The 114297-nt window shown below is 69.6% G+C and carries 110 protein-coding genes and 2 pseudogenes (2 of these 112 cut by a window edge); 61 read left to right on the top strand and 51 right to left on the bottom strand.

Features of this window, described 5'->3' with window-relative positions; all coding sequences use genetic code 11:
- The 3 genes in view from GA707_RS09845 to GA707_RS09835 are tightly spaced (at most 47 nt apart) and all read right to left on the bottom strand, a layout consistent with a single transcriptional unit that may run on beyond the window.
- Positions 1-1423, bottom strand: the 5' portion of a protein-coding gene (locus tag GA707_RS09845) for a glycosyltransferase family 4 protein (protein ID WP_193315258.1). Its footprint begins 305 nt before the window's first position; the window shows 1423 of its 1728 coding nt (coding positions 1-1423); its start codon is at positions 1421-1423; the stop codon falls past the left edge of the window.
- Positions 1424-1470: 47 nt separating this feature from the next.
- Positions 1471-2577, bottom strand: a complete 1107-nt coding sequence (locus GA707_RS21775) for a glycosyltransferase (RefSeq protein ID WP_226963696.1) — start codon at positions 2575-2577, stop codon at positions 1471-1473.
- A 5-nt stretch (positions 2578-2582) separates the two neighbouring features.
- Complete coding sequence (locus tag GA707_RS09835; protein ID WP_370460035.1) at positions 2583-3770, bottom strand: glycosyltransferase; 1188 nt, start codon at positions 3768-3770, stop codon at positions 2583-2585.
- 15 nt (positions 3771-3785) lie between these two features.
- Between GA707_RS09835 and GA707_RS09830 the strand changes: the two genes are divergently transcribed.
- From GA707_RS09830 to GA707_RS09820, 3 genes are read left to right on the top strand one after another with little or no spacing between them, the layout of a single operon-like run.
- Entirely contained in the window at positions 3786-5600 is a 1815-nt protein-coding gene (locus tag GA707_RS09830; RefSeq protein WP_152178222.1) for a polysaccharide biosynthesis tyrosine autokinase, read from the top strand.
- Between the two features lie 15 nt (positions 5601-5615).
- Positions 5616-6971, top strand: a complete 1356-nt coding sequence (locus GA707_RS09825; RefSeq protein WP_193315256.1) for a hypothetical protein — start codon at positions 5616-5618, stop codon at positions 6969-6971.
- A 20-nt stretch (positions 6972-6991) separates the two neighbouring features.
- Complete coding sequence (locus tag GA707_RS09820) at positions 6992-7810, top strand: polysaccharide deacetylase family protein (protein ID WP_226963678.1); 819 nt, start codon at positions 6992-6994, stop codon at positions 7808-7810.
- Here GA707_RS09820 and GA707_RS09815 read toward each other — a convergent pair.
- Positions 7787-8938 (bottom strand): glycosyltransferase, encoded by a 1152-nt coding sequence (locus GA707_RS09815; protein ID WP_226963677.1) that lies wholly within the window; start codon positions 8936-8938, stop codon positions 7787-7789. The genes GA707_RS09820 and GA707_RS09815 overlap by 24 nt on opposite strands.
- Before the next feature lie 65 nt (positions 8939-9003).
- Between GA707_RS09815 and GA707_RS09810 the strand changes: the two genes are divergently transcribed.
- The 4 genes from GA707_RS09810 to GA707_RS21770 all read left to right on the top strand — a co-directional run bounded on the left by GA707_RS09810 (position 9004) and on the right by GA707_RS21770 (position 11700).
- Positions 9004-9969 (top strand): GNAT family N-acetyltransferase, encoded by a 966-nt coding sequence (locus tag GA707_RS09810; RefSeq protein ID WP_193315269.1) that lies wholly within the window; start codon positions 9004-9006, stop codon positions 9967-9969.
- A 29-nt stretch (positions 9970-9998) separates the two neighbouring features.
- A complete protein-coding gene (locus GA707_RS09805) occupies positions 9999-10886 on the top strand; it encodes a nucleotidyltransferase family protein (protein ID WP_226963694.1) in 888 nt (295 codons plus the stop codon).
- 71 nt (positions 10887-10957) lie between these two features.
- Entirely contained in the window at positions 10958-11170 is a 213-nt protein-coding gene (locus tag GA707_RS09800; RefSeq protein WP_152178219.1) for a PqqD family peptide modification chaperone, read from the top strand.
- The gene (locus GA707_RS21770) at positions 11167-11700 is read left to right on the top strand and encodes a low molecular weight phosphatase family protein (RefSeq protein WP_152178218.1); all 534 of its coding nucleotides are present in this window, start codon (positions 11167-11169) and stop codon (positions 11698-11700) included. The genes GA707_RS09800 and GA707_RS21770 overlap by 4 nt, the downstream gene beginning before the upstream one ends.
- Here GA707_RS21770 and GA707_RS09790 read toward each other — a convergent pair.
- The 7 genes from GA707_RS09790 to GA707_RS09760 form a co-directional block, all read right to left on the bottom strand.
- Positions 11638-12618 (bottom strand): O-antigen ligase family protein, encoded by a 981-nt coding sequence (locus GA707_RS09790; RefSeq protein WP_152178217.1) that lies wholly within the window; start codon positions 12616-12618, stop codon positions 11638-11640. The two genes, GA707_RS21770 and GA707_RS09790, sit on opposite strands and share 63 nt — an antisense overlap.
- The gene (locus GA707_RS09785; protein ID WP_226963676.1) at positions 12615-14399 is read right to left on the bottom strand and encodes an ABC transporter ATP-binding protein; all 1785 of its coding nucleotides are present in this window, start codon (positions 14397-14399) and stop codon (positions 12615-12617) included. Before GA707_RS09785 ends, GA707_RS09790 begins: the two co-directional genes overlap by 4 nt.
- Positions 14400-14496: 97 nt before the next feature.
- On the bottom strand, positions 14497-14760 hold the full coding sequence (locus GA707_RS09780) for a formate dehydrogenase subunit delta (RefSeq protein WP_226963675.1): 264 nt from the start codon (positions 14758-14760) through the stop codon (positions 14497-14499).
- Positions 14757-17585, bottom strand: coding sequence for a formate dehydrogenase subunit alpha (gene fdhF / locus GA707_RS09775; protein ID WP_152178216.1), 2829 nt, complete (start codon positions 17583-17585; stop codon positions 14757-14759). Before fdhF ends, GA707_RS09780 begins: the two co-directional genes overlap by 4 nt.
- Positions 17582-19129, bottom strand: a complete 1548-nt coding sequence (locus GA707_RS09770) for an NADH-ubiquinone oxidoreductase-F iron-sulfur binding region domain-containing protein (protein WP_152178215.1) — start codon at positions 19127-19129, stop codon at positions 17582-17584. Before GA707_RS09770 ends, fdhF begins: the two co-directional genes overlap by 4 nt.
- Positions 19130-19273: 144 nt before the next feature.
- Positions 19274-19483 carry a DUF86 domain-containing protein gene (locus tag GA707_RS09765; RefSeq protein ID WP_152178214.1) on the bottom strand — a complete coding sequence of 70 codons (210 nt, stop codon included), beginning with the start codon at positions 19481-19483 and terminating at the stop codon, positions 19274-19276.
- The gene (locus tag GA707_RS09760) at positions 19480-19812 is read right to left on the bottom strand and encodes a nucleotidyltransferase family protein (protein WP_226963674.1); all 333 of its coding nucleotides are present in this window, start codon (positions 19810-19812) and stop codon (positions 19480-19482) included. Before GA707_RS09760 ends, GA707_RS09765 begins: the two co-directional genes overlap by 4 nt.
- A 141-nt stretch (positions 19813-19953) precedes the next feature.
- On the opposite strand from GA707_RS09760, the gene GA707_RS09755 reads away from it, so the two are divergent.
- The gene (locus GA707_RS09755; protein ID WP_152178213.1) at positions 19954-20202 is read left to right on the top strand and encodes an antitoxin; all 249 of its coding nucleotides are present in this window, start codon (positions 19954-19956) and stop codon (positions 20200-20202) included.
- Positions 20203-20254: 52 nt separating this feature from the next.
- Here GA707_RS09755 and GA707_RS09750 read toward each other — a convergent pair whose 3' ends face one another.
- The 13 genes from GA707_RS09750 to GA707_RS09690 all read right to left on the bottom strand — a co-directional run bounded on the left by GA707_RS09750 (position 20255) and on the right by GA707_RS09690 (position 31537).
- Positions 20255-20737, bottom strand: a complete 483-nt coding sequence (locus GA707_RS09750) for an NAD(P)H-dependent oxidoreductase subunit E (RefSeq protein ID WP_193315255.1) — start codon at positions 20735-20737, stop codon at positions 20255-20257.
- Positions 20738-20815: 78 nt separating this feature from the next.
- The gene (locus GA707_RS09745; RefSeq protein ID WP_152178212.1) at positions 20816-22300 is read right to left on the bottom strand and encodes a sugar porter family MFS transporter; all 1485 of its coding nucleotides are present in this window, start codon (positions 22298-22300) and stop codon (positions 20816-20818) included.
- A 78-nt stretch (positions 22301-22378) separates the two neighbouring features.
- Entirely contained in the window at positions 22379-22789 is a 411-nt protein-coding gene (locus GA707_RS09740; protein WP_152178211.1) for a PIN domain-containing protein, read from the bottom strand.
- Complete coding sequence (locus GA707_RS09735) at positions 22789-23013, bottom strand: type II toxin-antitoxin system VapB family antitoxin (RefSeq protein ID WP_152178210.1); 225 nt, start codon at positions 23011-23013, stop codon at positions 22789-22791. Before GA707_RS09735 ends, GA707_RS09740 begins: the two co-directional genes overlap by 1 nt.
- Before the next feature lie 71 nt (positions 23014-23084).
- Positions 23085-24053, bottom strand: coding sequence for a biotin-dependent carboxyltransferase family protein (locus GA707_RS09730; protein ID WP_152178209.1), 969 nt, complete (start codon positions 24051-24053; stop codon positions 23085-23087).
- Positions 24043-24957: an allophanate hydrolase subunit 1 gene (locus tag GA707_RS09725; protein ID WP_226963673.1), complete on the bottom strand. Its 915-nt coding sequence runs from the start codon at positions 24955-24957 to the stop codon at positions 24043-24045. Before GA707_RS09725 ends, GA707_RS09730 begins: the two co-directional genes overlap by 11 nt.
- Positions 24954-26333, bottom strand: coding sequence for an acetyl-CoA carboxylase biotin carboxylase subunit (locus GA707_RS09720; protein WP_193315254.1), 1380 nt, complete (start codon positions 26331-26333; stop codon positions 24954-24956). Before GA707_RS09720 ends, GA707_RS09725 begins: the two co-directional genes overlap by 4 nt.
- Positions 26330-26575 (bottom strand): acetyl-CoA carboxylase, encoded by a 246-nt coding sequence (locus GA707_RS09715; protein ID WP_152178208.1) that lies wholly within the window; start codon positions 26573-26575, stop codon positions 26330-26332. The genes GA707_RS09720 and GA707_RS09715 overlap by 4 nt, the downstream gene beginning before the upstream one ends.
- A 53-nt stretch (positions 26576-26628) precedes the next feature.
- Positions 26629-27384: a 5-oxoprolinase subunit PxpA gene (locus GA707_RS09710; protein ID WP_226963672.1), complete on the bottom strand. Its 756-nt coding sequence runs from the start codon at positions 27382-27384 to the stop codon at positions 26629-26631.
- A gap of 2 nt (positions 27385-27386) precedes the next feature.
- On the bottom strand, positions 27387-28250 hold the full coding sequence (locus GA707_RS09705; protein WP_152178207.1) for a xanthine dehydrogenase family protein subunit M: 864 nt from the start codon (positions 28248-28250) through the stop codon (positions 27387-27389).
- A complete protein-coding gene (locus tag GA707_RS09700) occupies positions 28247-30655 on the bottom strand; it encodes a xanthine dehydrogenase family protein molybdopterin-binding subunit (RefSeq protein ID WP_152178206.1) in 2409 nt (802 codons plus the stop codon). Before GA707_RS09700 ends, GA707_RS09705 begins: the two co-directional genes overlap by 4 nt.
- Positions 30652-31173, bottom strand: a complete 522-nt coding sequence (locus GA707_RS09695) for a (2Fe-2S)-binding protein (RefSeq protein ID WP_152178205.1) — start codon at positions 31171-31173, stop codon at positions 30652-30654. The genes GA707_RS09700 and GA707_RS09695 overlap by 4 nt, the downstream gene beginning before the upstream one ends.
- A 145-nt stretch (positions 31174-31318) precedes the next feature.
- Entirely contained in the window at positions 31319-31537 is a 219-nt protein-coding gene (locus GA707_RS09690; RefSeq protein WP_226963693.1) for a type II toxin-antitoxin system Phd/YefM family antitoxin, read from the bottom strand.
- A 191-nt stretch (positions 31538-31728) separates the two neighbouring features.
- Between GA707_RS09690 and rpsO the strand changes: the two genes are divergently transcribed.
- The 10 genes from rpsO to GA707_RS09640 all read left to right on the top strand — a co-directional run bounded on the left by rpsO (position 31729) and on the right by GA707_RS09640 (position 41984).
- Complete coding sequence (rpsO, locus tag GA707_RS09685) at positions 31729-31998, top strand: 30S ribosomal protein S15 (RefSeq protein ID WP_152178203.1); 270 nt, start codon at positions 31729-31731, stop codon at positions 31996-31998.
- A 186-nt stretch (positions 31999-32184) separates the two neighbouring features.
- On the top strand, positions 32185-34650 hold the full coding sequence (locus tag GA707_RS09680; RefSeq protein ID WP_152178202.1) for a polyribonucleotide nucleotidyltransferase: 2466 nt from the start codon (positions 32185-32187) through the stop codon (positions 34648-34650).
- 127 nt (positions 34651-34777) lie between these two features.
- The gene (locus GA707_RS09675) at positions 34778-35668 is read left to right on the top strand and encodes a glycosyltransferase family 2 protein (RefSeq protein ID WP_152178201.1); all 891 of its coding nucleotides are present in this window, start codon (positions 34778-34780) and stop codon (positions 35666-35668) included.
- Positions 35669-35691: 23 nt separating this feature from the next.
- On the top strand, positions 35692-36555 hold the full coding sequence (locus tag GA707_RS09670) for an SMP-30/gluconolactonase/LRE family protein (RefSeq protein WP_152178200.1): 864 nt from the start codon (positions 35692-35694) through the stop codon (positions 36553-36555).
- Positions 36556-36862: 307 nt separating this feature from the next.
- Complete coding sequence (dapB, locus tag GA707_RS09665) at positions 36863-37615, top strand: 4-hydroxy-tetrahydrodipicolinate reductase (protein WP_152178199.1); 753 nt, start codon at positions 36863-36865, stop codon at positions 37613-37615.
- Positions 37616-37618: 3 nt separating this feature from the next.
- Positions 37619-38539, top strand: a complete 921-nt coding sequence (locus tag GA707_RS09660; protein ID WP_152178198.1) for an SMP-30/gluconolactonase/LRE family protein — start codon at positions 37619-37621, stop codon at positions 38537-38539.
- Positions 38536-39264 carry an enoyl-CoA hydratase gene (locus tag GA707_RS09655; protein ID WP_152178197.1) on the top strand — a complete coding sequence of 243 codons (729 nt, stop codon included), beginning with the start codon at positions 38536-38538 and terminating at the stop codon, positions 39262-39264. Before GA707_RS09660 ends, GA707_RS09655 begins: the two co-directional genes overlap by 4 nt.
- A gap of 336 nt (positions 39265-39600) precedes the next feature.
- Positions 39601-39909, top strand: a complete 309-nt coding sequence (locus GA707_RS09650) for a hypothetical protein (protein ID WP_152178196.1) — start codon at positions 39601-39603, stop codon at positions 39907-39909.
- 179 nt (positions 39910-40088) lie between these two features.
- Positions 40089-40289 carry a hypothetical protein gene (locus tag GA707_RS09645; RefSeq protein WP_152178195.1) on the top strand — a complete coding sequence of 67 codons (201 nt, stop codon included), beginning with the start codon at positions 40089-40091 and terminating at the stop codon, positions 40287-40289.
- 6 nt (positions 40290-40295) lie between these two features.
- Complete coding sequence (locus GA707_RS09640) at positions 40296-41984, top strand: glycosyltransferase (RefSeq protein WP_152178194.1); 1689 nt, start codon at positions 40296-40298, stop codon at positions 41982-41984.
- On the opposite strand, the gene GA707_RS09635 is transcribed toward GA707_RS09640, so the two are convergent.
- Positions 41973-43403 carry a sugar nucleotide-binding protein gene (locus tag GA707_RS09635; RefSeq protein WP_152178193.1) on the bottom strand — a complete coding sequence of 477 codons (1431 nt, stop codon included), beginning with the start codon at positions 43401-43403 and terminating at the stop codon, positions 41973-41975. The genes GA707_RS09640 and GA707_RS09635 overlap by 12 nt on opposite strands.
- Positions 43403-44401 (bottom strand): dTDP-glucose 4,6-dehydratase, encoded by a 999-nt coding sequence (gene rfbB / locus GA707_RS09630; RefSeq protein WP_152178192.1) that lies wholly within the window; start codon positions 44399-44401, stop codon positions 43403-43405. The genes GA707_RS09635 and rfbB overlap by 1 nt, the downstream gene beginning before the upstream one ends.
- Positions 44402-44460: 59 nt before the next feature.
- On the opposite strand from rfbB, the gene rfbA reads away from it, so the two are divergent.
- On the top strand, positions 44461-45345 hold the full coding sequence (rfbA, locus tag GA707_RS09625) for a glucose-1-phosphate thymidylyltransferase RfbA (RefSeq protein WP_152178191.1): 885 nt from the start codon (positions 44461-44463) through the stop codon (positions 45343-45345).
- Positions 45346-45472: 127 nt separating this feature from the next.
- On the opposite strand, the gene GA707_RS09620 is transcribed toward rfbA, so the two are convergent.
- The 4 genes from GA707_RS09620 to GA707_RS09605 form a co-directional block, all read right to left on the bottom strand.
- Positions 45473-46639, bottom strand: coding sequence for a ScyD/ScyE family protein (locus GA707_RS09620; protein WP_152178190.1), 1167 nt, complete (start codon positions 46637-46639; stop codon positions 45473-45475).
- Positions 46640-46810: 171 nt separating this feature from the next.
- Entirely contained in the window at positions 46811-47122 is a 312-nt protein-coding gene (locus GA707_RS09615; protein ID WP_152178189.1) for an AzlD domain-containing protein, read from the bottom strand.
- The gene (locus GA707_RS09610) at positions 47119-47886 is read right to left on the bottom strand and encodes an AzlC family ABC transporter permease (RefSeq protein WP_152178188.1); all 768 of its coding nucleotides are present in this window, start codon (positions 47884-47886) and stop codon (positions 47119-47121) included. The genes GA707_RS09615 and GA707_RS09610 overlap by 4 nt, the downstream gene beginning before the upstream one ends.
- A complete protein-coding gene (locus GA707_RS09605; RefSeq protein ID WP_152178187.1) occupies positions 47879-48451 on the bottom strand; it encodes a GNAT family N-acetyltransferase in 573 nt (190 codons plus the stop codon). Before GA707_RS09605 ends, GA707_RS09610 begins: the two co-directional genes overlap by 8 nt.
- A 106-nt stretch (positions 48452-48557) precedes the next feature.
- Here GA707_RS09605 and paaA point away from each other — a divergent pair, with 106 nt between their 5' ends.
- The 7 genes from paaA to GA707_RS09570 are packed head-to-tail and all read left to right on the top strand — an operon-like array spanning position 48558 to position 53799.
- On the top strand, positions 48558-49607 hold the full coding sequence (gene paaA, locus GA707_RS09600) for a 1,2-phenylacetyl-CoA epoxidase subunit PaaA (RefSeq protein WP_152178186.1): 1050 nt from the start codon (positions 48558-48560) through the stop codon (positions 49605-49607).
- Positions 49604-49906 (top strand): 1,2-phenylacetyl-CoA epoxidase subunit PaaB, encoded by a 303-nt coding sequence (gene paaB, locus GA707_RS09595; RefSeq protein WP_152178185.1) that lies wholly within the window; start codon positions 49604-49606, stop codon positions 49904-49906. Before paaA ends, paaB begins: the two co-directional genes overlap by 4 nt.
- Positions 49903-50658, top strand: a complete 756-nt coding sequence (gene paaC, locus GA707_RS09590) for a 1,2-phenylacetyl-CoA epoxidase subunit PaaC (protein WP_152178184.1) — start codon at positions 49903-49905, stop codon at positions 50656-50658. Before paaB ends, paaC begins: the two co-directional genes overlap by 4 nt.
- Positions 50658-51266 carry a 1,2-phenylacetyl-CoA epoxidase subunit PaaD gene (gene paaD / locus GA707_RS09585; RefSeq protein ID WP_152178183.1) on the top strand — a complete coding sequence of 203 codons (609 nt, stop codon included), beginning with the start codon at positions 50658-50660 and terminating at the stop codon, positions 51264-51266. The genes paaC and paaD overlap by 1 nt, the downstream gene beginning before the upstream one ends.
- Positions 51267-51268: 2 nt before the next feature.
- Positions 51269-52390: a 2Fe-2S iron-sulfur cluster-binding protein gene (locus GA707_RS09580; RefSeq protein ID WP_226963671.1), complete on the top strand. Its 1122-nt coding sequence runs from the start codon at positions 51269-51271 to the stop codon at positions 52388-52390.
- 57 nt (positions 52391-52447) lie between these two features.
- Entirely contained in the window at positions 52448-52960 is a 513-nt protein-coding gene (locus GA707_RS09575; RefSeq protein WP_152178181.1) for a helix-turn-helix transcriptional regulator, read from the top strand.
- Complete coding sequence (locus GA707_RS09570; RefSeq protein WP_152178180.1) at positions 52957-53799, top strand: M23 family metallopeptidase; 843 nt, start codon at positions 52957-52959, stop codon at positions 53797-53799. Before GA707_RS09575 ends, GA707_RS09570 begins: the two co-directional genes overlap by 4 nt.
- 274 nt (positions 53800-54073) lie before the next feature.
- Here GA707_RS09570 and GA707_RS21255 read toward each other — a convergent pair whose 3' ends face one another.
- The gene (locus GA707_RS21255) at positions 54074-54328 is read right to left on the bottom strand and encodes a type II toxin-antitoxin system VapC family toxin (RefSeq protein WP_226963670.1); all 255 of its coding nucleotides are present in this window, start codon (positions 54326-54328) and stop codon (positions 54074-54076) included.
- Positions 54315-54545, bottom strand: a complete 231-nt coding sequence (locus GA707_RS09560; protein WP_152178179.1) for a hypothetical protein — start codon at positions 54543-54545, stop codon at positions 54315-54317. Before GA707_RS09560 ends, GA707_RS21255 begins: the two co-directional genes overlap by 14 nt.
- An 85-nt stretch (positions 54546-54630) precedes the next feature.
- On the opposite strand from GA707_RS09560, the gene GA707_RS09555 reads away from it, so the two are divergent.
- The 3 genes from GA707_RS09555 (at position 54631) to GA707_RS09545 (ending at position 56674) form a co-directional block, all read left to right on the top strand.
- A complete protein-coding gene (locus GA707_RS09555; protein ID WP_152178178.1) occupies positions 54631-55290 on the top strand; it encodes a SatD family protein in 660 nt (219 codons plus the stop codon).
- Positions 55287-56060 (top strand): hypothetical protein, encoded by a 774-nt coding sequence (locus GA707_RS09550; protein ID WP_152178177.1) that lies wholly within the window; start codon positions 55287-55289, stop codon positions 56058-56060. Before GA707_RS09555 ends, GA707_RS09550 begins: the two co-directional genes overlap by 4 nt.
- Positions 56061-56146: 86 nt before the next feature.
- A complete protein-coding gene (locus GA707_RS09545; RefSeq protein ID WP_152178176.1) occupies positions 56147-56674 on the top strand; it encodes a hypothetical protein in 528 nt (175 codons plus the stop codon).
- Positions 56675-56710: 36 nt separating this feature from the next.
- On the opposite strand, the gene GA707_RS09540 is transcribed toward GA707_RS09545, so the two are convergent.
- The gene (locus GA707_RS09540; protein WP_152178175.1) at positions 56711-57211 is read right to left on the bottom strand and encodes a dihydrofolate reductase; all 501 of its coding nucleotides are present in this window, start codon (positions 57209-57211) and stop codon (positions 56711-56713) included.
- A complete protein-coding gene (locus GA707_RS09535; RefSeq protein ID WP_152178174.1) occupies positions 57211-58023 on the bottom strand; it encodes a thymidylate synthase in 813 nt (270 codons plus the stop codon). Before GA707_RS09535 ends, GA707_RS09540 begins: the two co-directional genes overlap by 1 nt.
- Before the next feature lie 235 nt (positions 58024-58258).
- Between GA707_RS09535 and dapA the strand changes: the two genes are divergently transcribed.
- From dapA to GA707_RS09515, 4 genes are all read left to right on the top strand, one after another.
- Positions 58259-59203, top strand: a complete 945-nt coding sequence (gene dapA / locus GA707_RS09530; protein ID WP_152178173.1) for a 4-hydroxy-tetrahydrodipicolinate synthase — start codon at positions 58259-58261, stop codon at positions 59201-59203.
- The gene (locus GA707_RS09525; protein WP_152178172.1) at positions 59200-60885 is read left to right on the top strand and encodes a ribonuclease J; all 1686 of its coding nucleotides are present in this window, start codon (positions 59200-59202) and stop codon (positions 60883-60885) included. Before dapA ends, GA707_RS09525 begins: the two co-directional genes overlap by 4 nt.
- Before the next feature lie 137 nt (positions 60886-61022).
- Positions 61023-63818, top strand: coding sequence for a DNA translocase FtsK (locus GA707_RS09520; RefSeq protein WP_152178171.1), 2796 nt, complete (start codon positions 61023-61025; stop codon positions 63816-63818).
- A 124-nt stretch (positions 63819-63942) separates the two neighbouring features.
- A complete protein-coding gene (locus tag GA707_RS09515; RefSeq protein ID WP_152178170.1) occupies positions 63943-64887 on the top strand; it encodes a type IV toxin-antitoxin system AbiEi family antitoxin domain-containing protein in 945 nt (314 codons plus the stop codon).
- A 28-nt stretch (positions 64888-64915) separates the two neighbouring features.
- On the opposite strand, the gene GA707_RS09510 is transcribed toward GA707_RS09515, so the two are convergent.
- The 8 genes from GA707_RS09510 to pelF all read right to left on the bottom strand — a co-directional run bounded on the left by GA707_RS09510 (position 64916) and on the right by pelF (position 75425).
- Entirely contained in the window at positions 64916-65878 is a 963-nt protein-coding gene (locus tag GA707_RS09510; protein ID WP_152178169.1) for an endo alpha-1,4 polygalactosaminidase, read from the bottom strand.
- 40 nt (positions 65879-65918) lie between these two features.
- Positions 65919-68069 carry a hypothetical protein gene (locus tag GA707_RS09505; protein ID WP_152178168.1) on the bottom strand — a complete coding sequence of 717 codons (2151 nt, stop codon included), beginning with the start codon at positions 68067-68069 and terminating at the stop codon, positions 65919-65921.
- A 27-nt stretch (positions 68070-68096) separates the two neighbouring features.
- Positions 68097-69164, bottom strand: a complete 1068-nt coding sequence (locus GA707_RS09500; RefSeq protein ID WP_152178167.1) for an NAD(P)-dependent oxidoreductase — start codon at positions 69162-69164, stop codon at positions 68097-68099.
- Complete coding sequence (locus GA707_RS09495; RefSeq protein WP_152178166.1) at positions 69161-70558, bottom strand: nucleotide sugar dehydrogenase; 1398 nt, start codon at positions 70556-70558, stop codon at positions 69161-69163. The genes GA707_RS09500 and GA707_RS09495 overlap by 4 nt, the downstream gene beginning before the upstream one ends.
- The gene (locus GA707_RS09490; RefSeq protein ID WP_193315253.1) at positions 70555-71502 is read right to left on the bottom strand and encodes an NAD(P)-dependent oxidoreductase; all 948 of its coding nucleotides are present in this window, start codon (positions 71500-71502) and stop codon (positions 70555-70557) included. The genes GA707_RS09495 and GA707_RS09490 overlap by 4 nt, the downstream gene beginning before the upstream one ends.
- Entirely contained in the window at positions 71499-72356 is an 858-nt protein-coding gene (locus GA707_RS09485; RefSeq protein WP_152178164.1) for a sugar phosphate nucleotidyltransferase, read from the bottom strand. Before GA707_RS09485 ends, GA707_RS09490 begins: the two co-directional genes overlap by 4 nt.
- Positions 72357-72501: 145 nt before the next feature.
- Complete coding sequence (locus GA707_RS09480) at positions 72502-73965, bottom strand: hypothetical protein (protein ID WP_152178163.1); 1464 nt, start codon at positions 73963-73965, stop codon at positions 72502-72504.
- Positions 73962-75425, bottom strand: a complete 1464-nt coding sequence (gene pelF / locus GA707_RS09475) for a GT4 family glycosyltransferase PelF (protein ID WP_152178162.1) — start codon at positions 75423-75425, stop codon at positions 73962-73964. Before pelF ends, GA707_RS09480 begins: the two co-directional genes overlap by 4 nt.
- Positions 75426-75726: 301 nt before the next feature.
- Between pelF and GA707_RS09470 the strand changes: the two genes are divergently transcribed.
- Positions 75727-76569 (top strand): GAF and ANTAR domain-containing protein, encoded by an 843-nt coding sequence (locus tag GA707_RS09470; RefSeq protein ID WP_152178161.1) that lies wholly within the window; start codon positions 75727-75729, stop codon positions 76567-76569.
- 24 nt (positions 76570-76593) lie between these two features.
- Here GA707_RS09470 and GA707_RS09465 read toward each other — a convergent pair whose 3' ends face one another.
- Complete coding sequence (locus tag GA707_RS09465) at positions 76594-77709, bottom strand: MauE/DoxX family redox-associated membrane protein (protein WP_193315252.1); 1116 nt, start codon at positions 77707-77709, stop codon at positions 76594-76596.
- Positions 77710-77835: 126 nt separating this feature from the next.
- Here GA707_RS09465 and GA707_RS09460 point away from each other — a divergent pair, with 126 nt between their 5' ends.
- The 5 genes from GA707_RS09460 to GA707_RS09440 all read left to right on the top strand — a co-directional run bounded on the left by GA707_RS09460 (position 77836) and on the right by GA707_RS09440 (position 81714).
- The gene (locus GA707_RS09460; RefSeq protein ID WP_152178159.1) at positions 77836-78552 is read left to right on the top strand and encodes an ion channel; all 717 of its coding nucleotides are present in this window, start codon (positions 77836-77838) and stop codon (positions 78550-78552) included.
- 44 nt (positions 78553-78596) lie between these two features.
- Entirely contained in the window at positions 78597-80114 is a 1518-nt protein-coding gene (gene rimO, locus GA707_RS09455; protein WP_152178158.1) for a 30S ribosomal protein S12 methylthiotransferase RimO, read from the top strand.
- Positions 80114-80833, top strand: coding sequence for a CDP-diacylglycerol--glycerol-3-phosphate 3-phosphatidyltransferase (gene pgsA, locus GA707_RS09450; protein WP_152178157.1), 720 nt, complete (start codon positions 80114-80116; stop codon positions 80831-80833). The genes rimO and pgsA overlap by 1 nt, the downstream gene beginning before the upstream one ends.
- Positions 80834-80837: 4 nt before the next feature.
- On the top strand, positions 80838-81335 hold the full coding sequence (locus tag GA707_RS09445; protein WP_152178156.1) for a CinA family protein: 498 nt from the start codon (positions 80838-80840) through the stop codon (positions 81333-81335).
- A 79-nt stretch (positions 81336-81414) separates the two neighbouring features.
- Entirely contained in the window at positions 81415-81714 is a 300-nt protein-coding gene (locus GA707_RS09440) for a helix-turn-helix domain-containing protein (RefSeq protein ID WP_152178155.1), read from the top strand.
- A 338-nt stretch (positions 81715-82052) separates the two neighbouring features.
- Here the strand turns inward: GA707_RS09440 and GA707_RS09435 are convergent, their stop codons facing one another.
- Entirely contained in the window at positions 82053-82907 is an 855-nt protein-coding gene (locus tag GA707_RS09435; protein WP_152178154.1) for a DNA-formamidopyrimidine glycosylase family protein, read from the bottom strand.
- Entirely contained in the window at positions 82900-87597 is a 4698-nt protein-coding gene (locus GA707_RS09430) for an ATP-dependent helicase (protein WP_152178153.1), read from the bottom strand. Before GA707_RS09430 ends, GA707_RS09435 begins: the two co-directional genes overlap by 8 nt.
- 217 nt (positions 87598-87814) lie before the next feature.
- Between GA707_RS09430 and GA707_RS09425 the strand changes: the two genes are divergently transcribed.
- The 9 genes and pseudogenes from GA707_RS09425 (at position 87815) to GA707_RS09395 (ending at position 95009) form a co-directional block, all read left to right on the top strand.
- Positions 87815-88891, top strand: coding sequence for an NAD/NADP octopine/nopaline dehydrogenase family protein (locus tag GA707_RS09425; RefSeq protein ID WP_152178152.1), 1077 nt, complete (start codon positions 87815-87817; stop codon positions 88889-88891).
- 59 nt (positions 88892-88950) lie between these two features.
- Positions 88951-89172 carry a DUF3046 domain-containing protein gene (locus GA707_RS09420; protein WP_152178151.1) on the top strand — a complete coding sequence of 74 codons (222 nt, stop codon included), beginning with the start codon at positions 88951-88953 and terminating at the stop codon, positions 89170-89172.
- Positions 89173-89226: 54 nt separating this feature from the next.
- Positions 89227-90156 (top strand): ABC transporter ATP-binding protein, encoded by a 930-nt coding sequence (locus GA707_RS09415; protein WP_152178150.1) that lies wholly within the window; start codon positions 89227-89229, stop codon positions 90154-90156.
- On the top strand, positions 90156-91007 hold the full coding sequence (locus tag GA707_RS09410; RefSeq protein ID WP_152178149.1) for an ABC transporter permease: 852 nt from the start codon (positions 90156-90158) through the stop codon (positions 91005-91007). Before GA707_RS09415 ends, GA707_RS09410 begins: the two co-directional genes overlap by 1 nt.
- The gene (locus tag GA707_RS09405; RefSeq protein WP_152178148.1) at positions 91008-91778 is read left to right on the top strand and encodes an ABC transporter permease; all 771 of its coding nucleotides are present in this window, start codon (positions 91008-91010) and stop codon (positions 91776-91778) included.
- 247 nt (positions 91779-92025) lie between these two features.
- A pseudogene (gene recA, locus GA707_RS21625) lies at positions 92026-92955 on the top strand (recombinase RecA); the annotation flags it as partial.
- A gap of 36 nt (positions 92956-92991) precedes the next feature.
- A pseudogene (locus GA707_RS21620) lies at positions 92992-93546 on the top strand (LAGLIDADG endonuclease); the annotation flags it as partial.
- Between the two features lie 171 nt (positions 93547-93717).
- On the top strand, positions 93718-94218 hold the full coding sequence (locus GA707_RS21615) for a hypothetical protein (RefSeq protein ID WP_226963690.1): 501 nt from the start codon (positions 93718-93720) through the stop codon (positions 94216-94218).
- A 14-nt stretch (positions 94219-94232) separates the two neighbouring features.
- Positions 94233-95009, top strand: a complete 777-nt coding sequence (locus GA707_RS09395; protein ID WP_226963669.1) for a regulatory protein RecX — start codon at positions 94233-94235, stop codon at positions 95007-95009.
- 49 nt (positions 95010-95058) lie between these two features.
- Here GA707_RS09395 and GA707_RS09390 read toward each other — a convergent pair whose 3' ends face one another.
- Positions 95059-95469: a YccF domain-containing protein gene (locus GA707_RS09390; RefSeq protein WP_152178147.1), complete on the bottom strand. Its 411-nt coding sequence runs from the start codon at positions 95467-95469 to the stop codon at positions 95059-95061.
- Positions 95470-95582: 113 nt separating this feature from the next.
- Between GA707_RS09390 and lhgO the strand changes: the two genes are divergently transcribed.
- A complete protein-coding gene (lhgO, locus tag GA707_RS09385; RefSeq protein WP_226963668.1) occupies positions 95583-96767 on the top strand; it encodes an L-2-hydroxyglutarate oxidase in 1185 nt (394 codons plus the stop codon).
- Between the two features lie 143 nt (positions 96768-96910).
- A complete protein-coding gene (gene miaB, locus GA707_RS09380; protein ID WP_152178145.1) occupies positions 96911-98440 on the top strand; it encodes a tRNA (N6-isopentenyl adenosine(37)-C2)-methylthiotransferase MiaB in 1530 nt (509 codons plus the stop codon).
- 219 nt (positions 98441-98659) lie between these two features.
- On the opposite strand, the gene GA707_RS09375 is transcribed toward miaB, so the two are convergent.
- Positions 98660-98887, bottom strand: coding sequence for an antitoxin (locus GA707_RS09375; protein ID WP_152178144.1), 228 nt, complete (start codon positions 98885-98887; stop codon positions 98660-98662).
- A gap of 137 nt (positions 98888-99024) precedes the next feature.
- Here GA707_RS09375 and def point away from each other — a divergent pair, with 137 nt between their 5' ends.
- From def to dapF, 3 genes are read left to right on the top strand one after another with little or no spacing between them, the layout of a single operon-like run.
- The gene (gene def / locus GA707_RS09370) at positions 99025-99699 is read left to right on the top strand and encodes a peptide deformylase (protein WP_152178143.1); all 675 of its coding nucleotides are present in this window, start codon (positions 99025-99027) and stop codon (positions 99697-99699) included.
- A gap of 3 nt (positions 99700-99702) precedes the next feature.
- Positions 99703-100689 (top strand): tRNA (adenosine(37)-N6)-dimethylallyltransferase MiaA, encoded by a 987-nt coding sequence (gene miaA, locus GA707_RS09365; RefSeq protein ID WP_152178142.1) that lies wholly within the window; start codon positions 99703-99705, stop codon positions 100687-100689.
- On the top strand, positions 100682-101545 hold the full coding sequence (gene dapF / locus GA707_RS09360) for a diaminopimelate epimerase (protein ID WP_152178141.1): 864 nt from the start codon (positions 100682-100684) through the stop codon (positions 101543-101545). Before miaA ends, dapF begins: the two co-directional genes overlap by 8 nt.
- A gap of 382 nt (positions 101546-101927) precedes the next feature.
- Here the strand turns inward: dapF and GA707_RS09355 are convergent, their stop codons facing one another.
- The 3 genes from GA707_RS09355 to GA707_RS09350 form a co-directional block, all read right to left on the bottom strand.
- Positions 101928-103730, bottom strand: coding sequence for a DUF429 domain-containing protein (locus GA707_RS09355; RefSeq protein ID WP_152178140.1), 1803 nt, complete (start codon positions 103728-103730; stop codon positions 101928-101930).
- Between the two features lie 43 nt (positions 103731-103773).
- The gene (locus GA707_RS21530) at positions 103774-103905 is read right to left on the bottom strand and encodes a hypothetical protein (protein WP_255425057.1); all 132 of its coding nucleotides are present in this window, start codon (positions 103903-103905) and stop codon (positions 103774-103776) included.
- 66 nt (positions 103906-103971) lie between these two features.
- Positions 103972-104574 carry a class I SAM-dependent methyltransferase gene (locus GA707_RS09350; protein ID WP_152178139.1) on the bottom strand — a complete coding sequence of 201 codons (603 nt, stop codon included), beginning with the start codon at positions 104572-104574 and terminating at the stop codon, positions 103972-103974.
- 137 nt (positions 104575-104711) lie between these two features.
- On the opposite strand from GA707_RS09350, the gene hflX reads away from it, so the two are divergent.
- The 7 genes from hflX to rpsT all read left to right on the top strand — a co-directional run bounded on the left by hflX (position 104712) and on the right by rpsT (position 112786).
- On the top strand, positions 104712-106256 hold the full coding sequence (gene hflX, locus GA707_RS09345) for a GTPase HflX (protein ID WP_152178138.1): 1545 nt from the start codon (positions 104712-104714) through the stop codon (positions 106254-106256).
- Complete coding sequence (locus GA707_RS21235) at positions 106246-107295, top strand: GNAT family N-acetyltransferase (protein WP_226963667.1); 1050 nt, start codon at positions 106246-106248, stop codon at positions 107293-107295. Before hflX ends, GA707_RS21235 begins: the two co-directional genes overlap by 11 nt.
- A gap of 117 nt (positions 107296-107412) precedes the next feature.
- Positions 107413-107679 (top strand): GlsB/YeaQ/YmgE family stress response membrane protein, encoded by a 267-nt coding sequence (locus GA707_RS09330; RefSeq protein WP_152178137.1) that lies wholly within the window; start codon positions 107413-107415, stop codon positions 107677-107679.
- A 108-nt stretch (positions 107680-107787) separates the two neighbouring features.
- A complete protein-coding gene (locus tag GA707_RS09325; RefSeq protein WP_152178136.1) occupies positions 107788-108867 on the top strand; it encodes a GNAT family N-acetyltransferase in 1080 nt (359 codons plus the stop codon).
- 14 nt (positions 108868-108881) lie between these two features.
- Positions 108882-111155 carry an ATP-dependent DNA helicase gene (locus tag GA707_RS09320; protein WP_152178135.1) on the top strand — a complete coding sequence of 758 codons (2274 nt, stop codon included), beginning with the start codon at positions 108882-108884 and terminating at the stop codon, positions 111153-111155.
- 178 nt (positions 111156-111333) lie between these two features.
- Positions 111334-112284 (top strand): DNA polymerase III subunit delta, encoded by a 951-nt coding sequence (gene holA, locus GA707_RS09315; RefSeq protein ID WP_226963666.1) that lies wholly within the window; start codon positions 111334-111336, stop codon positions 112282-112284.
- A gap of 241 nt (positions 112285-112525) precedes the next feature.
- Positions 112526-112786 (top strand): 30S ribosomal protein S20, encoded by a 261-nt coding sequence (rpsT, locus tag GA707_RS09310; protein WP_152178133.1) that lies wholly within the window; start codon positions 112526-112528, stop codon positions 112784-112786.
- 182 nt (positions 112787-112968) lie between these two features.
- Here the strand turns inward: rpsT and GA707_RS09305 are convergent, their stop codons facing one another.
- Positions 112969-113520: a type II toxin-antitoxin system PemK/MazF family toxin gene (locus GA707_RS09305; RefSeq protein WP_152178132.1), complete on the bottom strand. Its 552-nt coding sequence runs from the start codon at positions 113518-113520 to the stop codon at positions 112969-112971.
- Between the two features lie 59 nt (positions 113521-113579).
- Here GA707_RS09305 and GA707_RS09300 point away from each other — a divergent pair, with 59 nt between their 5' ends.
- Positions 113580-114297, top strand: the 5' portion of a protein-coding gene (locus GA707_RS09300; protein ID WP_152178131.1) for an iron ABC transporter substrate-binding protein. The gene runs 335 nt beyond the window's last position; the window shows 718 of its 1053 coding nt (coding positions 1-718); its start codon is at positions 113580-113582; its stop codon lies beyond the right edge, outside the window.

Below are 114297 nucleotides of genomic sequence, written 5' to 3'. Positions count from 1 at the left end.
AACCACTTACTGCTGGACGATCGCCCGACATCAACACCCAGTAGGTGCTTCCAGTACTCAATCGAGTTTCGGCTGATGTGTGGGCTACCCGTCGGTTGTTCTTGTGAAACTCCTTGAAGGCAGCTGCGTCGCTTATCGAGATAATGTTGCGTTCTTCCATGTTGTGGGCAGTATGGTCAGGTCCGGTACCAACCTGCCGAGCTCGACTCCCGAAAACCTCCACACTGCGAAGCAGTGGTGCCGCACGACCAAACAAGCGTCTTGTGTGTCGTCTGTTCGGACTTGGGGCGGATGCGCTCATCATCTCGCGGTAAAATTCCGCGGTTGCGTCTGCAACCGAAGCCAGGTCGTAGTCCTCCTTGAAATGTTGACGACCGCGACGCGACATTGCCTCCCGGCGTGCTGGGTCCAAGAGTAGATCGTGCATTGCTCTGGCAAGCCCGTCGACGTCGCCTCGGCTCACGATCATGCCAAAGTCTCCGTGCCCGAGCACCTCACTCACCGCCGCGGCGTCCGACCCAATGATGGGGCACCCCATTGCCATGGCCTCGATGAGGGCACCGCCGAACCCTTCGTAGAGTGACGGAAAGGCGAATACATCTGCCGCCGTGAGGAGGTCCGGCACATCGTCGCGGTGCCCAAGGATACGGATGCGGTCGGTATGGCGAGATGACACCACGGTGCCCGCTAACCTTGCAGTATCGCTGCCATCTCGTCCGGCGATGAGCAGCACAGCGTTGTCAAGACCATCTGCCACCTGCTCAAAGGCTGCGACGAGATCTAGTTTGGCTTTCTGGGGGTCGTGACGACCCACATTCAAGACAACCAGATCCGTCTCGGCCAGGCCGAGGCTCGAACGCACCCGAGCTCGGCGCGATACGGAGGGTTCACCTAGCGCAATAGTGTCGCGTCCTCGCGGGATTTGGGTGATTCTGCTAGGCGGGATGTGGAGTACATCGCGAGCTTCTCGGCCCACCGCGTCCGTTAAGACGTGGAAGTGGCGGACGAGGCGCGAGGTGACGGCGTCGACGGTCCTCAACTGGGTCATCCGCCGTGCACTCAGGCCGTGCGCCTGTTGCCTAGCGGGGTCATAGGTGATGTTGACGAGGCTGTCAACGCGCTTGACCGGAAGGCCGAGCGATGCCATCCGCGTGAGCAGAGTCGCCTCGATCAACGTCGCGTGCACCACATCGGGCGTTCGGCGCTGAATCAACCGGCGCAGAGCGTGGACCTTCGCACGACGGCTCAACTGCGGGAGGACCGTGACAGAGAAGCCCTGGTTGCGGAGTTCTCCCTGCCATCCGGGCCGTTCAAAGACGCAGACCACGCTGCCGTCAATCCCCCTCTCGCGTAGTAGAGGGAGTGTGGCGACGAGCGACTCTTCCGCGCCGCCGCCGTACCCTAGCCCATCGATCACGTGCATAACGTGAAGTCTTCGGGTGGCGGGGTCGTGCGGTTGTGAGCTCCTCATCAGGTGAGTCCTCTCCGGCTGCCCGAACTAGCGTCAGACACGACGGAGAGTCCCCGATAGACCTCTGCCATCGTGAGGGCGTGTTCCGCCAACGTCGGAAGTCCGCTGGGCAAAGGCGTGCGGTCGCTGCTGGTGAGCAACCGGACTGCGGTAGCGGCCCACCTCTCTGGTCCAGCCGCGAGCGGCATGCGGTTGGTGCTCCCACCGGACATCGATTCAGGCACAGCCTCGGACACCACGGCTGGTAGGCCGGCGGCACGGGCCTCTGCCACAGCAAGCGGACTACCTTCGTAAATCGACGGAAAGACGAACAAATCCATGGCTGACAGCAGGTCAGAGACATCGGTTCGCCCGCCAAGTAGCAGCACTCGTTCTTCCATGCCTAGGGCCGCAATATGGCTTCTCAACTGCTCTTCGCCCGGCCCGGCGCCCACTAGCACCAGCGTGGCTTCTGGGTGCTGTCGGACAATCTCCGCAAACGTGCTGACCAAGAATTTGTGATTCTTTGCTGGTAAGAAGGCCCCCACGTGCCCGATGGCCGAACGGCTTGAGAGACCGAGCTCGAGTCGAAGGCGATCACGTGTTTCTGGCCGGAACTGGAAGGGTTCAGGGTCGAAACCGTTCTCTATCACGTCCCACGAACGCTGAGGTCCGAACATCCATCGTCCAGCCGGCTCGGACACAGCAATTCTCCGAGTCTTGGCTAGCGCAGGTGACGCGCGTCCGATGAAGTGCATAGCGCGCGAACGCGTCGACGGTGGACTGCCAGCGCTATGGCTGTGAACGAGGACGGGGACCGAGCTGCGCAGAGCGGCACGGACCGGTGCGAGATAGGACGCGCTCGTGGCGTTGAAGTGAAGCACGTCGAATCCTTGGGCCATCAGCCCTTGGAGTTCTCGCCGGTTGCGGCGCGTGTTACGCGCGCGAGGTGTGACGGGGTAGAAGGAGCAACCAAGCGCTGCTAACTCACCACTCAACGCGGGAGGAGCCCCAACATCCGAGTGCGTGATGTCGAAGTGGAAGTCTGCGCCCTGAAGAGACTGAACAAGATTGAGCAGGTAGCGCTCGATGCCGCCTAGGTTCGGGCTCAGGCCGTGGATAAGCACGCGGATCACGGTCCGGCCTTTCCACTGACGTGTGCAACCAGCGGGCGCCGACTCAGTCGTGACCCTGTCCGAACCGCTTCATAAGTCCGCCTGGAGACATCAGCGATGGTTCGCTGGTCGAAGAGCTGGTGCGCACGCTCCGCCGCAGCCCGCCCCAACCTGAGCCGCATCTCGGATCCTCCAATGAGCCCTAGGAGGGCCGACTTGAGAGCGATGGCACTACGGGGTTCCACAAGGAGGAGGTGTTCCGCGTGTACACCTATCTCGCGACAACCTCGGATGTCCGACAGGACCATTGGTAGACCGCATGCTGCCGCCTCCATGGAGGCTCGCGAGAAGCCCTCGCGGTAAGACGCAAGCACAAAGACGTCGAAGGCGGAGTAGACCGCTGGCATGTCTGTCTGTTCAGGCATGAACTGCACAGACGACGTGTCGATATCGGCCATGGCCTCGCCTTCTGTGGCGTCCTCTGGGCCGACCCAAATGAAGCGGGCGCGGTGGTCCAACGCCTGGGCTGCCGCCGCATATTCAGCCAACCCCTTCTCGCGAACCCGGCGCCCAACTGTGCCCACAAGGATCTCCTCGTCGCCAATGCCCCACTCTGCTCGCAGGCGGGCTCTTCCGGCTCGGTCGAAGCGGAAGCGGTCCAGGTCGATGCCGTTGCCGACGACCTGATGTCGACCTCGCTTGAGGAACCGGCGTAAAGTCCGCTCGTCCTGAGCGTTCTGGAAGAGCTCGTAGTCGGAGAAGCGAGCCGCCAGGCCCTCTAGGCCGTAGACGAATGCCCGCTTGGCGAGCGAGTCCTCTGGAGTGGCCCACAAGCCGTGGCAAGTGTTGACAACAACTGGTACACCAGCGAGCCGTCCAGTGATCCGGCCCATTACCCCAGTCTTTGGGTTGTGAGTATGGAGCACGTCGAGGTCGAGACTCCGCAGGGTCCGCCATAGGTCCACGAACGCTCGCAGGTCCTGGCGCAGCCCCCAGGAGCGAGTGAGCGATCGAATCGGCACGTGTTCGACGCCGAGCGCCTTCACACGCTCGACGTAGGGCCCGGGGGCGCTGATGCCGAAGACCTCGTGTCCCTCCTGGACGCGCTCCTCCAGCTCGGTGGCGAGGAGCAGCGCAAGACTGATGTCAGCCGTCGTCAGGTGCGCGATGCGCCAGCGCGCGCGTTCGTCGGTCCTCCCCGTCACGTGGTCGATTTTCTCATGGGTTTCGTGAGGGACAAGCCAGTCCATCGAGTCGGGATAGACTCAAGGGTCGGCGGGCGCTCTGTCGATGCTGCACACGAGAGGTTCGAACATGAGCTCATGGGGGATGCCCGCGGAGCGGACACGACCATGAACGCACGCGAGTACTGGAAGGTCATTCGCCGGAAGTGGCCGGTGATCGTGGCGACTTCGCTGGCCGCCGCGGTCGTTATGTTCCTCATCACTCCCGCGGAGCCGCCACCCGTTGAGAGAGTCACGAGCTACACGGCTACCGCCACGCTGATCGTCGAGACGCCGGCACGCTCCGTCGACGAGCCTGCCGGAGCGGTTTCGCTGGACCGCGTCGTGCTCTACATGACCACGGGTGAGGTCCCAGCCCTAGCAGCGCAGCAGGTGGGATACACGAGGGAGCCCGCCCTTCTCGCCAACCAACTCACTGTGACTCCGAACCCGTCCGCGCAATCGCTGACGGTGGAGATGAGCGGGGCGGATGCCGAATACGTGGCAGCGGTTGCCAACGCGTTCGCGGAACAGTCTGTGGCGTACTTTGCTACACCACGTGATGGCACAGGCGAGGCTGAGCTGTCGATCCTGGCGGAGGCCACCCCCATCCCGATCATCGCCAGCGGTGGCTTTAGCATCCCACCGAGCCGGACCTTCCGGACCACCATGGCGGCACTCCTCGGTCTCCTCATCGGCTTCGGACTTGCGCTTGTCCTCCACCAGGTCGACTCCCGCCTCAGGACTCGTGACGAGGTCTATCAAGCACTGCGCATGCCGGTCATCGCCGAGATCCCGAAGCTCAGCCGCTCCCAACGAGAACAAAGGCAAATACTCGTTGCGGATGAGCCCCATGGGGTCTATGCCGATGGCTATCGCACCGCCCGTGCCGCCGTCATGCACACGGCCTCCCTCGAGGTCGGCCGGTCGGAGTCCGCACTGGCCGAAAGGCGCAGGGCCCGCCAAGGACACGCGAAGGTCGTCATGGTCACGTCGGCCCAGGCCGGTGAGGGCAAGTCCACGAGTGTGGCCAACCTCGCGGCCAGTTTTGCCGAGACCGGCAAGTCCGTCCTAGTGCTGGATGCCGACCTGCGCTCGCCGAACCTCCACCCGATGTTCGACGTCCCCCAGGGCGCCGGGATCTCCGACTTCCTCTACGACCCTGCCTCGACCCGCCTCGAGGCGCTCGCCCGACCAACCAGCGTCCCGGGCGTCAAGATCATCACGGCCGGCACCCAGTTAGCACACCCCGCGAGTCTCGCAACGCGGATGGGAACGCTCATCGACGAAGCGCGACCTCTGGCTGACATCGTGATCGTCGACACGGCTCCCATCCTGGCTGCCAGCGATGGCTTCGACATCTTGCCAATCGTCGACACGGTCCTCTTCGTGGTGCGGAGCGGTCGGCTCACCGAAGCCGCCGGACTGCGCGTCAGTGAACTGTTGGGCCGATTCCATGTCCCAGTTACGGGGGCAATCCTTGTGGGCACGCCGAGCCGGCGATCGGACGGCTACGGTTACGGCTACGGCAGTGCGTCCGAAGACCCCGCCGCCAAGGCGAGCGGCCGCCGCGGTAGGAGAGGTGCACGAGCTGCCGGCGACCAGCCCCGACCGCGCACACGCCGAGAGGCGAAGGAACGAGCTGCGGATGGGGGGTTGTCGTCGGCGGATCTAAGTTCAGGTTCAGCCGAGGATGCGTTCGATCCATACGAGGGATACGACGTCAGGCGAGATCTGGCGACAACAGACGATTCGGGCGACCCTCCCGTCCTTGGCCAAACTCGCCGCCAGCGGCGCGCTTCATCGGGCTAGGCGGGCGTGCCTGAGTTGTCCGGGCGGTGGCTGACCGCCCTCGGCATCATTCTCGGCGCGGCTTATGCTGCGGTGTGGGGATGGGCCCTGTCGTCACAGACGTACAACATCTACGGTGCGTTGGCCATCATCCCTGTCGTGGTAGCGATCGACCTGTTGCTGGTCGCCTGGGTCGTGACGCGCAACAACGATGAGTCTTGGCTGCCCTGGGTCCTTGTCGGCGGGCTCTTCGCCAAACTCCTCGGGACCTTCGGGCGCTACTACGTTGCCTACGTCGTCTACAGCGGCAGCGCAGACGCCGAGCGCTACAACTTGTACGCGGCCTACCAGCACAAGATCTGGCGTCAGGGCGACATCGTCTGGGAGTGGGGCGGCAAGCAGGGCACCCAGGTCATGGAGATCATCACGACTGCGGTCTACACAGTGATCGGTGGCTCGCCGCTCGCAGGGTTCTTCGTCTTCGGCTCGTTCGCGTTCTGGGGCGCGTACCTCCTCTACCGTGCTTTTCGTGTCGCCATCCCGCAGGGAGACCACAAGCGCTACGCACTGCTCATCTTCTTCCTGCCGTCGATGCTCTACTGGCCGTCCAGCATCGGCAAGGAGTCATGGCTCCTGCTCTTCGTCGGCGTCACGGCCTTGGGCGCGGCGAGGCATTTCACCGGGAAGGGTGGCGTCATCTGGCTCCTCGTGGTCGGTGCAGTTGGACTGGCTTTGGTTCGCCCCCACATCGCGGTGCTGCTCTTCGCGTCGCTCTTCGTGGCCGAGATGTTCCGGCCGACCGGGGGGACGGCGGCAGGTCTGCTGCGCAAGATGTCGGCCATTGCAGTGCTTGGGGCGGCGGGCGTCGTCCTCGTCCGCGCATCAGCCCAGTTCCTCGGCATCGATGACCTCAGCACCCAGGCCATCACTGAAACGATCGACTGGTCCAGCGGGCAGACCCAGCAGGGCGGCTCTGAGTTCACCCCGATGCCGCTCAGCAACCCGTTCGGCGTTCCGGTCGCGCTCATCACCATCCTTTTCAGGCCGTTCCCGTTCGAGGCCGGCAACGCGCAAATGCTCGTCCAAAGTCTCGAAGGGATGTTCCTCCTCGCGCTGGCCGTGTTGGGATGGAGGCGGCTCGGCCAGATCGGTGCACTTCGACGTAATCCCTACTTGGTCTTCACCATCGTGTTCATCCTCGCCTTCGTGATCGCCTTTGCCGGGTTCGGTAACTTCGGCATCCTGGCGCGACAGAGAGTGCTCATGCTGCCCTTCTTCCTGGTGCTGCTCTCGCTTCCCAAACCCAACGTGTCGCTGGACGGCCTTCCGCTGCGGTCAGGGACCGTCCATACGCTGCCGGGCTCGGAGCCCTACGCGGTGGTACGCCGGTGAGCACCGCAATCCACCCAGACTTGGCTTCACGCGCCTGGGTCAAGGAACGGCTGTCCCTCCTTGAGAGCGAGTCCCCGCCGCGGGGCCCAGCCCTGCTCATCTATCACCGCGTGGGAGCCGGGAGTCGTGACGAGCTCGACGTCTCTCTCAGTCAGTTCAGACAGCAGTTGTCGGCGCTCGAGCGGCATGACGTACTGCCCTTGGACACCGCGCTCGACCGGGTCGAGGCCAGAGATGACCGCGCCAGTGTCGTCCTGACCTTCGACGACGGGTTCGCCGACGTCTATGAGAACGCCTGGCCGCTTCTGCGCGAGCGCAGACTGCCGTTTACGCTGTACCTTGCGACCGCGTTCATGGGCCGGCGAATGCAATGGGAGGGATCGACGGCACAGGGTCCGCACGGCGAGGGGATGACGTGGTCTCAGATCGAAGAGCTCGTGGAGTCGGGGCTGTGCACGATCGGCAACCACACGCATAACCACCTGCGTCCGGAGGTCCTGACGGTCGAGGATATCGACGAGTGCACCGAGACGGTCGAGCGACACCTGGGCGTCAGTCCCCGGCACTTCACCTACCCGTGGGGCATCCCCGTCCCCGAACTCGAACCGGACCTCGCTCGGCGATTTCGCAGCAGTTCGACCGGCGTCCTCGGTCGCAACGATCCCCAGACCCACTCCATGCGTCTGCGGCGTGTCCCAGTACGGCACAGCGACCCAATCGAGTTCTTCGAGGCCAAGCTGACCGGGCGCCTGCGGGCCGAGCGACTGTACGCCGGCCTGGTCGCGGGTGCGAAGATGCCCGCGCGACTGAGCCGACTACTTCCGGGACGCGCCGGCTGAGGCGAGCTCCGCATACCGCTGCTCGATCGTTGCCACGGCGCTTCTGATGTCGTACTTCGGCGCCCGCGATCTCACCGACTCGGACATGCGCCGGCGTGCGGCGGGATCCTGCGCGAGTGCGACCAGGGCGTCTGCAAGTGCGTTGGGATCGCCCGGAGGGACGACCCTGCCGTCGATCCCGTCGCGGACATGCTGCGGGATGCCCCCGACAGCGGTCGCAACCACGGGAAGGCCCATGGCGAAGGCCTCCATGATCGCGACCGGCAGGCCCTCATGGGCCGACGACAGGGTGAAGACGTCGGCGGCCGCCATGAGGGCTGGAATGTCCCGGCGAAACCCGAGGAACATGAAGCTCTCACCAAGGCGGGTCTGCCGATGCAGGTCGCCCAGCTCCGACTCGAGAGGCCCCTGTCCGACGGAGATGAAGCGAAGCCGTGGCTCGAGCGCCACCGCACGTTCAGCCGCGGCGAGGAGGTTCGGGTAGTCCTTGTTGCGCCTCAGGTTCGCCACGGTCAGGGACATGATCTCGTCGTCGTGGAGGCCGAGCTCGCGACGCACCTCCTCGCGCGTAGCCCTCTGCCCGAGCAGCGATGTCCCATCGATCCCGTGTATGAGCACCTCGTAGCGGCCCGCGAGCGGACGCCACACCGTCTCCTTCACCTGGTCCGACACCGCCCACGTCTGGGCGTCGAGAGGCTCGGTCAGCGCGTTCGCCAACCGGGTCGGCAGGCGGTGGCTGGTCCACTCGTTGTGCTCCGTCGTGACGACCACCGGGCGGCGCCCGCCGGCGACGGTCCGAGAGCCGATCCTGGTCGCGGCTGCGAGGACAGGTGAGTGCACGTGCACCACATCAGCGTCCTGAATCATCGAGCGGAGCTCTCTGAGCCAGCCGAGGCGTCCACCGTGCTTGGAGCCCAACCGATAAGGCAAGATGCCTAATGCCTCGAACTCTGGAACGAGGTGGGTCTTGTCCGGGCGGACGTAGGCGATGGAGTAGTCGAACCGTTCGCGATCCACGACCCGTGCGGCTTGGAGCAGCAGCTGCTCCGCACCACCTGGGCCAAGCCCCTTGATCAGCCACAGGACCCGTATGTGCGGGTCCGCCCCCCGCCTCTGCTCGCCGTACACTCCTGGAGGGTAACAACGACGGCTGCGCGTCAACGCATCGCTCGGCGGTGCTGGAAGGAGAGTTTGTGGGGGAGATCGAGGTCCGGCAAGCGGAGCCGCGGGATTCGGCGAAGGTGACGGCCCTACTGCGTGCTTCCCTGGGGAAGGAGGAGGACTCTCACTACGAGGGGTTCCTGGCATGGAAGCACGAGCGCAACGCCTTCGGCCGATCTCCGGCGTGGGTGGCGCTCGACGGTGACCGCGTCGTGGGCTATCGAACCCTGCTCCGGTGGCGCTTTCAGACGGATGAGGGCAAGGTGCTCCCGGCCGTTCGGGCAGTCGACACCGCCACGGACCCGGACTACCGGGGCAGGGGGATCTTTCGGCTCCTCACACTGAGGGCAGTGGCGGACCTAACCGTGACAGGCGACGCCTTCGTCTTCAACACCCCGAACGACAAGAGCCGACCCGGCTACCTGTCGATGGGCTGGACCCCGGTGCGACGTCTCCCCGTCGGGGTGCTGCCGTCGGGTCCCGGCGCTATCGTTCGGATGACGCGGTCGAAGGTCGCCTCGCGAATCTGGTCGGAGCAGACAGATGTCGGTGTTGATGCTCGGGATGCGCTTGCCGACGACCGGGTGTGTGACGGCCTACTGGCCCACGCTCCTCAGCGAGGGGTGCGGACCGAGCGGACCCCCGCATACCTGCGCTGGCGCACAGAATTCGAGCCGCTTGCCTACCGGGTGCTCTTGGCGGATCCTCATGAGCCCAAGCGGGGCGGGGCGATCTTCCGGGTGCGGGAACGCGGGGCTGGCCTCGAGGCGGTGATCGCCGAGCTCTTCGCCCCGTCCACAGCGGCCGGCATGACCCTCGTGCGTCGGGTCCTTAATAGAACCGGCGCCGACTATGCGATCGGGCTCCGAACGGGCAACACACGTGCTCTTCTCCCTCTCCCAGGGCAGGGACCTCTCCTCACCGCACGCCCCCTTGCTCGCGGCATTCCGGCCCCCAGTGATTGGAGCCTGACGATGGGGGACGTCGAACTGTTCTGACGTGTGCTTTGCTGGGCGACGTGGATGGCATGCAGGTTGAGTCGACGCTCGCGCTCCCTCGTGACGTTGCGGTGGCGCTGTCTCACGCCGCAGTCCAAGCCATCGCAGATCAGGAGCGCCTCACGGTCCTGCATATCAAGGGACCGATCGTCGATGCGACTTTGCGAGCGTCCGCCTTGGCCCGATACGGCGATGATGAACCGAGTGAGACTCGGCGTCGGCACTCCATCGATGCCGATGTCCTCGTCGCGCCGAGTCAAGCACGGTCGCTGCTAGATGCCATGACGCGCCACGGCTGGACGCTTGCATGGGACTTCGATGAAGGCTCGCTCTTCGCCCACGCCGCGACCATGCAGCATCGCTATCTCGCCCACGTGGATGTGCACCGGTGGTTTCCCGGCATCGAGATGGAGCCCGAGCTGGCATTCCGGACTCTGACCGAGGGCGCTCGACGGATCGACGTCGCCGAGTACCCGTGCCTCGTACCCTCCGACGATGCTCATAGGCTCATCCTTCTCCTCCACGCGGCCCGTTCTGGTGGCGGGGCAGGTGCGAGCGACGTGACTCAGCTGTGGACTCGGTCGACGTCAGAGCAACAGGAGGCCGTGCGGCGATTGGCAGAAGACCTGGATGCCAGGGTCGCCCTCGCCGCTGCAATCGATGAGCTGGACTCAGTTCGTCATCACCGTTCCTATCGGCTATGGCGCGCGTTGCAGCGGCCACAACATACCCATCGGGAAGTCCTGGTCGGACACCTCAGGTCCGCTCGCCCGCGCGAACTGCTTCCTCTCGTCATCCGATTCGCTCTGCTGAACAAGCGGAGAATGCAGCGCCAGAGTGAGGAATCTCTGAAGCTGCGCGAGACTCTCCATGCCTACCGCGTGTGGGTGAAGCGGCGGATGGGAGTCGACTCGTGACAGATCGACCGGTGTACGGCCGGCCCGAGCACGTGGCCGCAGCCAGATCCGCGGATGGCAGTCTGTACCTCATGGCACTACCCGATGGGCCACCGCGAGCGCTCAACGGCCCAGCCGAATTGATCTGGGAGGTCGCTGTGTCGGGCAGTTCAGACGTCATCGCGACCGTCGCCGCCTTCTTCGACGTGGAACCTGCCGCGATCGCGTCGGATGTGAAGGCAACCCTGAAGTCACTCGAAGGGGGGCGCCTAATCGAGCGCAGGCAGGCTGCGGGCGACAAATGATCCGCCTACTGTTCGTCTGCACGGCCAACGTTTCACGCTCACCCTACGCCCAAGTGCGAATGTCGGAACTCTTTGGAGCGCAGACTCGCGTCGCAAGCGCGGGTACCCCGGGCACCGACGGTCGGCCTATGGATCCGGCGATGGAGGCTGAGTTGCCGTTTGATGACTCCGAAGCGCACCTTCATCGCAGCCGAACGCTCGCCGAGCCCATGATCGAGGACAGTGACCTTGTCCTGACCATGGAGTTCGCCCACCACATGCGAATCCTCGAGCAGTGGCCTCGAGCGAGTGCCAGGGTGTTCGGACTGCGGCAGTTCGTCGACGGCTTGAACCGGACACCCGGTGCCGGGTCAGATCTCGAGCGCGTGTCTCGAGCGCGCCAGCAGCTCGCTCCCAACTCGATGATGTGGGACATCGCTGATCCATACCGGCGCGGACGCCGAGCCGCCCGTCGGTGCGCGCACGAGCTAGATGACCTCGTCCTGAGGCTCGGCGTCGGGCTGGGCTACGAGCCCATAGCCGAGGACTAGTCCCGCGGCGAGCGGGATCGGCCAATACTCAAGGAGGTGGTCGACGAACGAGTGGACAGCCAGGGCTGTCCATGCTGCAACCGCGATCCACGATCGAGCCGGAGTTGCTGCGTTCACCGCCACGCCCAGACCCGCCAGGTACAGCAGGATGAGCAGGGCAAGCCCGATGCCGCCCAGCTCCACGGCGACCTGAAGAGGTAGAGAGTGAGCGGAAGACTGATCGGGATCCTTCAAGAGGTTGAGCGCTTCGAAGAAACCCGGCCCACGACCCGCGACCTCCGCATCACGGAAGGCGCCCCAGGCTTGGAGCCAGAGCAGCTGACGGACCTCGTCGAACGCCTCGAGCGCGATGGTGGGCCAGACGACGCGACGAGCCAGTGCGACGAGACCGACTGCCGTCGCGGCCAATGTCGCGACGGCGAGACCCGCCGCGGGCCAACGGCGGCGTCCAGGTGAGAATCGCGCGGCCAGAGCCACGGTCGCCACCAGGGGCGCTGCCACGGCCATTGCTGCCGCTGATCGGTTCGCGACGACCGTCAGGACCGAGATGGCGAGGGCAGGCCATGCCCAGCGCCCGGCCCGCGATCGCATCGCGACTAGGCCACTGAGCGCGATCAGCTGGACTGCCACTGCCGCGTTGGCATTCGCGTACCCGATCGGCCCCTTCGCGGGGGCGCCGGAAGACAGCACACCGACCAGGAAGAGGGTCGCGAGGGCCACCGTGACCACGCCCGCCACCCGCGGGGACGCTCGGCCGAGTCCCCAACCACCCACCCCGCCCACAACAATGAGAACTGGGGCATAGACGTATGGAGCGACCCCCCGCAGACTGGAGTCGAACCACCACCCGGACAGCAGCGCATACACCACCCAGGTTGCGATAACCGCAGCGAGCGCGGCCGCACCCTTGGTGGTCACACTCCTGCGACGTCCGTTGAAATGCCGGCTGTGGCCATCGCGTTCCTGTAGAAGTCGCTGCTACGCGACAGTTCGCTCGGAGTGCCAAGGGCTGTCAGTCGGCCGTCCTCGATCACCATGATCCGGTCGCAGATGTCGAGCGTCGACATGCGATGGGCGATGATGACCACGGTCACCTTGCCGCGTAGTGCCCCGAGAGTATCTCGGATGAGACCCTCGCTCCGGCCGTCCAGAGCGGAGGTCGGCTCGTCGAGGATAAGCAGTTCGGGGTCACCAGCGAGCGCCCGCGCGATCGAGATGCGTTGACGCTGGCCGCCGGAAAGGCGGCTCCCACGCTCACCGAGGTGGGCATCGAACGTGTGCGGGAGCGCTTCGATGTCGCGCAGAACATTGGCGCGGACGGCGCTGTCGCGCAACGCCTCGTCGTTGATGTCGTCTCGGAAGAACCGGATGTTCTCCGCGACGGTGCCGGTGATGAGGTTCGCATCCTGGGCGACGAAGGCCACCCGATCACTCCACCAGTGACGTTCGACGTCCTGAAGACGGACCCCAGAGACTTCGAGCGAGCCCTGATCAGGCTCTCGGAGCCCGAGGAGAAGCTGAGCGAGCGTGGACTTGCCGGCTCCGGAAGGGCCGATCACCCCGATGACCTCGCCTGGAGCGATGCTGAAGGTGACGTTCGACAATGCAGCGTGGTCGGAGCCGTAGGAGAAGGTGACGTTGTCAGCCACGAGAGGTGCAACGTGAGTTGGGACCGCTGCTCCATCGGCAGCGGGAGCCCCGACATACTGGTCAACTGCCTGACGCAGCCTCTCGATAGCCGGAGCCTGCGATGCGAGGGATCCGGCTGCCGACGCCAGTTGCTGGCCATAGCTCAGCGAGCGAAGCATGAGGAGCATGACCGCTCCAACCGCTTCGAGGCGGCCGAACTGGAGGAGTGCAAGAACTGCCACTCCGGCAAGGACAGCCGCATAGGCGAGCGACATGTACACGGGGGAGAGAATTCCGGTGAGCGACTGGACGCGGCGTTGCGTCTGCGTTGTTGTCTCGGTGAGCTCGTCTATCCGCTCGACGAAACGATCCTGCACTCCGAAGGTCTGCATCTCCATACCGAGTGCGCCGAGCTCTGAAACAGCGTTGGCGAAGTCGAGGTTTGCGCGCTGCAGGGTGCGCGAGCGCGCCTTGATGCGGCGCCGCAGCGGAATGAGTATCGCGCCAACGACGGCGAGGGCGATGAGCACGGCGCCCGTCGCAGCCGCGTCCACGAAGAGGCCGGTGCCGAGAAAGGCGATGAGACTCAGCAGGGCAACAGTGGCGTTCGTCAGGGTGGTGATCGCGTTCGCCGCGTACTGGACGAGGGTCGTCAGGAGGCTCTGCAGGCGGCCGGCCGGTGCATCATGTTGGGCTGCCCAGCTAGCTTTGAGATAGGCGTGGGACAGTTCCCGGCGTTGCGCCGCGGTGACGTCGGCGGTCAGGTGAGCTGAGACCCGCACACCAAGGATCTTGAGCGCGAGCTGTGCGACGAGTGCCACTCCACCTGCGGCGAGCGCCGTGCTGAGCTCGACCGTGTAGCCGGCCACGGGGCCGATCAGGTCATCGCCAGCAATCAGGGCGAGAGCGACAGCGGAGATGAGAACGAGGAAGAAGGCCTCGAGCAGCGCGCCAACGAAGGAGACCGCCGCGAGGGTGCCCATCTTGACGCGGTACGGCCGTACGAGGCTCGCGATCAGCCCACCCCGCTCGGACTCCGGCTCGCTTGCTTGATCTCTGTTCACCGACACGGTTCACCCCTCATGTGCACAGAGGAATGGTCGCAGGTTCAGCTCCGGACACCAAAGCGCGCTGGCCGAAGGGTTGGGTCGCCTCGAGCTGACCGACCTATCCGCCCGATGGCTCGTGGCGGTCCGCCTGGGTGTCCTCCTCGTCCGGCCAGGTGCGCACGGCCTCGGCGAGGATGGGATCCAGGTCGTCGTCACCTTCTGTCACACATCGGCGCAGCTCGGCGCGCATCCGAGGATCCCAGAACTTCAGGATATGCGCTGAGACCTCCTCGACCGCCTGGTCGTGGTCTCGGTGCGCGAACTGGCGTGCGATGTCGGCGCCCATCCGCACCACGGCATCGTGGAGGGCCGCGTCGCTCACGCGAGCGCGCCACCCGCCATGACGACCTCGCCGAGGTGCTCGGCGTCGGCGGAGTTGGCGACCGCGACCTGCACGGCGGTCACCTTGTACTCGGGACAGTTCGTCGCCCAGTCCGAGTTCTCGGTGGTCACGACATTGGCACCGGTCATCGGGTGATGGAACGTCGTGTAGACGACGCCGGCGGGCATCCGCTCCGAAACCACGGCCCGCAGCGTCGTCGTCCCGACCCGGCTTGAGAGCGAGACGATGTCCCCGGTCGAGATGCCGCGCACATGCGCGTCGGCGGGGTGGATCTCGAGGACGTCCTCGGGGTGCCAGGTGGAGTTGTCGGTGCGGCGGGTCTGGGCGCCGACGTTGTACTGGCTGAGGATGCGGCCCGTTGTCAGCACGAGGGGGTAGCGGCGGTTCGTCGTCTCCGTCGTCGGGACATAGACGGTCTCCATGAGCCGGCCCTTGCCGCGCACGAACTGTCCGACGTGCATCGTCGGCGTCCCGTGCGGGGCCGCCTCGGTCACCGGCCACTGCATCGACCCCTCGGCATCAAGGCCGGCGAAGCTCACGCCGGCGAACGTCGGCGTCGTCGCGGCGATCTCGTCCATGATCTCGGCGGCCGACGCATACGACATGGGATAGCCCATCGCGGTCGCGATGTCGCAGGTCACCTCCCACTCGTCCTTGCCCACGCGGCTCGGCATGACCGGGCGGACCCGGTTGATCCGGCGCTCGGCGTTGGTGAAGGTGCCGTCCTTCTCGAGGAAGGACGTGCCGGGCAGAAAGACGTGCGCGAAGCGGGCCGTCTCGTTGAGAAACAGGTCTTGGACGACGACGAGGTCCATCGAGCGCAGCGCCGCCTCGACGTGCTGGGTGTTCGGGTCGGACTGGGCGATGTCCTCGCCCTGGACGTACAGACCGCGGAACGAGCCGCCGAGGGCGGAGTCGAACATGTTGGGGATCCGTAGGCCAGGCTCGGGCTGGATCGGCACACCCCACAGCTTCTCGTAGATGCTGCGTACCTCGGGCCGGGAGACGTGCCGATAGCCGGGCAGCTCGTGCGGGAAGGAGCCCATGTCGCACGAGCCCTGGACGTTGTTCTGCCCGCGCAACGGGTTGACCCCGACCCCCTCGCGGCCGATGTTGCCGGTGACCATCGCGAGGTTGGCCATGCCCATGACCATCGTCGAGCCCTGGCTGTGCTCGGTGACCCCAAGGCCGTAGTAGATGGCGGCGTTGGGGACCGTCGCATACAGCCGCGCCGCAGCTCTCAGGTCCGCTGCCGGGATGCCGGTGATCTCCTCGACCGCTTCGGGGGAGTGCTCGGGGCGGGCGATGAACGCGAGATAGGCGTCGACGTCCTCACAGCGGTCGCGCATGAACGCCTCGTCGTGCAGACCCTCGGAGACGATGACGTGGGCCATCGCGTTGATGAAGGCGACGTTGGTGCCGGGCCGGACCGCGAGGTGGAAGGCCGCTTCGACGTGCGGCGAGCGGACCAGGTCGATCCGACGCGGGTCGGCGACGATGACCTGGGCCCCCTCGCGCAGTCTCCGCTTCATGCGGGACGCGAACACCGGGTGCGCATCGGTCGGGTTGGCGCCGATGAGCAGGATGACGTCCGCCTGCTCGACCGAGGCGAAGTCCTGGGTGCCGGCCGAGGTGCCGAAGGTCTGGTTCAGGCCGTACCCGGTGGGGGAGTGGCATACCCGGGCGCACGTGTCGATGTTGTTGTTCCTGAACGCGGCACGCACCATCTTCTGGACGACGTAGACCTCCTCGTTCGTGCACCGCGAGGAGGAGATGCCGCCGATCGCGCCGACACCGTGCTCCTCCTGCAGCCGTCGGAACCCGCGGGCGGCGGTCTCGATCGCCTCCTCCCACGACACGACACGCCACGGGTCCTCGATCGACTCGCGCACCATCGGGTGCATCTGCCGGTCTGGGTGCGAGGCGTAGCCGAACGCGAACCGGCCCTTGACGCAAGAGTGCCCCTCGTTCGCCCCGCCCGCCTTGAGCGGCATCATCCGCACGACGGTCGGCGGCTCGCTCGGGTCGGGTGAGTCCTGCACCTCGGCCTTGAACGAGCACCCCACCCCGCAGTAGGCGCAGGTCGTCTCCACCGAGCGGGTCGGCATGCCGAGCGCGATGACCGACTTCTCCGTCAGGGCGTCGGTGGGACAGGCCTGCACGCACGCACCGCACGAAACGCACTCGGAATCGAGGAAGCTCGTCCCTCCCGGGGTGATCCGCGAGTCGAAGCCGCGGCCCTCGACGGTCAGGGCGAACGTCCCCTGGATCTCGTCACAGGCGCGCACGCACCGGGAGCAGACGATGCACGCGGCCGGGTCGTATGCGAAGTAGGGATTGGACCGGTCGCTCACCTCGCCGAGATGGGTGGCCCCATCGAGTCCGTAGCGGACCTCGGCGACTCCGACCGTGGCCGCGAGCGCCTGCATCTCGCAGCTGCCGCGCTCACACCCGGCGCAGTCGCTCGGGTGGTCGGACAGGTAGAGCTCCATGACGCCGCGTCGCAGGTCCCGCACGTGCCCGGTCTTGGTGTGCACGACCATGCCGTCGCTGCAGGGAGTCGTGCAGGACGCGGGTGTGCCCTTGGCGCCGTCGACCTCGACGAGGCAGAGCCGACAGGACCCGAAGGCCTTGAGCGAGTCGGTCGCGCAGAGCTTCGGGATGGCGATGCCGGCCTCGGCCGCCGCCCGCATGACCGAGGTGCCGACGGGCACCGTGAGTTCGCGCCCGTCGATCGTGACGGTGACGTCGTGGTCGGCCTTGACGGCCGGGGTGCCATAGTCGGGCTCGATGATGAGGGTCATCGGATCGTCTCCTCGGTCAGGCCGAAGTCCTGCGGCCAGTGTCGCAGGGCGCTGCGCACGGGCATGGGGGTCAGGCCGCCCATCGCGCACAGCGACCCCTTGGTCATGGTCGTGCACAGGTCCTCGAGCAGAGTGAGCTGAGTGCGGCGGACCCCGTCGTCGGGGGCGCCGGTGATGCGGTCGATGACCTCGACGCCGCGCGTCGAGCCGATCCGGCACGGGGTGCATTTGCCGCACGACTCCTTGGCGCAGAACTCCATCGCGAACCGGGCCATCCGCGCGGCGTCCATCGTGTCGTCGAAGACGACGACCCCGCCGTGCCCGATCATCGCGTCCGCCGCCGCGAGGGTCTCGTAGTCCAGGGCCAGGTCGAACTGCTCGGCGGGGATGTATGCGCCGAGCGGTCCCCCGATCTGGACCGCCTTGACTGGCCGACCGGACAGCGTCCCGCCGCCGAAGTCCTCCACGAGCTCGCGGATCGTGCCGCCGAACTCCAGCTCGACGATCCCGCCCCGCTCGACGTTGCCCGCCAGCTGGAAGACGGAGGTGCCGCGCGAGCGTCCGACCCCGAGCGACGCATACGCCTCGCCTCCGTCGGCGAGGATCATCGGCACCGTAGCGAGCGAGATGACGTTGTTGACGACCGTCGGCCGGCCGAACAGGCCGGACAGCGCGGGGATCGGCGGCTTGGCCCGGACCTCGCCGCGGCGACCTTCGAGGCTCTCGAGCATCGAGGTCTCCTCGCCGCAGATGTAGGCGCCGGCGCCGACTCGGACGTGCAGGTCGAAGGAGAGGTCGCTGCCCTGGATGCGCTCGCCGAGCCATCCGTGCGCGTAGGCGATGTCGATCGCGCGACGGAGGGTGGCGATCGCGTGGGGGTACTCGCTGCGCAGGTAGACGTACCCCTCTGAGGCGCCGACCGCATACGCCGCGATCGTCATGCCCTCGATGAGCGTGAAGGGATCGCCCTCGATGAGCATCCGGTCGGCGAAGGTGCCGCTGTCGCCCTCGTCGGCGTTGCAGCAGACGAACTTCAGGTCGGCGGCCGCGGTGCGCACGGTCTCCCACTTCACCCCGGTGGGGAAGCCCGCGCCGCCGCGCCCGCGCAGGCCGCTCGCGGTGACCTCCTCGACCACCGCCGCCGGGTCGAGGGACAGCGTCCGCCGCAGGCCGGCGAAGCCACCCTGCTGCTCGTATGCGGCGATGTCGGTCGGCTCGATGATCCCGACGCGGGCGAACGTGACGCGGTTCTGGCGGGTGAGCCACTCGTGCTGGTCGACGACGCTGATCGACTCGGCCGAGCCGTCGAGGATCGCGTGGACCTGGTCGCGCGTGACGTTCGGATATCCGACCCGCCGCGTGGTACCGTCCTGGGCGACCTGCTCGACCTCGACCAATGGCTCGAGCCACAGCATGCCGCGCGAGCCGTTGCGGCGAACCGTGACCCCGGTCTGCGCGAGGGCTGTGGCGACGTCGTCCGCCCCGACCGACACGGCGGCGGCATCACACGGCACCCAGACGGTTCCCGTCGAGCTGTGCTCCATCGCCGCTCCTGCGCCTCGTCGTCGGTGACTGTCGTTCAAGTGTAGGAAGTCTCCGTCTGAGATGCCGATGAGCAAGGATCAGGAGGTGGTGCCCCTGTCTCGGTCAGCCCTCGTACGTCTCTGACGGGCGCTGCAGACTCGCTTTCATGCGGTCAACTGCCGCCAGGGGATCTCCGGCTCTGAGACGGTCAGCTCAGCATCGAGGGCCTTGACTGCCTCGCCGATCTCCAGGAGCCGAATGCGCACCGCGTCCCTGACGAGGGCGTCAGATACCGGCCCTCGCTCGGTGTGCGTGCGAATGGCGTGAATAGCCGCCGTGATGTCGTCGAGACGATCCCCATCGTGTCGACTCACAGGGGGATCAAGTCCCTCTGAACGTCCCGACGCACGCTGTCCCGCAGTCCAGCCTCGGGAACAAGATCGACTGCCACCCCCAGCACCGACTCCAGATCCTCCTGCAGCCTCAAGACGCCGAACAGGCTCATCCCATCCGGAAGGTCGACCAGAAGGTCGACATCGCTTCCCTCGTGGTCAACGCCACGGGCAACGCTGCCGAATAGGCGGGGGTTGCGCACGCCATGTTCGCGCAACATGCGCCGTAGGGTCTCTCGATGCATGAGGACCAGTCGCCCTGTCGGACCGCGCAGCGGCTCAACGAGGGAATGTGTCTCGGTCCCGTTCACGGATCAAGGGTACCGATCCGTGTGTCAGGAGCCCGGTCGGACACGAGAATCCGCGGGCAGGTTACAGGGTAAGCCGCCCAAGGATCGGCCGTCCGGGTGCAGTACCTGGAGGTCTCGTGGCGTGCGCGTCATGATGTACGTATGCGAACCACACTCACTCTGGACGACGATGTGGCCCGGCTTGTCGCGGAGGCGACGCGCCGGGAGAAGCGCTCGACCGAGGCAGTCGTCAACGACGCACCGAGGCACGCGCTCGCGCCAGGTGAGCCACGGCCCTACAGGGCACCGGTGTTCGACGCCGAAGTGCTTGCGGGCGTCGATGCAGGTCGACTGAACCAACTCGCCGATGAGCTCGATGACGATGTCGCGACCGAGAAGCTGGGTGCGTGATCATTCCGGACCTCAACGTCTTGGAGTGTGGCCACATCGGGGGTCCCGCCTTCTAGCCCGGAGCCGGGGTCTCGCTATGGGCGACAAGCGACACGGCAACACGCTCGAGGGTCAGGCGGCCCAGAATTCGGCCGTCGACCATGCCTGACGGGCCGAGGGCGCAGTTGCCGAGGCAGAACACCTCGGCGACCTCGATGTCGTCCTCGTCGGCGTAGGCGTCGGTGACCGACGCATACAGGCTCTCCGCACCGAGCGACTGACACGCCTCACCGCGGCAGAGGCGGATCTGGTGCTCGGACGGAGGAGTACGGCGGAAGTCGTGGTAGAAGCTGACGACTCCCAGGACCTCGGCGCGGGAGAGGTTGAGGACGTCGGCGATGACCGGGATGTCCTCGTCGGCGATGCAGCCGTGCTCGGCGACGACGTCATGAAGGATGGGCAGCAGCGGCCCACGTTCGGGGGCGTGTCGCTCGGCCAGAGCTCGCACGGACTCGGTCCGGCTCAGCACCCCGTGGGCGTGATGCGTGTCGTCCACCGCCGGCCTCCAGTCGCCCGTCGTCGCTGACGTTCCACCATTGTAGGTAGGCGGTCCAGCGGTCGGCCGGGACGACGGTCAGTCCATGTCCTCGAGCTCCTTGCCCTTGGTCTCGGGCACGAACTTGAGCACGAAGAAGAACGAGGCGAGCGCGGCGAGGGTGTAGAAGCCGTAGGCGAACCACAGGCCGATCTCGGCCATGCTCGGGAACGTCGTCGAGATGAGGAAGTTCGCGCCCCACTGGGCCGCAGCAGCCAACCCGATGGCGGTGCCCCGGATCTTGTTGTTGAACATCTCGCCGAGCAGCACCCAGACCGCCGGCCCCCACGACATGCCGAAGAAGACGACGAAGGCGTTGGCCGCGACCAGCGCGATCGGGCCTTGGCTGCCCTCGAGGACTGGAGTCAGCTGGCCGTCGTCGCCCGGCACGAGCGTCGCCTGGGAGAACACCCACGCCATGACACCCAGGCTGACGAACATGCCTGCCGAGCCGATCATGAGGAGGCGCCGTCGGCCGATGTGGTCGATGAGCGCGATGGCGACGAGCGTGACGACGATGTTGGTCACCGACGTGATCACGGTCTGCGCGAGGGCGTCCTCCTCGCTGAACCCGACCGCCTGCCACAGCGTCGAGGAGTAGTAGAAGATCACGTTGATGCCGACGAACTGCTGGAAGACCGAGAGCGCGATGCCGATCCAGACGATCGGCAGCAGACCGCCCCCGGGCTTCTTGAGGTCTGAGAAGGAGGACTTGCGGTCCAGGAGGATGGTCCGCTTGATCTCCGAGATGCGCAGGTCGACCCCGCCCTTGAGGACGGAGGAGAGGATCTGCCGGGCGCGGCCTTCCTCACCGAGGCTCACGAGGTAGCGGGGCGACTCGGGGATGGTCGCTGCGAGCACGCCGTATGCGACGGCCGGGATCGCCTCGACGAGGAACATCCACCGCCACGCGTCCAGGCCGAACCACAGCTGCTCGTTCGAGCCGCCGGCCGCCTGCGCCAGGGCGTAGTCGGAGAGGAGGGCGATGAAGATGCCGATGACGATGGCCAGCTGCTGGAGCGATCCCATCCGACCGCGGATCGCCGCGGGTGAGATCTCGGCGATATAGGCGGGGGCGATGACCGACGCCGCGCCCACGCCGAGACCGCCGATGACGCGCCAGAGGATCATGTCGACCGGGCCGAACGCGAGGCCGGAGCCGATCGCGGAGATCGTGAACAGCGCCGAGGCGAGGAACATCACCCGCAGGCGACCCCAGCGGTCGGCGAGCCGGCCGGCGAGGTAGGCGCCGGCGAGACAGCCGAGGAGCGCGGAGCTGACGACGAAGCCGGTGAGTCCGGCGTTCATGCCGAAGTCCTCGCGCATCGCGCCGACCGCGCCGTTGATGACGGCCGTGTCGAAGCCGAAGAGGAACCCGCCGAGCGCCGCGACGCTCGCGAGCTGGATCACCTTGCCGAGGTAGTAGCCCCGCTCGTCCTCAGCCGTGTCGGTCGATGGCGTCTTCGTCCACTCGCTCACCGCATACCCCTCTCGCGCCGTTGCGACGGCCGACTGCGGGAGCATCCGGCCGGGTGATCCTGCGATCCTGCCTCATGTTCGCCGCGAGCGCGCGTCGAGACGCGTCACGCCGGCGGAGGTGAGTCAGCCCGGGGGGCGCCAGACGCGCAGCCCGATATGACGGCTTGCGAGGTGGAAGTCCTTGTCGGTGGTGAGCAGTGTGTGGCCCCCGGCCATGGCGAGCTGGGCAATGAGGGCATCGACAGAACCGAGCTGCACTCCGACCCGGCTGCAGGAGTTGGCCACCGTCGCCGCCTCGACGTAGTCCTCATGAGTCGGGTCGATGAAGGCCAAGCTGTCGAATGCCGCGCGGATGGTCTCCTGCGCTCTCGCCGGGACGAATCCTCGCAGGAGCTCGAGCAGGATCATGCCGGTGGTGACTACCGAGCCGTCCCCTGTGAGCGTTCGCCGCAACACGTCGACCTCCGGCACATCTGGGGGAGTGTCGCGGCGATACGCCAGTGACCACACGCTCGTGTCAACCAGCAGTGGCATCAGGTGCCCTGCGCGAGCTGTCGGTCCCGATGGCGTCTGTCCTCCTTGTAGTCATAGGCATCATCCCAGTCGAGGGTTCCGAAAGACGTCACGATCTCAGCCTGAGCTCGACGCGCGATGAACTCCCGCAGCGCCATGGTCACGACCTCTTTCTTGGTGCGCGCTCCACTCACGGCGAGCGCCTCCTCAAGCAACTTGGGGTCCAGCGCAAGATTGGTCGCCATTGCACACCTCCATGCACACAATGCTACACAAGAGAGTGTGTCGCCTCAGGTGTACGGCGGGAGGTCAGCCGTCAGGCACCGAGAGCCGAGCGCAGTTCCTGAAGGCGGCTGCGGTACTCGTGCCGCGCCGCGAGCGCGTTGTCGAGCGAGACCGCCCGGAACCGGGTCGTGGCGCCGGGGGAGCACTGCCCGACGAGGTCCATGTCGGCGCTGATGACGGTGGCGACCATCGCATACCCACCGCCGGAGACCGCGTCACGGTGCAGGATGATCGGCTCCACTCCACCGGGCACCTGGATCGAGCCGACCGGGTAGCCGGCGTCGACGATGTTCGACGGGTCCGACCCGGCACCGAAGGGCTGCTCCCGCTCGATCCACTCCAGGGTGGGGCCGGTGTAGCGGAACCCCATCCGGTCGGCAACGGGGGTGAGCGTCCAGCTCTCGTCCAGGAACGCGGAGAGACCGGCGGGCGCGAGGCGGTAGTCGTAGAGGCCGAGCACGACCCGGACGTCGACCTCGCGGGTCCACGAGGGCCGCAGGTGCTCCGGCACCGACGTGCCCGGCGTGCCCGACCCTGAGCCGACGGGAACGGCGTCCCCGGCCGCGAGCGGGCGGCCCTGGAAGCCGCCGAAGCGGCCGATGGGATAGGTGGACCGGCTGCCCAGTGCTTCCGGGACGTCGAAGCCACCTGCGACGGCGATGTAGATCCGGGCGCCGGCCTCGAGGAACCCGAACGAGAGCTCGTCGCCGGCTGTGACCGGCACGGCCTCCCACTGCGGGACCGTCTCCCCGTTGAGCCTCGGCTCCATCGTCGCGCCGGTGACCGCGACGAGCGTGTCCTCGGTGAAGCGCAGCTTGGGGCCCATGTAGGGCGACTCGATGACGGCTGCTCCCTCGTCGTTGCCGACGAGGAGGTTGGCGATCCGCGCCGAGGCGAGGTCGAGGGCGCCACCGGGCGGGATGCCGACGTTGTAGTACCCGGGGCGGCCGAGGTCCTGGATGCTGCTGCCGAGTCCGGGCTCGATGATCTCAACGGGCATTGAGGGCCTCCAGCAGGTGCGCGTTGTAGCCGTCGGGATCGGCGAGGAAGTCCTCGAGCACGAAGGTCACCGGGGCCTGGCGGACCTTGTGCGTGCCGGCGTCCACGTCGGCACGGATCCGGTTGAACTCCTCCTCGTCGATGGGCCGGAACTTGACGATGTCACCGGGCCGGAACAGCACCATGAACTCCTCGAAGTCGGCCAGTCGCTGCTCGGGGTCGAAGATCGGCACAGGCGTGATGCCGAACATCTGGTAGCCGCCGGCGCCGCGCACCGAGTAGATGCACGAGAAGCAGCCGCCGTAGCCGACCGTCCGCTCGGGCGTGTCCGTGCGGGGTCGGAGGTACTTCGGCACCTCGAGCTGGCGCTCGCGCTCGACCATCTGGAAGAGGAACGGCAGGCCGGCGACGAAGCCGACCATCGACGCGATCCACGGGGACGAGGAGTGCGCCTCGATGAAGGCCTCCGCGGACGGCAGGCCGTTCTCGATGGCCGCGAACTCGAGGTCGTTGCCCTCGGGCCGCTGGTGCCGGTCGCGGAAGCGGGCGCCGGTCTCGTTGGTGAAGGGGTCGTTGTACCAGACCGGGATGTCGAAGATCCGCGTCTCCAGGCTGAGGTGGGGGTTGTGCGCCACGGCCGCCTCGACATCGCGGACCTGCGCCTCGAGGTCCGCGGGCGCGATGACGTCGGGGTCGAAGCGGACGAGCAGCGACGCGTTGGCCGGACAGATGTCGATGATCCCGTCCAGGCCGCGCTCGTCGAGTGCGGTGCTCATCGCCATGGCGGTGAAGTTGGCCGGAAGGCTCATCTCCTCGGAGATCTGGACCACGAGGTGCTCATCGGCTCCCCATGAGTACCGGCTCTCCCGTTCCTGTGTGGTCTCCTCGGTCGTCACGGACGTCACGTCGCCTCCTTGTCGCTGGACCCCTCGGCCCTGAGCATGTCCTCGAGATAGGTGGTGTGGTAGTCGCCCGAGCGGACCTCGGGCAGGTCGAGCAGCCTGCGCTTGAAGGCCACCGTCGTGGCGATGCCCTGGACCTCGACCTCGTCGAGGGCCCGGGCCAGTCGGGACAGCGCCTCGTCGCGGTCCCGGCCCCAGACGATGATCTTGGCGAGCATCGAGTCGTAGAACGGCGGCACGCCACGCCCCGCCTCGAAGCCCGAGTCGACCCGAACGAACGGACCTCCGGGCATCCGGAACACGTCGAGGTGCCCGGGGCTGGGGAGGAAGTCGAAGTCGGGGTTCTCGGCGTTGAGCCGCGCCTCGATGGAGTGCCCGGTGAACTGGACGTCGTCCTGGGTGATCGAGAGCGCGTTGCCGGCTGCGATGAGCAGCTGCTCCTTGACGAGGTCGTGGCCGGTGATCATCTCGGTGACTGGGTGCTCGACCTGGATGCGGGTGTTCATCTCGATGAAGAAGAACTCCTGGATGGCCGGGTCATACAGGTACTCGACCGTGCCCGCACCCGAGTACCCGACCCGCTCGGCGAGCCGCACCGCGGAGGCCGTCAGCTCCTCGCGCACGCTGTCCGGGAGTCCGGGTGCTGGAGCCTCCTCGATGACCTTCTGCCGACGCCGCTGCAGCGAGCACTCGCGCTCGCCGAAGTGGATGGCCCGCGTGCCGTCGCCGATCACCTGCACCTCGATGTGCTTCGCCCGGGCGACGAAGCGCTCGAGGTAGACCTCGCCGCTGCCGAAGGCGGCCTTCGCCTCGGCCTGGGCGACCGGCACCTGTGCGGCGAGCTCCTCGGGGTTCGCGACGATGCGGATGCCGCGACCGCCACCGCCGGCCGAGGCCTTGATCGCCAGGGGGTAGCCGACGGTCTCGGCGACCTCCCGTGCCTCGTCCAGGCCGGAGACCGGGCCGTCGGAGCCGGGGACGGTCGGCACGTCGGCGCGCTCGGCTGCCGCCCGCGCGGCCGCCTTGTCGCCCATCTGCCGGATCGCCTCCGGTGCCGGGCCGACCCACGTCAGTCCGGCGTCGATCACGCGTTGAGCGAACTCGGCGTTCTCCGACAGGAACCCGTATCCGGGGTGGACGGAGTCGGCGCCCGCCTCCTCCGCGGCGGCGAGCAGGGCGTCGACGTTCAGGTAGCTCTTGGTGGCGGACGCCGGGCCGATGACCACGTGGCTGTCGGCGTGCTCTACGTGCAGCGAGTCGACGTCGACCTCACTGCACACGGCGACGGAGCGGATGCCGAGCTCCTGGGCGGCGCGAACGATCCGCAGGGCGATCTCCCCACGGTTGGCGACGAGAAGCGTCTGCACGCCGCCGGTCACGAGGTCTCGATGGTCGCGATGTCGTCGCCCGGTCCGACGGTCGACTCGTTCTCCACGGCGAACGACGACAGGGTGCCGGCGGCCCCGGCCTTGACCTCGGCGAACTGCTTCATGACCTCGACCAGCCCGATCGTCTGCTCGGCGGTCACCTCGGCGCCTTCCTCGACGAAGACCGGGTCATCCGGTGAGGGGCGGCGGTAGAAGACACCGGGGAGGGGGGACTTCACGACGTGCTCGGGCATGTGGTTCCTTTCGTCGGTGGCCCACCGGGCCGGTTGTCAGGTTCGGAGATGGGTCAGCCGGATCCTGTTTGAGTGTTGAGAACCTCGCGGACGGCGCGGCCGACGTCGGTCGCGTTCGGGGTGTCGGAGTGCACGCAGATGCTGTCGAACTGCACCGGTATGCGGTCGCCGGTGTCGGCGAGTACGACACCTTCGGTGACGGCCAGTCGGGCGCGCTCGGTGGCGAGGTCGACCGGGGTCGCGCGGGGGCGGCGGACGATGATGAGGGAGCCGTCGGCCCGGTAGCCGAGGTCGACGTAGACCTCGCCGGTGAACGGCACCCCGCGCTCGTCGGCGACCCGCTGGTGGGTCGTGCCGGCCATGCCGAAGACCCCGACGCCGTACTGCTCGGCGACGTCGCAGACCGCGTGCATGAGGGACTCGTCGCGGGCGACCATCCCGTAGAGCGAGCCGTGCGGCTTGATGTGGTCGAGCTCGACGCCCTCGGCCTGGAGGAAGCCGACGAGCGCGCCGACCTGGTAGCGGACGATGTCGCGCGTCTCGTCGGCGTCGAGTGCCATGACCCGCCGGCCGAAGCCGATGAGATCCGGGAGCCCTGGGTGTGCGCCGATGGTGATGCCGGCGTTGGCCGCCTTCTGAACCGTCTCGCGGATGCCTGTGGGGTCGCCGGCGTGGAAGCCGCACGCGACGTTCGCCGTGTCGATGACCTCGAGGAGGGCGTCGTCGTGGCCGAAGGAGTGGATGCCGACCGCTTCGCCCATGTCGGAGTTGATCGTGAGGGGCTTCGGCGCTGCCTGCGTCTCCGTCATCGTCAGGCCACCGCCTCGACGGCCTTGACGACGGCGCGTCCGGCGAGCACGCCGGCCAGGTGGCGGCGGTACTCCGGTGTCCCGGACGGGTCGTCCGGCGGGTTGGTGCCCTCGCCGGCCGTCGCGGCTGCGGCCCGCAGCGCGTCAGTATCGGCGGCGGCCACGCCCACCAGCGCCTGCTCCGCGGCGGCCGCCCGTAGCGGGGTCGTGCCCATGTTGGTCAGCCCGATGCGGGCCTCGGCGACCTGCCCGCCCTCGACCCGGACGGCGGCGGCCACGGCGACGACGGCCCAGGCCTGGACGACCACGGTGAACTTCTCGTAGTGCGAGCCCCAGCCGTCGTGCTTCGGGATGCGGACGGCGGTGACGACCTCGCCGGGCTCGCGAGCGGTCGTGAAGTAGTCGACGAAGAAGTCACCGCCGGCGACCGTGCGGGAGCCCCGCGGGCCGGTGAGCTCGAGGCTGCCGTTCAGGGCGAGGACCGCGGCACCCATGTCGCCGGCGGGGTCGGCATGGGCCAGCGACCCGCCGATGGTTCCTCGGTAGCGGATCTGGGGGTCACCGATCGAGCCCGCTGTCTTTGCGATGAGCCCCGCGTGCTGGCGGACGAGCGGGTCGGTCGAGACCTGCCGGTGCGTGGCGCGCGCGCCGATCACCAGGTTGTCGCCGTCGTCCCGGATCTCGCGCAGGCTGTCGACGCGGCGCAGGTCGACGAGCAGGCTCGGGTCGGCCATCCGCATCCTCAGGACCGGCAGCAGCGACTGTCCGCCGCTGATGACGGTGGCGTCCTCGCCGCCGTCGCTCAGCGCCTGGACGACCTCCTCGACCGTGGTCGGGGCCACGTAGTCGAACGCGACGGGCCTCATGACGCACCACCCTTCTCACTACGAGCGGCTTGAATGGCCGACCACACCTTCAGCGGCGTGGTCGGCATCGTGATGTCGGTGACCCCGAGGGGGCGCAGGGCGTCGAGGACGCCGTTGACGATGGCGGGCGGCGCCGCGGTCGTGCCGGTCTCACCGACCGCCTTGACGCCGAGCGTGTTCGTTGTCGCGTGGGTCACCGTCGTGTCGGTGCGGTAGCGCGGGACGTCGGGGGCGTGCGGGACGAGGTAGTCGGCGAGGCTGCCGGAGGTGAGCTGGCCGTCCTCGCTGTAGCGGATCTCCTCGTACATGGCCTGCCCGATGCCCTGGGTCAGGCCGCCGTGGACCTGTCCGTCGACGATCATCGGGTTGACGAGCACGCCGACGTCCTGGACGCAGACGTAGTCGCGTAGGGTCACCTTTCCGGTCTCGGTGTCGACCTCGACGGCGGCCAAGTGAGTGCCGGTCGGGTAGGAGAAGTTCTCCGGGTCGAAGGTCGACTCGGAGTCCAGGCAGGCCTCCATGCCGTCGGGCAGGTCGTGCGCGAGCCACATGGCGAGCGCGATCTCGGGGATCGTCTTGCTCGTGTCCGTCCCGCGGACGGTGAAGGTGCCTCGGTCGTACTCGAGGTCGTTCGGGTCGGCCTCGAGCAGGTGGGCTGCGAGGGGTCGGGCCTTCTCGACGACCCGGCGCGCGGCCCCGACGATGGCCATGCCGCCGACGACGAGGGAGCGCGACCCGTAGGTGTCCATGCCCCGGGGCACGGTGGCGGTATCGCCGCTGATGAGGGTGATGTCCTCGAACGGGATGCCGAGCTCGTCCGAGACGAGCTGCGCGAACGCGGTGGCGTGTCCCTGCCCGTGCGGCGTCGTCCCGGCAGCGACCTCGACCTTGCCCGTCGGCAGCATCCGGATGCTCGCGTGCTCCCAGCCGCCGGAGCCGTAGTTGAGCGACCCGAGGACCCGACTCGGCGCGAGACCGGACAGCTCGACGAAGGTGCACACCCCGATCCCGAGCTGGACCGGATCGTTCGACTCCCGGCGGCGGGCCTGCTCGGCCCGCAGCCCGTCGTAGTCGAAGAGCTCGAGGGCCCGGTCCGTTGCCTGGTCGTAGTTCCCGGAGTCGTACGTGAGGCCGGCGACCGTCGCATACGGGAACTCGTCCGGGTTGATCCAGTTGCGGCGGCGGACCTCGATCGGGTCCAACCCGAGCTCGACGGCGAGCTCGTCCATCATCCGCTCGATCCCGAACGTCGCCTCGGGCTTGCCGGCGCCGCGGTAGGCGTCGGTCATCACCTTGTTCGTGAAGACGTCGGTGCAGAAGAACCTGTACGCCGGGATCTTGTAGATGCCGTTGAACATGAAGCCGCCGAGCAGCGGGATGCCGGCGGTGAGGATGCCGAGGTAGGCGCCCATGTCGGCGACGAGGTCGACGTCGAAGGCCGTGATCGTGCCGTCCTTGCGGGCGGCGAGAGTGAGGCGCTGGACCTGGTCGCGGGCGTGGTGGGCCGACTGCATCGACTCCATCCTCGTCTCGGTGTACTTCACCGGAAGCTGCAGACGGAGCGCGATGAGGAGGACCAGCGCCTCCTCGCGGGTGGCCTGGAGCTTGCCGCCGAAGCCGCCGCCGACGTCCGGGGCGATGACGCGGAGCTCGTGCTCGTCGACCGGCTGCGTCATCGCCAGGAGGATCCGCAGGATGTGCGGCACCTGGGTCGCGGACCACATCGTCACCTGCTCGGCCGTCGGGTCGACGACGATGGAGCGGGGCTCGACGAAGGCGGGCGTGATCCGGTTCTGGCGGAGGGTGCGGCGGATGACGACCTGGTCCGGGTCGGCCTCGGCGGCCCGGATGGCCTCCTCGACGTCGCCTCCGGTCCCGAGCGCGACGGAGTCCATGCCCCACGTCGCGCACACGTTCGTGCCGAGCTCGGGGTGGACAAGTGGCGAGTCCGCCTCGAGGGCGGCGATCGGGTCCATGACGACCAGCAGCTCGTCGTAGGAGACGTCGACCATGCCGGCCGCGTCGTCGGCGGCGTCCTTGCTCGTGGCGGCGACGACGGCGACGACATCGCCGACGTGCTTGACCGTGCCCACTGCCAGCGGCATGAGACTGGGGACCTTGAGGTTGTCGCTCACGGTCCAGGCGATCGGCATGGCGCCCTGCTCGGGCAGGTCCTCGCCGGTCCAGACCCCGACGACGCCAGGGGCGGCGGCCGCCTCCGTCGTGTCGATCCCGGTGATGGTCGCGTTCGCGACGGGGGAGCGGACCAGGGCCAGATGCACCATGCCGGGCAGCTCGAGGTTGTCCGTCCAGCGGGTGCGTCCGGTCAGCAACCGCCGGTCCTCCTTGCGGAGCCGGGACTGGCCGACCTCGGCGGTGTCGGGGCGGTCGGCGGTGGTCGTCATGACGCCACCCCCGCAGGCTCGGCGATGCTGCTCTGGTTCGCGCCGTAGGAGTCGCTCATGGCCTGCGAGGCCGCCATGACGGCATCGACGATGCCCTGGTATCCGGTGCAGCGGCACATGTTGCCCTCCATGCCGTGCCGGACCTCCTCCTCGGTGGGCGTCGGGTTCTCGCTCAGAAGACAGACAGCGCGCATGAGCATCCCCGGAGTGCAGTACCCGCACTGCAGGCCGTGGTGCTCGTGGAAGGCCTGCTGGATCGGATGCAGGGTCCCATCCGGCTGGGCCAGGCCCTGGACGGTGTCCACCGTGGACCCGTCGGCCTGGACGGCGAGCACGGAGCACGACTTCACGCTCTCGCCGTCGAGCAGCACCGTGCAGGCGCCGCAGTTGCTCGTGTCGCAGCCGACCACGGTGCCCACCTTGCCCAGCTGTTCGCGCAGGGCGTGCACGAGCAACGTGCGAGGCTCCACCTCCGCCGTCCGCTCGACGTTGTCGACTGTGAGTCTGATCGAAACCATGACGCTCCTCGGCAGGTGCTCCTCGCCGGCCGACACTGGCCGGTAAGGAGACTGTGGCCGCAATCACGTCCGGGGTCAATAGGCTGCTATTCGCCCTTGGCGAATGGTTCTGTGCTAGCGCGGAATCGGCTCTGGCGGCATGCGTTCACCCTTCCCAGATGGCGAGCTCATCGCAGGCGAGCGGGCCGAGGAAGCTGTCCGGCACGCTGTAGGGGACGAACCCGCGTTCGCGTTCCGCTACGGGGCCAAGCGACACGAGCCTCACCACGGGCAACGAGTCCCGCGTGATGATGACCTCTTCGCCCCTCTCGGCAGCTGCGATGAGGGCAGAGAGGTGGGTCTTCGCGTGTTCCACACTGACCATCGCCACAAAATCAAGGGTACGTACCGAGGAGCAGATGTCACTGGGCAATTGGGACCCTGAGCGCGTCGCTGGTACCTTTGTTGATTGGCCCGAGTGGGCCCTGCCGTCAGAACGGCCGCGGATCGAGAGAGCCCCGGTGAACCAGCCCGGGCGCGCCGCGCAACGATGAGAGAACAAGGAGTCAGTCGCCCATGCCTTTGAGCGCAGACGTCAAGAAGCAGATCATGGCCGAGTACGCCACCGTCGAGGGTGACACCGGCTCCCCCGAGGTCCAGATCGCCCTGCTCACGCAGCGGATCAAGGACCTCACCGAGCACTCGCGCGAGCACAAGCACGACCACCACAGCCGTCGTGGTCTGCTGCTCCTCGTCGGTCAGCGCCGCCGCCTGCTGCGCTACCTCGAGAGCGTCGATGTCGAGCGCTACCGTTCGCTCATCAAGCGCCTCGGACTGCGCCGATAAGTATTGCCGGGAGCGGCCCCATCGTGGGCCGCTTCTCGCGTATCGGTGGGCGTGCCGGCTCAGGCCGGCCACCGCATACCCGATCGGCACAGCCGGCCCACAACTGAACAGTCACACCCGGGTCACCCCACCTCGTGCACAACGACGATGCACGCAGGCACGAATGAGAAAAAGAACGGAGGGCCCATGGAGGGTCCAGACATCACTTTCGCCGAGGCCACGATCGACAACGGTCGCTTCGGCACCCGCAAGGTCCGGTTCGAGACCGGCCGCCTCGCTCGTCAGGCCGGGGGCGCCGTCAGCGCGTACCTCGATGACGACACCATGCTCCTGGCGACGACCACCGCGAGTGGATCTCCGCGCGAGCACTTCGACTTCTTCCCCCTGACCGTCGACGTCGAGGAGCGGATGTATGCGGCAGGCCGGATCCCCGGCAGCTTCTTCCGCCGCGAGGGTCGCCCCAGCACCGAGGCCATCCTCACCTGCCGCCTGATCGACCGCCCGCTGCGCCCGTCCTTCACCAAGGGCCTGCGCAACGAGGTCCAGGTCGTCATCACCGTCCTCGCGCTCAACCCCGACGTCCAGTACGACGTCCTCGCGATCAACGCCGCCTCCGCGGCCACCCAGATCTCCGGCCTGCCGTTCTCCGGCCCGATCGGCGGCGTCCGCGTCAGCCTGATCGACGGCCAGTGGGTCGCCTTCCCGAACTTCTCCGACATCGAGCGCTCGACCTTCGACATGGTCGTCGCCGGTCGGGTCGTCGGTGACGACGTCGCGATCATGATGGTCGAGGCCGAGGCCACCACCTCGACCTGGGACCTCGTGCGCAACCAGGGCAAGACCGCTCCCACCGAGGAGGTCGTCGCCGAGGGTCTCGAGGCCGCCAAGGGCTTCATCCGGGTCCTGTGCGACGCGCAGGCCCAGCTCGCCTCCGAGGCCGCCAAGCCGGTCGAGGAGTTCCCGGTCTTCCTCGACTACACCGACGACGTCTACGGCGCCGTCGAGACGCTCGCGACCAAGGACGGCCGCCTCGCCGAGATCCTCTCGATCGCCGGCAAGCAGGAGCGCGAGGACGCGATCAACACGCTCAAGTCCGAGATCCACCTCGAGCTGGTCAGCGACTACGACCCCGAGTCCGGCCAGGGCCGGCAGGGCGAGTTCGCCAGCCGTCAGAAGGAGGTCTCCGCCGCATACCGCGCCGTGCAGAAGAAGCTCATCCGCGAGCGGATCCTGCGCGACCAGGTGCGCATCGACGGCCGTGGCCTCGCGGACATCCGCGCGCTCTCGGCCGAGGTCGAGGTGCTCCCGCGGGTGCACGGCTCGGCGATCTTCGAGCGTGGCGAGACCCAGATCCTCGGCGTGACGACACTGAACATGCTCCGCATGGAGCAGCAGCTCGACACGCTCTCGCCCGAGACGCGCAAGCGCTACATGCACAACTACAACTTCCCGCCGTACAGCACCGGTGAGACCGGCCGCGTCGGATCCCCGAAGCGCCGCGAGATCGGCCACGGGGCGCTCGCCGAGCGGGCTCTGCTGCCGGTCCTACCGACGCGTGAGGAGTTCCCCTACGCGATCCGTCAGGTGTCCGAGGCGCTGAGCTCGAACGGCTCGACGTCGATGGGCTCGGTCTGTGCGTCCACGCTGTCGCTGATGAACGCGGGTGTGCCGCTGCGCGCGCCGGTCGCGGGCATCGCGATGGGTCTGGTCTCGGCCGAGGTCGACGGCGAGATGAAGTACGCCGCGCTCACCGACATCCTCGGAGCGGAGGACGCCTTCGGTGACATGGACTTCAAGGTCGCCGGCACCAAGGAGTTCGTCACGGCGATCCAGCTCGACACCAAGCTCGACGGCATCCCCGCCGACGTGCTCGGCGGGGCGCTGACCCAGGCGCGCGACGCTCGTCTGCACATCCTCGATGTCATGGCCGAGGCGATCGACGCGCCGGACGAGATGAGCCCGTTCGCTCCGCGCGTCATCTCGGTGACCGTGCCGGTCGACAAGATCGGCGAGGTCATCGGCCCGAAGGGCAAGATGATCAACCAGATCCAGGAGGAGACCGGCGCGCAGATCTCCATCGAGGACGACGGCACCGTCTACATCGGCGCGACCGACGGTCCGTCGGCCGAGGCCGCACGGGCGATGATCAACTCGATCGCCAACCCGCAGATGCCCGAGGTCGGCGAGCGGTTCCTCGGCACGGTCGTCAAGACGACAACGTTCGGCGCGTTCGTCTCGCTGCTGCCCGGCAAGGACGGCCTGCTGCACATCTCCGAGGTGCGCAAGCTCGTCGGCGGGAAGCGCATCGACGCGGTCGAGGACGTGCTGGCCGTCGGCCAGAAGGTCCAGGTCGAGCTCAAGGAGATCGACCCGCGCGGCAAGCTCAGCCTGGCGGCCGTCATCGCCGAGGGCGAGGGCGAGTCCGAGGGTGGCGCCGAGGGCGCTGCTGACGGTGGCGCTGAGGCCGGCTCCGACTCGGGTGAGGGCGACGAGCGTCCGGCCCGTGAGGAGGGTGGTGAGCGCGAGGAGCGCTCCGAGCGGCGCGAGCGGCACGAGGGCGGGCACGGTGACCGTGAGCGTCGCCACCGCCGTCGTCGTGGCGGCAACCGTGGCCACGGTGGCCAGCACGGTGAGGGTGGAAGCGGCGAGTAGTCGCTGAGCTTCCCGACTCGAGTGGAGGTGTCATCGCCCGGGTTTCCGGGCGAAGGCACCTCCACTTGTCTATGTGGCGGTTCCGATCGGCCGGCTCATGGATCGGTCCGACCCGTAGGCTGACCGGGTGCCGATCAGACTGCCATCGAGCCTTCGACCTGACCGGGTCAAGCAGGCGATGCGGTCTCCGTATGCGGCGCCGGTGCGTGGCGCATACCGGCTCGTGACCGCGGCCAACCTTGGGCTCGTGCGGGTGGTCGACGCTCGGCGAGCGCCGAGCCGAACGGCCGCTGACCGGCAGGAGGTCGCCGAGCGGGTGACCATCGCGGTCAAGACCTTCGAGCGGCCGGCGATGATCCGGCGGTTCCTCCGTTCGGCCAGGCGCGTGTTCGATGGTCGGATCGTCGTCGCCGACGACTCGCGGCAGCCGGTCGGCCCCTCGGGCCCTTGGGTCGACGTCATTGCGCTGCCGTTCAACTCCGGAGTAGCAGTGGGGCGTAACGCCGCTCTGGCTGCTGTGGAGACCGAGTTCGTCTTCGTTTGCGACGACGACATCGTCCTCACCGCGCTGACCGATCTTGCCGTCCTGATGGACTACCTCGACCACAACCCGCAGGTCGACATCGTCGGGGTCGCCCTCGTCGACCTGCCGGTGCGCAAGCTCGTCGACCGGAGCACGAGTCCGCTCTTCGCCGGGGCGGGTGAGCCGCGCATACCGCTGGGGACGGTGATCGACGAGCTGCCCGTGGTCGGCAAGGTGGCCCAGGTGTACCTGGGGAGGACGGAGGCCGTGCGCGCGGTGGGCTGGGACGAGCGGCTGCGGATGGTCGACCACCGCGACTTCTTCAGCCGGGCGAGCGGCCGGCTCGTCACCGTCCAGCACGACCGGGTGCTCGCCTACCACGCGCAGACCCCCTTCGACGCCTCGTACGCCCGATACCGTGAGGACGTCGCCGACGACCTGACCTATCTGGGTCGCAAATGGTCCCCGACCGCGGGCCGTTCGGACGACACCTGATCCCGAGCCACGAAGGAGTGCGCATGACGACCGCAGAGGTGATTCACGAGGGATTGGCGTTCGGAGAGGGGCCGCGGAGGCGGGACGGGCGGCTTTGGTTCTCCGACTTCTACAGGCACGGCGTCTTCACCCTCGACCCCGACGGGGTCGAGACCAAGGTGGTCGACGTGCCCGGACAGCCGTCCGGGCTCGGGTGGCTTCCCGACGGCCGGCTCATCGTCTCGAGCATGACCGACCGCAAGGTGCTGCGACTCGAGCCGGACGGAAGCCTCGTCGAGCATGCCGACCTGAGCAGCCTCGCGGGTTTCCACGTCAACGACCTTCTGTGTGACTGTCAGGGAAGGGCCTACGTGGGCAACTTCGGCTACGACCTCCACGCCGACATGGCCCAGCGTGAGATCCCGACGATCCTCGCCGACGAGACCGCCGGTGCCACGAGCCTGGCGCTCGTGCACCCGGACGGGACGGTCGACGTCGCGGCCGAGTCGGTGCGCTTCCCGAATGGTATGGCGCTCATCGACGACGGACGCACGCTCGTGCTCGCCGAGACGCTGCGGATGCAGCTGACCGCGTTCGACGTCGCCGAGGACGGCAGCCTGTCGAACCGCCGTGTCTTCGCCTCGACCGCCGAGCAGATGGCCGCCCCCGACGGCATCTGCGCGGACCCCGACGGCGGGATCTGGGTCGCGACCGCGCTGACGCCGACCGTCCTGCGGTTCGCCGAGGGCGGCGAGGTGACCGGTTCGGTGGAGACCAGCCAGATCGCCTATGCGTGCGCCATGGGCGGGGAGAGGGGTCGGACGCTGTATGCGATGACCGCCCCGTCGAGTGAGCCGTCGGTCGTCGACGGTCAGCGGCACGGCCGGATCGAGGCGGCCGAGGTATAGCCCGCTTCTTCCGTCCGCGGGTCTACCGGAAGTTGTCGTGAGGTCCGTGAACGGCGCTCTATCCTGGCGAGATGGGGAGGCAGCAGCGAGAGGCGGATCCCGCCCGACAAGAAGCAGTCGCTAATCGGGTCGAACTTGAACAGCGCACGACCCACCCTCGGCTTGTGCCTCGAACGCATCATCTTGGTCTCAAGGTCGACGTCGACGACGTGGCGGCGGCACTGGAGATGCTTGACGAGTCAGATGAACCTCGCCCGACGTCGTAACGCCCGCAAGTATCGCTCCCGGCCTGGATAGGCTGGCGAGCGTGAGCGCAGAGATCGCCGTCGCCGTCATCGGAGCAGCCGGAAAGATGGGTTCGGAGGTCTGTCGGGCAGTCGAGGCCGCCGAGGGTCTCAGGCTTGTCGGCCGGTACGACCAGGGCGACGAGCTCGGGGATCTCGCCGGCGCCGATGTCGTCGTCGAGTTCTCCGTCCCCGACGCCTCCCTGGGCAACGTGCTGCACTGCGTTGGCGAGGGAGTGCACGTGGTCGTCGGCACCACCGGCTGGGACGACGCGCGCCTCGCCGAGCTCGAGTCCGCCCTCGCCGAGCGGCCCGGGGTCGGAGTGCTCATCGCGCCGAACTTCGCGATCGGCGCGATCCTCATGATGGCCTTTGCCGCGAAGGCCGCTCGGTTCTACGAGTCGGTCGAGATCATCGAGCTGCACCACCCGAACAAGGTCGATGCCCCGTCGGGGACGGCGGCGCGGACAGCGCGGTTGATCGGGGAGGCGAGAACCGCATACGACATGGGACCGGTTCCGGACGCCACTGCGCACGATCCTGATGGCGCCAGAGGCGCGACGGTCGAGGGCGTGCACGTGCACAGCGTGCGCCTTCGCGGGCTCGTGGCCCACCAGGAGGTCCTGTTCGGCACCGCGGGGGAGCAGCTGACGATCCGGCACGACTCCTTCGACCGGGTCTCGTTCATGCCCGGAGTGATAGAGGCGGTCCGGCAGGTGGCCGACCATCCGGGCCTCACGGTTGGTCTCGAGCACTACCTCGGACTGGGTGACTGAGCCATGCGAGCGCTCGAGAGATTCGGTGTCCCGGGCATCGGACCGGAGGACGTGCTGCTGACCGCGGATGGCGACCGGGTGCTGACCGGGACGAACGACGGGTCCATCTGGTCCGTGGCCACCGACGGATCCGTGATCGAACGGATCACCCAGACCGGTGGGCGGCCGCTCGGGCTCGAGTGGCTCACTGACGGGCGGCTGCTCGTCTGCGACGCCCATGCCGGTCTCCTGGCGGTGGAGACCCGGGGTGGCGCCATCGAGGCGCTCGTGACAACCGTCGACGGTCAGGCGCTGCGCTTCACGAACAACGCTGCCGTGGCGGAGGACGGGACCATCTACTTCAGCGACAGCACGCGGCACTACACCGTCGAGGACTGGAAGTCGGACCTCATCATGCACACGATGAGCGGCCGGCTGCTTCGACGTCGACCCGATGGGCAGGTCGACACTGTCCTCGACGGAGTCGGCTTCGCCAACGGTGTGGCGCTGACTGCGGACGGCTCCCAGGTATGGGTCGCCGAGCTCGCCCTGCGCCGGATCCGGCGACTGACCGCCGACGGACGCGAGCTGGCAGCGATCACCGAACTCCCGGGATACCCGGACAACATCGCGCTCGGCTCGGACGGCCTGGTGTGGGTCGCGATCGCCTCGCCGCCGGATGCGACCTTGAGCTTCCTCCAGGGACGCGGAGCGCGTCTGCGACCCGCCGTGCTGCGGCTCCCTGAGGCGGTCAAGCCGGCACCGAAGCGGACGGTGCGGGTGCAGGCGTACGACTCCACCGGTCGTCTCGTCCACGACCTCTCGGCGGATGCCGCTGAATGGCACATGGTGACCGGTGTTCGGGAGCACGATGGGCGTGTCTGGCTGGGGTCGCTCGTCGAGACCTCGATCGCGGTGATGAGCGTGGCCGGCGGTGCCGCATGATCCTCTCCGAGGTGCGGGGTCGCGTCGGCGTCGTGACGATCGACCGGCACGAGCGACGCAATGCGCTCGACCTCGAGCACGTGGAGGACCTGCGCGACGCGGTCGACGCCCTCGTGGGCGAGGGCGTGCGAGCCATGGTCATCACCGGAGCGGGCAGCTCGTTCTGCTCCGGGGCCGACCTGGGCGGGGTGTACGGCCCCGGGTTCCGCGACGCCCTCTACGTCACCCTCGATGCCATCTCGTCTGCGCCGATGCCGGTCATCGCCGCGGTAAACGGCCCCGCCATCGGGGCCGGCACCCAGGTGGCCATCGCCTGCGACCTGCGCGTCGCGGCGCCCTCGGCGAAGTTCGCCATCCCGACGGCGCGCAACGGTCTCGCCGTCGATCCCTGGACGATCCGGCGGTTGGCGCTCATCGCCGGGGGAGGCGCAGCGCGTGCCATTCTGCTCGGGTGCGAGCAGCTCGACGACCGTCGGGCCTACGACCGGGGACTCGTCGACCGGCTGGGCTCGGTCCACGACGCCATGGAGTGGGCGGAAGACCTGGCGACCGCGGCTCCTTTGACGCTCGCCTACTCGAAGCGTGTGCTGGAATCGATGTTCGAGCCTCGGCCGTGGGCGGAGGACCTCGACGACGACTTCGCCGCGGTCTGGGAGAGCGAGGACGTCGAAGAGGGCGTTCGCGCTCGACTCGAGAAGCGGAAGCCAGACTTCCAGGGGCGCTGAGCGTCACTTGGTTGTGCTGAGGTACCGGCCAAGCGCTCGTCGTCGGCGCCGGACGTGCTACTTTCGGGCCAAACGGTCGGACCTGTCTGCGGAGGCTGACAGCTGCTGCTACATTGTGCGTGACCGTAGGGGATTCTTAAAGGAGAAGCCAGGATTATGCCAACGTCAGAACCGCGAAGCATCTCGCGACGTACCCTCACTAAGGGTGCCGCGTGGTCTGTGCCCGCCCTTCCGATCATTGCCGCGGCCCCAGCGATGGCAGCCTCAGCGTGCATCCCCCAGTTCACGGTGGACATCGAGCAGTCGTTCAAGTGTTGCAACGGACCCATTAAGAACATGAAGCTCGTCATCGACATCACTGACACGGGCAACTGCGTCGGCGCGACGACGGAGATCTGCATCGACAACGTGACGCTTGGGAACAACGGCACCATTTCAGACGTCGTATTCGACGGGGATCAGTGCACCACCGAAGGCGGTTCGGTCACGGTCTACCTCCTCGACGTATCGAACTGCACTGTTAATCTGCTGGTCTTCTACTCGGTGGGTGGGGTGCCCGCAGCGGCTCCGGTTCCGTTGCAGAGCGGCAACATCCCCAGCGGCAACACCGACGCTGCTTGCCAGCCACCTCCTCCGCCTGCCTGAGGCGCGCTCCAGCGGTAGCCCAACCCCACGTTCAAGTCTCTCTGTGTGGACCCGTTTCGACCATTCGGCACGGGGTCACATTGGTTCCTCTCCCTCTCGGACTGGTGGCTGCGAGCCGGAGGCATCGGTGGCGAACGTCTGGGGGACTCGTCGACCGGCTGGGATGGGTCCACGACGCCATGGAGTGGGCTGAGGACCTCGCAACGGCGGCTCCCTTGACGCTCGCCTACTCCAAGCGGGTTCTTGAATCCATGTTCCCGCCTCGGCCGTGGGCGGAGGACCTCGACGACGACTTCGCCGCGGTCTGGGAGAGCGAGGATGTCGAGGAGGGCGTCCGGGCTCGGGTCGACAAGCGGAAGCCGGACTTCCAGGGGCGCTGAGCGGGGGTGGGGACCGAAGAGACGACGCGTGTTGTCGACCACGTGGTGCTGACGAACTTCAGCGCCCCACGAGCGGAGAGCGTCCCTGCGCCCGATGCCGAGTTGCTCTGGTATCGGCTGGGCTTCTTCTTCGACGCGTGTCTCCCGTCGGTGTCCGGGCAGCGCGGCGCGGACTTCACGTGGCTCGTCTGGTTCGACGATCGGTGTGAGCCCGACTTCCGACAGGAGGTCGAGCGCATCGCGGCTGGCGCCTTCACTCCCGTCTGGGGGCACCGACCGTTCAACGCGATGTCGGTCGCGGACGTCGTGGCGGGCCGAGCCCACTCCCCGTACCTCATCACGACGGTCCTGGACAGCGACGATGCAATGGCTCGGGACTGCCTGGCCACCGTGCGTGCCGAGTTGGGGCGAGAGGAGCGGCTGCTCATCACTTTTCCCGAAGGTCTGATTATCGATCGCACCGGAGGTGTCTTCGCAGCCCGCGACGACAGCGCGCCCGTGCGTTCACTCATCGAGGCTCGCGCGGAAGGCGTCCCGCCGACAACGGTCGTCGGGGTGACCGCCGAGGACGATGTGCCGCAGCGCCGCATCAGCAGGCCGATGTGGATCGATGTTGTCCACGAGGCTGGGCGCGCGGAGATGATCACGTCGCGGCGGGTCCATCCGAAGGTGGTGGCGGACAGGTTCGACATCGACCTTGCCTATGACCAGGAGCTGTCTGGAGCAGCACTCCTCAAAGCCCGCCGGGGTGACTTTCGCAGGCTGGGTCGGAACATCATGCGTGACCCCAGAAGGGGTGCGCTCGCGATCCCGGCGCTGCGTTCTATTCGGTCCGCCTCGTGGATGGCTCAAGGGGCAGTCAACTCGGCTGCGGACTTGCGGGCTCGTCGCCGTGGGACAGCCGGGCTGCACGTCGTGGCGGGGGATCCCGACTCGGTGGTCAGCGGAGACCGAATCGCCGTGCTAGCCGAGTTCTCGCATGAGGACCGGGTCCGTCCATGGGCCCTGGTGATGGCCGGTGCTCTGGCCGCCGCTGGATACCCCTGCCTGCTCGTCTGCTCACGCGAGCGGGGATCAGCAGTCACGGCACCTGACGCAGTGCCTCACGGTGTGGCCATCGTCTCGCGTGCCAACGCCAAGTACGACTTCGGGGCGTGGGCTGCGGCGCTGGATGCCCACCCCGCTCTCACCCAAGCCGGGCACGTGCTCCTGACGAACGACTCCGTCATCGGGCCGCTGCCTTCCGACAGCCCCGGTCTGCGCGCGACGTTGGACCGCGCTGAGGCCAGCCGCGCCCAGGTGTGGGCGGCAACACGTGGAGTCACGGGGGCGGAGCACCTGCAGAGCTACTTCCTCCTGTTCAATGACGGCGCCCTGAGCCTGCCGCCCGTGCGCGACTTCTTCACGACGCTGCCGCGCACAAGAGACCGGATCGACCTGGTGAGAGCCTACGAGCACGGGCTCACCCGGACGTTGGCTGCGGCGTCGATCCGCACAGGGTGGGGGTGGGACCACGCCTCATTCGGGGTGGGCCCGGGGTTCAATCCCTCTTTGTGCTGGCACGAACTGCTGGACGCCGGCTTCCCCTTCGTCAAACGTCGGCTCTTCACCCATCCTCGGTTCGCGGACCAGAGACCGCTAATCATCCAACATGTGCGTGAGCGGTACGGTGTCGACCTCAGCTCAGGGCTGTGACGAATGTCCCAGGGTAATGCCCCAGGGTCGCAGCAAGCCTCCGACGTACTCGGTGAGGCGCGGGCTCATCGGCGATGCCACCAGGCCAGCCGACCTGATCTTGTCCAACTCGAGGGTGCTGTGCCTCGGGCGCGGAGCGAGGCTCTTCCCGGACGCGTACTCCTCGGTCGACACGGGGGAGACCGAACCCTCGGCGCCCACGAGCTCGAAAATCCGCGCGGCGATGTCGAACCACGACTGTGTCGGACCGTCGTTGGTGACGTTGTAGGAGCCGAAGTTCGCCGATGTCCGGACGAGGTGTGCGATGGCGTCGGCGAGGTCGTCGGCGAAGGTGAGCCGCCCATACTGGTCGTCCACGACGGTCGGGCTGATGCCGCGACGGGCGAGGTCGACCATGGTGCGCACGAAGTTCGGCCCCTCGCCGATCACCCAGCTCGTCCTCACGATGTAGTGCCGCTCCCACGTGGCGACGAGGGCGTCACCGGCGGCCTTCGAGGCGCCATAGACGCCGAGCGGTGAAAACGGCTCGTCCTCGCTGTGCACCTCCCGGGTGCCGTCGAAGACGTAGTCGCTCGAGACATGCACCAGCGTCGCGCGATGGCGACGGGCGACCTCGACGAGGCGGCCAACGCCCTCGACGTTCGTCCGCCAGCAGCCGACTCGGCCTTCCGGGGTCTCGGCGGCATCGACCGCGGTCCACGCCGCTGCGTTGACGATCGTGTCCACGTGGTCGAAGTCGAAGGCAGCGACGGACTCGGCGCTGGCGATGTCGAGCTCGGAGCGCGACAGGAACTCGGCCTCGGGGAAGACCGCGCGCAGCGCGCGGCCGAGCTGGCCGTCGCCTCCGACGACGATCGTCCGACCGTGCCGGGGGAGCGGCGTGATGGCGTCGAGGCGCGGGTGGTTCTCGTCGGCCTCCGAGAGCGTGGCCTCGCTCAGCGGAATCGGCCACGGGCAGGCGATCGTCTCGTCGGCGAGGTTGACGAAGGTGTAGCGGTCGCGCGCCTCGGGTGACCAGTGGTCGTTGACGAGGTAGGCATACGTGGAGTCCGGGTCCAGAGCCTGGTAGGCGTTCGCGACGCCGCGCGGCACGAAGACCGCCAGGCCCGGATCGATCTCGGTCGTCACGAGGGTGCCGAAGCCGTCTCCCTCGCGAAGGTCGACCCAGGCGCCGAAAACCCGACCGGCCGCCACGGACACGTACTTGTCCCACGGCTCGGCGTGGAATCCGCGCGTGACGCCCGGCTCGACGTTGTGGCTCATGTTCTCCTGGACCGGACCGAAGTCCGGCACACCGAGCGGGACCGACTTGGCCCGCTGCCAGTTCTCCTTGAACCAGCCGCGAGCGTCCCCGTGCACCGGTAGCCGGACGACGAGCAGGCCGTCGATCGCGGTCCGTTCGACCGTGAGCTCGGCCATCACTGGCCCTTCGCCGCGTAGCGCGCCTCGGTCTCCGCCTTGAGCGGCCGCCACCAGGCCTCGTTCTGTCGGTACCAGTCGATCGTGGCCGCCAAGCCGTCGGTGAAGTCCGTGTAGACCGGAGCCCAGCCCAGCTCGTCGCGCAGGAGCGAGGCGTCGATCGCATACCTCAGGTCATGTCCGACGCGGTCGGTGACGTGATCGTATGCGTCGGCCGGTTCTCCCATGAGCGTCAGGATCGTCTCGACGACGTCCTTGTTCGACCTCTCGCCGTCGGCGCCGATGAGGTAGGTCTGTCCGATCCGGCCGTCCTGGAGGATGCGCCAGACCGCGCTGTTGTGATCGTCGACGTGGATCCAGTCGCGCACGTTGAGCCCCGCACCGTAGAGCCGCGGACGGACCCCGTCGAGGACGTTCGTGATCTGCCGGGGGATGAACTTCTCGACGTGCTGGCGCGGACCGTAGTTGTTCGAGCAGTTGCTGATCGTCGCCTCGACCCCGAAGGAGCGCACCCACGCGCGGACCAGGTGGTCCGACGCGGCCTTGGACGCCGAGTAGGGACTGCTCGGGTTGTATGCGGTGGTCGGCGTGAACTTCGCCGGATCGTCGAGCTCGAGGTCGCCGTAGACCTCGTCGGTCGAGATGTGGTGCAGGCGCGTGCCGTGCGCGCGAACGGCCTGCAGGACGTGGAAGGTGCCGACGATGTTCGTGTCGACGAAGGCTCCCGGTCCCTCGAGGGAGTTGTCGTTGTGCGACTCGGCCGCGAAGTGCACCACGGCGTCGTGCTCGGCGACCAGATCATCGACGAGGCCCGGACGCGTGATCGAGCCCTCGACGAGTGACATGCGCCCCTCGGGGGTGCCGTCGAGGGAGGACCGGTGCCCCGCATACGTCAGCGCATCGAGCACCGTGACGCGGGAGTCGGTGTTCGCGAGAACCCAGTGGACGAAGTTGCTGCCGATGAACCCTGCGCCCCCGGTCACCAGCAGTCTGCTCACGCGACCGACGATACCCAAGGGATTCCGTTGCCTCGGCATCCATGTGCCAGAGTTGGACCATGCGAGGGATCATCCTGGCCGGGGGGACGGGGAGTCGGCTGCACCCGCTGACCCTGGCGACGAGCAAGCAGCTCATGCCGGTCTATGACAAGCCGATGGTCTACTACCCGCTCTCCACGCTGATCTTCGCCGGCATCCGCGAGGTGCTCGTCATCACGACGCCGCACGAGAACGACGCATTCCGCCACCTTCTCGGGGACGGCTCGAAGTTCGGTATCGAGATCTCCTACGCGGTCCAGGACGAGCCGAAGGGCCTGGCCCAGGCGTTCACGATCGGGGCGGACTTCGTCGCGGGACTACCGTCGTGTCTGGTCCTGGGTGACAACATCTTCTCCGGTCCCGGCTTGGGCTACCGGCTGCGGGAGAAGGCGGAGTCCGTCGACGGAGCCCTGATCTTCGGCTACCAGGTCGCCGACCCGCGCGCCTACGGCGTCGTGGAGGTCGCCGAGGATGGGCGCGCCCTCTCGATCGAGGAGAAGCCGCACGAGCCGAGGTCGCACTGGGCCGTACCGGGGCTGTACTTCTACGACGAGGAGGTCGTCGAGATCGCGCGCGGGCTGGCGCCGTCGGCGCGCGGGGAGTACGAGATCACCGACGTCAACCGGCACTATCTCGAGCGCGGGCGGCTGTGGGTGGAGAAGCTGCCCCGCGGGACGGCCTGGCTCGACACCGGGACCTTCGACTCCCTCAACGACGCGAGCAACTACGTGCGGACGATTCAGGCGCGCCAGGGTCTGCAGATCGGCAGTCCTGAGGAGGCGGCCTGGCGGATGGGATTCCTCTCCGATGACGAGCTCGCCGAGACCGCGGAGCGCTACGTCAAGTCCGGATACGGCGAGCACCTGAGCCGACTGCTCGAGCTCGAGCGAACGTCCCCGCCCTGACCCTCCCGCGCCGCGGCGACAGGCCAGAGCGTTGCCGTGACCGGTGCCGCCCTGCAGCGGCACCGGCCACGTTCCCCTCATCCCTGCCTTGCGCAGACCTGCCTCGGGTCTGCGCCGGCAGTGGGCCTCAGCGAAGCGGAATCGCGATCACCTCGCCCGCCCCCGGTGCGACGCTGCCCGTGGTGACATAGGCGGTCTTGCCCTTGATCGCTATGCCGTACGGCGCGAAGAGGCCCTGTGCCACGACGGTGTGCGTGGCCCCGCCACCCTTGGGAATGGCCACGACCGAGCCGATCGGGCCGGTGAGCAGGCCCTCGGTCGACAGCTGCACCGCATACAGCCGGTTGCCCGGGCCGAACGCGAGGTCGGTGACGTTGGTCAGGCCGCTGGCATACACGCTGACCTTGCCCTTCTTGTCGACCTTGTAGATGTTCGCCAACCCCTTCTCGAAGGGGAATCCGGTGAGCTGGCTGACGTACAGCGCGCCGTCGGGCCCCTTGGCGACCGACGTGGGGACGGCCTGCGCGGGGATCTTCGTGCCGGCAGGGAGCCCGAGGAACGGCGGCGCGAGAGCCAGCTGGTCCTGGAAGACCGCGCGCGTCGACATGCGACCCCTCTTCGAGACGTCGACGAGGGTGTTGCCGCCCGCATCGGCGACGACATAGCCGGATCCGTGCCGGATGAAGCCGACCGGGTTGCTGTCCGGGTCGTGGATCGGGTTCGTGCGCGCCTCGTGCTTGGCGATGTCGGCGATCAGGTTCGTCTTCTTCGAACCGATGGTCGCCGAGCGCAGCGTGCCCATGTCCCTCAGGGCCTCCTCGGTCTTGCGCACCGCCGGGTCTGCGCCGAGGCCGACGGTGAAGACGAGCTTCTTCGAGCCCTCGACGACGACGTCGTGGGGGCCGATCGCCTGCGATCCCGCCGGAACCTCCGCGGTGCCCTGGGCGGCGACCGAGGGCAGCTTGGTCAGGACCCGCTGCTGCGTGCCCTTGTGCTTGCCCTTGCCCAGGCTGACGCGGGTGATGGCGCCGGACTTGCCGAAGCAGACGGTGTCTCCCTCGGGGCCGGTCATGCACGGGCCCTCGCCACCTCGACCCGCCTCGGCGACGAAGAGGTCGCCCTTGGGTCCGAAGGACAGCTGACGGGGATTGTCGAGGCCGCTCGCGACGACCTTCCAGTGCTCGTCGGCGGTCGCGGTCGGTGCGACGAACATCGTCGCCACGAGCGCGGTCGAGCCGAGGAGCGGCACGAGAGCCCGGCGCACTCGCCGCGCTGCTGGGTTGGGGTTGATCACGGAGGTTCCTCTTCTGACTGGCGCGGAAGTGGTCGCCCGGCTGGGTGCCGCCTCTCAGAGTCCCACCGCCGGTCGGTGGTGACAAGGGTCACAGCGACCGAGAATCACGCTGTGACCTGCGTACTCACAGGTGCGGGCCGCACGTTTCTTGTACGCCGTGTGACCGGTGGGTCACCCGAGACCGATGAGGCGCAGGAGCGCTGCTGTGACTGCGCCGGCGATGACGACGGTGATGAAGCCGGCTCCCCGCCAGAGCAGGAGTGCGGCCACGACGAGCGCGCCGATGCGGGCGTCGAGCACCAGGGCCGGGCCGTCGGCGACGGTCTGGACGACGATAAGGCCGGCGAGCAGCGCGGCGGGCAGCAGGGTCGAGACCCGCATCGTCCGCTCACCCTCGACGAGCCGGGGCGGGACGACGTACCCGACCGCCTTCGTCGCGAAGGCGAGCGCGCAGGCCACCAGGACCGCGGTCGTCAGGGTCATGGGATCGGGTCCCCGTCCGTGCGCGGGTCCGGCGGGTCGGCGAGGCGACCGGTCGTGCCGCCCCGGATCCCGATCACGACGGCGGCGACCGCGGCGATGAGGACCGGCACCCCGGCGGGCACGAACGGCACCATCACGAGGGCGAGCACCGTCGCGACCGCGGCCGTGAGGCGGGCGTCGGCGGCCTTCAGGCGCGGCCAGAGCAGCGCGAGGAACGCCGCGACCGCGGCTCCGTCGAGGCCCCAGGTCGCCGGGTCGCCGATGACCGACCCGGCGAGCGCGCCGACGAGGGTCATCAGGTTCCAGAACAGGAACACCGCCACGCCGGTGTGCCAGAACCCGAGCCGGGCCGCCTGCGGCTCCGGCTGGGCCAGCCCGACGGCGCTGGACTCGTCGATCGTCAGGTGCGCTGCCGCGGCGGTCCGCACGACAGGGGTATGCGCTGCTCCGGTGAGCAGGAAGCGGCGGGTGCTCAGCGCATACAGTCCGTTTCGGATGCTCAACATGGTCGCGGTGGCGATCGCCGCGGGCGCCGCGGCCAGGCCGCCGGTCCCGACGATTCCGACGAGCGCGAACTGGCTCCCGCCGGTGAACATCAGCGCCGACAGCGCCTGGGTCTGCCAGAGGTTGAGGCCCGCGGCGACCGAGAGGGCGCCGAAGCTGACACCGTAGAGTCCCGTCGCGATCCCGACCGACCACGACTGGCGCAGGACGGCCCGGCGGCGTTCGGGGCTCAGCTCGCCGGTCGGTGCACCCTCACTCATCGCTCTCGGTGGCATCGGCCAGGCTCGCCGCGACGCGGATCTCGCGCACCGTGACGTCCTCGGCGACGCCTCGGTCGCGGTAGGCGCCGTCCGGGTGGAGGTTGGCGTGCGTGAAGAACGCGCGGGTGTCCTCGGCGTCGGCGGGCAGCCAGGCGGTGAACTCGGTCGCGCCGGCCTCGCGGAGGATGTCCGCCGCGGCGTTGAGGAGGCGTGAGCCGTGGCCGCTGCGCCGCCCGAGCGGGTGGACACCGATCTCCATCAGCGACCCGGTGGTCGCCTCGCCGTCGCGGTCCTGGGAGGGGCCGACCGCCGCATACCCGACGACCTGCTCGCCGGCGCACGCGACGAGGAGGGTCCACACTCCCGGCGGGGGACTGGCGAGGGAGCGGCGCCAGACGCTCGCGAAGCCGGCGGAGGTGAACTGCTCGGCGATGTGCGTCGGGACGCGCGGGGCGTACGTCTCCCGCCAGACCGCCTCCTGGACCAGCCCGACCGCCGCCGCGTCGTTCGGCCCGGCCCGGCGCACGCTGGCGTCGGCGAGCGCTCCGTGGGCGTGGTCGCTCATGCTGCGGTCCTCATGCCTCCGATCCTCACACGAGGGCAGGGTCGCGGGCACATCACCCGATTGCTCGGGACCGCCCCTGTCGGCACGTGTCCGTATGCTGGACCCTATGTACGGCAACGACTACGGCCCCACCGATGTGGCCGCACCCGAGTCCCACAAGGACCGGCTGCCGCGACGTGACGAACCCCTGAACGCCGCCGACGCCGCCGCCCTCGACGGATACTTCGACGAGCTCATCGACGCAGACCAGCGCATCGAGCCGCGCGACGCGATGCCCGAGGCATACCGCCAGACCCTGATCCGGATGATGGCCCAGCACGCCCACTCCGAGATCATCGGCATGCAGCCCGAGGGCAACTGGATCTCCCGCGCGCCGTCGCTGCGCCGCAAGGCCATCCTCATGGCCAAGGTCCAGGACGAGGCGGGCCACGGGCTCTACCTCTACTCGGCGGCCGAGACGCTCGGCGTCTCCCGGGACGAGCTCCTCGACCGGCTCCACACGGGTCGGCAGAAGTACTCCTCGATCTTCAACTACCCGACGCTCACGTGGGCCGACGTCGGCGCGATCGGCTGGCTCGTCGACGGCGCCGCGATCATGAACCAGGTGCCGCTGTGTCGCTGCTCCTACGGCCCGTATGCCCGCGCGATGATCCGCGTCTGCAAGGAGGAGTCCTTCCACCAGCGGCAGGGCTTCGAGATCCTCTGGACCCTGGCCCGCGGGACCGACGCGCAGAAGGAGATGGCGCAGGACGCCGCGAACCGGTGGTGGTGGCCGGCGCTGATGATGTTCGGCCCGCCCGACTCCGGCGAGCTGGCGCAGCAGGGCCACACGGCGCAGTCGATGGCATGGGGTATCAAGCGCTTCAGCAACGACGAGCTGCGTCAGAAGTTCGTCGACATGACCGTGCCGCAGGCCGAGCGGATCGGCCTGACCCTGCCCGACCCCGACCTGCGGTGGAACGACGAGCGCGGGCACTACGACTTCGGCGCCATCGACTGGGACGAGTTCTGGCGGGTGCTCAAGGGCGACGGGCCCTGCAACGCACAGCGCCTGGAGCACCGCGTCTCGGCCCACGAAGAGGGTGCGTGGGTGCGCGAGGCGGCCACCGCATACGCCCGCAAGCAGGCCGAGCGCACCCGGGCGGGAGCCGCATGAGCGCGTCCGCGCCCGAGTCGGACGCCTGGCCACTGTGGGAGGTCTTCGTGCGCGCCAAGCGCGGGCTCTCGCACACGCACGTCGGGTCGCTGCACGCCCCCGACGCGGCGCTGGCGCTGCACAACGCCCGTGATCTCTACACCCGCCGCCAGGAGGGCGTCTCGATCTGGGTCGTCCCGGCGTCCGCGATTACGGCGAGCAGTCCCGAGGAGCGCGACGCGTTCTTCGACCCGGCGGCGGACAAGGTCTACCGGCATCCGACGTTCTACGAGGTGCCCGAGGACGTGGAGTACCTGTGAGTGAGGCTCACGCGCCGCTCGTCGCGGCGCTCGCCGACGATGCCCTGATCTACGCCCAGCGGCTGGGGGAGTGGATCAGCCGTGCTCCCCAGATCGAGGAGGACATGGCCCTGGGCAACATCGGCCTCGACCTGCTCGGGCGGGCGAGGTCGTTGTATGGGCTCTTGGGTTCGCTGGACGGGACCGGCCGCGGCGAGGACGACTACGCGTACTGGCGCGACGAGCGCGAGTTCCGGCACGTGCACCTGGTCGAGCAGCCCCGGCACGACTTCGGCCTCGAGATCGTGCGGCTGCTGCTGGTCGCGAGTCTGGACGTCGAGCGGTATGCCGCGCTCGCCTCCTCCGCCGACGTCGAGCTCGCGGGGGTCGCCTCCAAGGCGGTCACCGAGTCGCGCTATCACCGCGACCACGCCCGGCTCTGGACGCTGCGGCTCGGCGACGGGACGTCCGAGTCGCATGATCGGATGGTCTCGGCGCTCGAGCGCGTTGCCCCGTATGTGGACGAGCTGTTCGAGGACACCGCGGTCGAGGTCGCTGCGGCGGATGCCGGCGTCGGCGTGCTGCCGAGCACGCTGAAGTCTGCTGTGATGCGGTTCGTCGAGGATGTGCTGGCCGAGGCGACGCTCGACGGCGTGCCATCGAGCCGGTGGCGCTCGCGCGGCGGCCGGGAGGGCCTGCACTCCGAGGCCTGCGGCTATCTGCTCGCCGAGATGCAGCACCTCGCCCGCTCGCACCCGGGGGCGACATGGTGATGACACGCGCGACTCCACGCGACGGACGGCTCAGCGGTGGGAAAACCCCTGCTTCACCAACGCCGGCCCGTCCCTCGCGAGAGGAGAGTCGGTCGTCCGCGGCCGAGGTCGAGCAGCGGGTCGGGGCGGTGACCGACCCGGAGATCCCGACGCTGTCGATCGGCGACCTCGGCATCGTGCGCGGCGTCGAGGCCGACGAGTCGGCGGGCGCCGTACGGGTGCGGATCACCCCGACCTACAGCGGCTGCCCAGCGATGGAGGTCATCGCGCGCGACATCGTCGACGCGGCCGCCGACGCCGGTTGGGACGCCACCGTCGAGATCGTGCACTCCCCGCCGTGGACGACGGACTGGCTCACCGAGCGGGGGCGCGCCGCGCTCGCCGAGCTCGACATCGCCCCGCCGGGTCCTCGCTCGACCGGTGCGAGCGGTCCGGTGCCGGTGACGATCGGGCGCGCACCGCATACCGAATCGTCTGTGGCCGTTGTCTGCCCGAGGTGCGGGTCGACGGACACCGAGCTCATCGCGCGGTTCGGGACGACGGCGTGCAAGGCGCTGCACCGCTGCCGGGCGTGCGGGGACCCGTTCGACGAGTTCAAGGCGGTGTGAGCGTGAGCCTCCTCCTGCCCCAGACCGGTGGGGCCGCTCAGCGGCACCACTTTCACGACCTCCGGGTCAGCCACCGCGAGCAGCTGACCGAGGGGGCCGTCGCGCTCACCTTCGATGTGCCGGACGAGCTGGCCTCGCTGTTCCTCCGCTTCGAGGCCGGCCAGCACCTGACCTTGCGTGCCGAGATCGGCGGCGAGGACGTGCGTCAGTCGTACTCGCTGTGCCTGTCGCCGGATCGCGCCCGCCGGATGCAGGCGGTGCGCGTCGGTGTCGGCCAGGTGCCCGGCGGGCGGATGTCCTCCTATCTGAACTTTGTTGTGGGAGTGGGGGACACGCTCGCGGTCATGCCGCCGCTCGGGTCCTTCACCGTGCCGTCCGACCCGGGTGCGGCGAAACACCACTGCCTCATCGCGGCCGGCTCCGGCATCACCCCGGTGCTCTCGCACGTCGAGAACATCCTCACGCGCGAGCCACTCTCACGGGTGACGCTCTTCTTCGGCAACCGAGCGACCGCCGACGTGATGTTCCTCGAGGAGCTCGAGGACCTCAAGAACGCGCACATGGGGCGTTTCCAGCTCGTCCACGTCCTCTCCCGCGAGCCGCAGGCCGTGGAGCTGCTGTCCGGACGGATGGACCCGGCGCGGCTGGATCGGCTGTTCCAGGCGTTCGCGCCGGTCGGGTCGGTCGACGAGTACTACCTGTGCGGGCCGTTCGGCATGGTCGAGGGTGCTCAGGAGCTGCTGGCGTCCCTCGGGGTGGACCACGCGCACGTGCACCACGAGGTGTTCCACGTGCCGGTGGACGGTCTGCCGGTGCCGGCCGTCGCGGCGGAGGACGTCGCCGCCGACGCCGTCGTCACGGTGACGCTCGACGGGCGCACGTCGCGGATCGAGATGCACGACTCGGCCGAGTCGATCCTCGCGGCCACGCTGCGGGTGCGCCCCGACGCACCGTACTCATGCACCGGGGGCGTCTGCGGCACCTGCCGTGCGCGCGTCGTCGCCGGCGAGGTCCGCATGGACCGCTCGTACGCGCTGGAGGCCGACGAGATCGCCGCCGGCATGGTGCTCGCCTGCCAGTCGCACCCGGTGACGGACGAGGTGACGCTGACCTACGACGAGTAGCGGGGGTGGCCTCGTCGGGGTTTGACGCGCAGTTCGTGATTACGTAGTTTCGTAATCATGACGGAAGCGCATCGTTTGGCCGAGCTCGAAGCGCGCGTTGACCGACTGGAGCGCTCGATCAAGGCGGCCGTGGCAGCGCGCGAGCCCGACGGCGGCGCGGATCTCGATCCGGACGTGTTCTGGGCGCTCCTCGGGCTCGAGTCCCGGGTGCAGGAGCCGGGCGCGGTGATGATCGTCGGGAGTGCCGCGGCGCCGAGTGGGGTGCGCGCCCGCTGGCAACTGAGCGCCGGTTCGGATGAGCTGCTCGATGAGGACTGGAGCATGCCCGCGACACGGCTCGCTGCCCTGGGTCACCCGGTGCGGCTGCGGATCGCCCAGCAGGTGCTGCGCGGTGTCGACACCGTCCGGGGCCTGACCGCGGTCGAGGGGATGGGGACGAGCGGACAGGTCTACCATCACGTGCGCGAGCTCACCGCGGCCGGCTGGCTGCGCAACCGCGGTAGTCACCTCGAGGTGCCCGCCGAGGTCATGATCCCCCTCCTCAGTGCCGTCCTCGGGGCGCGGCGATGAGGCGGCGGATCGCGGGTCTGTCGACGTGGTGGCTGCGCCTCTTCGTGCTCTCCGTGCTCATCCTCACCCTGGCGGACCTGCCCGGGTGGGTGTCGCTGCTGCCGCTCGTCCTCATCGCCTTGGCACTGGTCCGCCCGCCCAGGGTGGCGGACCCGGAGGCGCGGTGGATCGAGGTACCTGTGCGCGGGCGCTGGGTCGGGTTGAACAGCCCTGCGGACAAGGTGCCCAGCCACGGCGTGCGCGCCTACGGGCAGGAGTATGCGATCGACATCCTCCACCCCGCGGACGACGGCGCGCCGACGACCCTCGGCTGGGGGCTGGGGCTCCGAGAGCCGGAGACGTTCTCCTGCTTCGGCGAGCCCGTCCACGCGGTCGCGGACGGCGTCGTCGTCGCCGCGGACGACCGGCTGGATGACCAGCGGTCCCGCAGCAGCTGGCCTACGGTCATCTGGATGATGACGGTCGGTGCCTTCGTCCGCGAGCTCGCCGGCCCGCGCTTCATCCTGGGCAACCATGTCGTCCTCGACCACGGTGAAGGCGTGTACTCCGCGTATGCCCACCTGCGCCACGGCTCGCTGCGCGTTGCTGTCGGGGGTAGGGTCACGGCCGGGCAGCAGCTCGCCGAGGTCGGCAACACAGGCAACAGCAGCGAGCCGCACCTGCACCTGCAGCTCATGGACCGGGCCGAGGTCAACGCCGCTGCGGGTCTGCCGTTCCGGTGGCGGGGGATCGAGATCAATCAGAGCGAGACCGACCGGGCCGCTGGCTCAGGGGAGTCGACGCCGGTCGTCGAGGGTCTGCCCGCCGCCGGTCAGGTGTTCACGGCACACAGCGGGTGATGGCGGGCGATGGCCCGATCGTGCCCGTCGGTCGGTTGCTGCAGAAGGACCGCCTGAAGGAGTCATCGCGTCGATCGGTGTTTGCCCGCCTGGCGGGTGAGGGGCGGCGATCCCGGTGGACGACCGGTCAGGTCGACACCTGCATCACCTCGACCCGACAGAGCGGGCCGACGGCCTTCGACAGGCGTCGGTCCCCGGTCAGCAGAGTCGTGTCCAAAGCCTCAGCGATGGCGACATAGGAGGCGTCGTACGGGCTCAGGGTGTCGCGAAACTCTCAACATCGCCCGAGCAGTCGCCGGTGGGGCGCCCGCTCGATGGGAATGTTCTCGAGATCCGTCAGGGCGAGGTCTGCCCGTCGCGGAAGGGCCTGGCCCGACCTCGTCAGTCCACGAAGAGCGGAGAGCACTTCGAGGTCGATGAGCTCAGGTGCGGCCAGACGCTTCCCGCGAAGTCGCGAGCGGACGACGTCGCCGTCCGGGCCGTCGTCGACGAGTGCGACGAGGAGCACCCCGGCGTCAATGACGATCACGGTCGGACCGGATGGCGGCCGTTGCCTGCGTGAGCGTGACGGAACCACCCGCTCGAGATCCGGCTCGCTCGAGAACCTCGTCCAGGGTCGGTGCGGATGCCTCCTCGATCAAGCGAGCCAACAGGTACTCATGGAGCGACTGGTTGGCCCGGGTCGCCCGTCGACGGAGTACAGCGTGGGTCTCCTCCGGGACGTTCTTGATCTGGACGCTGGGCATGGCGCCAATATGGCGTCAGAGGCGCCAGGATGCAATCAGTTCACATATCACCTTCATTCGGCAAAAGTGAAGATATTATCTTCATATGCCGGAAATGAAGTCGTTCTCCACATCATCGGGGACATTGGTCGGGGACCTTGTCGGGTCGCGTGACGCGGTGGACCGCAGGGCGCTGCATGCGGCCCTGCTGGAGGCGCTGGCGCGAGTCAACGCCGAGCTCGCCGACGAGGTCGTCGACCCGGTGCGGATCACGGTCGGCGACGAGTTCCAGGGCCGGTTCGCGAGCGTCGGGGCAGCGGTGCAGGCCAGCCTGGTGCTGCGTCTGGCGCTCATGCCGGAGGCCGACGTCCGCTTCGGACTCGGCTGGGGCGACGTGACCGTTCTTGACGTTGACGGGACTCAGGACGGGCCGGGGTGGTGGGCGGCCCGCGACGCCATCGAGTGGGTCGCCGAGACGCAGGGACAGGCGGCGCTGGCGAAGGTGCGCACCGCATACCGGCTGGCGGAGGGGAGCGACGGCCCGGGCGAGCCGGCACTCAACGCCGCGCTGCAGTGTCGGGACCATCTGCTTGGATCGCTGGACGACCGGTCACGACGGATCCTGGGAGGGTTGATGAGCGGACTGACGCAGGTGGAGATCGCCGCCGCGGAGGGGATCAGCCCCTCCGCGGTCTCACAGCGAGTGCGCCGCGACGGGCTCGGCGTGCTCGTCTCGGCCTCGGCCGAGCTTCGGCGGGTGCGATGACGGCAATCGCGATCACGGTGTTCGCGCTCGCGTGCGCCGACCTCGCACGTGCCGGTGACCGGGTGCGCGGGGGGATGTGGCCCGTCGTCACGGCAGCGGTGGCCGCGGTGCTCGGACTCGTGCTGCTCGGTGCGTCCTCGGTGGCGGAGATCCTGCTTGTCCTGTTCGGCGTGGCCGTGGTCGCGGGCTGGGTGCTCACGACCGGGCGGGAGCTGCGGTCGAGGTTCGACTACGCGCTGCCCCTCGGGCTGCTGGCGGCAGGTCTGCTGGTCCAGGTGGTCGCCCTCGGTTGGGTGCCGGCGCGCGAGGACGACGGGCTGCTCGGGGCGTGGGCGGAGCAGGTGCCGCTCGCCGGCGCGATGGTGTCGGCGACGACCGTGCTTCTCGTCGCCGCGCTCATGCTCGCTCAGCTGAGCACGGCCAACATCGTCGTCCGTCTCGTCCTCGCGAGCGTCGGTGCGCTCAAGCCCGCGGGCCAGCCGCAAGCGTCGGACCGGTTGCGCGGAGGTCGCATCCTCGGCCCGATGGAGCGGCTGCTCATCCTCGGTCTCGGCCTGGCCGGGCAGCCGACGGCTGCCGGGCTCGTCATCGCCGCCAAGGGGCTGATCCGCTTCCCCGAGCTGCAGGCCCAGGCGCGCTGGGGTGTGGGCCGGGCTGGGGCGGGCGGCGAGCCCGGCATCGACGAGATCACCGAGTACTTCCTCATCGGCAGCTTCGTGTCCTGGCTGTTCGCGCTCGCCGCCCTGGCGTTCGTCGTCGTGTTCGCCTGAGGCCCACCATTCGGCGCGGTCGAGGGCCGTCGACGTGCGGATGAGAGAGTGAGGGTTACAGGGTGTCGTGAGAGAGGTGGGTCGAGGTGACAGAGCAGAACCGGGCAGGCGGCGACGGTCTGGCCTCCGGGGAGAAGGACCAGCTCGTGTATGCGCTGGAGACTCGCTTTGCGCCGCACCTCGAAGGGGCGGCGGCTGCCGTCCGGGAGGCTGAGCGTGGACTGGATGAGGCGCAGGCGCGGCTCGAGCAGGCGGAGCATGCGGCCTCGAGCGAGCGCTACACCTCCGACCCGCTCGTGTTCATGCGCGCCTCGGTGACCGAGGAGGTCGAGGGGATGGAGCGCAAGACCACCCCGAAGAAGCTGCGCACCTCTTATCGCTTCCTCCTCGACCGGGCCGTGGAGCTCGCCGGCGCCGAGGTGCAGCGCCATCATGACGACCTCGACGCCGCTCACCGGGAGCGAGAGGACGGGCTCGAGGCGCGTCGTGCAGCCGTCGCCCGGGCCGAGGCGACACTGGCGGAAGCGCGGGCCATGCAGGATCGCGTCCTGTCCGCCGAACAGTCAGCGCGGCGCGGGCTGGGTGTGATGGTGGAGAAGCTCAGCGATTCGTAGCAGCGTTCGCACCCGAGCGGTGCGCCTCGAGCGTGCTCAGCCCCGGCGGCGGTGGTACTCGACGAAGGCGAAGCCGTCGCGGGTGTCGCGCGAGACCTCGACCCACTCGCTCGTGTCGATCCGGGGGAACATGACGTCACCGTCGGGCTCGAGGTCGACCTCGGTGATGAGCAGCCGGTCTGCGAGAGGCATCGCGAGCTCGTAGATCTGTCCGCCGCCGATGACAAAGACCTCGTCGCCGCCACGACCGCCGGCCGCGAGGTCGAGCGCGACCGGCATTGAGCCGGCGACCTCGACACCGTCGTGGCGCCAGTTGCGGCTGCGGGTGATGACGATCGAGCGCCGACCCGGCAGCACCCGCCCGATCGAGTCGAAGGTCGCCCGTCCCATGACCATCGGGTGGCCCATGGTGGTGCGCTTGAAGAAGGCGAAGTCCTCGGGGATCCGCCACGGCATGTCGCCGTCGGCCCCGATGACGCGGTTGCGGGCGACCGCTGCGATGAGGGTGATCCGTGAGTCGGCTGCCGAGCGGGCCATCAGACGGCGATCGGTGCGGGGATGTTCGGGTGGGCCTCGTAGCCGACCAGCTCGAAGTCCTCGAGCTCGTACTCGTCGATGGCAGGGCGCGGGCTGATCTGCATCGTGGGAAGGGGGAGCGGCTCACGGGTTAGCTGCAGCCGCGCCTGGTCGACGTGGTTCGAGTACAGGTGGGCGTCGCCGAGCGTGTGGACGAAGTCGGCCGGGTCGAGGTCGCAGACCTGCGCGACCATCATGGTGAGCAGCGCATACGAGGCGATGTTGAACGGTACGCCGAGGAAGACGTCGGCGGACCGCTGGTAGAGCTGGCACGACAGCCGGGCCCTGCCGCCGGGCTCCGCCGGTGGGGCCACGTAGAACTGGAACATCGTGTGACACGGGGGGAGCGCCATGGAGTCGACGTCGGCGACGTTCCACGCGGAGACGATGTGCCGACGGCTGTCCGGATTGGATCGGATCGACTCGATAACCTTGGCGATCTGGTCGACGTGCCCGCCGTGCGGGGTCGGCCACGAGCGCCACTGGTACCCGTAGACCGGGCCGAGGTCGCCGTTCTCGTCGGCCCACTCGTTCCAGATCCGGATGCCGCGCTCCTGCAGCCACCGCACGTTGGTGTCCCCGCGCAGGAACCACAGCAGCTCACCGATGATCGAGCGCAGGTGCAGCTTCTTCGTCGTCAGCACCGGGAAACCCTCGGTCAGGTCGAAGCGCATCTGGTAGCCGAACACCGAGCGCGTCCCCGTCCCCGTCCGGTCCGACTTGTCCACGCCATGGGTGAGGACGTGGTCGAGCAGATCGAGGTACTGACGCATGTGACCTGACGCTACCTGACGCCCGACGACGTCCGTTCGCAGCACGGTGCCCCCTCGATTGTCACCGCGTTCGCACGCAGGTGGTTGTCGGAGAGCGTCGATCGTTTCCTGTCAATAGGACCGATCTGGCGTCGACCGTTCGCCGTTTCGGTCCAATTTGGAAGAAGTGGCGGGCCCCAGCGTTGAGTCGCCGGGCTGCCGGGGACGCTCGCGGGCCGACGGTACCCTGTCCGGTATGCCCTCGACCTCACCGTTCGGACGTGTCATCAGTGCCATGGTCACCCCGATGCGCGAGAACGGTTCGGTCGACCTGGACGCCGCCCAGCGCCTCGCGACCTGGCTCGCCGACCAGGGCCACGATGGCCTCGTCGTCAACGGCACGACCGGTGAGTCGCCGACGACGACCGACCGCGAGAAGGCCGACCTCGTCCGCGCCGTCCTCGACGCCGTCGGAACCCGGATCAAGGTCACCGCAGGCGTCGGGACCAACGTCACCGCGCATACCATCGAGCTCGCCCGCCAGGCCGAGCTGACCGGCGCACACGCGGTCCTCGTCGTCACGCCGTACTACAACAAGCCGCCGCAGGCGGGCCTGGTCGCGCACTTCCGCGCCGTCGCCGACGCGACCCAGCTGCCGGTCATGGTCTACGACATCCCCGGCCGGTCTGGCGTCCCGCTCGCCAAGGACACCCTCCTCGCGCTCGCCGAGCACCCCGGCATCCAGGCGGTCAAGGACGCCAAGGCCGACTACTGGCAGGCGTCCTCGATCATGGACCAGACCGACCTGCTGTGGTTCTCGGGCGACGACGCGGCGAACCTCCTGCACTTCGCGAACGGCGCCTACGGCATCGTCGGCGTGACCTCACAGGTCGCGCCGCTCTGGTACGCCGAGATGGTCGCCGCCGCGCGGGCCGGCGACTTCGCCCGCCTCCGCGAGATCCACCGCGCGCTCGCCCCGCTCGTCGAGGCCGTCATGACCCGCACCCAGGGTGCCATCGCCGCCAAAGCCGGTCTCACCCATCTCGGGGTCATCCCGGGCGGACACGTGCGCCTTCCGCTGATCCCCGCCACCGAGGATGAGTATGCGGCGGTCGCCTCCGCGCTCGACGCCCTCGGTGCAACGACAGTTCCCTCGGTGGCCGCCGAGCAGACCGAACCCTCTGGAGAACCCACCGCATGAGCCACCCGCACTTCGATCTCGACGTCCCACCGCCGCTGAAGGACGGAGCCGTCCGGATCGTGCCGCTCGGTGGGCTCGGCGAGATCGGCCGCAACATGATGGTGCTCGAGCACCGCGGCCAGCTGCTCATCATCGACTGCGGGGTGCTCTTCCCCGACGACGACCACCCGGGCATCGACCTGATCCTGCCGGACTTCCGCTTCCTGGAGGACCGCCTCGACGACGTCCAGGCGATCGTCCTCACCCACGGCCACGAGGACCACATCGGCGGCGTGCCGTTCCTGCTCCGGCTCAAGCCCGACATCCCGCTCATCGGCTCCCAGCTGACGCTCGCGCTCGTCGAGGCCAAGCTCAAGGAGCACAAGATCCGGCCCTACACGCTCGCGGTGAAGGAGGGCGACATCGAGCGGCTCGGCGGGTTCGAGACCGAGTTCATCGCCGTCAACCACTCCATCCCCGACGCGCTCGCCGTCATGGTGCGCACTTCGGGCGGGACGTTGCTGCACACGGGCGACTTCAAGATGGACCAGCTGCCGCTCGACGGGCGGATCACCGACCTTCGGGCGTTCGGGCGGATGGGCGAGGAGGGGGTCGACGTCTTCCTCACCGACTCGACCAACGCCACCGTGCCGGGCTTCACGACGCCCGAGATCGAGATCGCCCCGGCCATCGACAAGGTCTTCCGGCACGCCAAGCGGCGGATCGTCGTCGCGTGCTTCGCCTCGCACGTGCACCGGGTGCAGCAGGTGCTCGACGCCGCGGCGAAGGCCGGGCGCAAGGTCGCCTACGTCGGTCGCTCGATGGTCAAGAACATGGGCATTGCGGCGGACCTGGGCTATCTCAACGTGCCACCCGGGGTTGTCGTGGACCTCAAGGCCATCGACGACCTGCCGGACGACGACGTTGTCCTCATCTGCACCGGGTCCCAGGGTGAGCCCATGGCGGCGCTGGCTCGGATGGCCAACCGGGACCACCGCATCGACATCGGCGTCGACGACACCGTGATGCTGCTCTCGTCGGCCATCCCCGGCAACGAGAGCTCGGTGTGGCGGGTGATCAACGGGCTCATGCGGCTCGGAGCGACTGTCGTCCACAGTGGGTCCGCACGCGTGCACGTGTCCGGGCACGCGAGCGCCGGTGAGCTGCTCTACGCCTACAACATCGTCAAGCCGAAGAACGTCGTGCCGGTGCACGGCGAGTGGCGTCACCTGCGCGCCAACGCCGACCTCGCCATCCAGACCGGCGTCGGGCACCCACACGTCGCCGTCGTCGAGGACGGGATGGTCGTCGACCTCGAGGACGGGCGGATCTCGGTCGCCGGGGTCGTTCCGGCGGGGTATGTCTATGTCGACGGGTCCTCGGTGGGGGAGGCCGACGAGGCGCTGCTCAAGGACCGCAAGATCCTGCGCGACGAGGGCTTCATCTCCGTCATCGCTGTCGTGGACTCGGTCAGCGGCAAGGTCGTGGCCGGTCCGGAGATCTTCGCGCGCGGCTTCGCGCTCGACGACGGCGTCTTCGACGAGATCCGGCCCAAGGTCCTCACCGCGCTCGAGGATGCCGTCGCGGGCGGAGTCACCGACACCCACCAGCTCCAGCAGGTCATCCGCCGCACGATCGGCAGCTGGGTCGGGCGCCGGATCCGGCGTCGGCCGATGATCCTGCCGACCGTGATCGAGGCCTGAGCCCGGGCGCCGTTTCCTGTCAATTGGACCGAAACGGCGAGCGGTCGGGCGGGCGCCCGCGTCGGGGAGAGCCGAGGTCACCCGTGGTGCGCGTGTGCTCCCTGGGATGTGTGTGACATCTGAGTAGGCTGCGCACCATGGCCACTCGTGCGTCTACACCTCGCCGTGCTCCCGCCCGGGGTTCCGCCGGCACGTCGTCAGCCGCCCGAGGCTCGACGTCCCGCGGAGGTCGCGGCACCTCGGGGTCGCGGTCGACCGGCCGCAAGCCCGCGGCCCGCAAGAGCACCAAGAACGCCAAGGGCGGCGGCCTTCCGATGCCGCTGCGGGCCCTTCGCTCGACGTGGATGGGGGTCGCGCACACCGCCGGGGGAGCGGTCCGTCGGGTCGGCTCAGCCGGCTCCGACCTCGAACCCGAGCACCGCCGCGACGGCCTCGGCCTCCTCTTCATCGCCCTCGCCATCGTCGTCGCCGCCCGCGAGTGGTGGAGTCTGGCCGGCCCGGTCGGCGACGGCATCCACGCCGTCGTCGCGGGCACCTTCGGCCGGCTCTCGGTCGGCGTCCCCATCGTCCTGCTCATCCTCGGACTGCGGATGCTCCGCGCCCCGCGCACCGACGAGGTATCGGCGGCGGACAGCCGCATCCTCATCGGCCTCGGCTGCCTGACCGCTGCGGCCGCCGGTCTCGTGCACATCTCCGCCGGCGTGCCGCAGCCCCCCGACGGCGCCACCGGCATGCGCGCCGCGGGCGGCATCGTCGGCTTCCTTGCCTCGGACCCGCTCGTCCTCGGCTTCACGACGAACGGCGCGATCCCGCTGCTCGTCCTGCTGGGTGTCTTCGGGCTGCTCGTGCTCTTCGCGACGCCGGTGCACAAGATTCCGCACCGCTTCGGCCAGCTGCGCACCTTCATCGAGCACGGCCGCGCCGGTCTGGCCGCCGAGCGCGAGGCTCGCGAGGCCGCGGCGTCCGGATCACAGACGGGTCCGAAGTCCCGCAGCCGCAAGACCCGCGAGGACGACACCGGACCGCGCGCCGGCGACGAGGCCTACGAGCAGGCCGCGATCGTCGAGCGCCCCGGAGCCGGCGCCCGGATCAAGGCGGGCCTGCGCAAGGCGAAGGGGCAGGGGGAGTCTCCCGCGCATACCGCCGGCTCGCAGAAGGAGCCGACCGAGCCGATCCCGGTCGGCGGCAAGGCCGCGAACGTTCCCGCCAAGACCGAGAAGGCCGAGCTCGTTCCGCCCCCGACGGCCCAGCTGCCGGCCCGGGTCGAGCAGCTCAGCCTCGCCGGCAACGTCACCTACACCCTCCCCGACGGCGCCGTCCTCGCGCCCGGGGCCCCGCACAAGACGCGCTCGGAGGCCAACGACCGCGTCGTCGAGGCGCTCACCGGCGTCCTCGACCAGTTCGACATCGACTGCCAGGTCACGGGATTCATGCGCGGGCCGACGGTCACCCGCTACGAGCTCGAGCTGGGCCCGGGCGTCAAGGTCGAGCGGGTCACCGCGCTCTCCAAGAACATCGCGTATGCGGTGGCATCGGCCGACGTGCGCATCCTCAGCCCGATCCCGGGCAAGTCCGCGATCGGCATCGAGATCCCGAACACCGACCGCGAGAACGTCTCCCTCGGCGACGTCCTCCGCAGCCGGGCCGCGCGGGACAACCACCACCCGATGGTCATGGGCGTCGGCAAGGACGTCGAGGGCGGCTACGTCATCGCCAACCTCGCCAAGATGCCCCACCTGCTCGTCGCCGGTGCGACCGGCGCGGGCAAGTCGAGCTTCGTCAACTCGATGATCACGTCGGTCCTCATGCGGGCCACGCCCGACGAGGTGCGGATGGTCCTCGTCGACCCCAAGCGGGTCGAGCTCACCGCCTACGAGGGCATCCCCCACCTGATCACCCCGATCATCACGAACCCGAAGAAGGCCGCGGAGGCTCTCGACTGGGTCGTGCGCGAGATGGACGCGCGCTATGACGACCTCGCCCAGTTCGGGTTCCGGCACGTCGACGACTTCAACAAGGCGGTCAAGTCCGGCAAGCTCCAGCCGCTGCCCGGCTCGGAGCGCGTCCTGTCGCCGTACCCGTACCTGCTCGTCATCGTCGACGAGCTCGCCGACCTGATGATGGTCGCGCCGCGCGACGTCGAGTCCTCGATCGTGCGGATCACCCAGCTGGCCCGGGCCGCCGGAATCCACCTCGTGCTCGCGACCCAACGGCCGTCGGTCGACGTCGTCACCGGTCTGATCAAGGCCAACGTGCCGTCGCGGATGGCGTTCGCGACGTCGTCCCTCGCCGACAGCCGGGTCGTCCTCGACCAGCCGGGTGCGGAGAAGCTGATCGGCCAGGGCGACGCGCTGTTCCTGCCGCAGGGGGCGAGCAAGCCGATGCGCGTCCAGGGTGCCTGGGTCACCGAGTCCGAGATCCACACCGTCGTCGACCACGTGAAGAAGCAGCTCCAGCCGAGCTACCGCGAGGACGTCACCGTCTCGTCCGCGAAGAAGGCCGTCGAGGAGGACATCGGCGACGACCTCGACCTGCTGCTGCAGGCGACCGAGCTCGTCGTCACGACGCAGTTCGGGTCGACGTCGATGCTGCAGCGCAAGCTGCGGGTCGGCTTCGCCAAGGCCGGGCGCCTCATGGACCTGCTCGAGTCGCGTGGCGTCGTCGGACCGTCCGAGGGCAGCAAGGCCCGCGACGTGCTCGTGCGTCCCGACGACCTGCCGACGACGCTGGCGATGATCCGCGGGGACGAGGTGCCCCAGGCGGCGGAGGACACGAGCGTCGGCGTCGGTGATGAAGAGGACGACGACGGCTACGTGTCAGGCGACTACGCGGGCGACACGGCCGAGCCGGATGTCGTCGAGCGCTCCTACGGCGAGTACGACGAGGTCGAGGCGGGCTCTGGCGAGGACGCCTGGGAGCTGACCGGCCGCTGAGGCGTCGGCGATCGTGTGAGTGAACCGGTGCGATGACGCCGCTCAACTCACACGGTGTCGGCAGGACGACGGGAGATGTGGATGACACACGGCTCGTCGTGGAGAACAGCGGCACAGTTGGCGGATGAGTCTCGATGCCATCCTGCGCCGCCAGCACGGCGTGGTGTCCCACGACCAGGCCCTGGCGTCGGGCCTGACGAGCGATGCAGTGCGGTGGCGCGTCACGAGTGGTCGGTGGGAGCGGATCACGCGAGGGCTCTATCGGATTCGCCACGCGCCGTGGACCTGGGAGTCGCGGGCGCACGCGCTGGCGCTGCGCCTCGGCCCCGGGGGCGCGCTGACTCTCGAGACCGCCGCGCATCTCCATGGCGTCGAGACCCAGCAGCCACAGGTGATCACCGGCGCGATGGTCGGGCGCCAGGTCCAGCGGCTCACCGGGACCCGCGTGGGCCGGCGGCGGAGCCTCGACGTCGTCGAGCGCGGAGGCCTACCGGTGACGCCAGCCGCCACGACCGTGCTCGACCTGACCGCCCGGCCGGGCGTTACGTGGCGTGAGACCGTCCACCTCGTCGCCAGATGGGTCCATCGGGGAGTGGTGACCACCGGGCAGCTAGAGCTCGAGCTGACCCGGCTCCGCCGGCATCCGCACCGCCGCGTCATCTCGACGGCACTCGACCCCGTGGCCCACGGTGTCGAGAGCGTGCTCGAGCTTCGGTCTCTCAGGCGCGTCGTCATCGCCCACGGGCTCCCGACCCCGACCCTGCAGACCAGGGCTGTCCAGGGTGGCGCCAGGGTCAGACGCGACGCCGAGTGGGAGGCGTACGGCGTCATCCTCGAGAGCGACGGGCTGCTCGCCCACGGTGGCGAGTCGATCCACCGTGACCGCCTTCGCGACCGCCACGCCGCACGCAGCGGGCGCATCACGCTGCGGGCAGGCTACGCCGACATCGAGTTCGGTCCGTGCGAGCTCGCCGCCGACATCTACGCCACGCTGCGGACCCGCGGCTACCGCGGACGCATCGTGCCCTGTCGTCCGGCATGCGTCGCGCCGCGAGTCGACATCGCGTGAGTGAACCGGTGCCATCGCACCTCTTGACTCACACGCTGCCGCACGGTGGACGGATCGAGTCGAGCGCGAGGGAGGCGACGTACCCGGCGAAGCCCTCCTGCGCATACCGCCGGCACGTGCTGATGACCAGATCCGGTCGGTCGGCGTAGTCGACGGCGAGCACGAGCTTGCCGGCCTGTCGGATGGCCCGGGTGTGCTCCAGGTTCTCCTCGCACCAGTCCTCCGTGCACGGCTCGTCCGTCGCCTTGACGAAGAGCTCCTCCATGCCGATCCCGTCGATGGCCTCGAGGTAGCCGCGCACGACCCGCAGCTCCGGCGAGTTCTGCGGGACGACCCAGAACCCCGGCCGGCGCTCCTTGGCATAGGCGGAGATCCGGGCGATGAGCGCCACCATACGGCGCGCGAGCTCGGTCCGCGACGTCCCCGGCACGAGCGACTTGTCGATCTCCTCATAGGCGAGCGGGGTGTCGAGATAGACGCCGTCGAAGCCCGCGGCCAGGGCCCGGTCCAGGCGCGGCCGGACCGCGAGCTCCCACCAGTCCTCCTCCCAATAGCGCACGAAGTGCTCTTCGGGCCAGTCCTCCCAGCGGTTGAGGACGAGACCCTGAGGGGAGGCACGCACGGCTGCCGCCTCGGGCCGGAAGTCCTCGATCGACCCGATCTCGAAGTACGCGAGCACGACCTTGCCGCTCGCCCGCACCCGCCCGACCTCCAGACGCGAGAACCAGCTCGAGCCCGCGTCCCGGGCCAGGTCGATGACCGCCAGGTCGTGCGGGGACGCGGCGATCTCGTCCAGCCGGCCATCGGGGTAGCCCTGCAGCTGGTAGACCCAGCTGCCGACCTGCGTGGCCGCAGCCTGGCGGATCGCCACGGCGGGTTCGGTATGCGGTGGTCCGGCCTTCTCGGACCGCGCGAGTCCTCCGCCGGCGGCGAGAGCGATCAGTGTCACCCCCGCCGCCAGCACCGCCAGCAGGACGACCGTGCGAGGCATCGCGGCGCCATCCTCTACGTCGACCGTTACCTCGGCGACCTCAGGGCAGGGGCCGGGCGGTCCACGAGGACGTGGCTCCGGCCTTGAGGGTCACGACGGAGATCAGGCTGCTGCCGTAGGTGACCTGCTTCGGTCCCTGCAGCCCGGTGACCTGGACCTGTGCAGCCACCGGCGAGGTGAACCGGATGACCTTGGCGGCCGGGTCCCAGATGGCCCGCACCCGGTTCCTGCCCGCGAAATGCGCCGTGCGCACGTCGGTCGCCCCGGCGAGCGCGGTCCACGTCGGTGAGAGCAGGGGCACGGAGTAGTAGGACTCGTACTCGTCCATGACCGCGTCGGCCCAGTCGAACGCCAGGGTCCGGCCGCCGCCGTAGTCGTGCAGGTTCGGGATGTGCATCGTGTTGCTGTACATCGAACCCATCGCGATGCGGTGCAGGACGCCGGTGCTCTCGTGGTCGATGACCTGCTCGTAGGTCTGGTCCACCGGCCAGTAGGGGAACTTGCCGTTGGGGCCGTAGAACCAGTTGTAGAACGCCGTCTCCTGCGCCGGGGTGGAGCTGAAGTAGGCGATGTTGGTCGGCCAGTCCGGCACGATCTTGACCCGGGTGTCCATCGGGTGCGCGATGTTGCAGTTGAAGCAGGCCGGCACGTGGCTCGCGAACGACATGTTGCCGTGGAGGTAGCGCGAGCCGGTGTCGTTCGCCGCCCGGATCAGGTTCGGGTTCGAGGCCATCAGCCCGTAGTCGGTCGGCGGGTCGATGTCGTTGGTGGGGTCGGGGTGGTAGACCCCGAGGCCTGAGTACTCACCGGTCTTGAGCACCGAGTTCGGCGCGCCGAGCCCGAGAGCCGTGGACACCTGACGGTTGCGGGTGATCTCGTTGCGGGTCGTCCGGTAGTCGGTGAAGTTGAGCTTCGGGTGGCTGAAGGTGTGGTTGATCCACTCCACGTCGGACTTGATGCACAGGGAGGCGGCCACGAGGGCGCTCTCCCCGCCGCCTGCGCAGCTCGCCACCGTCGAGGTGTTGACACCCTCGCCGTTGTAGGCCAGGGACAGCCGGAACTGACTGCCGAGCGGGTGCGCCGTCCGCAGCGCGTTCTGGGCCGACCTGATGTTGAGGGCGTCGTCGCCCGTCATCCGGAAGCCGTCAGGGTCCAAGGTGAGGTCCTCGAGCATCAGGTCGCTGGAGTTGAAGAAGTCGTCGATGTCGAGCTTGAGGAAGTGCCGCTGCTCGCCGAGGAACACCCCCCGGCTGGCCCACCGGAACATCCCGTAGGTCAGCAGGTGGGCCTGCATGAGGTGCTCGTTGCTCGAGAAGCTCAGCGCGACCTGTTCGCGACCGTCGGGGGTGACCATCGTCGAGCCGAGCACGTCGGAGCCGGAGACCAGGACCGGCTCGGCCGAGCAGCCCGGTGCCACCTCGTTGCGGTACACCCAGGACAGCTGGACCGGAATCTGGGCCGCGGGGTTGAGGTAGTCGAAGATCTGCGTCCCGCGCGGGGTCAGGGTCGCGGTGATCCCGGCCTCGTCGACTCCGCCCTCGCTGCGCGAGCGCAGGCACGTCTCCTCCGGCCACGTGCCGTAGCTGCCGAACAGGGTCGCCTGGCGCACCGCATACTCACGCTCGTAGTCCCAGAGCGTGTTCCACTCGGTCGTGTCCAGTCCACTCACCCACGAGCCGCCGGCGTCGTGCAGCAGACCCGTGCTCGTGAGGAGGACGGCGTTGTAACGGCCGACCCCGTCGGCTCCCACGAGCATCTCGCGCGTCAGGGGCGTCGAGGCGACGTTGACGACGTCGTATGCGGCGCCCACCCGGTCGAGCATCGCGACCCATGGGGGGAGGGCCAGGTCGGCGCCGTCGACCGCGAGGACGAGGGCACGCAACTCGACGCGCTTGGTGGGCGCCACGGGCGCGGCCGCTGCGGTCAGAGACTGCAGCGTCGGCGCCGGTTCGGCGGTCGTCGAGTCGGAGGTGCTCGTCGTGGAGTCGAGCGGCACCCTGCCCGTCTTGACCGGGAGCGGCTCGGGTTCGGTCTCGACGGCCGGCGGCTCGACCGGGATCGGCTCCAGCACGACGTCGCCGGAGTCACCCCCCGGGGGCGCCTCGGCGACGGCACCGGTGGGGAAGACGAGAGCGAATGGAAGGGCGAGGGCGAGAGGAGCCAGCAGCAGCCGGCGCGCGGTGGTGGTCACGGGGTCACTCCTTGGACGTGTGCGGGATCAGGGGGCCAGCGGGGCTGCGTAGGCGACGGGGGCAGGTGCGGTGGGTGCGGTCGACGTGGTCGCCGCCACGGCCGCGGGGTCCGATCTCCCGGCCTCGCCCTCCCTGGCGTTGAGGCCGCTCGTGGAGTACCACTGCCACGTGCGGCGCACGCCCTCCGGCAGCTCGATGCGAGGGACGTGCCCGGTCAGGCGGTAGAGGAGGGAGGTGTCGGGGCACCGTCGACTCACCGAGCCGTCGGGGCCCTGGAGCACCTGCAGTGGAGGGTCGACACCGACCGCGGAGAGCACGATCCGGGCGAGATCGATGATGTGCGTCTCCGCGGTCGTGCCGATGTGCACGATGCGTCCCGTCGCGCGCGGGGTCCGCATGAGGCGGACGACCGCCTCCACGGCGTCGTCGACGTAGCAGAAGGCTCGGGTCTGGTCGGCGCCCCAGACCCGGAACGGCGTCTCGCCGGCCGCCGCGCGGGCGAGCATCTCGGGGACGACGTGGCTCATGCCCATGCGCGGGCCGTAGACGTTGTGGAACCGTCCGGTGACCCAGTCGAAGCCGCGTGCGGCACCGGCGTGGGACAGCGCGGCCTCGCCCCACAGCTTGCTCACGGCATAGGCGGCGCGGGGAGCCGTGGGCTTGTCGACCACGACCATCGCGCTCTCGGCGGTCGGGACGGGGACGATGCCGTGAGCGACGCCGCCGGCATAGACCTCGCTGGTGGAGGAGTAGAAGACGCGGGCCTTTCGGGGCACCCAGTCGATCAGGTTGAGGGTGGCGAGGGTGTTGACGCGCATACAGCGCAGCGGGTCCTGCTCGACGTTGCGGACTCCGACGACCGCGACGAGGTGGTAGACCTCGTCCCAGTCCTGGCCGAGGAGGACCCAGGGGTCCGGGCGGGTGAGGTCGGCCGAGACCAGCCGTGCTCCGGACCGCTCGAGGTCCGCGATCGCCGCGTCGCGCGTGCCGCGCGAGAAGTCGTCGACGATCGTCACGCGACGTCCGTCGCGCAGCAGCCGCGCCGCGAGGTGGGCGCCGATGAAGCCGGCACCGCCGAGGATCAGGTTGTTCATGCCGGCACCTCCGCACTCTCCGTGGAGAGGCGCGTCGTCAGCGAGGGCCGGACGGAGTGGCCGTTCGTCGGATCAGCGGCTCCGGGGCGCGACCTCCGGTCCCTGGCTCCGGCCCGGTGCCCCACGCTGGCGTAGGCGATTCCGGCCCCGGTGAGCATGGGCTCGTCGAGGATCCGCCAGACGTCGTAGACGAACGAGGGAGGGCCGTCGGGCGAGAGGCTCTCGAGGTCGAGACTCCGGTAGAGCGGATGGTCGGTCACGACGACGACCCCGTCGACGCCGCGGAGGGTGGCCTCGAGCCCGCCGGGCTCCCCGCCGAGCTCTCGGATGATCGGGTCGGGCACGAGCGGGTCATGGCCGAGCACCCGGACGCCGGCTGCGAGCAACGGCGGCACGAGCGTCTCGACGGCGGTGCCGCGCACGTCGTCGGTGGGCGGGGTGCCCTTGCAGGCCCACCCGAGCACCGCGACGGTTCCCCCGGTGGTGGAGCCACGGGACTCGTGCAGCAGCCGCAGGACCTGCAGCGCGATGTGACGCGGCAGCTCCTCGTTCACCTGGCGGGCGGCCCGGACCATCGGCGTGCTGTAGCCGGGGGTGCAGCCCATCAGGATGTGGGGGTCCTTGGTCAGGCAGGCGCCTCCGACGAAGCCCGGCCGGGACAGGTCGGGTCGCGGGTAGTCGAGGTTGCAGGCCGCGATGACCTCGAGGGGGTCCACCCCGTGCTGGCCGGCGATGAGGGCGACCTCGTTGCCGAACCCGTAGATCAGGTCGGTGTGCGCGTTGTTGGTGAGCTTGACCATCTCGGCCGCGTCGGTCGACGACACGGGGACGACGGTGCTGGAGATCTGCTCGAACAGCGCCGCTCCCGCCTCCAGGCTCCGCTCGTCGATCCCGCCGACGACCTGCGGCAGCTCGACGATCTCGCGCAGGGCCTGGCCCTGGATGGTGCGTTCTGGCGCCATGCAGAGCAGCGGACGCCCCCAGGCCTCCTGCAACAGGGGATGGACCATCGTGCGCGTCGTCCCGATCGGGACGGTGCTGCGGACCACGACGAGGGTGTCCCGCGGACAGCGCTCCGCGACCGAGGCGGTGGCGGCCAGCAGGGGTCCGAGGCGCACCTCGTGGCGCTTGTCGATGCTCGTGTTGACCGCGATGAACACCGCGTCGTAGCTCCGGACCGGCAGCGTCTCGTCGACGTGCACGGTGGTGCCCAGGCAGTCCTCCAGCGTCTCCTGGACCCCGGGCTCCTGGAGGTGCAGCCGACGCGACCTCACGCCCTCGAGGACGACGGGCGAGGTGTCGACCCCGTAGACGGTGTGCCCGGCGCGGGCCAGCGCGGCGGTGAGGGTCAGGCCGACGTAGCCGAGCCCGATGACTCCGACGGTGAGTGTCATGATGCGTCCTTCTGGTGTGGTGAGGCGATGGATGCCGAGGTGGCGGCCGCCGGCTGATGATGGCTGTCGGCCCAGATCTCGCGGAGCGAGTCGAGGAGGGTGCGTCGGGGGGTCCAGCCGAGGCTCTCGGCGGCCAGGGCGATGTCGGCCTGCATCCACCCGACGCCGGCCGAGCGGGACGGAGCGGGGCCGTCCTCGCGGATCGTGCCGCGCCATCCGGCAAGCTCGGCCAGGAGAGTGACGACCTCACGGACGGCGATGGCCCGCCCGGAGCCGATGTTGACCACCGCGGGAGGCGGGCCCGGGACGAGTGCGGCCGCGATCGCGGCCGAGGCGACGTCCTCGGCGTCGACGAGGTCGCGCCACGTGGTCAGCGGGGCGGTCACGATCTCGTCGGCTCCCTCCACCTGGGCGTTGCGGATGCGCGCCGCCACCTGGCCGACGAGGCTGGGCCCGTGGCCACCGGCCCCGACGGGGTTGAAGACCCGCAGGGTCGTGCCGCTCACCGGACCGCGCAGGGACGCCGCCCTGAGCAGGTGGGTGGCCGCGAGGTGACTGGCTCCGTATGCCGTCACCGGCCACGTCGCATGGGTCTCGCGGACGGACTCACCCCAGGTGACCGGCCCGTACTCGCCTGCGGATCCGAGCCGGACGAGCCGGACCGGCCGTCCGAGGCCGCCCAGCGCGTCGAGAAGGGTCGCGACGGCGCCGGCATGTGCGGCCACGAGCTCGGACGCGGTCCCGTCGAGACGCCCGGTGCACATCAGCACCACGTCGGGTGCCATGCGATCGAGCGACTGCGATATCGGCTGGACCCCGGCATCGAGATCGAGCTCCGTGCGGGTCGGCGTGAGCACCTCGTCGACGCTCGGCTCGGACCGCGCCGCGGTGGCCACGTGCGACCCGAGGAATCCGTGGGCCCCGAGGACCAGGACCCGGGTCACTGTGTCACCAAGGCTTCGCGCGCCGACGCCGGTCGAGTTCCGTTGGAGTGCGCCGAGGGGAAGGTCGCGGCGGCCGGTGTGGCGAGGACCGCCGCAGCCCCCTCCTGCGGGCACGGGTCCGAGGGTCCGGCAGCGGCGGCGAGCGGCTCGGGCAGGAGCATGGGACGCAGCTCGTCGTAGCAGGAGTTGACCCCGTCGTAGTCGCTCGGGCGCCCGATGTCGCGCCACAGCCCCGTGTAGGGGAAGCACGCCGGGTAGTCCTGGCGCTCGATGAGATCGAGGATCAGCTCGTCGGCGCCGCACGGCGTCCCCGGCTGGTAGCGGTCGAGCAGGGAGCGCGACATCGCATACACGCCCATGCTCACGTGGTAGGTCAGGCGGGGCTTCTCGGTGAAGCCGCAGATGCGCTGTTCCCACAGGTCCAGCACCCCGAACTCCACCTGGTGCTCGGTGACGTGGGTCGCCACGGTCAGCGGTGCACCGGAGGCGACGTGGCCGGTCAGCAGGTCGCCGAACGGCAGGTCCGTGAGGATGTCGCCGTTCATCACGAGGAAGTGCTCGGGCAGCCGGTCCTTGAGGGAGAACAGCGGCCCGAAGGTGCCGAGCGGCTCGGTCTCGGTCGCGTAGTCGACCTCCAGACCCCACTCGGAGCCGGCGCCGACGTACGCCTGGATCAGGTGCCCGAGGTGGTGGATGGCCAGCGTCGCCGAGGTGAACCCCTGCCGGACCAGCTGGGCGAAGATGACGTCGAGCATCACCTCGTGGTCGCCGAGCGGGACCAGTGGCTTGGGCAGGGCGGTGGTATAGGGCCGGAGTCGAATTCCCTTGCCTCCGGCGAGGATCACTGCGTGCATGGACGAACCCCTGTCAGGTGAGAGTCGGTCTGGTCGGTGGTGGATCGGTCGGTGGTCGGTGGGTGGATCGGTCGGTGGGTGCATGGTCGGTCGTGGTCGTGGTCGTGGTCGTGGTCGTGGTCGGGTGGAGGTGGTCGGAGTGGTGTCATCGGAAGCGGTCGACCGGTCGGCGGAGGAGGCCCACCGTGACGGCGACGAACAGCAGGCCCGCCGCGATCACGAACGCCAGAGCCGGCGAGGCGCGCATCGCGCCCCAGGCGGTGCTCTCGACGACGACGCCGCCGGTGAAGGCGGCGGCCAGCCACACCTGGGCTCCGCTGTTGGCCAGCACGAGGCAGACGAGGTATGCGGCGGCCAGCGGCACCGTCGCCGCCGCCACGAGCACGCCTGTGGTCGTGAGGAGGTCGGCGTCGTGCAGGAGGAGCAGCACGCCGGCTCCTGCCAGCGCCGCCACGGCGGCGCACGCGAAGGCCTCCCGGTGCGTGAGGAGGGCCCGGCGCCGGCGGAACTCGGCCGGGCTGTGCAGCGTCGCCAGCTCCCGGCGCAGGCGTGCCGACAGTGAGCCGCCACGCCACTCGACGAGGCCCATGGTGAGGAAGAGGCCCGCCAGCGCGAGCGGGGACCCGTCTCCGGCCCTGAGCAGTCCGGCCTGCGGGATCAGCAGGAACGCCACGCTCGCCATGCCGTACCAGAGGACGGGCCCGAGTCCGGGTGCGAGCAGGAGGGGTGCCGTGACGTGGTGGCGGCGAAGCGCGCCGCCCGCCAGGAACAGCACGAGGGCGGCGACGGTGAAGGCGCCGAGCACCCAGGTCGAGGGCACGGCGAGGGGGTCGACGAGGTTGGCGAGTCCGAGGGTGCCCTGGACGACCAGGACGAGGAGCAGCTCGGCGCGGCGGCGGAGGAAGAACAGCAGCGTCGTGCCGAGCTGGGCCAACGTCACCGAAGCGGTCACCACACCGACGACGGGAGGGGCTCCGGCGAGGGCGAGGGTCGCACCGGCCACGGCGCCGGCGCCCGCGCCGACGAGTACCGACCTGCGGAGGTGGTCCTCGGCAGCGGTGCGTCCGGCGTCGGACATCACGCCGTAGGCGCGCCAGGTCGCCAGGACCGCCCAGAGCCATCCCACGGCCGCCCCGACAACGAGGGACAGGGCGGCGTGGGTGACGCCGACGAGGTCGAGCAGTGCCGGCATGCACAGGGCGGGGAGAAGGTAGATGACCCCGTGTCCGACACTGCTCGCCCCGCCGGCGTCGTCCTCATCCGCGACTCCGTCCGATCGACGGGTCGGGGCCGGTGCCGGGAGGAGTCCGGGGTGAACGGCCCCCGCGTCGTGCTCGGAGTAGGGAGCCCGCAGCGTCCGGGCGAGGGCGAAGACGTCCGGGTGGCCGTAACGGTCCCTGGCCAGGTCGTCGGTGATACCCGAGGACTCCAGCACCGCCGCGACGTGGAGGGTGTCGACGGACGAGGCGAGCGTCGGGGCCATCCGGTCCAGCAGCTCGTCGACCTCGCCCGGCGTCTCCGCCCGTTTCGCGTCTGGGTGCGTAGGGTGCGGCTGAGTCGTTCGCGGCTGGGTGGTCTGTGGCCGGGTGACTCTCGGCTGGGTGGTCACGACGTCGTCACCTCCGCAGGGGCGGGCTGGACCGTGGTTCCGTCACCCTGGGAGGTGACCAGTGCATACAGGTCGGCGTAGGCGGTCGTCCACCGCTCGACGGTGAACCGGTCCCGCACCCGCAGCCGGGCGCGGGCCCCCATCCGGGCGCGCTGCTCGTCGTCCTCGAGGACCGCGCGCAGCGCGTCGCCGAGCGCATCCGGGTCCTGGGGCGGCACGACGACTCCCGCGTCGCCGACGGCCTCGGCGACGCCGCCGACGTTGGTGCACACGACGGGCCGGCCGCACGCCATGGCCTCGACGATCGAGAAGGGGAAGCCCTCGGAGATGCTCGAGAGCGCGACCACCGACCCGCTGTGGTAGGCGTCGAACGGCTTGCGGGTCGGTCCTTCGAACGCGACCCGGCTCTGCATCCCGAGATCGCTCGCGAGGTCCTGACAGTCGCGCAGGTAGGCCTCCTGCCCGACCGGGGCGGCCCCGAAGATCCTCAGCCGGGAGCCAGGGACGGTGCGGTGCACGGTCGAGAAGGCACGCACGAGGGTGCGGACGTCCTTGACCGGGTCGATCCTCCCGAGGAAGCTCACGGTCGGCTCGTCCGGCTCCGCGGTGGCCACCGGGAAGTCGGCGAGCGCGACGCCGTTGTACATCGTGTGCATGCGGTCCGGATCGGCCCCGCAGAGCAGCTGCCAGCGGCGGTTGTAGTGGGAGTGCGGGGCGATCGCGGCCGCCACCTGGTACGACGCGGCGGAGAGGAGCCGGTAGAAGTTCAGGCGCAGGAAGCGCACCGCGGAGGTCAGCGGCGCGTCGCCCTCGAGGAGATAGCGCTCCCGGAGGTAGGTGCCGTGCTCCGAGAGCACGACCGGCGTCCCCCGCTCCCAGTGCGCGGTCATCCCGACGAGCATCGAGGGTCCGTTCATCGAGGCGTGCACGACGTCGCTGTCGACGGGCGGCTCCTGCAACGGCCTGAGCAGGTGCTCGAGCAGGTCACCCCAGTCCAGGGCGTCCTTGAGGGTCAGCGGCTCACCGGTGCGGTCCTCCCAGGCCGTGCCGAGGATCTCGACCGCCCGGTCCCCGGTGAACAGGCCCGCGGTGCTGCCCCGCTCGCGGATCCCCGCACCGATCCGCCGGAGTGCGCCGAGGAACGTCCCCACCCCGGCGCGGGCGAGGACCGGCTGGGTGGGGAGCGGCTCGACCAGGGCGGCGCACAGGTCGACCAGTGCGCCCTCGAGCCCGGGATCGAGCCGGCCCCGCCCTCGCGGCGACGGTGTCCACAGCGGGATGGTGCGCACCCGCGTGAGCGAGGGGGGCGCGGGCCACATCGGCTGTGCGGAACCGTCGACGGTCAGCGCCACGAACTCGAACTCGTGGCCGTCGAGGCCGCTCATGAGCTGGTCGCACCAGACGCTCACCCCGCCCATCGCGAACGGGTAGGTGCCCTCGGAGACGAGTGTGACGCGCATGGGAGCCGTTCCCCGGACTGGGGATCGGCGTGGCGGTGTGGTCACGGCAGCCTCCGGCATCGATGGCCGGGGTCCGGGGCCGAGCTCCGCCACAGGACCGGACGAGCCGGTCGGCAATGGCACTGACCAGCACCGTAGGCGTCTCCGATGATCCCTGACAAGGGCCTTGGACCGGGTAAAAGGTCCCTAGTCAGGTCGACCGGGCCGGGGTTATACCTGACATCCAGGGACGAGAGTCCTGGGACGAGCCGTCAGGGGGGCGCGTCGCACGAGACGACGACGAAGGGCAGTCCGATCCGCCATGAACGACCCCTGTGAGGACGAGTTCATCGCCCTCCTGCTGAACCTGGCGACGCTGCGGGCGAACGAGAACGGACAGCGGTGCGTGGTCGCTACCCTGCTGGGTCCGGGACTGGCGCTCTTCGGCGCCGACGGGGGGACAGTGCTCCTCGCCGATGCCGAGGGCGGCCTCGAGGTGGCCGGAGCCGCGAGTCAGCGTTCCCAGGCGGTCGCCGTCGCCGGGTTGCGGCACGGCGGGCCGGCCGGAATGGCCCACCGCGGCCTGCACGTGGTCTCGTTCGTCGCCGACGATGTCCGTCGTTGGCCGGAGTACGCGCGGGCGGCGCAGGCTCAGGGGGTCCGCCTGATCCATGCGGTGCCGATCGAGGCCGACGGCTGCAGGCTCGGAGTGTTCACCCTGCACTGGCTGACCGACGTCGAGCTGAGCTACGAGGACGAGCTGCGCGCCCAGTCGCTGGCCCGGATGGCCGCGGTCGGACTGGTGAACGGGCGGACCCTGGAGGCCGAGCACCGTCTGGCCACGCAGCTGCAGTGCGCTCTGGACAGCAGGGTCGTCCTCGAGCAGGCGAAGGGGATGGTGGCCGTGCGCGCCGGCATCGACCCGGGGCGAGCGTTCGAGCTCATCCGGTCGGACGCCAGGGACAGCGGGCGCCCCCTGAGCCAGGTGGCCGAGGACATCGTCCGCGGCATCGCGCCGTTGAGCGGGGCGGCCCCGATGTCCGCCGCCGGACCGTCGCCAGAGAGTCGCACCAGACGCTCGCGCCGGTATCGGCCGACCCTGGCGACGGCGTCGCGCCCCGCCGCCCGGGATGCGCGGCCCCGCAAGACGACATCGCGTGACTGAACCGTCGCGATAGCCACGCTTGACTCACACGGTGTCGCTCACCTGCGCGTGCGGGGCGTCGGCGGGCACCGGGTCCGCGGGAGCGGCCTGCGTCAGGGCCTCCTCGATCTCGGCGACGAACTCCTCGATCTCGTCGTTGCCGAGGACGGGGCCGCCGGCGACCAGCCGATCAGCGCCGAGCAGGATCGCCGAGGACGTGCCGGGCATCGTCAGCGCCTGGAAGGCCTTGCCCGCCGGGTCGTAGAACAGCCGCTCGCGCACCCCGGCGATGTCGAGGTCCCCGAGCTGGTAGGTCTCGACGCCGAGCACCCGGACCTGCGGCAGCCGTCCGGCCCATTCCGGCAGACGTCGCCACGTCTCGTAGGTCGAGGGGCATCCACACGTGATGAACACGAGCAGAACCGGCTGCTGAGCGGCCAGCTGGAGAAGGGTGTGCGGGTCGCGCTCGGGGTCGAGCAGGATCGCATCGGGGATCGGCACGCGGACGTACTCGTCCTCGGTCGGCTCGCTCTGGTCAACCGCAGTCGCCGTCGCCCCGGACCCATCCGCGTGATCGTGGGCGTCGGCGGGCCGGTTCTTCCGGCGCCGGCTCGAGCGCTGCCTGACCTGGGAGGGCGGGGACAGCACGAACCAAGCCACGAGGACCAGGTATGCGGCGCCCAGCAGCAGCAGCCACTCCCGCGTCGTCGCGTCCGAGAAGAACGAGAAGACCGTCACGCTCTGGGCCCAGGTCATCCACCCGAAGACGGCGGCGCCGGCGAGCAGGACGGTGTTCCGCCACAGTGTCTTGGCGGTCACCCGCTGGTCGCCGATCTGGCCGAAGCAGCCGCACGAGGGCCGCGGGTCGAAGGTCATCGCCCGGGCGATGACGACCCAGTACGCCGCGAACAGCATGACCGCGGCCACGGCGGCGACGCGCGCCAGCGGCAGCCAGGGGCTGAGCATCCCGAGCGCGAGGACGATCTCCGCCGGGGGCAGGACGGCGGCCACCCACTCGGGCTTCAGGAACCCCGGCACCCGGAGCAGCCGCACCGCCGAGGCCGTCGAGGCCCGCGCCTTCAGCTTGGCGACGGCACTGACGAGCAGCACGAGCACCAACGTGATGGGCACGAGGGTCAGGGCTGCGGCGGGGTTCGACACGTCCCCCATTATCGCCGCACGTCGACGCGGAGCCTGACCAGCGCATACCCGAACGGCCCAGGCTGGCCGCGGGAGAGGTGGGCCGACCTCTGGGGCGAGAACGTGCACGGGTCCTACTCTTGAGGTATGCCTCTGCGATTCGCGGACGAGATCCAGGACGACCCCTTCGCGCAGCCGAGCATCGCCCACAAGGCGATCCGCACGGCGCGCAACCAGCCATCCGCGGTGCTGCTCTTCACCCAGTTCCTCGGCATCCTGCTCTTCCCCTTCATGCAGCCGACGACGTTCGGCCGGGTTGCGGTCTCGATCTTCGGGGCGATCGTCCTGCTCCTCGCCCTGTGGACGGTGCGCAGCACACCCGCGCTGAGCTGGGTCTCGATCGTCATCGGATTCCCCGCGGTCATCCTCGAGATCTGGGGGGCCATCGACCAGGAGAAGACGTTCGCGGTGGTCGGCGGGCACTTCCTGCTCGGGATCTTCTACTTCTACACCGCGTATGCGCTGGTCGCCTACATGTTCGAGGACCACTGGGTCACCAAGGACGAGATCTTCGCCGTCGGTGCGACCTTCACCGTCATCGCCTGGGGCTTCGCGTACATGTTCATGGCCGTGCAGTACCTCTGGCCGGGCAGCTTCGCCTCATCCTCCGGCGAGGAGATCCTCACTTGGCAGGAGATGCTGTTCCTGTCCATCTCGAACTTCACCGGCGTCGGCCTCTCGGATGTCGTGCCGGTGCTCCCGCACGCGCAGTCGCTCGTGATGATCGAGCAGATCGGCGGCGTGCTGTACATCGCCATGGTCATCTCGCGCCTGGTCGCGCTGACGGTGCTGAAGAACCGCTGACCGACGAGGGCGGGGCGGGAGTCGCCCCGACTAGAGTTGGCGACATGCCAGCGGAGGATCAGCAGCGGACGGTTGCGCTGGTCACCCTCGGCTGCACACGCAACGAGGTCGACAGCGAGGAGCTCGCGGGGCGGCTCGCCGAGGGCGGCTGGCGGCTCGTCGAGGACGTGACCGACGCCGACGTCGCGGTCGTCAACACCTGCGGGTTCATCGAGCAGGCCAAGAAGGACTCGATCGACGTCATCCTCCAGGCGAGTGAGGCCAAGGAGAGCGGGCGCACCCAGGCCGTCGTCGCCGTCGGTTGCCTGGCGCAGCGCTACGGCAGCGAGCTCGCCGCCGAGCTCCCTGAGGCCGACGCCGTGCTGGGGTTCGACTCCTACGCCGAGATGTCGGAGCAGCTCTCCGCCATCCTCGCGGGGCAGCGGCCCGCCGCGCCGACGCCGGGGGACCGGCGACACCTGTTGCCGCTCACCCCGGTCGAGCGCCAAGGCGCCGCGGGCTCCGTCGCCCTGCCCGGCCACGGGAGCGGCGCCGGTGGTCGCTCGGGTGCGGACCGCATACCGGATCTGCCGGAGGGGATCGCCCCGGCGAGCGGACCCCGGGTCGTTCGGCGACGCCTCGAGCAGCGGCCGTGGGCGCCGCTGAAGATCGCGAGCGGGTGCGATCGGCGGTGCAGCTTCTGCGCCATCCCGATGTTCCGCGGCGCGTTCGTCTCCCGCCTCCCGGACGACGTCGTCACCGAGGCGCAGTGGCTCGGGCAGCACGGGGCGCGCGAGCTGTTCCTCGTCTCGGAGAATTCCACGTCATACGGCAAGGACCTGGGCGACCTCGGTGCGCTTGACACGCTGCTGCCGAGGCTGACCGCGGTCGACGGGGTGGACTGGGTGCGGGTGTCCTACCTGCAGCCGGCGGAGGTGCGGCCCGGACTGCTCGACGCCATGGCGAGCACCCCGGGCGTCGTGCCGTGGTACGACCTGTCGTTCCAGCACGCGAGCGCGACGGTGCTGCGCCGGATGCGCCGCTTCGGCGGCACCGAGCCCTTCCTCGGCCTCATCGACTCGATCCGGACGCGGTCGCCGCTGGCCGGCATCCGCACCAACGTCATCGTCGGCTTCCCCGGCGAGACCGAGGACGACGTGGCCGAGCTGTGCCGGTTCCTCGGCGAGGCGCGACTCGACGTCGTGGGTGTCTTCGCCTACTCCGACGAGGACGGCACGGAGGCGGAGACGCTCGACGGCAAGCTGTCCGAGGCCGAGATCTCCGAGCGGTTCGACGAGGTGGCCGATCTCGTCGAGCAGCTGACGGCCGACCGGGCGATGGAGCGGGTCGGCGAGGACGTCGTCGTGCTCGTCGAGGAGGTGACGACGTCCGTGGAGTCGCACGCCGACGGGGCGCTCGAGGTCATCGGGCGCAGTGCCCACCAGGGTCCGGATGTCGACGGCGCGACGGTTTTCCACTGGCCCGCGGGGCTGGAGGTGCCGGCCGTGGGCTCGTTCGTCCGGGCCCGGGTGGTCGATGCGCAGGGTGTGGACCTCGTCGCCGAGCCGGTGGGGATGGCGTGATGGGCGGCGCCGCGTCGGCTCCGGCGCCTCCGAGCCCGTGGAACATCGCCAACGCGCTGACGATGCTCCGCATCGTGCTCGTGCCGGTGTTCGGCTGGCTGCTGCTGGTGGAGAACGGCGAGTCGCCGGCCTACCGGTACCTGGCCGCTGCGACGTTCACGGCGGCGATGATCACCGACCGGATCGACGGCGACCTGGCCCGCAGTCGGGGCCTGATCACGAAGTTCGGGCAGATCGCCGACCCGATCGCCGACAAAGCGCTGATGACGATGGCGTTCGTCGGACTGTCGATCATCGACATGGTGCCCTGGTGGGTGACGGCCCTGGTGCTCGTGCGGGAGTGGGGGATCACCCTCCTGCGGTTCATCGTCATCCGCCACGGCGTCATGCCAGCCGGCCGCGGTGGCAAGATCAAGACGGTCCTGCAGACCGTCGCCATCGTCATGCTCACCCTGCCGCTGTCGACCTGGCCGTTGGGCGGGTTCCTCGAGTTCCTCGCGTATGCGGTGCTCGCCGTCGCCGTCCTCGTCACCGTCGTCACTGGTCTGGACTACGTGCGCGACGCGCTGCGGCTGCGCCGGACGAGCGAGCGGGCGGCTGCCAAGCGCGCTGCGCGGGAGGGCGGCTCGCGTGATCGGGGCGGGCGTGAGGGCGGCGGACGTGGGGGCGACGGGCGTGAAGGGGGCGGGGCAGCCGCCGGCGGTCCGGGACGAACGTAGTGATATGCACGTTTCTCCCGCCCCGGAACGGCTTGCCGTCGACGTCATCCACACCTGTCGCCAGCGGGGCCTGACGCTCGCGACGGCGGAGTCCCTGACCGGTGGACTCGTCTGCGGGGCACTGACGTCGGTGCCCGGGAGCTCACTCGTCGTCCGTGGCGGGGTGGTCGCGTACGCGACCGACCGCAAGAGCACACTTCTCGGGGTGTCCGCGGACCTGCTCGCCGAGCGGGGGGCGGTCGATGCGGACGTAGCGTCGGCGATGGCAGAAGGGGTGCGGGGAGTGATGGTCGCTGACGTCGGGCTGGCGACGACGGGGGTGGCCGGTCCCGACCCGCAGGACGGTCACGAGGTCGGCACGGTGTTCGTCGCGGTGTCGGCTCCGGGCGTGGCTTTCGTCGAGCGGTTGGCACTCGACGGGGATCGAGCGACAGTCCGCGAGGCCACCGTCGACGCGGCCCTGGGGCTGTGTCTCGAGGCGCTGTCGCGGCTGGTGGACTGATCCGTCCGTGGGCCCGTTCGGGGGATTCGATGTGGTGTCACCCAGCGCTGTGTCGGCGCAGGCCTGTACCGTGGTCCCCATGATCGTGTTGCGCCGCGAGCTCGGTGAGGTCCTCCGCGAGGAGCGCCAGACCCAGGGTCGCTCGCTGCGCGACGTCGCCAAGTCCGCCTCAGTCTCCACCGCATACCTCAGCGAGGTCGAGCGCGGCACCAAGGAGGCCTCGTCCGAGCTCATCGGCGCGATCTGCTCGGCGCTCGGTCAGCCGCTGTCGGAAGTCCTGTCCCAGGTGACCTCCCGAGTCGCCGTCGCCGAGGCGGCGACCGCCCCGGTGCCGCTACACGAGCGCCGCGCGGCGATGTCCGCCCGCAACGCCGCCTGACGCCGAGTTCCGCTCGCCCGCAGGACTGTTCGGCGCGCGGTTGGCATACCGGTGTGGGAGCTGCCGAGTCTGCGGCATGCCAGGGGCGTGGGATATCGCGCGGTTGGCATGCCGGTGCGGGAGCTGCCGAGTCTGCGGCATGCCAGGGGCGTGGGATATCGCGCGGTTGGCATGCCGGTGCGGAGCTGCCGCGTCGGCAGCATGCCAGGGGCGGGTCATGTGGCGCGGTTGGCATGCCGGTGCGGAGCTGCCGCGTCGGCAGCATGCCAGGGGCGTGGGATATCGCGCGGTTGGCATGCCGGTGCAGAGCCGCCGACTCGAGGAATGGAGCGCGCCGCTTAGCGGGTGCGACGCCGATAGCCGCTGCGCGAACGGGGACGGCTGCTCGACAGCGGTGCCTGCGGCCGTCCGTCGTCGGTGGAGGCGATTCCTCCCTGGCACGACGGGCACGAGAACAGGGTGCGCTCCTTGTCCGCCGGTCCCGCCATCGCGACGCGGATCGTCTGTCCGCAGCGGGGACACGGCAGCCCCGAACGCGCGTGCACGTATGACGGGTTGACCGCCCGCGCGCAGGCGTCCTTCATCATCCGCTGGATCCGGCCGAGCACCCGATCGAGGTCCTCGTCGCTCAGCTCCGACACCGGCGTCCACGGGTTGACGCGTTCGACCCACAGCCCTTCACTCGCCCACATCGTTCCGATCCCAGCGAGGTTCCGCTGGTCGAGCAGGCTCGCGCCGATGAGGTCGTGCGTGCTCCCGAGGTGGCCATCGCGCACATGAGCCACGGCGAGCGCGAGATCCCAGTCCTCACCGAGGATGTCCGGGCCCAGATGGCCGACCAACTCGCTCTCGTCGTCGGTGCGCACGAGGTCGAGTCCGCCGAGCCGCCTCCCCAGAGCCGTCCACCGCGACGTGCCGAGCACGGCCCTGACGACGTCGGCGCTCGGCACGCGGTCGCCGACGTTCTGGATGCGCCACGAGCCCTCCATCTTCAGATGCGAATGCAGGGTCAACCCGCCCTCGAGCCGATGGAGGATGTGCTTGCCGCGTGGCACGACCTCGAGCGTCGTCATACCGACGAGGTCGCTGTCGATGAGCCGGCCCCAGCGGAGCTCGGCCCGCTCGAGCTCCTCCCCGCCGAAGACCTGATCGAGCCGCCGACAGGTCCGCCACACGGTGTCGCCCTCAGGCACGGATCCGCAACCCCTTCGGCGTCATGTGGAACCCGGCCGACAGCAGCGCGCTGACCAGTGGCGAGCCCGAGCCGAGCAGGTCGGCACCGTCGGCCTTGCTCACCGTCAACCGGCCGAGCGCCCCCGCTCGCACGGCCCCGGCCAGCGCCTGCGCCGCCGCCTCCAAGGCCACAGCGTCGTCGGTCCAGGTCAGCACCGTACGACCGCCGCGCTCGACATACAGCACGAGCGCTCCGTCGCGCAGCACGACCAGCGCGCCGGCCTTGCGCCCGGGCTGGTGACCACGAGCCGACCCGTCCTCGTCGACCGATCGCTCCGGCCAGGACAACGCCGCGCCGTAGGGCTGCGCCGGGTCGGTCGCCGCGAGGACGAGCACGGTCGGCTCCCGCGACGGCTCACCGGTGGCGCGCAGCCGGTCCACGGTCGCCGTCGCGCCGAACTGCGCGGCCCCGAGGTGCTCGATGAAGTAGCCGCGTCGCAACACGCGGGTCTCCTCGGCCTGGCTATAGACGCGGTACAGCCCCGCGAAGCCGCCAGGCACGTCCTCGGCAGCCGCGACGCCACGGGTGACGATGCCGTAGCGGTCGAGCAGGACCTCCGCTCGCGCCAGGGTGCGCGCGGTGACGTTGTCGATCGGCTTCGGCAGCATTGACCAGCGACCGACGAGGGTCGTCGGCGTCGCCCGTGCGCCCGGTCCGCCACCACTGGCCGCGAGCCGTCCGCTGCCGAGCATGCCGAGCCCCGACCGGCGGCCGGCATACCGAGCCCGTGTCGGTGCGCGCTTCCGGGAGCCCCGCGCGTGCGCGGTTCGACCCCTCCCCAGCCGTGCCCGCAAGGGTGCCAGGGTGTCACCCGTGGCAACGCCCGCCCACACGAGATCCCACAGCGCCTCCCCGAGCTCGGTGTCGCTCCAGACGCTCGCGTCCTCGGCCGCGGCCCGAACCGAGTCCGCGAGCGCGGTGAAGAACATCGCCCCACCGCCCGACAGGGCCCCGAGCATCGCCTGCGGCACTGCCGCCTCCGCGTCCGGACCCGTCGGGTCATCCAGCGTCAGGTGTGCGGTCTCCGCCACGTGGAGCGAGACCCACCCGTCGTCACCGGCGAGCGATCCGTGACCCTGCCACAACACCTCACCCGCGGACATGAGGTCGTCGAGCAGCGCGGGGCTGTAGTCCTGCACCCGCGCGGGGAGCATGACACTCTCGAGCGCGCTCGCGGGCAGGACGGCTCCCGAGAGCTGCTCGACCGCCCGCAGCACCCCGGACCGTCCGCGTAGCCCGCCCGGCACGGCGTGCCAGCCGGGCAGGAACCGGGCGTACGTGCCCGGGTCGACGGGCTCGACCTCGCGCCGCAGCGCGGCGAGCGACCGACGCCGGATCTGGCGGAGGATCTCGGAGTCGCACCACTCGGCGGTCTCGCGGTGCGTGCCGGTCTCGTGGTCGCCGACGTGCTGCGCGAGGATCTCCGGCGGCAGGAACTCGCCCGTCGTCATCCGGCCGGACGCCGCGAGCCGCGCCAGAGTGTCGTTGACGACCGCGATCCCCAGCCCGAACCACTGGGCCACCGTCCCGGCGAGGAACGGCCCATGCGTGCGCGCATAGCGCCGGACCAGGTCCCCGATCGGGTCCTCCACCGGGTCGAGGTATGCACCGGGCACCCCGACCGGCAGACTCGCCCCCAGGGCGTCCCGCAGCCGAGAGGCGTCCTCGACCACCGCATACCGGTCCTCGCCGGCGACCCGCACAGGAATGACCTGCCGCTCCTCGGTCAGCCGCTCCAGCCAGGCCGGCACCTCCTCCCGGACGTTCTCGCGCGTACGCTCCGCGACGGCGGCCAAGGGGAGCGGGCCAAGCGTGCGCAGCAGGTCCACGACGTCCTCGGCATCGCGGCACGCCCGCTCGGGGGTGAGCCGCTGCAGCTCACTCTCGGTCGTCGTGATCGCCTCGGGGTCGAGCAGGTCACGCAACGAGAGGCCCTCGGTCTGACCGAGCAGGTCGGCAAGGAGACCGGGGTCGAGCGCCAGGGCCGCGGCCCGACGTTCGGCCAGCGGCGAGTCGCCCTCGTAGAGGAACTGGGCGACGTAGCCGAAGAGCAGCGACTGTGCGAACGGCGAGGGCTGGCGGCTCTCGACGTCCACGACCGAGACCTCACGACGCTGCACGCGCCGCAGCAGGTCGACAAGTCCGGGAACGTCGAAGACGTCCTGGACGACCTCGCGCACCGTCTCGAGGATGATCGGGAACGTCGGGTATGCGCTGGCCACCTCGAGCAGCTGCGCTGACCTCTGTCTCTGCTGCCACAGCGGCTGCCGCCGGTCGGGGCGACGTTTCGGGAGCAGGAGGGCCCGGGCGGCGCACTCGCGGAAACGCGCGGCGAACAGCGGAGAGCCGCCGATCTCGGTCGTGATGAGGTCGGTCACCTCATCCGGCTCGAGCAGCACCGCGTCGACGAGCGCGCTCGAGGCGTCCGCACCCCGTGACGCGGACTCGCCACCGGGGAGGTCGTCGAACTCGAGGTCGGGCAGCCGGAAGACGATGCCGTCGTCGGCGGCCATCGCCTGGACGTCGACGCCGAAGCGCTCGCGCATCCGGGCCGACACGCCGAGTGCCCACGGCGCGTGGACGGAGCGGCCGTAGGGCGAGTGCACGACCACCCGCCAATCCCCGATCTCGTCCCGGAACCGTTCGAGGACGATCGTGCGGTCGTCGGGCAGGCTGCCGGTCGCTTCGCGCTGTTCGCGGAGGTATTGGAGGAGGTTGTCCGTCGCCCACGGGTCGAGGCCGGAGGCAGCCACCCGCTCCCGGGCGGCGGCCTCGGCCGCCTGGCCGACCTCGCGGATGTAGCCACCGACAGCGGCCCCGAGCTCGTAGGGGCGCCCCTGCTGGTCACCCTTCCAGAACGGCAGCTTGGCGGGGATGCCGGAGGCGGGGGAGACGAGGACCTGGTCATGGGTGATGTCCTCGATCCGCCAGGTCGAGGTGCCGAGGGTGAACACGTCGCCGACCCGGGACTCGTAGACCATCTCCTCGTCGAGCTCGCCGACCCGGCGCCCCGGGCCGTCGCCGCCGGCGAGGAAGACGCCGTAGAGACCGCGGTCGGGGATCGTGCCCCCGGAGGTCACCGCGAGCCGCTGGGCACCCCGGCGGCCGGTGAGCGTGTCGGTCAACCGGTCCCAGACGACCCGTGCGCGCAGGTCGGCGAACTCCTCGCTCGGGTAGCGCCCCGCGAGCATGTCGAGGGTGGCCTCGAGGACCGATCTCGTCAGTGTCGAGAACGGGGCTGCGCGACGGAGCAGCGACTCGAGATCCTCGACGGACCAGTCGTCCATGGCCGCCATCGCGACGATCTGCTGCGCCAGGACATCGAGGGGGTTCGCCGGGACGTGCAACGACTCGATCGCACCCTCCCGCATCCGCTCGACGACGACGGCGGTCTGGACGAGGTCGCCGCGGAACTTCGGGAAGAGGACGCCGCGGGAGACTGCACCGACCTGGTGGCCGGCACGCCCCACCCGCTGCAGCCCGCTCGCGACCGACGGGGGCGACTCGACCTGGACGACGAGGTCGACGGCGCCCATGTCGATGCCGAGCTCGAGGCTGCTCGTCGCGACGACCGCCGGGAGTCGTCCCGCCTTGAGGTCCTCTTCGATCTGAGCGCGGTGCTCCTTGCTCATCGAGCCGTGGTGGGCCCGTGCCAGCACCGAGACGCCGTCCTGCTCGGGGTGGCGCTCGAGCCAGATCTCGTTGAGCCGCGTCGTCAGGCGCTCAGCGAGACGGCGGGAGTTCGTGAAGACGATGGTCGAGCGGTGCGCCTCGACGAGGTCGACGACGCGCTCCTCGACGTGTGGCCAGATCGAGGTGCGCGGCTGCTCCCCGGAAGCGGCGCCGGAGAGGTCGTCGGTGATCACCTCGCCGAGCGCCGACATGTCGGGCACCGGCACGACGACGTCGAGGTCCCACTGCTTTTCCGAGGCCGGGGACACGATGTCGACGTCGCGGCCCCCGGCGAGGAACCGGCCGACCTCCTCGATGGGGCGCACGGTGGCAGAGAGCCCGACCCGCTGCGCCGGGCGGTCGAGGAGCGCGTCGAGGCGCTCGAGGCTGAGGGCGAGGTGCGCTCCGCGCTTGGTGCCCGCGACGGCGTGGATCTCGTCGACGATGACCGTGTCGACACCGCGCAGCGACTCGCGGGCGGCGCTGGTGAGGAGGAGGAACAGCGACTCGGGGGTAGTGATGAGAATGTCGCTCGGCGACTTCGCGAAGAGCCGGCGCTCTGCGGCCGGGGTATCCCCGGAGCGCACGGCGACCGAGATGTCGGGGATGTCCGGGAGGCCGAGCCGTCGGGTGGCGTGACCGATGCCGACGAGCGGGCTGCGCAGGTTGCGCTCGACGTCGACCGCGAGTGCCTTGAGCGGCGAGACGTAGAGGATCCGGCACCGGCGCATCGGGTCCTCGGGCGGGCCCTCGACGACGAGGCGGTCCAACGCCCAGAGGAACGCCGAGAGGGTCTTGCCCGAACCCGTGGGCGCGACGACGAGGGCGTGCCGACCGGAGCTCGTCGCCGTCCACGCCCCGACCTGCGCAGAGGTGGGCTCGGCGAAGCTGCTGCGGAACCACTCGGCCGTCGCAGTGGAGAAGCTCTCGAGGATGTCGCCGCTGCTCGCGGCGCCCTCGACGTCGGTGCTGGTCATCGCGGACAAGCCTGCCACCCTGCACCGACAGCGCGCCTCGCGTCGATGGTCACTACCCTGCATGGGAGGGTTGGGGCAGCACGGACCGCTCGCCGTTTCGGTCCAATTGGACCAAAACGGCGAGCGGTCGTGCAGTGCGCGGGCCTTTCGTTTTGGTCCAATTGGACTGAAACGAAAGGCGCCACCGCACACCCCGAACGTGGACCAGGAGACCTCAATGCGCGTGACCATCCTCGGCTCCGGCAACGGAGCCACCGCAGCCGCTTTCGAGTGGGCGCAGAACGGCCACGAGGTCGCGATGTGGGACCTGCCGCAGTTCCCCGACAACATCGACGCGATCGCGCGCACCGGCCGGATCGAGGGACGCGTCAAGTTCGAGGGGACCGTGCCGATCCGCTACGCCGGGCACGACATCGACGCGGCCCTCGACCGAGCCGGCCTGGTGCTCCTGGTGGGCCCCGCATACAGCACCGTCGCTTTCGGGGAGGCCCTGCGCGGCCGCATCCACCCGGACGTCCCGATCGTGCTTGTCCCCGGCGCCTGCAACGGCGCGCTCGTCCTCAAGCAAACCCTCGGCCTCGAGCTTCTCGACGACACCTACGTCATCGGCGAAACGAGCACGCTGCCCTACGGTTGTCGTCTCGTCGAGCCCGGGGTCGTCCGCGTGACGACGCGGGTCATCACCGGGCTGTTCGCGGCGGCCCTCCCGAGCAGCCGTACGGACGTGCTCATCGAGCGGCTCGCCCAGGTCTGGCCGCAGGTCGAGCCCGCGCGCAACGTGCTGCAGACGACACTGCAGAACGGCAACCCCGTCATCCACCCCGCGATCATGCTGATGAACGCGAGTCGGATAGAGAACACCGGCGGCGACTTCCTGTTCTACACCGACGGGGTGACACCAGCCTCGGCCAACCTCATCGAGGCCGTCGACACCGAACGGCTCGCGCTCGCCGCCGCACTGGGGATCGAACTGCTCTCCGAGCCCGAGCTCGGCTTCCGGCAGGGCTACATGGGCGATGCGACCTACCAGACCGGGTACAACCAGGGCATCGGTTTCGCGACGTCCCAGGCACCGTCGACCCTCGACTTCCGCTACCTCACCGAGGACGTGCCCTACGGCATGGTCTTCATGTCCGAGCTCGCCAAGAAGGTCGGCGTCCCCACCCCGACCATCGACGCCGTCATCCAGATCGCCTCGGTCCTCCTGCGCCGTGACTTCCGTGCCGAGGGCCCACGCACGCCGGACACCCTCGGCCTGCACGACCTCGCGCCGGATGACCTGCGCCGACTCTGAGTCTGTCCCAGGCTCAGTCCGGTCACCGACCGGGTGAGCAGCGCATACGATCGCTGACCATGTGGATCTCGGAGTTCTGGACCCTGATGCGGGACGAGTTCGGCGACGGACCGGCGCAGGCGCTGGCCCATTCGCATGTCCTCAGCGCGCTCGGGGACCGGACCGCGGAGGAGGCGCTCGATGCGGGGGTGTCGCCGCGAGAGGTCTGGCTCGCGCTGTGCCGTGACCTCGACGTCCCCGAGGAGCGCCGGCTCGGCCGCGAGGAGCCGCACCGCCGGTGACGGGTCGGGAAACCGCTTCGGGGGTGTCGGACCGCTCGACTACTGTGGCCGATCGTGACCGACACAGTGCTCCTGACCGCGCGTGACCTGACGAAACGGTTCGGGGACTTCACCGCCGTCGACGGCATCGACGTCGAGGTGCACAAGGGCGAGTCCTTCGGCTTCCTCGGTCCCAATGGCGCGGGCAAGTCCTCGACGATGCGGATGATCGGCGGGGTCTCACCCGTGACCTCCGGCGAGCTGAGCATCTTCGGTCTCGACCCGGCCACCCACGGACCGCAGATCCGGGCCCGACTCGGCAACTGCCCGCAGAAGGACCTCCTCGACGAGGAGCTCTCCGTCCAGGAGAACCTCTGGGTCTACGGGCGCTTCTTCGGGCTGTCCCGCAAGGAGGTGCGTGAGCGCGCGACGGAGCTGCTGGAGTTCGCCCAGTTGAGCGAGCGGCGCGGCGACAAGGTCGAGCCGCTCTCGGGGGGCATGAAGCGCCGCCTGGTCATCGCGCGCAGCCTCATCAACAACCCCGAGCTGCTGCTCCTCGACGAGCCGACCACCGGCCTGGACCCACAGGCGCGGCACGTGCTCTGGGACCGGCTGTTCCGCCTCAAGCGCCAGGGCGTCACGCTCATCATCACGACGCACTACATGGACGAGGCCGAGCAGCTCTGCGACCGGCTCGTCGTCATGGACAAAGGCCGGATCGCCGCCGAGGGCAGCCCGCGCGACCTGATCGTGCGCTACTCGACGCGTGAGGTGGTCGAGGTGCGCTTCGACACCGACGACCACTCCGCCCACGCGGACTCGCTCGGCGGGATCGGCGAGCGGATGGAGGTGCTCCCGGACCGCATCCTGCTGTATGCGGACGACGGTGACGCTGCCGGCTCGGCTGTCCATTCGCGAGAGCTCGCGCCGTTGTCCGTCCTCGTGCGTCGCTCGACCCTCGAGGACGTGTTCCTCCACCTCACCGGCCGGACCCTGGTGGACTGATGGACGCGACCGAGACCACGGCATCCACGTCTGTCCCCGAACGGTCACGGCTCGCGGCCGGGCCGCGACGAGACCTCGGAATCCTCGAGCGCACCGGTGTCCTGATCGAATACCACTGGCTGCTGTTCCGCCGCACGCTCCGCGGTGTGCTCATCACCCGGTTCCTGCTGCCGGTGCTCTTCCTCGCCTCGATGGGGCTCGGCGTCGGAAGCCTCGTCGACGAGAACAGCGGCGGCGTCGACGGCGTCCCGTACCTGCTCTACGTCGTGCCCGGGTTGGTCATGGTGACGGCGATGCAGACCGCAGTCGGTGAGTCGACGTGGCCCGTCATGGGTTTTGTGAAGTGGAACCAGTTCTACCGCGCAATGCTCAACGCTCCGCACTCGGTCGCCGACACGCTGCGGGCGCACTGGCTGATGATCGCCTTCAACGTGGCGACCTCGGCGCTCGCCTTCACCCTGATCTCGGCGCTGTTCGGGGGAGTGGGCTCCTGGTGGGCGCTCCTCGGGACGCCGATCGCCGTCCTGACCGGGATGGCCTTCTCCACGCCGCTGTTCGTCATCGCCGCCAAGACCGACACCGACTCGGTGTACTCCGCGATCTTCCGACTCGTCGTCACCCCGCTCATGCTGTTCTCCGGGGCCTTCTTCCCGATCGATCAGCTACCGACGTGGATGCAGCCGTTCGCGTGGGCGACTCCCCTGTGGCACGGCATCGAGCTCGGCCGGGCCGCGTTCCTCGGCGGACCCGTGCCGGACCTGTGGTGGGTGCACGTGGGAGTCCTCACCGCATACATCGTCGTCGGCGCGGCCGTCTCCCGGCGCGCGTTGCGCCAGAGGCTGGTGCCCTAGGTGGTCGGCTACGCCCTGTGGCGCTTCGTCCTCCTGCGCGACGTCGTCGCGTTCCGGAGGATGTGGTGGCTGTTCCTGTCCGGCTTCGTCGAGCCGGTCTTCTACCTCTTCTCGATCGGGATCGGGCTCGGGGCCCTCGTCCAGACCGTCACGACCGACCAGGGGATGGTCGTGTCCTACGCCGCCTTCGTCGCGCCGGCGATGCTCGCCGCCTCGGCGATGAACGGCGCGATCGCCGACACCACCTACAACTTCTTCTTCAAGCTGCGGTTCGCGAAGACCTACGACACGATGCTCGCGACTCCGGCGCGTCCGTGGGACATCGCCGTCGGTGAGATCCTCTGGTCGCTGATCCGCGGTGGGACGTACTCGGCGATCTTCTTCCTCGTCGCGCTCGTCATGGGCTTCGTCGAGTCGTGGTGGGCAGTGCTGGCGATCCCGGCGGCGCTGCTCATCGGCGCGGCCTTCGCGGCGATGGGGATGTGGGCGACGACCTATATGACGTCATGGAAGGACTTCGAGTTCATCAACCTCGTCATCCAGCCGATGTTCCTGTTCTCGGCGACGTTCTTTCCGCTGTCGGTCTATCCGGAGGCTCTGCAGTGGCTGGTCCGCCTCATGCCGCTCTACCACGGCGTCGAGATCCAGCGCGGACTGCTCCTCGGCGACGTGCACTGGGGTCTGCTCGTGAGCGCGGCCTATCTTGCGGGGCTGGCCGGACTCGGGCTGTGGGGTGCCAGCCGGCGCATCTCGCAGCTGTTGCTGACCTGATGTCGCTCTCTCGGATCCATGCGGCGTGTCGTGGGCGTGTCGAGACGGTTCGAACATGTGTTCGCCGTAGTGTTGTCCCCGCGCGAGGGTCCTGACGGCGTGTCGTCCACAGTCCCACGGCAGCAGTGAGACGGCTGTCAGTGCCCCCGCCTAGCGTCTGACCTGACAGCAGAGAACGTCCGCTCGCGCAGCTGTGAGGTCGAAGGTGGACGTGACCGACCTCGACCAGACGAAGGAGACGGCAGAGATGGCTCGAACGCCTGCACCTGTCAACGGCGCGCTCCGCGGCGCCAACGGCACACCCCCCAACCAGGAGGAGCGGCTCAAGGCCCTCTCCACGGTCATGGGCCACATCGAGAAGGCCCACGGCAAGGGCGCGGTCATGCGCCTCGGCGATGACATCCGCCCTCCGATCGAGGTCATCCCGACCGGCTCGATCGCGCTCGACGTCGCCCTTGGCATCGGCGGACTCCCGCGCGGACGGGTCGTCGAGATCTACGGTCCTGAGAGCTCGGGAAAGACGACGGTCGCGCTCCACGCGGTCGCCAACGCCCAGAAGGCGGGTGGCATCGCCGCCTTCATCGATGCCGAGCACGCACTCGACCCCGAGTACGCCAAGAAGCTCGGGGTCGACACCGACAACCTCCTCGTCAGCCAGCCGGACACCGGTGAGCAGGCGCTCGAGATCGCCGACATGCTCATCCGCTCCGGCAGCCTCGACATCATCGTCATCGATTCCGTGGCGGCCCTCGTGCCGCGTGCGGAGATCGAGGGCGAGATGGGCGACAGCCACGTCGGTCTGCAGGCGCGCCTGATGAGCCAGGCGCTGCGCAAGATCACCGGTGCGCTGAGCAACACCGGCACGACCGCGATCTTCATCAACCAGCTTCGGGAGAAGATCGGTGTCATGTTCGGGTGCATGTCGTACAGCACCCGAGTGACCCTCGCCGACGGATCGACGGAGAAGATCGGCAAGATCGTCAATCAACGCATACCCGTCGAGGTGCGGACCTACGACCCCGAGACCGACAGCATCGTCTCCCGCCCTGTGACGAACTGGTTCGACAACGGGGTCACTGAGAAGTTCCTCCAGTTCACGGTCGAGAAGTCCGGCGGCAACGGCAAGTCCCAGTTCGCCGCCACCGAGAACCACTTGATCCGCACCCCCGGAGGCTGGGTCGAGGCCGGGGAGATCATCGCCGGCGACCGCGTCATGGCCTCGGAGACAGCGCGACTCTCCGACCAGCAGTGGCAGGTGATCCTCGGAGGTCTCATGGGGGACGCCCACCTCGCGCCCAACCGCCGAGGTCGCCGTGGTGTGCGCTTCCGGATGGGACACGGAGAGCGTCAGGTCGAGTACCTCGACTGGAAGGTGTCGCTCCTCGGCAACATCGGTCACTCGCGGACTGTGGGACCCACCGGTTCGCAGCACGTCGACTTCATCCCGTTGCCCGAGCTCGGCGAGCTCCGCGACGTCATGTACTGGGGTGACGGGAAGAAGCACCTCTCCGAGGAGTTCGTCAAGGCGCTCACCCCTCTCGCACTGGCGGTCTGGTACATGGACGACGGGTCGTTCACGGTCCGGTCCAAGGGCGTGCAGGCGCGCACGGCCGGCGGCTCCGGACGGATCCAGATCTGTGTCGAGGCCATGAGCGAGGCTTCCCGGGACCGACTGGCCGGATACCTTCGTGACGAGCACGGTGTCGACTGCCGAGTTCGCCCGTCCGGGGCGCGTCAGAAGGCCGTCCTCACGATGACGACCGCCGGCACCAAGCGCTTCCAGGAGATCGTGGCGCCCTACGTCCACCCGGCGATGGAGTACAAGCTGCTCCCGAACCTGCGTGGTCGGTTCGCCGTCGAGCCCGAGTTCGTCGAGCCGCGTGAGGTGCTCATCCCTGCGCGTGTCCTGGACGTGCACGTCAAGCCGAAGACGCGCTCCATGCACCGCTTCGACATCGAGGTGGGGGGCACACACAACTACTTCGTCGACGGCGTCATGGTGCACAACAGTCCTGAGACGACGACGGGTGGCAAGGCGCTGAAGTTCTACGCCTCCGTTCGGATCGACGTCCGCAGGATCGAGACGCTCAAGGACGGGACGGACGCGGTCGGCAATCGGACCCGCGCCAAAATCGTCAAGAACAAGGTCTCGCCGCCGTTCAAGCAGGCCGAGTTCGACATCCTCTACGGACAGGGCATCTCCCGCGAGGGTGGGCTCATCGACATGGGCGTCGACCACGGCTTCGTCCGCAAGGCCGGCGCCTGGTACACCTACGACGGCGACCAGCTCGGCCAGGGCAAGGAGAACGCTCGCCAGTTCCTGCGCGACAACCCCGACCTCGCCGACGAGCTCGAGCTCAAGATCAAGGACAAGCTCGGCGTCGGACGCCGCCCGGAGGAGCCGGGCCCGGCCGTGGCCGAGGTTCCCGTCGACTTCTGATCGAGACAGTCCCCATGACGGACGACACCACCGCGGCCCGCAGCGCTCCAGACCTGGATGCGCTGCGGGCCGCGGTGTCGCGCATCGAGGGCGGCGAGTCGACCGGTCTCTTCGACAATTCGCCCGGACCCGAGTCCGAGCGGCCAGCCCGCCCAGCCCGCGTCCCGCGTCGCCCGGCGCAAGAGGATGAACGGCAGCCCGGGGGTCTCAGCGCCGACCCGGCTGCACCCGAACACGACGCGATGGCGTCCGACACCGACCACCCCGGCAACTCCTCGCCGTCGCCGGACCGGCAAGACGACCGCGACGCCGATCCCTACGCCGTGGCGCGCGCGATCGTCCTCCGCCAGCTCACCATGTCCCCGAAAAGTCGCCACCAGCTCCGCGAGAAGCTCCGCCAGCGGGACTGCCCCGACGACGTCGCCGAGGCGGTCCTGGACCGGCTCACCGAGGTCGGGCTCGTCGACGACGCGAAGTACGCCGAGACGCTCGTGCGTTCCAAACAGGTCACCCGTGGCCTCTCCAAACGGGCGCTCGCCCACGAGCTGCGGACCAAGGGAGTGGACCGGGACACGGCCGGCGACATCCTCGACCAGGTCAGCGACACCGAGGAGGAGGACCGGGCACGGTCGCTCGTCGAGGGGCGCCTGCCGCGGCTTCGAGGGCTGGACAAGGACGTCGTCGTGCGGCGCCTCGCCGGGCTGCTCGCCCGCAAGGGCTATCCCTCAGGACTCAGCCTTCGCGTCATCCGCGAGGCGATCGACGCCGATCCTGCATTCCGCCGCGACTGATTGCCACGACCGACCCCGGCACGAGGGCGCGGACCGCCGGCCGCCGGACTCAGAGCGAGTGCAGCGGACGCTGGCCCGGCGGCAGCGAGTCGGTCCGCACGATCTCCTTGCCGAAGGGCACGAGCGAGATCGGGATCATCTTCAGGTTCGCGATCGCCAGAGGGATCCCGATGATCGTGATCGCCTGCGCGACAGCCGTCGTGATGTGCCCGAGCGCCAGCCACCAGCCGGCCAGGATGATCCAGACGACGTTGAGTACCACGGACCCGGTCCCCGCGTCGGGCTGATCGATCACCGCCCGACCGAACGGCCACAGCGCGTACCGGGCCATCCGAAAGGACGCGACGCCCAGCGGGATCGTGATGATGAGGATGAAGAACAGCACGCCGGCCAGCGCGTAGCCCAGCGACAGCCAGAGGCCGCCGAACAAGAACCAGATGATGTTGAGCAGGGTCCGCACCGGGCCCGTCCTCTCGTGATCGATACGTCGTCAGCAGGGAATGTCACTATCACGCTAGCCAACGACCCGGACCTGGCGCGGATTCCGCCGGCCCGTGGGCGAGGATGGAGAGCATGACCACCGTCGTCGTCGGAGGAGGCATCGTCGGGCTCGCAGTGGCCCGCGAGCTGACTCGTCGGCGCCCTGGCGCCGAGGTGGTCGTCCTCGAGAAGGAGGACCGGCTCGCGGGCCACCAGAGCGGCCACAACTCCGGTGTCGTCCACGCCGGCATCTACTACCGGCCCGGCAGCCTCAAGGCGCAGCTGTGCACTCGGGGCCGGGACCTGCTGCGTGACTACTGCGGCGGGCACACGCTGCCCTACGACCCGGTGGGCAAGCTCGTCGTCGCCGTCCGCCCCGACGAGCTCGCCCGCCTCGATGCCCTCGAACGGACCGCAACCGACAACCAGGTGCCCGGCCTGCGTCGCCTCGACCGGGTCGGCCTCCGCGAGATCGAGCCCCATGCCGAGGGCCTGAGCGCCCTGCACTCGCCCGCCACCGCGATCACCGACTTTGCCGCGGTCGCCCGATCGTTCGCCTCCCAGCTCGCTGCAGCCGGTGGCCGCGTCCGACTGCGCACGAGAGTGACGGGTATGCGCCACTCACCGTCCGGTGTCGAGCTCACCACGAGCGTCGGCCCGGTTCACGCCGACGAGGTCGTCGTCTGCGCCGGCCTGCAGGCCGACCGGCTCGGCGTCCTCGCCGGTGGTCCGCCGGCTCCGCGGATCGTCCCCTTCCGTGGCGAGTACCTGCGGGTGACTCCGGAGAAGCAGGGCCTCGTCCGCGGCCTGATCTACCCGGTCCCCGACCCGCGCTACCCCTTCCTCGGCGTCCATTTCACCCGGATGGTCGACGGCTCCCTCGAGGTCGGCCCCAACGCGGTCCTCGCCACCGCTCGCGAGGGCTACCGACGCCGCGACGTCACGGTGCAGGACCTGCGTGACACCGCCACCTGGCCCGGCACCTGGCAGCTGGCCCGCACGCACTGGCGCACCGGCGTCCGCGAGCTGGCCGGATCGCTCTCGGTGCGGGCCTACCTGAAGGCGGCCCGCGCATACGTCCCGGAGATCGGACCCGGCGACGTCGTTCGGGGACGCGCCGGAGTGCGCGCCCAGGCGGTCGACCTGGACGGCACCCTTGTCGACGACTTCCGCGTCGACACCGAGGACCGCATCACCGTCGTCCGCAACGCGCCCTCGCCGGCGGCCACGTCGAGCCTGGCGATCGCCGAGTGGATCGTCGACCGGATGCACCGCTGAGCGCCCCCCGCGACGGACGGGGTGGCGTTGGCTATAGGCACCGATAGCCAACGCCTAACCGTCCGTGGCGGAGGGGGATGACCGAACACCTGGCGCAGGCGCGATTCACGCGTGTGGCGAGCGGCGCATACCCTAGAGCGGTTATGTCCTCGCACCGCACCTACGACGTCCGCACGCACGGCTGTCAGATGAACGTCCACGACTCCGAGCGCCTCGCCGGCCTGCTCGAGACGGCCGGTTACGTCGACTGCAACAGCCTCCCACCGGGGGAGCGGCCCGAGGTCGCCGACGTCGTCGTGTTCAACACGTGTGCGGTGCGTGAGAACGCCGACAACAAGCTCTACGGCAACCTCGGCCAGCTGCGCCCGGCGAAGACCCGCAACCCCGACATGCAGATCGCCGTCGGCGGCTGCATGGCGCAGAAGGACCGCGCGACCATCGTCGAGCGCGCGCCGTGGGTCGACGTCGTGTTCGGCACCCACAACATCGGCAGCCTGCCCGCTCTCCTCGACCGGGCCCGGCACAACAAGCGCGCCGAGGTCGAGATCCTCGAGTCGCTCGAGACCTTCCCGAGCACCTTGCCGACCCGGCGCGACAGTGCCTACGCCGCGTGGGTCTCGATCAGTGTCGGCTGCAACAACACGTGCACCTTCTGCATCGTGCCGAGCCTGCGCGGCAAGGAGCAGGACCGCCGTCCGGGCGAGATCCTCGCCGAGATCGAGGCGCTCGTCGCGCAGGGCGTCGTCGAGGTGACCCTGCTCGGGCAGAACGTCAACACCTACGGCGTGGAGTTCGGCGACCGGCTCGCCTTCGGCAAGCTGCTGCGCGCCTGCGGACAGGTCGAGGGTCTGGAGCGGGTGCGCTTCACGAGCCCGCACCCCGCGGCGTTCACCGACGACGTCATCGAGGCCATGGCGCAGACGCCGAACGTCATGCCGAGTCTGCACATGCCGTTGCAGTCCGGGTCGGACCGGGTCCTGAAGGCGATGCGCCGGTCGTACCGCTCGGAGCGCTTCCTCGGGATCATCGACCGGGTGCGCTCGCAGATGCCGGACGCGGCGATCACGACCGACATCATCGTCGGCTTCCCCGGCGAGACCGAGGAGGACTTCCAGGGCACCCTCGACGTCGTCGCCGCTTCACGCTTCAGCAGCGCCTTCACCTTCCAGTACTCCATCCGCCCCGGAACCCCGGCCGCGACGATGCCCGACCAGGTGCCGAAGCAGGTCGTGCAGGAGCGCTTCGACCGCCTCATCGCGCTCCAGGAGGAGATCTCCTGGAGCGAGAACCGCCGACTCGAGGGCCGCGACGTCGAGGTGCTCGTCGCGCCGTTCGAAGGTCGCAAGGACGTCGAGACCGCGCGGATGTCCGGTCGGGCGCGCGACAACCGGCTCGTCCACTTCGCCGTTCCGGAGGGCGCCGAGCGCGCCCGCCCGGGCGATCTCGTCACCGTGGGGGTCACCTACGGCGCACCCCATCACCTCGTCGCGGACGGGGCTCTCGCCGGTGGCACGTATGCGGTGCGCCGGACCGCGGGCGGCGACGCCTGGGCGGCACTTCAGGACGCGCCGGTGCCCGGCAAGCCGGCGGTCTCTCTCGGCATGCCCTCGGTCGGTGCGCCTGTCGACCCTGCGGTGACCGCCCCGGCGTGCGGGGTGCCCGCCCGCGCCTGAGGCCGCTGCTTCCTGCCCCGTGAGGACCGGCGAGTTCGGCGTGTTTGGTGCGTTGCACCGCGTTCGGGCCGCTACAGCGCACCGAAGTGCCGGGACGACACCGGTTTCGGGAGTCCGCACCGGTCTGCGGGGCACATCGCAACCTCACGCGAACGGGCCCGCCCACTGCACCGAATGGACGGGCCCGCTCCGCTCGGCGCCTCGAGCGGGAGTGATGTCCTACGGCTGCGGCGGCACGTCCTTGTCGGCAGCGGCCCCCTCGTCGCCGATCCGGTCATCGGCAGCTGTCCGAGCCGTGTCGATGTGATCGGCGTGCTTGCCGCCCGTCGCGGTGTTCGCGCGGTCAGCGGCCATGTCGAGACCCTGGTCCGAGTACTGCTCCACCTTGTCCGAATGCTGTCCGGTCAGGTCCTCGGCCTTCTTCTTCATCTTGTCGAAGACGCCCATCTGAGCTCCCTTCCTGGTCCCGCCTCCGGGATCCGGAGGCCCGGGCACGATGCCCGATCCGTCCATTCGACCAGAGTGCAACGCCGGGATGGGGCCGCAGCGTCGGGTCGATCCGCGGGAATGGGAGACTGGCCCGCATGACTGTCCGACCCATCGTCATCACCGGAGAGCCCGTCCTGCACCGCCGAGCCGCCCCCGTCACGGTCATCGACGACGAGGTGCGCACCCTCGTCGCGGACATGTTCGAGACCATGGACGAGGCCCACGGCGTCGGTCTCGCCGCGCCCCAGATCGGCATCGGGCTGAGGGTCTTCACCTGGAACATGCGCAACGAGGACGGCGTCCCCGCGCGCGGCGTCATCATCAACCCCTTCGTCAAGGCGAGCAAGGCCGCCGAGGGTGCGCCCGACCCGCACGAAGAGTCCGAGGGCTGCCTCTCGGTGCCGGGGGAGTCCTTCCCCCTGCGCCGGGGTGAGCGGGCCGAGGTCACCGGGCTCGACCTCGACGGCAACGAGCTCGCCTTCACCGCGACCGGCTGGTTCGCGCGGTGCATGCAGCACGAGTACGACCACCTCAACGGCTTCCTCTATGTCGACCGGCTCGAGGGGCGCTGGGCCCGCAAGGCCAAGAAGGCCGTCAAGCGCAACGGCTGGGGCGGTCCCGGCCACACGTGGATGCCCGGCGTCGACCCCGACCCCTTCGGCCATGACGACGCTGACGACGACGGCGACGAAGGGCGGCACGAGGGCGACCAGCATGACCGGGAGCACGGCGCCGGCGGCGACATCGGTCCCGACGCCGAGCGCGTCTGACGCGTGCCCGACCGCACCCCGGACCCCGCCCTCCCTGTCGTCGCCCTCGTCGGCACGACGGCGACGGGCAAGTCCGACCTCGCCCTCGACCTGACCGAGCGACTCGCGCGATCGTTCGCACCCGCCGAGGTCGTCAACGCCGACGCGATGCAGCTGTACCGCGGCATGGACATCGGCACCGCCAAGCTGCCGGTCGACGAGCGCCGCGGCATTGCTCATCATCTCCTCGACGTCCTCGAGGTCACGGACGAGGCGAGCGTCGCCGCCTACCAGCGGGATGCGCGCGAGGCGATCGCGCAGATCAGGGCCGACCACCGCATACCCCTGCTCGTGGGCGGCTCCGGCCTCTACGTGCGCGCCGCCCTGGACAGGCTCGAGATCCCGCCGACCGACCCGGCGGTTCGGGCCGGCTACCAGGAGCAGCTCGCCAGCGGCGGGATCGAGCGGCTGTATGCGCTGCTCCGGGAGCGCGATCCCGTCGCCGCGGCCGCGATCGAGCCGCGCAACGGTCGCCGCATCGTGCGGGCCCTCGAGGTCATCGAGCTCACCGGCCGACCGTTCTCGGCGAGTATGCCCCGCAAGGAGTACGTCACCGCGACCGTCCAGCTCGGCGTGCGCCGCGAGCGTGAGGAGCTCGACGCCCGGATCGAGGTGCGGGCGCGGCGGATGTGGGAGACCGGGCTCGTCGACGAGGTGCGCTCGTTGGAGTCGCGCGGTCTACGCGACGGCGCCACCGCCGCCCGGGCGATCGGCTACGACCAGGCCCTGGCCCAGCTCGACGGGCGGATGAGCGAGGAGGAGGCGATCGCGGCCACCGCCGCCGCCACTCGACGTCTGGTCCGGCGCCAGGAGTCGTGGTTCGGCTCGGACGCGAGAATCACGTGGTTCGACGCCTCGGATCGGAGGGTCGTCGACCGCCTCCACGAGGCCGTGGCCGCCGCGGTGCACGAGGCCGACCCCCTCATGCACGAGAATGGGACCCATGACTGAGCTCCCCTTCGTCAAGGGTCACGGCACGGAGAACGACTTCATCCTCGTGCCGGACCTCGACGACGAGCGGCTGCTCGCACCCGAGCAGGTGGCGTGGCTCGCCGACCGGCACGCCGGGGTCGGTGGGGACGGCGTCATCCGGATCGTGCCGACGGAGCGGGCGACCGAGGACTTCGTGCGGGCCCAGGCCGGTGACGCCCGCTTCTTCATGGACTACCGCAATGCCGACGGCAGCGTGTCCGAGATGTGCGGCAACGGTGTCCGCGTGCTCGCCACCTATCTGCGCGAGACCGGACTCGAGTCCGGGGACGGGTTCGGCATCGCGACCCGTGGTGGTGTGAAGCAGGTGCGGGTGACGCCCGAGGGCTTCGCCGTCGACATGGGGCCGTGGCGGCTGACCGACCCCAGCGCGGCGGCGGAGTTCGGCCACGACACGCTCGTCCACGTCGAGGGTTTCCCGCCGTTCTCGGCCGTCTCTCTCGACCTCGGCAATCCGCACACCGTCGTCGCGCTGCCCGAGGAGGTGGACCTCGACGCGCTGCCGCTGCTGCATGCACCGACCCTCAACCCCGTCGCTCCCGACGGCTCCAACGTGGAGTTCGTGCGTCCCCTCGGGCCCGGTCATGTCCGCATGAGGGTGCACGAGCGAGGGGTCGGGGAGACGCGCTCGTGCGGCACCGGGGCCTGCGCGGCCGCCCTGGCGACGAGCTTCTGGGCGACCGGCGCGGTCGAGGTCGGTGACGCGTGGACCGTCGAGGTCCCGGGCGGGACGCTGCACGTTCGGGCGCTTCCGGGGGACCGGGTCGAGCTCGCCGGGCCTGCCGTCCTCGTGGCCGAGGGCGTCATCCGCCTCTGACCGATCGGACGCGGCTCAGGGCGTGCGGCTCGAGTCGAGTGGTGCCGGTTCGCGCCGGGTGTTCGCGGGCAGTGTGGTTACGGACGTGCGACGGTATGCGCGCCGCGCCTCCCCCGGATCCGTCACCGGGTGATCTCGGGCTCCCCCCGGGGTGCGGAGCGAAGCGCTCGAAGCACGACCCGGAACCCGACGTGCGGAAGCACCCGCCGAAATGCGACCTGACACCTGCACGTGCAGGGGTCAGGTCGCACTTCGGGTGCGTCATCCGCACACGGGGTGGACGGTCGGACTTCGGGCCGGCGGCGCGGCCCGACCGGTCACCGCGTCGGGGAGACGAGTCCGGCCCCGTATGCCCGGATGACGGCGACGGATCGAAGGGGGCTCAAACGCCCTCGCGCATCTTGGCCAGGCGGGTCTGCAGCGCCGGAACTCGGTGCGCGTTCCCGTGCAGCCCGACATACCGCTCACCGAAACTCCACAGGAGAGCATCGTCGAGCCGCCGCACGGCGCCGGGCGGGTAGCGGTAGTCCATCCGATCGGCGAGGGTGTCGTCGTCCACCGCGCGCAGGACGGTCGCGAGCTCGGCGAGCGACGTGATGCCGAGCTCGAGGACCAGCTCGGCGATCCAGGCGTAGTGGTCGGTGCGCGACCAGCCCGCCTCCGCATACTGACCGGCGAGGAAGGCTGCGAGCTCGCGCGGGCTGACCCGGGGATCAGCCCCGACCGCGTCTCCTGCAGGTCCCTCCCGCCCCGGGTCATCGGCGCCACCCGGTGTCTCGCGCACCCGGTCGCGAATCGTGGAGAACTCGCGGTCCGCGAGCTCGAGGAGACCGGCCGCCAGGGTGAAGCGGCGGTCGAGGTCGGGCGCGTGCTCGTCCGGAACGGTGCCCTTGTAGCGGATGTCGTGCTCGAACTCGGCCCACGCATGCTGCAGCACCGTGCGGATCTGCACCTGCGCCCGGAGGCCGGCCGTGAGCTCCTGGTCGTGCATCCGCCGATCCGCCCGACCGGGTCGCGGGCTGATGAGCAGGTGGCGGCTCGCGTAGCCGAATCGGCCCTCTTGGGCGGTCTCCATCCCCATGTCGCGGTCGACGTGGACGACTGCCTGGTCCTCGAGGAGATCGACGACCGCGTCGACGTCGCTGTGCACGTAGGTGATGACCCGCAACCCGATCTGGTCGGTGATGTCCCGCATGGGGTCGGCGAACACGGGCCGCCCGTCGTGGGTGCGGGCCACCTTGTCCGCGAACGAGGCGACCGACTTCGCCCGCCCCGTGACGGTGAGGTAGTTGATGCCGGCGTCGTCGAGGATCGAGGTCACGAGCCGGACGTACTCGGCGGTGGCCCCCTCGAGCCGCGGGTGCAGCTGCGCGTACTCGCGCACCGCGTCAGGCCCGTCCGTCGGGGGCGCCGGGACCAGCGGTGCGCGCGGGGACGGCGACAGGTCGGCGGGCAGGGTGGGGGTGACGATGTAGCCGGACTCGAGGTCGCCGTAGGTTGTCGTGTGCTGCGGCCGGCGCAGCGCGAACAGGCCGATGTAGGCGCACAGGACGGCGTCGATCTGGTCCTCGGCGACCCGGAGCTCGCTCTTGCGCACGGCCGTCTCGACGGCCGTGCGCAGGTCGGCCCAGCTCCCGGCCGCCGGTGGCGCGTCGAGCACGAGCGCCGGGTCGGCGTCGCACAGACCCTCGAGGAGACCGACGAGGACGAGCATCTCGGCGCGCAGCCGGTCGAGGTCGCGGCCGGTCTTGCTCTTGTACTTCAGGGTGCGTCCGAGCCGGAAGAGGGCGACCGTCGCGGGGTGGGGGTAGACCTCGATCGCCCGCCGGGATCGTCGCGAGCGGGGGTTGAGGTCGAGTCCGAGCCGGGCGGCCAGGCGTGCACCGCGCGGGGTGGGGGAGAACTGCGCCATGCCGAGGTTGGAAGGGTGGGCACCGGCGTCGAACCGGGCGAAGTCGCGATTGAGCGCTGCCTCGGCCGGGCGGTTGCCGCTCGCGTTGGCGACGATGAGCGGTGCGTCGATCGCGACGAGGCAGTCGCCGCGGGTGAACTCCTCGAGGGTCGTGACGATCTCGTCATCGGAGCGGGCCGCAGAGACGTGCACGAGATGCCCGCTCTCGTCGAGCACGGCCAGACCCGTCGGCCGGCGCACACCCCAGGCCAGGTCCACGCCGATGACGTACATGCGCCCAGCATGCCGCACCGGAGCGCCTGCGGATGTGGCTCCTCTACCGCTTGGGAGGGTGGATCTTGTCGGCGAGGGTGTCCTCGTGCGCGTGCGCGCGCTTCTCGGCCCGCTTCTCCTTGATGGACTTGCCCGACTTCTTGGACATCTTCTGCCGGGGGGACTTGTCGCTCATGGCGAATCACTTCCGTCGGGAAGCCCGACCGGCTCCCATCCCATGACAGTACGCCCCTGCCGCCCGCTAGGACACGACGAGGATCCGGAAGCCCTTGCTCGAGGACTCCCGGCTGCACTCCAGGCCCAGCTCCGTCCCGATCCACCGTTGCAGGGAGTCGGCGCCGAGGTTCTTCGAGACGACGAGGTATGCGCGGCCTCCCGGGGTGAGTCGCGGCAGCCAGGTGCGGAGCAGGTCGTGCAACGCTGCCTTGCCCACCCGGATCGGCGGGTTGGACCAGATCAGGTCGAAGCGCACCTCCGTCGGCACCTGCTCGGGAGTGGCAGCGCGGATGCCATCGAGGCCGAGGGCTGCGGCGTTGTCGCGGGTCAGGGCGAGCGCCCGCTCGTTGACGTCGACTGCCCAGACCCGGGCGGCGGGGGAGAACAGGGCGAGGGTCAGCGCGATCGGGCCCCAGCCGCAGCCGAGGTCGAGGAAGGTCCCCGCCTCCGGCGGCGCGGGGACCGAGTCCAGCAGCACGGCGGTGCCCTTGTCGAGGCCGCCCGGTGAGAACACGCCTCCGGCCACGGAGACCGTTACGGGTCGGCCCGCGAGCTCGAGCTCCAGGCGTCGTCGCTCCCCGGCACTGGCCGGCTCCGCGCTGAAGTAGTGGTCCCCGCTGGCGGTCATGGCGACATGGTGCCATCCGGTGAGCGTGGGTCGACTGGCCTGCCGCTGGCGGACGTCCCGCTGCGGGCGCCCCCGGCGCGGTGCCCGCGCCGAAACCGGTTGGCGCTGTCACCGCGCGGTGGGACACTGGACGGACCATGACGGCACGCCACACCACTGATCACATCACCGACCCGACCAGCACAGACGCGAACCGCACAGGCGACACCAGCACCGACATCGCCTCGGACCTGTTCGCCGCCCGCGCGAGCGCCCTCGCGCGGGACGAGTACGACGATGCCGGGTTCGTCCTCGACGACGGCGACGAGAGCCGCTTCGACCGCGGCGTTCTCGACCGCGAGGAGCGCGCGGCCCTGCGCCGGGTCGCCGGTCTGTCCACCGAGCTCGCCGACATCACCGAGGTCGAGTACCGCCAGCTGCGCCTCGAGCGCGTCGTGCTCGCCTCGGTCTGGTCCGACGGCACCGCCGAGGACGCCGAGAACTCCCTTCGCGAGCTCGCCGCCCTCGCCGAGACCGCGGGGGCCCAGGTGCTCGCCGGGGTCATCCAGCGCCGCGTCCACCCCGATCCGGCCACCTACCTCGGCAAGGGCAAGGCCGCCGAGCTGCGCGACCTCGTCGTCGCCGAAGGCGCCGACACCGTGGTCGCCGACGCCGAGCTCGCCCCGAGCCAGCGCCGCGCCCTCGAGGACGTCGTCAAGGTCAAGGTCATCGACCGCACGGCGCTGATCCTCGACATCTTCGCCCAACACGCCAAGTCGCGCGAGGGCAAGGCCCAGGTCGAGCTCGCCCAGCTCCAATACCTGCTCCCGCGCCTGCGCGGGTGGGGTGAGTCGATGTCCCGGCAGGCCGGTGGCCAGGTCGGTGGAGCGGGTCAGGGCATGGGCTCGCGTGGTCCGGGTGAGACCAAGATCGAGCTCGACCGGCGGCGGATCAACTCGCGTATCGCGAAGCTGCGCCGCGAGATCACGAGCATGAAGACCGTCCGCGACACCAAACGCGGCAGTCGGCGGGCCAACCGGATCCCGTCGGTCGCGATCGCGGGCTACACCAACGCCGGCAAGTCGAGCCTGCTCAACCGGCTCACCGACGCCGGCGTCCTGGTCCAGAACCAGCTGTTCGCCACGCTCGACCCGACCGTCCGCCGCGCGGAGACCCCGGAGGGTCGGGAGTACACCCTCGCCGACACCGTCGGCTTCGTCCGGGCCCTCCCGCACCAGCTCGTCGAGGCGTTCCGGTCCACGCTCGAGGAGGTGGCCGAGGCCGACCTGCTCCTGCACGTCGTCGACGGCTCGCACCCCGATCCGGAGAGCCAGATCACCGCGGTCCGCACGGTCCTCGCCGACGTCGACGCGACCGACGTCAAGGAGATCATCGTCGTCAACAAGGCCGATATCGCCGACCCCGAGGTGCTCGACCGGATCCGGCGGCACGAGAAGCACTCGATCGCAGTCTCGGCCCGCACCGGCGCCGGCATCGAGGAGCTGCAGCGCCTCATCGCCGACGAGCTGCCGCAGCCGGACGTGCTCGTCTCGGTCCTCGTGCCGTACGACGAGGGTCAGCTCGTCTCCCGCGTCCACGAGGAGGGTGAGCTGCTCGCCGCCGAGCACGAGGAGGACGGCACCCGCCTGACCGCCCGCGTCAACGAGGACCTCGCCGGAGAGCTCTCGCGGTATGCCGTCTGACGGCACCTCCGACGCGGTTCCCGCCGAGCTCGACCCCAGCGAAAGCCCGGCCGGTATGCGGTCCGCGCCACCGCATACCCCTGACCTGCCCGACGGGGTCGACGAGGTGCGGGTCCAGCGTCCCGACGAGCTGGCCGAGGTCGTGGCGCTCGCCGACCTCGCGTTCCTCCCGGAGGAGGAGGGTATCGGCGCGCTGGTCGCCGACCTGCAGGCCGACCCGGCCTTCTCCGGACAGTCCTACGTCGCCGTCGCCGACGGCCGGGTCGTCGGGCACACGATGCTCACGCGGGCCTGGGTCGACACCGAGGACCGCCTCCTGACCATCGCTCTGCTCAGCCCGCTCGCCGTCCACCCCGACTGGCAGCGTCGCGGGGTCGGCCGGGCTGTCGTCGGGTATGCGCTGGCCCGGGCCGCGGAGAGCGGCGCCCCCGGCGTCGTGCTGGAGGGCGACCCGGCGTACTACTCGAGGCTCGGCTTCGAGCCGGCCGAGCCCTGGGGCCTGCAGCGCCCGTCGGTGCGGATCCCCGCGCCGGCGTTCCAGTGGGTCCGGCTGCCGGCGCACGAGCCGTGGATGCGGGGGAGGGTCGTCTATCCGGACGTGTTCTGGCGGCACGACGCGGTCGGTCTGCGCGGCCACCGTGGCCCGGGCCGGTCCCTGGAGGTCACGACCGTGACCCTCGGCGCGCGCGACCTGCCGGGGCTCGTGCGGTTCTACGGCGCGCTGCTCGAGCGGCGCGTCCCACCGGATGCCGCGATGGCCGAGACCGACTGGATCGGGCTCGGTGACCCCGACGGCGGCATCTCCGTCGCCGTCCAGCTCGAACCGGAGCAGGAACGGGTCACGTGGCCCGCGGGCGCGGGCGCGGGCGAGCAGCACATGCAGGTCCACCTCGAGATCCGCGTCGACGACCTCGACCGGGCGGTCGAGCATGCGCTCGCGTGCGGGGCCGAACTGGCCGCGCACCAGCCCCAGGACGACGTGCGGGTCTGCCTCGACCCGGAGGGACATCCTTTCTGTCTGTGGGTAGACACCGGGTGAAGCCCGGCGTGTGCGGCCTTGACATCCCCCGCTTCGCCCTCCCACCTGCCTAGACTCGTCAGGCAAAGCCACCGTTCGACATCGACCGGCGGTGGTCACTCGAAAGGAGACCCGACGATGGGTGAAATCATCGGCATCATCATCGCGGGCGCCATCATCGGCGCGCTCGCCCGGCTGTTCATGAAGGGCGACCAGAACCTCGGTGTCCTGTGGACGATCATCCTCGGTGCGCTCGGTGCGCTCGCAGGCACCTTCGTCGCGGGTCTGTTCGGGGTCGACGACACCGCCGGCATCGACTGGATCCGGTGGATCATCTCGATCATCCTCGCGATCGTCTTCATCTCGGCCTACCTCGCGATCCGGAACCGCCCGAGGGGCACCTGATCGCACCCATCCGACGTCTCACGTCGGACCAGCACGACATCGGAAGGGGCCGGCGCGCGCGCCGGCCCCTTTCGTCTGCTCGGGCACCCCGACCGTAGGATCCCGCCTGTGTCCACCTATCCGCGGGAGCTGACGACCGAGCGCCTCGTCATCCGTGCGCCCGTGGACCGCGACCGGGCCCTGTGGGTGCGGCTGCACCGCGACCCGACCCTGTACCGTCACGCCCCCTGGGCGCTCGCCCCGAGCGACGCCGCGGCCGGCGAGCTCTTCGACCAGGTGCGGGCGCACTGGGACGAGCACGGCTTCGGCTACCACGTCGTCGAGCGGCGCGTCGAGAAGACCACCGAGCCGATCGGCGTGGGCGGGCTGCGGTCCGAGCGCGGGGGAGAGCTGAACCTGTACTACCGCTTCAGCGGCGCCGCGCAGGGCGAGGGGTATGCGCGTGAGGCCTCCCGCGCCTGGGTCGCAGCGGGCGTCGAGCACCTCGACGGCACCGTCACCGCGGTCGCCAAGGAGCACAATGTCGCCTCGGTGCGGACCGCCCTGACGGCCGGCTTGGGGCGAGCCGGGACCCGGCTCGCCGACGGCGACCCGGTCGGCGACGCGCCGTCGGTCCTCCTCCGCGCGCCGCGCATCGAGGTGCACGGCGAGAACGGGTTCGGCGCAGCCCTGCGAGCCGACGTCCTCGACCTGTGGTGCCGGGTCACGGCCGCCGGTGGCGCCGTCGGCTTCGTGCCCACCGATACCCGGGCCGACCACGCCGCCGCACTCGAGGCGCACGAGCAGCAGATGCGTGACGGCCGCGCGACCGCCGTCGTCGTCCGCGACCCGGACGCCCCCGGCGATCCCACGGTGGCGGCCGTGGGGTGGTGGGTGCGCGATCCGGCGGCGCTGCTCGCCCACCGGCGCACCGCATACCGCGTCATGACCGATCCGGACAAGCGCGGGCGGAACCTCGGACGGATCCTCATGGCCGCGATGCACCGGGCCGCCCGGGCCGATGGGGTCGAGATCGCGACGCTGACAGTGCGCGGAGGGCTCGGGCTCGAGCGGTTCTACGAGCGGTGCGGGTACCGCGAGGTGGGTCGGATCGAGGGGGGCATCCGGGTCGCGCCCGGCGACGACCGTGACGACATCCTCATGGCGCGGCGGCTCTGTGGAGAACCGGTGGAGCTGTCCGAGGGGTGACCTAGGGTGGGGGGATGCTCGAGCTCGACGACCTCCTCCACGCCGCGGTCGCCGAGCTCGGTGGCACGGAGCGTCCTGGGCAGGTCCGCATGGCGCATGCGGTCGCCGAGGCCGTCGAGACCGGCGAGCATCTGCTCGTGCAGGCCGGCACCGGCACGGGCAAGTCGCTGGCCTACCTCGTCCCGGCGATCGCGCACGCCGTCGAGACCGGGCGCCCCGTCGTCGTGGCGACCGCGACGATCGCGCTGCAGGGACAGATCGTCGATCGCGACTTGCCACGTCTCGCGGCGGCCCTGACCCCGCTCGTCGGGCGGCGGCCGACCTTCGCCATCGTCAAGGGGCGGCGCAACTACCTCTGCAAGAACAAGCTCGCCGGCGGGTTCCCCGACGATGAGGACCTGCTCTTCGGCGCCGACCGCGTCGACTCGTCCCTGTCCGCTCGCGAGGCCGAGGCGCGACGGGTGCGCGAGTGGGCCGACGAGACCGAGACCGGCGACCGCGACGACCTCGTGCCCGGCGTGAGCGACCGGGTCTGGCGGGCCCACTCGGTCTCCGCCGAGGAGTGCCTCGGACAGCGCTGCCCGATGGTGACCGAGTGCTTCGTCGAGCTCGCGCGCGCCGCCGCCCGCGACGTCGACGTCGTCGTCACCAACCACTCGTTCATGGCGATCGACGCGTTCGAGGGCCGGCAGATGCTGCCCGAGCACGATGTCCTCGTCATCGACGAGGGGCATGAGCTGGTCGACCGGGTCACCTCCACCGTGACAGACGAGCTCTGGCCGGGCGCGGTCCGGGGGGCCGCGAAGCGAGCCGGACGCCTGCTCGAGTCCTCCGAACGGCTCGACGACGCGGCCGAGACCCTGACCACCGCCCTCGAGGCCGTTGCCGACGGCCGTCTCACCGGCATACCGGATGCGCTGGCGCTCGCCCTCGGTCAGGTGCGTGATGCGGCTCGCTCGGCCTTGAGCGAGATCAAGCCCGACGACGCCCGCGAGATCGACGGCGCCCGCCAGGTCGCGATGGCCGCCCTCGACGAGCTCTTCGACGTCGCCGCCCGCGTGCTCGAGGAGCGCGAGCTCGACGTCGCCTGGACGACCGACGACCAGTGGCGCGGGCGGGTGCTCCATGTGGCGCCGATGAGCGTCGCGCTGCTGCTCCGCGACAAGCTGTTCACCGACCGGACCGTGGTGCTCACCTCGGCGACCCTCGAGCTCGGCGGATCCTTCGACACCGTCGCGGGCACGATGGGACTGCGTGGGGAGGGCTCCCCGCGCTGGCAGGGGCTCGACGTCGGCTCGCCGTTCGACTACCGCCAGCAGGCGATCGCCTACGTCGCCGCCCACCTGCCGCCGCCGGGTCGCGACGGTCTGCCGGACGCGTTTCTCGACGAGATCGAGCTGCTCGTGCGCGCCGCCCGCGGACGGACACTCGGTCTCTTCTCGTCGATGCGGGCAGCGAGGCAGGCCGCCGAGGTCATGCGCGCCCGGTTCGACGGCGACCCGAGCGGCATCACGGTGCTGTGCCAGGGCGAGGACCAGATGACGACCCTCGTGCGGGCCTTCGCCAAGGAGCCGACCGTGTGCCTGTTCGGCACGCTCACCCTGTGGCAGGGGGTGGACGTGCCGGGCTCGTCGTGCCAGCTCGTCATCATCGACCGGATCCCGTTCCCGCGTCCGGACGACCCGATCACGTCGGCCCGCTCCCAGGCCATCGCCGAACGCGGCGGGAACGGCTTCATGTCCGTCTCGGCCCCGCATGCGGCGCTCCGCCTGGCCCAGGGCGCCGGCCGACTCATCCGCCGCGCGGACGACCGGGGGATCGTCGCGTTCCTCGACAACAGGATGATGACGGCGCGCTATGCCGGGTTCCTCCAGCGGTCCCTGCCGCCCTTCTTCCCGACGACCGACCAGGCTCTCGTCGTCGGTGCCCTGCGCCGCCTCGACGAGTCGGCACCCGAACCGCTGCCGGTCCACGAGCCGCCGCCTCGGACCCTGAGCGGCCGCAGCGTCCTGCCGAAGGCCGCTGTGACGACGCCGGGAGCGCAGGCTGCCGCGGCGGCGCCTCCAGCGGATCCGCCTCCGCCGCCCACCGGGTCGCGGACGGCGGTCACCCTCGGCGAGGGCTGGAGCGAGCAGGAGGACGAGGAGCTCGTCGACGGCCTCGACCTCGGCCTGGACGTGCCGACGATCGCCGACCAGCTCGAGAAGTCCGTGGAGGTCGTCACCGCCCGGATCGCCGCACTCGGCCTCACCGTGTCCGACGACCAGGAGAGCTTCGCCTTCGAGTGAGAGTGGCCGGGGTAGATCTCGTCGGGGCACCGTCTCGAGCCACTTCACCACGCCAACGGATGGTTCACCCCGCAAAGTAACCGTGGTGAACCAGCTGTTTGTCGGTTGGGGAGAGAAACGTGAGGCGCGAGCACATCGTGCCGGGTGCGGTGTCGGAGTCTCGTGGCAGGCTGTGCTGGTGAGCAACCTCGTCCTCATCGCCGGCCCCGAGACGCTGCTCATCGACCGTGCGGTCGACCGCGTGCTGCGCTCGGCCCGCGAGAGCGCCGAGGACCTCGAGGTGATCCGGATCGCCGCCACAACCTACACGGCTGGGGAGCTGACCCTTCAGGCCAGTCCGTCGTTGTTCGGCGGGGACAAGCTCATCCTTGTGCGCGACCTGGACGAGGCGGTCGACGACCTCGTCACCGACCTCGACACCTACCTCTCCGCACCTGCTCCCGACGTCGCGCTCGTCGTCACGCACAAGGGTGGCCAGCGCGCCAAGCGCATCCTCGACGCGTTGAAGAAGGCGGGCGCCGAGACGGTCGACGCCCCGGCCATCAAGTCTGACAGGGACAAGAGCGAGTTCGTCCTCGCCGAGCTGTCAGCGGCCGGGCGCACCGCCCGCCCCGACGCCGTGCACGCCTTGGTCGACGCCGTCGGCAAGGACCTGCGCGAGCTCGCGGCGGCGTGTCAGCAGCTGATCTCCGACACCCACGGCGTCATCGACCTCGATCTCGTGACGACGTACCACGCGGGCAAGGTCGAGGCGACCGGCTTCCGCGTCGCCGATGCCGCGGTCGCCGGGAACACCGGGGAGGCGCTCCGCCTGCTGCGTCACGCCTTCGCGGTGGGGGTCGACCCGGTGCCCATCGTCGCGGTCCTGGCCTCTCAGCTGCGCCAGCTCGTCAAGGTCGACGCGGCCGGTCGGGGGCGCAGCGCCGACATCGCCCGTCAGGTCGGGCTGGCGCCGTGGCAGGTGGACAAGGCCCGACGCGTGCTCGGCGGGTGGGACAGCGAGGGGCTCGGTCGCAGCATCCAGGCCGTCGCTGCGGCCGACTTCGAGGTCAAGGGCGGCGGCCGTGACCCCGAGTACGCCGTCGAGCGAGCCGTCCTGACGATCACGCGCGAGCGGCGAAGGCACTGATGGCGCGCGTTTTGGCCGGTGCCCACCGCCGCTGCTAGATTTATTTGTCGCGTGTGCGCCGTCAGGTCGTCGGCGCGCGCAGCACGACTCGAGTACGACCAGCAGCACAACCTGAGCAGCCGATTCAACGACGGTGCCCCACGCCGGTGTCCCACGGTTGCTCCTGCCGCCCTCTACGGCAATGCCTTCATTGGCGGGGCCCCTCGGGGTCCGAAAACACGACGAAAGCGAACGATCACCAGTGGCAAACATCAAGTCCCAGCTGAAGCGGATCAAGACCAACCGCACGGCGACGGAGCGGAACAAGGCCGTCAAGAGCGAGGTGCGGACCTGGATCCGCAAGTTCCGCGAGGCTGCCGACGCCGGAAAGGCCGACGAGGCGCGCGAGCACCTCGCGACCGCGAGCAAGAAGCTCGACAAGGCCGTGAGCAAGGGCGTCATCCACAAGAACCAGGCCGCCAACAAGAAGTCGGCCATGGCGAAGCGGGCCGCTCAGCTCTGAGGCTCCTCAGCCTTCGGTTCGACTCAGGCCGGTCACCCACACGGGTGACCGGCCTGCGGCGTCTCCCGCGCATACCGATCGTCGCCCGGATTCGACCGTGCCCGATCGCGACGGACGGGTATGCGGTGGTCACCGGCCTCGATATCCACCGCTAGGCCGTCCCTCGCCAGCGTCGGGCGGGATCAGGCGTGCCGAAGGACACCCTCCGCGACCGCGTCGAAACGGTCCCGCGCCAGGACGGCGCCCTCGCGGCGAATTCGGTCGGGGTCGATGCGGAGGACGCGATTGACGCGCACCTCGCTGGGACGGCCCTGCCGGTCCCAGGCCCCGGAGCCGATGTCGACCCAGATCCGGCCGGCCCGCCGTTCTTGCGCCTCGTCGCGGTCGTGGTCGCGGCTGGTCATCTGCAGGGCGAGCAGCCACGGCCCGTCGCGTCCGATGAGCAGGACCGGGCGGTCCTTGCCCTGGCTGTGATCCTCCTCATAGGGCACCCACGCCCACACGATCTCGCCGGGGTCGGGCTCCCCGTCGGGATGCGGTGCATACGCGATCTCCACCCGCCCCCGGAAGTCTCCGGGATAGCCGGCGGACGGCTCCGCTGCACGCCCCCGCGCGGGTGAGGGCGCCGTGGGCACCGGGCGCGGACGACCGCTGGTGCGCGCCTGCCGACGCAGGGCGCGGTCGACCTCACGCTGCACGGTTCCGAGGATCGAGCGCAGCAAGGTGTTCGCCATGGAGGAACATCCTACGTGGCGACTTGTGAGGTAAGGCTCCCCTAAGTATTGTCCTCGCCATGACGTTGAGAGCCCGATCCCTCGCCATAGCCGCCGTCGCCGCACTGACCCTGACCGCGTGCGGCGGTTCCGACAGCACCGACGGCTCCGCTGACGGCGGCGACGGCTCCGCCGCCGACGGCGATGTCGTGACGATCTACTCCGGCCGCAACGAGAACCTCGTCGGCCCTCTGCTCGAGCAGCTCGAGGAGGCCACGGGCACCCCGGTCGAGGTCCGCTACGGCGACTCCGCCGAGCTCGCGGCCCAGCTCCTCGAGGAGGGAGAGCGCACCGAGGCCGACCTCTTCTTCAGCCAGGACGCCGGCGCCCTCGGCGCCCTCGCCAACGAGGGTCGGCTCGCCACCCTCGATGAGTCGCTGACCGGGGCGGTCATCGACGGGTACGCCGACGAGGAAGGCCACTGGGTCGCCACCTCGGCCCGCGCGCGCGTCATCGCCTACAACCCCGACCTCGCGCCCGAGGTCGCCGAGATGACCTCGATCGACGAGATCCTCGACCCGCAGTACCGCGGCCAGATCGGCATCGCGCCGACGAACGCCTCGTTCCAGTCCTTCGTCACCGCCCTGCGCGTGGACCGTGGCGAGGACGGTGCGCGCGACTGGCTGACCCGGCTGCAGGAGAACGAGCCGCGGATCTACGAGCGCAACGGCCTCATCCTGGACGCCGTCGACAACGGGGAGGTCGCCCTCGGGCTGATCAACCACTACTACTGGTTCG

Source organism: Nostocoides sp. F2B08 (genome assembly GCF_009184895.1).
Classification (GTDB): Bacteria; Actinomycetota; Actinomycetes; order Actinomycetales; family Dermatophilaceae; genus F2B08.
This window is presented reverse-complemented; position numbering and strand designations above follow the sequence as displayed.

Coding starts and splice junctions, on each gene's coding strand:
- GA707_RS09830 (WP_152178222.1), top strand. CDS start 3,786: ATGGGTTTCGTGAGGGACAAGCCAGTCCATCGAGTCGGGATAGACTCA.
- GA707_RS09805 (WP_226963694.1), top strand. CDS start 9,999: ATGCAGGTTGAGTCGACGCTCGCGCTCCCTCGTGACGTTGCGGTGGCG.
- GA707_RS09800 (WP_152178219.1), top strand. CDS start 10,958: ATGGCACTACCCGATGGGCCACCGCGAGCGCTCAACGGCCCAGCCGAA.
- GA707_RS21770 (WP_152178218.1), top strand. CDS start 11,167: ATGATCCGCCTACTGTTCGTCTGCACGGCCAACGTTTCACGCTCACCC.
- fdhF (WP_152178216.1), bottom strand. CDS start 17,585: ATGACCCTCATCATCGAGCCCGACTATGGCACCCCGGCCGTCAAGGCC.
- GA707_RS09770 (WP_152178215.1), bottom strand. CDS start 19,129: ATGGAGCACAGCTCGACGGGAACCGTCTGGGTGCCGTGTGATGCCGCC.
- GA707_RS09755 (WP_152178213.1), top strand. CDS start 19,954: ATGCGAACCACACTCACTCTGGACGACGATGTGGCCCGGCTTGTCGCG.
- GA707_RS09745 (WP_152178212.1), bottom strand. CDS start 22,300: ATGCTCCCGCAGTCGGCCGTCGCAACGGCGCGAGAGGGGTATGCGGTG.
- GA707_RS09740 (WP_152178211.1), bottom strand. CDS start 22,789: ATGCCACTGCTGGTTGACACGAGCGTGTGGTCACTGGCGTATCGCCGC.
- GA707_RS09735 (WP_152178210.1), bottom strand. CDS start 23,013: ATGGCGACCAATCTTGCGCTGGACCCCAAGTTGCTTGAGGAGGCGCTC.
- GA707_RS09730 (WP_152178209.1), bottom strand. CDS start 24,053: ATGCCCGTTGAGATCATCGAGCCCGGACTCGGCAGCAGCATCCAGGAC.
- GA707_RS09715 (WP_152178208.1), bottom strand. CDS start 26,575: ATGCCCGAGCACGTCGTGAAGTCCCCCCTCCCCGGTGTCTTCTACCGC.
- GA707_RS09710 (WP_226963672.1), bottom strand. CDS start 27,384: ATGACGGAGACGCAGGCAGCGCCGAAGCCCCTCACGATCAACTCCGAC.
- GA707_RS09705 (WP_152178207.1), bottom strand. CDS start 28,250: ATGAGGCCCGTCGCGTTCGACTACGTGGCCCCGACCACGGTCGAGGAG.
- GA707_RS09700 (WP_152178206.1), bottom strand. CDS start 30,655: ATGACGACCACCGCCGACCGCCCCGACACCGCCGAGGTCGGCCAGTCC.
- GA707_RS09695 (WP_152178205.1), bottom strand. CDS start 31,173: ATGGTTTCGATCAGACTCACAGTCGACAACGTCGAGCGGACGGCGGAG.
- GA707_RS09690 (WP_226963693.1), bottom strand. CDS start 31,537: ATGGTCAGTGTGGAACACGCGAAGACCCACCTCTCTGCCCTCATCGCA.
- rpsO (WP_152178203.1), top strand. CDS start 31,729: ATGCCTTTGAGCGCAGACGTCAAGAAGCAGATCATGGCCGAGTACGCC.
- GA707_RS09680 (WP_152178202.1), top strand. CDS start 32,185: ATGGAGGGTCCAGACATCACTTTCGCCGAGGCCACGATCGACAACGGT.
- GA707_RS09670 (WP_152178200.1), top strand. CDS start 35,692: ATGACGACCGCAGAGGTGATTCACGAGGGATTGGCGTTCGGAGAGGGG.
- GA707_RS09660 (WP_152178198.1), top strand. CDS start 37,619: ATGCGAGCGCTCGAGAGATTCGGTGTCCCGGGCATCGGACCGGAGGAC.
- GA707_RS09655 (WP_152178197.1), top strand. CDS start 38,536: ATGATCCTCTCCGAGGTGCGGGGTCGCGTCGGCGTCGTGACGATCGAC.
- GA707_RS09650 (WP_152178196.1), top strand. CDS start 39,601: ATGAAGCTCGTCATCGACATCACTGACACGGGCAACTGCGTCGGCGCG.
- GA707_RS09645 (WP_152178195.1), top strand. CDS start 40,089: ATGGAGTGGGCTGAGGACCTCGCAACGGCGGCTCCCTTGACGCTCGCC.
- GA707_RS09635 (WP_152178193.1), bottom strand. CDS start 43,403: ATGGCCGAGCTCACGGTCGAACGGACCGCGATCGACGGCCTGCTCGTC.
- rfbA (WP_152178191.1), top strand. CDS start 44,461: ATGCGAGGGATCATCCTGGCCGGGGGGACGGGGAGTCGGCTGCACCCG.
- GA707_RS09615 (WP_152178189.1), bottom strand. CDS start 47,122: ATGACCCTGACGACCGCGGTCCTGGTGGCCTGCGCGCTCGCCTTCGCG.
- GA707_RS09610 (WP_152178188.1), bottom strand. CDS start 47,886: ATGAGTGAGGGTGCACCGACCGGCGAGCTGAGCCCCGAACGCCGCCGG.
- GA707_RS09605 (WP_152178187.1), bottom strand. CDS start 48,451: ATGAGCGACCACGCCCACGGAGCGCTCGCCGACGCCAGCGTGCGCCGG.
- paaA (WP_152178186.1), top strand. CDS start 48,558: ATGTACGGCAACGACTACGGCCCCACCGATGTGGCCGCACCCGAGTCC.
- paaB (WP_152178185.1), top strand. CDS start 49,604: ATGAGCGCGTCCGCGCCCGAGTCGGACGCCTGGCCACTGTGGGAGGTC.
- paaD (WP_152178183.1), top strand. CDS start 50,658: ATGACACGCGCGACTCCACGCGACGGACGGCTCAGCGGTGGGAAAACC.
- GA707_RS09575 (WP_152178181.1), top strand. CDS start 52,448: ATGACGGAAGCGCATCGTTTGGCCGAGCTCGAAGCGCGCGTTGACCGA.
- GA707_RS09570 (WP_152178180.1), top strand. CDS start 52,957: ATGAGGCGGCGGATCGCGGGTCTGTCGACGTGGTGGCTGCGCCTCTTC.
- GA707_RS09560 (WP_152178179.1), bottom strand. CDS start 54,545: ATGCCCAGCGTCCAGATCAAGAACGTCCCGGAGGAGACCCACGCTGTA.
- GA707_RS09555 (WP_152178178.1), top strand. CDS start 54,631: ATGCCGGAAATGAAGTCGTTCTCCACATCATCGGGGACATTGGTCGGG.
- GA707_RS09550 (WP_152178177.1), top strand. CDS start 55,287: ATGACGGCAATCGCGATCACGGTGTTCGCGCTCGCGTGCGCCGACCTC.
- GA707_RS09540 (WP_152178175.1), bottom strand. CDS start 57,211: ATGGCCCGCTCGGCAGCCGACTCACGGATCACCCTCATCGCAGCGGTC.
- GA707_RS09535 (WP_152178174.1), bottom strand. CDS start 58,023: ATGCGTCAGTACCTCGATCTGCTCGACCACGTCCTCACCCATGGCGTG.
- dapA (WP_152178173.1), top strand. CDS start 58,259: ATGCCCTCGACCTCACCGTTCGGACGTGTCATCAGTGCCATGGTCACC.
- GA707_RS09525 (WP_152178172.1), top strand. CDS start 59,200: ATGAGCCACCCGCACTTCGATCTCGACGTCCCACCGCCGCTGAAGGAC.
- GA707_RS09520 (WP_152178171.1), top strand. CDS start 61,023: ATGGCCACTCGTGCGTCTACACCTCGCCGTGCTCCCGCCCGGGGTTCC.
- GA707_RS09515 (WP_152178170.1), top strand. CDS start 63,943: ATGAGTCTCGATGCCATCCTGCGCCGCCAGCACGGCGTGGTGTCCCAC.
- GA707_RS09510 (WP_152178169.1), bottom strand. CDS start 65,878: ATGCCTCGCACGGTCGTCCTGCTGGCGGTGCTGGCGGCGGGGGTGACA.
- GA707_RS09500 (WP_152178167.1), bottom strand. CDS start 69,164: ATGAACAACCTGATCCTCGGCGGTGCCGGCTTCATCGGCGCCCACCTC.
- GA707_RS09495 (WP_152178166.1), bottom strand. CDS start 70,558: ATGACACTCACCGTCGGAGTCATCGGGCTCGGCTACGTCGGCCTGACC.
- GA707_RS09485 (WP_152178164.1), bottom strand. CDS start 72,356: ATGCACGCAGTGATCCTCGCCGGAGGCAAGGGAATTCGACTCCGGCCC.
- pelF (WP_152178162.1), bottom strand. CDS start 75,425: ATGCGCGTCACACTCGTCTCCGAGGGCACCTACCCGTTCGCGATGGGC.
- GA707_RS09470 (WP_152178161.1), top strand. CDS start 75,727: ATGAACGACCCCTGTGAGGACGAGTTCATCGCCCTCCTGCTGAACCTG.
- GA707_RS09460 (WP_152178159.1), top strand. CDS start 77,836: ATGCCTCTGCGATTCGCGGACGAGATCCAGGACGACCCCTTCGCGCAG.
- rimO (WP_152178158.1), top strand. CDS start 78,597: ATGCCAGCGGAGGATCAGCAGCGGACGGTTGCGCTGGTCACCCTCGGC.
- pgsA (WP_152178157.1), top strand. CDS start 80,114: ATGGGCGGCGCCGCGTCGGCTCCGGCGCCTCCGAGCCCGTGGAACATC.
- GA707_RS09445 (WP_152178156.1), top strand. CDS start 80,838: ATGCACGTTTCTCCCGCCCCGGAACGGCTTGCCGTCGACGTCATCCAC.
- GA707_RS09440 (WP_152178155.1), top strand. CDS start 81,415: ATGATCGTGTTGCGCCGCGAGCTCGGTGAGGTCCTCCGCGAGGAGCGC.
- GA707_RS09430 (WP_152178153.1), bottom strand. CDS start 87,597: ATGACCAGCACCGACGTCGAGGGCGCCGCGAGCAGCGGCGACATCCTC.
- GA707_RS09425 (WP_152178152.1), top strand. CDS start 87,815: ATGCGCGTGACCATCCTCGGCTCCGGCAACGGAGCCACCGCAGCCGCT.
- GA707_RS09420 (WP_152178151.1), top strand. CDS start 88,951: ATGTGGATCTCGGAGTTCTGGACCCTGATGCGGGACGAGTTCGGCGAC.
- GA707_RS09410 (WP_152178149.1), top strand. CDS start 90,156: ATGGACGCGACCGAGACCACGGCATCCACGTCTGTCCCCGAACGGTCA.
- GA707_RS21615 (WP_226963690.1), top strand. CDS start 93,718: ATGCACCGCTTCGACATCGAGGTGGGGGGCACACACAACTACTTCGTC.
- GA707_RS09395 (WP_226963669.1), top strand. CDS start 94,233: ATGACGGACGACACCACCGCGGCCCGCAGCGCTCCAGACCTGGATGCG.
- lhgO (WP_226963668.1), top strand. CDS start 95,583: ATGACCACCGTCGTCGTCGGAGGAGGCATCGTCGGGCTCGCAGTGGCC.
- miaB (WP_152178145.1), top strand. CDS start 96,911: ATGTCCTCGCACCGCACCTACGACGTCCGCACGCACGGCTGTCAGATG.
- GA707_RS09375 (WP_152178144.1), bottom strand. CDS start 98,887: ATGGGCGTCTTCGACAAGATGAAGAAGAAGGCCGAGGACCTGACCGGA.
- def (WP_152178143.1), top strand. CDS start 99,025: ATGACTGTCCGACCCATCGTCATCACCGGAGAGCCCGTCCTGCACCGC.
- dapF (WP_152178141.1), top strand. CDS start 100,682: ATGACTGAGCTCCCCTTCGTCAAGGGTCACGGCACGGAGAACGACTTC.
- GA707_RS09355 (WP_152178140.1), bottom strand. CDS start 103,730: ATGTACGTCATCGGCGTGGACCTGGCCTGGGGTGTGCGCCGGCCGACG.
- GA707_RS21530 (WP_255425057.1), bottom strand. CDS start 103,905: ATGAGCGACAAGTCCCCCCGGCAGAAGATGTCCAAGAAGTCGGGCAAG.
- GA707_RS09350 (WP_152178139.1), bottom strand. CDS start 104,574: ATGACCGCCAGCGGGGACCACTACTTCAGCGCGGAGCCGGCCAGTGCC.
- hflX (WP_152178138.1), top strand. CDS start 104,712: ATGACGGCACGCCACACCACTGATCACATCACCGACCCGACCAGCACA.
- GA707_RS21235 (WP_226963667.1), top strand. CDS start 106,246: ATGCCGTCTGACGGCACCTCCGACGCGGTTCCCGCCGAGCTCGACCCC.
- GA707_RS09330 (WP_152178137.1), top strand. CDS start 107,413: ATGGGTGAAATCATCGGCATCATCATCGCGGGCGCCATCATCGGCGCG.
- GA707_RS09320 (WP_152178135.1), top strand. CDS start 108,882: ATGCTCGAGCTCGACGACCTCCTCCACGCCGCGGTCGCCGAGCTCGGT.
- GA707_RS09305 (WP_152178132.1), bottom strand. CDS start 113,520: ATGGCGAACACCTTGCTGCGCTCGATCCTCGGAACCGTGCAGCGTGAG.